The sequence below is a fragment of the Microbacterium sp. CCNWLW41 genome (assembly GCF_037083505.1).
In genome coordinates this window covers 56,292-171,634 of record NZ_JBAOJP010000011.1, presented here as the reverse complement: position 1 = coordinate 171,634, position 115,343 = coordinate 56,292, and the positions used below count along the sequence as shown (strand labels likewise).

Genomic DNA, 115,343 nt, shown 5'->3' with positions numbered 1-115,343 from the left:
GCAGGATCGAGGCGGCACCCGCACCCGCCCAGGAGCGGTGGGCGACCGAGCCGGCGTAGAACAGCCACGGCAGGAGCAGGTGCAGGATCACACCGGTCGGCCGGCCCTGCATGAGGGCGATCACGAAGGTGGGAGCGAGCGCCCAGACGGCGCCGCCGAGGAGTCGGAGCCCCGAGCGCTCGGTGACGCGCGTCGCCGCGAACCATCCGCCCAGAGCGGCGAGCGGGAGCGCGGCGATCCACAGCAGCACGAGCCCGCGGGACGGCGCCCACGGCGAGAGCGAGCCGAGGACGGCGACGACCGCCGCGAACGGGTCGGCCGGCCCGATGGTCGCAAGGCCGAGGGCACGCTGCCCGAAAGCCGCGTCGTTCCACAGCTGCCCCACCGTCGTCGTGAGGGGCTGCAGCGCTCCCCCGCCCAGCACCGGCCAGGCCAGGAGCGCGGGGAAGGCGGCGATGGATCCGACCAGCGCCGCGAGCACCAGCCACGCGCCGCCGCCGGAGAAGAACCGCAGGTCGCTGCGCCGGTGTCCGCCGATCGCGACCTCGGGCTCGTCGTCCAGCCGCTCGCGCAGCTCGGCCTGACTGGTCCGCAGCGGCGCCAGCAGCGCCCACGACGCCGTGCGGGCGTTGCGCAGGCGCCGCCGCCCGCGCCACACGGACGCGAACCCGACGAGCGCGACGGCGGCCGCCGCCCACTCGGGCGCGATGCGGCCCGGCTGCTTGCGGGCGAGGTCCGCGATGGTCCGCCACACCGCGAGCGGCAGGATCGTCAGCCAGTGCAGCGGCACCGCCGGCGCCGGCGCGTACACGAGGCGGCGGTGCAGCTGCGCCAGGCGAACGGCGTACGCCGTTCGGCGCCGCCGCTGCGGCGTGAGCGGAACGGGAAGGCCTGCCACGCCGTCCCCTGCGACGGCGACCAGCGCGCTGGGCACCAGCGAGACGCGCCCGCCGGCGAGCCGTGCGCGCACCCCCAGATCCAATCCCTCGTCCGCGCCCGCGAGGCCCCGGTCGAGTCCGCCGAGTCGCTTCCAGGCGTCGGCGCGGATCAGGATGCCGCGCACGTCGGTGCCGAGCACGTCTTCGCGGGCGTCGTGCTGACCCTGGTCCAGCTCGTCGTCGGCGAGCCCGACCGAGCGCCCGAAGCGCGTCATGCCCACGCCGAGGGACACGATCTCGGAGCGGTCGTCCCACCGCACGAGCTTGGGGGCGACGAAGGCGACCGACGGCGACCGCTCCAGCGCGCCGAGCAGTCGCGCCAGCGCGTCCGGCTCGGGTGCGGTGTCCTGGGCCAGGAGCCATACCACGCCGTCGCCGAGATCGTCCGTGGCCTGCGCCACGGCGGCGGCGAATCCGGTCGACGCCGGCGCGCGCAGGATGACGTCTGGCCTGCCGGCATCGGCGACCTCGAACAGATGGTCGTCGCCGCCGCAGACGACGACGGTCAGCGTGTCGACCGAACGCGACTGCTGTCCGAGCGCCGCGAGGCTCCGGCGGAGATGGAACGCGGCCGGAGTGCGCCCGTCGGGACGCACGACCAGGACGGCGTGGACTCTGTTCGGCGTGTCGGCGGGCATGTCTTCGTCAGCCTAGGCGTGCAGATCCGTCACGCCGGGCGAACGCGCCGGGCCGACCGGATCGGACCGGTCGGCCCGGGCGTGCGTTCAGCCCGCTCGGCGCTTCAGCTTGCGACGCTCCCGCTCGCTCAGCCCGCCCCAGATGCCGAACCGCTCGTCATTCTGCAGCGCGTACTCGAGACATTCCCCCCGAACGTCGCACGACGTGCAGATGCGCTTGGCATCTCTGGTGGAGCCGCCCTTCTCAGGGAAGAACGCCTCCGGATCGGTCTGCGCACAGAGTGCGTCGGTCTGCCACGCGAGCGGATTGTCTTCTTCCGCGTCGACGTTGCGGCGTACCCCCGGAACCCCCAGTTGAACCGGATCGACGAACCAGTCGTCGGGAACGCCGGAACGGAATTGCGAAACCGTCATGTCGTTCTCACCCCCCGAGATCCTGCTCCACGCTGGTGCGTGTACGGCTAATTACACCCGTGTAGTTCGGTGAGGTCAAGTCGCAGATAGTAAAGGCTCAACCGACTCTTGAACCTTCACGACGCGCCGACGGCGTGTCGCACTGTGTAACGGTCCGGTGAGAAAGCCGCCCTGGGGCGTCCTCACCGCCCCGGCAGCGCGATGAACAGCTCACCCTCGCCCGACACGCGCACTCCCCGCTCGTCCGGGGTGACGAGCACCGCGGCGCCCGGCACCAGCTCCGCCCGTCCGCCCGAGGCGCGACCCGACACGGTGACGGCGCCGCCGGTCGCGAGGGCGATCGCTGGCCCCTCGAGCGGCACGTCGATGCCCGCGTCGTCGCGCGGCGAGGCGGTCAGCAGCGCGAAGTCCTCGACCGGGACGTCGTAGCGACCGACGCCGTCGCCGACCGGCCGCGCCCGGATCACGGGCGGAAGGCCCGGCGCGGGGTCGAGCACGCCGACCAGCTCCGCGGCATCCACGTGCTTGGGGGTCAGGCCGCCGCGCAGCACGTTGTCGCTGGCTGCCATGAGTTCCACGCCGAGCCCCTCGAGGTAGGCATGCAGGACCCCCGCCGGCACGAACAGCCCCTCGCCGCGGCGCAGGGTCACGAGGTTCATCAACAGCGCGACGACGATGCCGGGGTCGCCGGGGAACGCCTCGTCCAGCGCGCGGGCGAGCTCCAGCTCGGCGGCGAACTCGTCGGAGCGGGCGGCGACCGCGGCGGCGATGATCTCCTTCGCCGCGTCGGCGCCGTCCGACAGCACCCAGCCGATGACGGCCGCGAGCGAGGCATCCGGATCGGCGAGCCTGTCGGCCAGCGGAGCCGCTCCCGCACCCAGCTCGTGCACGAGGCGGCGCGTCGCGTCGATCTCGCGCAGCCCCGCCAGCGCGCGGAAGGTCTCGCTCAGCGCCACGATGAGCTCCGGCTTGTGGTTGCGGTCGCGGTAGGTGCGCTCGCCCGCGTCCCGGGGGATCCCGGCGGCCTCCTCGCGCGCGAAGCCGGCTTCTGCCTGGGCGATGGAGGGATGCGCCTGGATGGACAGGGCGGATGCCGCAGCCAGGAGCTTCAGCAGGTACGGCAGCGGCCCGTCCACGCCGACGGCGGCGCCGTCCTCGGCGATCCAGCGGTCCAGCGTGCGCCCGTCCGGGGTGTCGGCCGGGTCCCCCGGGTGGTCGCCGAACCACACCTCGGCCTCGGGGCGGCCGGACGGCTCGCGCCCTTCGAGCTCTGCCAGCAGGGACGGGGAGCCCCACGCGTAGTCGCGGGGGTCGTTCGCAAGCGGAATCAGCACGCGCCTCAGCCTAGCCACGGCCCTCGCACCCCTCCTCGCCGTGCGTCATCCGCGGACCCGCCTCCGGTCGCGCGGCGCGGGGTCCTGCGAGCGGCGGGGCGGACGGGGTCGCGCGGGTACTCTGAGAGCGATGGCCGTCCACTCGAAGCATCCGGCGTCGGCGCCGCCCGGACCGCCGGTCCGCGAGAAGACCGGCCACCTGCTGCTGCGCGGCTGGTGCATCTTCGTCCTGTTCATGTCGCTGTCCGGCACGGCATGGGTCAACGCGTTCGGAGAGCTTCCGGCGGCCGTCGTGACCATCGGCGGCGGCGTCCTCTCGGCGGTGCTGTGGATCGTCGTCCGCCCTCCGGTGCAGTGGCGCCGCCTGCCCTGGTTCGTCGTGGCCTACGTCGTGTGGGCGACGGCGTCGCTGGCGTGGTCGGCATGGCCGCAGACCACGGCGATCACCCTGCTGCTGCTGTACATCACGACCCTGCAGGCGCTCTTCATCGGCAGCGTCCTGACGTGGCGCGAGCTGGTGGGTGCGGTCGCGTCCGCGCTGAAGTGGGTCGTCGCGCTGTCGATCCTCTTCGAGCTGTGGGTGTCGGTCGCCATCGGCGAGCCGATCATGCCCGGCTGGGTCGTCGAGAAGGCCGACGATCCGATCGAGTACTGGTCGCGGAACAACCTCTTCGATTTCCCTGAGCGCATCCAGGGCATCATGGGCAACGCCAACCTGCTCGGCCCGGTGGCGCTGCTGGCGATCATCGTCTTCGCGATCCGGCTGGCCGCGGGCGCGCCCCGCCGCGTGGCACTGTGGATCTGGATCGGATCGGCGGCCTTCCTCTTCGTCCGCGCGTCCTCGGCCACGGCCTACCTCGCCGCCGCCGCGGTGGCCGTGGTGCTGGTCACCGCGCTCCTCATGCGCCGCGCGACGAAGCCGGGCGAGCGGACGAAGTTCTACCTGGGATACCTCGTCGTGGGCGTGGGTGGCCTGGTGGCGCTCTGGCTGCTGCGGGATGCCGTCTTCAGCGCCCTGGGACGCAGCGCCGACCTCACCGGCCGGGAGCGCATCTGGGACGCGGTGCTGGCCCGCACCGCGGAGCGGCCGTGGGTCGGCTGGGGCTACGCGACGCCGTGGATCCCGTCGGATCCGGCGTTCGACGGCTGGGTGGTCGATCACGGCCAGACCGTCATGCAGGCGCACAGCATGTGGATCGACGTGTCGATGCAGCTCGGGATCGTCGGCGTGGTGCTGCTCGCGCTGCTCTTCTTCGCCTTCATCTGGCGCTCGTGGTTCTTCGCCGTCGACCGGCCGCGCTGGGATCTCCGATCCGACCGCCCGTACTCGCCGCTGACCCTGCTGCCCACGCTGGTGGGGGCGATCCTCCTGGTGCAGGGGCTGGCCGAGTCCAGCCCGCTGCTGCTGTGGGGCTGGCTCTTCGTCGTCATGCTCGGCGGCAAGATCAAGCAGTCCCCGCACGTGGGGGTCGGTCCCGCCGAGCAATCGGCCGCGATCGAGCGCGGTGAGGCCGTCCGCCCGGACGAGTCCGTCCCCCGTGACCGCCCGGGGCCGGGCGCGTGAGCGACTCGCCCGCGCCGACGGCACCCGGATGGCCGGGGGCGCTGCTGAACTCGGCGTCCTTCGCCCGCGCGTTCACCGTCACCGTCTTCGGCACCGTCTTCGCGTCCTTCGCGATCGAGCGCATCGCCGGGCACGTCACCTATGTCACCGTGGTCGCCGGGCTGTGCGTGCTGGGAGCGGCGGTGATGATGGTGCGCCGGGGCGAGGTCTCGCTCCTGCGGCTGGTGCCCACGAGCGTGGTCGTGTTCGTCGGCTGGGCACTGGCGAGCGTCTTCTGGAGCGGCGAGCCGACCACCTCGTTCTGGAGCTGGGTCTCGATGGCCGCGATCGCCTTCCTGGGCGTGGTGATCGGCCACGTGCGGGACACGCTGCAGACCGTCCGGGCCCTCGGCGACGTGCTCCGCGTGCTCCTGGGCCTCTCCCTCGCCGTCGAGGTGCTCTCCGGCATCCTGCTCGACGTCCCGTTCCGCTTCCTCGGCGTGCAGGGCAACCTCGCACAGCTGGGCCCGGTCCAGGGCATCTTCGGAACGCGCAACCTCCTCGGCTTCGTCGCCGTGCTCGCTCTCATCACCTTCTTGATCGAGTACCGCACGCAGTCCGTCGCGCCCGGCGTGTCGGTGGCCTCCGTCGTGCTGGCGGGCGGCCTGGCCGCCCTGAGCGACTCCCCCACGGTCGTCGTCCTCGCCCTCGCCGTGGGCCTGGCCGTCGGCGCCCTCGCGCTCGTGCGCCACGCGCGCCCCGAGCGTCGCGCCGGACTGCAGCTCGCTCTCGGCGCCCTGGTCGTCGTCGGCGTCTTCGTCGGCTATGCGGCGCGGCATCCGATCATCGCCCTGCTCGGGGCCGGCACGGACTTCTCCATGCGCGTCGACCTCTGGAACTTCATGGTCGACATCCTGCGGCAGAGGCCCGTGCAGGGATTCGGCTGGTTCGGTGTGTGGGACCCGCGGGAGTACCCCTTCAACGCCATCAACTTCTGGGTCGACGCCGACCACGCCACCGGGTTGAACGCCTACTTCGACGTGGCGCTGCAGCTCGGCTGGGTGGGGCTGGTGCTGTTCCTCGCCCTGGGCGCCCTCGCCCTCGCGCGCGCGTGGCTGGTCGCCGGCGAGCGTCGCTCGGTGGTGTACGCGTGGACGCCGCTCATCCTCGTGGCGCTCCTGGTCGACTCGATGTTCGAGAGCTTCACGCTCACCGGCCTCGGCTGGCTGATGCTCGTGCTGTGCGCGGTGCGCGCGGGCCAGTCCCGCTCGTGGCGCGAGCGGCTGGACAGCGGGACGGATGCCGGCGGCGGGGCGGGCGCGAGCGGCTCGGGGCTTCCCCACGACCAGGGACCGCACGGGACGGCGGGGTAGGCTTCTCTCCGGCCCGACGTCTCGGCGCCCGCCGCCTCGTTCCCGGAGATTCCCCCGTGACCCACGTCCTTCAGAACGTCGTCTTCCCCCTCGACCGCGATCCCGACCTGCTCCCCCTCTACGTCGACCCCGAGACGTGGTCGGTCATCGACGAGGAGCCGGTGCGCGTGTCCAGCCGCGCGCAGCTCGGGAACATCGTGAGCCGCACGTCGGCGAGGATCGTCGCCGGACGGCGGGTGTCCTTCGGCACGTACTTCAACGCGTTCCCCGCGTCGTACTGGCAGCACTGGACGTCGGTCCGCGAGGTGACGCTCACGGTGCGGACGGTGGGCCCCGCGACGATCCTCGTCTACCGCTCGAACGGAGGCGGCGTCAAGCAGCGGCTGGAGACCCGCGAGGTCGAGGGCGCGCAGACGTCGACCTTCGACCTCGTGCTCGACCAGTACAGCGACGGCGGCTTCATCTGGTTCGACATCGTCGCCGATGAGAAGACGGCGCTCTTCGAGGGCGCCGAGTGGACCACGGAGCTCGACCCCGTCCGCGAGGGCAAGGCGTCGATCGGCATCACGACCTACAACAAGCCGGACTACTGCATCTGGACGCTGATGAACCTGGCGGACTCGCCCGAGGTGCTCGACGTCGTGGACCGGATCTTCCTCATCGACCAGGGCGATCGCCGCGTCGACGCCCAGCCGGAGTACGACGACGTCGCGGCGCGCCTCGGCGACACCCTCCAGATCATCACGCAGCCGAACCTCGGCGGCTCGGGCGGGTTCGCCCGGGCGATGTCCGAGACGCTGTCGCGCCCGGACAGCGACTTCGTCCAACTGCTGGACGACGATGTGCGGATCGAGCCCGAGTCCATCCGGCGATCGGTCGTCTTCGGGCGGTACGCCACGGTGCCGACGATCGTCGGCGCGCACATGTTCGACCTGCTCGACCGGCCCAAGCTCCACGCGTGGGCCGAGGTCGTCGACGACGGGCCGTTCATGTGGCGTGCGCTGTACCAGGAGAAACTTCCGCACGACTTCAGCGTGGCGAACCTCCGGCAGTCGCCGCTGCTGCACATGCGCCTGGACGCCGACTACAACGGCTGGTGGATGTGCCTGATCCCCGTCTCGATCATCCGTGAGATCGGTCTGCCGCTTCCCGCCTTCATCAAGTGGGACGATGCGGAGTTCTGCCTGCGCGCCCGCGACGCCGGCTACCCGACGGTGTCGATGCCGGGAGTCGCGCTGTGGCACGTCTCCTGGGTGGGCAAGGACGACTCGATCGACTGGCAGGCGTACTTCCACGCCCGCAACCGCATCGTCGCCGGACTGCTCCACTCCGGTGCGCCGAAGGGCGGAACCCTCATCCGGCACAGTCGGCGAGTGGACCTCAAGCACCTGATGATGATGCAGTACTACCCCGTGGCCCTGCGTCACCGGGCGCTGCGCGACGTGCTGTCGGGTCCCGCGCACATGCGGGCGAATCTCGCCACCGCGATGCCCGCGGCCCGCGCGCTGGCCAAGGAGTACCCCGAGACCGTCATCCACCGCGAGAACGGCGTCGCGCTGCGCTCCCGCCGCGGCCGCCTCGTCTTCAAGCGTCTCAAGCAGCACAGCTTCGACAGCCCGACGGGCCTGCGGCTGCGCTGGTTCACCCTCTCCACGCTCGTGTCGCACTGGATCCACGCGCCCAAGCCCGAGAACCTCACGCAGCCCGAGGTCGAGTTCGGCAAGGGCGACGCGCACTGGTGGCGGCTCCCGCTGTACGACAGCGCCCTGGTGAACTCCGCCGACGGCTCCGGGAAGAACATCTACACCCGCGATCGCAGGAAGTTCCGCGGGATGATCCTGGACTCCCTGAGGCTGCACCGCCGTCTGCGGCGCGAGTGGCCGCAGCTGGCCGAGCGCTACCGTGCGGCCAGTGCCGAGCTGACCTCTCCCGAGGCCTGGAAGCGGACGTTCGAGGGAGAGTCGTGAGCGGCGCCGGTCCCCGGCCGCAGGGATTCGACCCGACGACGGCGACGATCGCGATCGTCACCTACAACCGCTCCGGCCTGCTCGCGCGCCTGCTCACGAGCATCACGGAGATGCAGCCCAAGCCGGGCCACATCGTGGTGGTCGACAACGCCTCGACCGACGACACCGCCGACGTCGTGGAGTCGTTCCGCGAGGCGCTCGAGCCCAGCACCCTGGTCTACCGCCGGATGGAGACCAACACCGGCGGGTCCGGCGGGTTCAGCGAAGGCATGCGCCTGGCGTACGAGCTGGGGTCGGAGTGGATCTGGCTCATGGACGACGACGTCGAGGTCCTCCCCGACGGCCTGGCCAAGATGGGCAAGTGGTCGGCGCGGTTCCGCAGCATCCAGGGCCGCCGCTACGACTACGACGGCAGCGCCTTCTACTGGCAGTACCGGATCGCCGAGCCGATGGGCATCCCGATCCCCTTCGCTCCGGCCGGCTTCGACGGATCCGGCTACAAGCCGATGAACTCCGGATGCTTCGAGGGCATGTTCATCCACCGGGACGTCGTGCGCCAGATCGGCCTGCCGGACCCGCGCTTCTTCATCTACTGGGACGACCAGATGTACGGCTGGCTGGCCTCGCGCGTGACGCAGTCCGTCATCGTGGACGAGTTCGTGCTCCGACGCACACGCGAGATCAAGCAGTGGGACATGGGCATCCGCCACATGAACGCGTCCAGCAACGCCTACCGCTACTACATCATGCGCAACCGGGCATACATCAAGAAGTACTACCGCGAGCTCGGCGTCTACAACCCGGTGCTGTTCGCGCTCGGGACCGCGCTCACCTTCGGCAAGGAGCTGATCCGCCTCGTGTTCGTCGAGCGGACGGTGCGGGGCACGTCGAACCTCTTCCGGGGACTGCGCGACGGCCGGAGGATCTCGAAGGATGCCTCGTGGCGGCCGATGCCGCCGCTGGAGACCGCGTCCGCCGAGAGCTGAGACGGCAGCCGCAGGAGCGATCCCTCGGGGGAGCCGCCCGCCCCTGTGGTGGCGGACGGTCGCGTCACCGCGGGGAGGGTGCGTAGCCCCGCGGATTCTGGGACTGCCATCTCCACGAGTCGCGGCACGCCTCGTCGATCGTGCGCGTGGCCGACCAGCCGAGCGCCTCGCGCGCCTTGGACGGATCGCAGTACGACGCGGCGACGTCCCCTGCGCGTCTCGGCAGGACGGCCGTGGGGATCTGCCGGCCCGCCGCGCGCCCGAAGGCCGCGATGAGCTCGCGGACGCTGACGGGCACGCCGGTTCCGAGGTTGTAGACCTCGAAGCCCTCGCGTGCGCGCTCGAGCGCGGCGACGTGACCGGCCGCGAGATCGAGGACGTGGATGTAGTCGCGCAGGCCCGTGCCGTCGGGGGTCGGGTAATCGTCGCCGAAGATGCCGACACGCTCGAGGCTGCCCACCGCGACCCGCGCCACGTACGGCATGAGATTGTTGGGCGTGCCCGACGGATCCTCGCCGATCCGGCCGCTGGGGTGGGCGCCGACCGGGTTGAAGTACCGCAGCGCGATCGCGCGCAGGCGCGGGTCGGCCGCCGCGGCATCCTTCAGCATCTCCTCCACGATGCGCTTGGTCTTGCCGTAGGGATTGGCCAGGTCGATCCCGGTCGGCGAGTCCTCGCGCAGCGGAAGTGTCTCGGGCCTGCCGTAGACGGTCGCCGAGCTGGAGAAGACGATCGTCGGGATCGACTCGGCCGCCATGAGCCTCAGCACCGCGACGGCCGAGCCGATGTTCACGTCGTAGTAGCGCACCGGCTGCGCGACCGACTCGCCGACCGCCTTGAGGCCCGCGAAGTGGACGACGGCGTCGACGGGGCCGTGCTGCTGCACGAACGCGCGCACCCGCGGCTCGTCCCGCACGTCCGCGCCCAGAAGAGGGATCTCCGCGCCGGCGAGCGATCCGGCACGGGCGATCGCCTCGGGCGAGGAGTTGGACATGTCATCCACGACGATGACCTCGTGCCCGGCCTCGATGAGAGCGACCGCTGTGTGCGCGCCGATGTAGCCCGCGCCGCCGGAGAGAAGGACTCGCATCCGACAAGCCTACGAGAGCCGCCGGCTGCGACCGCGCTCAGCCGGTCGGGTAGTCGGCGTTGTAGCGGTCGAGGACCTCGTCGATCGGGGCATCCAGTGCGAGCCGGTGCTTGTCGAGGTACAGCCCGCGGGTGCAGAACCGCCGCAGGTCGCGCTCGCTGTGCGACACGAAGAACAGCGTCCGGCCGTCGGCGAGCAGCTCGTCGATGCGGGCGTAGCACTTCTCGCGGAACGCCTTGTCGCCGACCGCCAGCACCTCGTCGACGAGGAGGATCGGCTCCTCCAGCTGTGAGACGACGGAGAACGCCAGGCGCACCTTCATCCCGTTGCTGAGGTGCTTGTAGGGCGTGTCGATGAAGTCCTCGAGCTCGGCGAAAGCGATGATGCCGTCGAAGCGACGCGTGACCTCGGCCTTCGACATCCCGTGGAGCCCCGACGTCAGGCGCACGTTCTCGCGCACCGTCAGGTCGCCGACGAAGCCTCCCGTGATCTCGATGAGCGGTGCGACGCCGCCGTTGACCGAGACGGTCCCCTCGTCGGGGAGCAGCACGCCCGCCACGAGCTTGAGCAGCGTCGACTTGCCCTGCCCGTTCCGCCCCACCACGCCGATGGACTCCCCCGGGCGCACGTCGAAGCCGACGTCGCGCAGCGCCCAGAACTCCCCCGGCTTCGAGCGCCGCGTGGAGTCGGAGAACAGGTCCTTGATGTTGCGGCGGCCACGACGGTTCCGGCGGAAACGCACCCCGAGGCCCTCGACCTCGATCGCCAGGCCCGACGACGTCATCACAGCTCCTTCAGGACGGGACGCTCCAGGCGGCGGAACACCAGCACGCCCAGGACGAAGAACAGCACCGACATGACGGCGCCGATCGACACCACCCAGGGATCCCACTCCCCGGGGAAGAACCCCACCCGGTAGAGCGCGAAGATGCCGGCGAGGGGGTTGAACGCGGCGAGCGTCTCGAACACGCCCGGCAGGTCGGACACCCCGTAGATGACCGGCGACGCATAGAACAGCGCACGCAGGATCAGCTTGGTCGTGCGCTCCAGGTCGCTCCACAGCACGCACAGCGGCGCGACGAGCAGGCCGAGACCGATCAGCAGGATCGTCTGCAGCAGGACGGCGACGGGGAAGAGCAGCAGACCCCAGTTGAACTGCACGCCCGGCCCTGCCACGACGATGAAGAGCGCGAGGACCGGCAGCGAGCAGAGGAACTCGATCGCCTTCGACAGCACGATGCGGTTCACCCAGATGGAGCGCGGGATCGCGGTGGATCGCACCAGCCGGGCGTCCTTGTTGAACGCCCGCGTGAAGTCCGACACCGCGGAGTTGAACCACACCCACGGCAGGAGCGCGGTGATCAGGAAGACGATGTAGGGCTCATGGCCGACCGTGCGATCGAAGATCTGCGTGAAGACGAACCAGTAGATCGCGCTCATCACGAGCGGGTCCAGGATCGACCAGAGATACCCGAGCGCGCTCGTGGCGTAGCGGACCTTGAGGTCGCGCGCCGACAGCAGCCACAGTGAGTGGACGTAGCGCCGGGCGGATCCGGGGGCGCCGACGGCGGCAGTGGTCACGGGTCGAGTCTATGCGGGCCCGCTCACGCGAGCTGATTGCTCCACATCGACAGCGCCGCGCCGATGGCCATGTGCATGTCCAGGTACTGATACGTGCCCAGGCGGCCGCCGAAGAGCACGTCCTTCTCACCCTTCGCGAGCTCCCGGTACGCCAGCAGTCCTGCGCGGTCCTCCGGCGTGTTCACCGGGTAGTACGGCTCGTCCTCGCGCGACGCGAACCGCGAGAACTCCCGCATGATGACGGTTCGGTCGGCGGGGTAGCGGTCGGCGCGCTCCGGGTGGAAGTGCCGGAACTCGTGGATGCGCGTGTACGGGACGTCGGCATCCGCGTAGTTCATGACCGACGTGCCCTGGAAGTCGCCGACCTCGAGAACCTCCTGCTCGAGGTCGATCGTGCGCCAGGACAGTGCGCCCTCCGCGTAGTCGAAGTACCGATCGACCGGGCCCGTGTAGACGATGGGAACCTGCCCGACCGTCGCCTTCTTGTTGAGGGGCTGCGACTCGTCGAAGAAGTCGGTGTCGAGCTTCACCTCGATGCCCGGGTGGTCGGCCATGCGCTCCAGCCACGCGGTGTACCCGTCGGTGGGAAGGCCCTCCCACGTGTCGTTGAAGTAGCGGTTGTCGTAGTTGTAGCGCACGGGAAGGCGGCTGATCACCTCGGCGGGCAGCTCCTTGGGATCCGTCTGCCACTGCTTGGCGGTGTAGTCGCGGATGAAGGCCTCGTACAGGGGGCGGCCGATGAGCGCGATCCCCTTCTCCTCGAGGTTGGCTGCGTCCTTCGCGTCGAACTCGCCGGCGAGCTCGTGCACGAGCGCACGCGCCTCTTGCGGCGAGTACGCCGCCTGGAAGAACTGGTTGATGGTGCCGAGGTTGATCGGCAGCGGGTACACGACGCCCTTGTGGTTCGTGTAGACGCGGTGCACGTAGTCCGTGAAGGTCGTGAAGCGGTTGACGTACTCCCACACTCCCGGGTTGGACGTGTGGAACAGGTGCGCGCCGTAGCGATGCACCTCGATCCCGGTCGTCGGCTCGTCCTCGCTGTACGCGTTCCCGCCGATGTGGTGGCGGCGATCGATGACGGTGACCTTGCGACCAGCCGCCGCGGCCCGTTCTGCGATCGTGAGGCCGAAGAATCCGGAGCCGACGACGAGGAGATCCATGCGCTGTGCTTTCGTGAGGGGGATGCCGGGACACGGCGACGCGGCGGGCCCAGCCGCCGCGGAGTCCGATCCTACTCGATGCGCCTGTCCGGGACGGGTGAGCCCCGGCGGTGTGCGGCGAGGCGACGGGGGATCTCGTAGGCTCGGGGTGCCATGACACTCGACATCGTCATTCCGTTCTGGGGCGACCCCGCGCTGCTCTACGACACCGTCCGCTCCGTCCAGGCGCAGGACGACCCCGACTGGCGCCTTCTCGTCATCGACGACTGCTACCCGGACGAGTCCGTCCCCGGCTTCTTCGCCGCGATCGAGGATCCGCGGATCGCGTACGTCCGCAACGAGGTCAATCTCGGGATCACCGAGAACTATCGCGAAGCCATCCGCCGCGCGCAGGGCGAGCACCTGACGATCCTGGGCTGCGACGACCTCCTCCTGCCGAACTACGTGAGCGTGATCGGCCGCACCATCCGGGCGGTGCCGCACGCCGATGTGATCCAGCCCGGCGTCCAGGTGATCGACGAGACGGGACGCGTCGTCCGGCCGCTGGTCGACCGGGTCAAGCAGAGCATCCTCGCCCCGCACGGCGGACGGGGCATCGCCGTGCTCACGGCCGAGCGCATGGCGACGAGCCTCATCCGCGGCGACTGGCTGTACTGGCCGTCGCTCACCTTCCGCACCGAGACGCTGCGGCGGATCGACTTCCGCGACGGCCTGCCGATCATCCAGGACCTCGCCCTGCTGATGGACATCGCCTTCGACGGCGGCACCCTCGCGTACAACCCGGAGCTCGCCTTCTCGTATCGCCGCCACGGCAGCAGCGCGTCCCAGAAGACCCTGCTGGACGGACGACGGTTCCGCGACGAGCGGACGTACTACCGCCAGGCCCGCGAGCTGGCGAAGGCCAAGGGCTGGGGGCGCACCTCGACCACCGCGGGCCTGCGGGTCATGTCCCGGCTTCATGCGCTCACCGAGCTTCCCGGCGTCATCAGGCACGGGACACGTGCCGGGATAGAATCGACTCTCGCCCACGTCTTCACCCCCTGAACCGCCGCCCGCGCCGGGGGATCCACCGCTTCATCAGGAGTCCTCCCGCTATGTCGAACCACGTGCTCATCACCGGCGGAGCGGGATTCATCGGCAGTCGGCTCGCCCGGCGGCTCGTCGCCGCCGGCAGCACCGTCACGGTGCTGGACGCCCTCATCCCGCAGGTGCACGGCGCCGACCCCGCGACGACGTCGCCGCTGCTGCGCAGCCTCGACGGCATCGCGACGGTGATCCACGGGTCCGTCACGTCCGTCGAGGCGCTCCGCGAGGCGATCGCGGGGGCGGACGTCATCGTCCACCTGGCCGCCGAGACCGGCACCGGCCAGTCGATGTACGAGATCGACCGGTACGTCGAGGCGAACGTCGGCGGCACCGCCAAGCTCCTGGACGTCCTCGCCAACGAGGAGCATTCCGTCCGGCGGCTGGTGATCGCGTCGTCGCGGTCGATCTACGGCGAGGGCGCATACCGCACCGCCGACGGGCGGACGGTGTATCCCTCCCACCGCGACGACGCCGCGATGGCCGCCGGCGACTTCGACGTGCACATGGACGGAGAAGGCGACCTCGAGCTGATCCCCACGGACGAGGGGTCCAAGCTGCACCCGTCCAGCGTCTACGGCATCACGAAGCAGATGCAGGAGTCGCTCATCCTCACCGTCGCGCCGACGGTCGGCATCGAGCCGGTGTCGCTGCGTTACCAGAACGTCTACGGGCCGGGGCAGTCCCTGAAGAACCCCTACACCGGAATCCTCTCGATCTTCTCGACGCTGATCCGTCAGGGCAAGGAGATCAACATCTTCGAGGACGGCCTCGAGAGCCGGGACTTCGTCTTCATCGACGACGTCGTGGAGGCCACGTTCCTCGCCGCCACCGAGCCCGCGGCCGCCGGCGGCGTCTTCAACGTCGGATCGGGTGTGGCCACCACCGTGAACGAGGTCGTCGCGGCGCTGTTCGCCGCCTTCGGCACCGAGGTGCCGACCCGCGTGTCGGGCAACTACCGTCTGGGCGACATCCGTCACAACGTCGCCGACACCACCCGCCTCCGGGAGGTCCTCGGCTTCGAGCCCGCCGTCACGTTCCGCGACGGCGTGAAGCGGTTCGTGGAGTGGGTCCTCACCGAGCCGGTCGAGGAGGACGCCTACCAGCGGTCCCTCGACGAGATGGCGGCGAGGAATCTCCTGAAGTGATCCGGCGCGCGATCTTGACGGGCACCCCCTACCCGTATCGCTCCAACAGCCTCAACCTCTTCCGGCTGGTGCTGGCCGCGACCGTCCTCTTCGCGCACTCCTTCTACATCGCCGGGCAGGGAGTGGGCCCGCAGATCCACGGCGAGAACCTCGGCGGATGGGCCGTGGCCGGCTTCTTCGTCCTCTCGGGCTTCCTCATCACCCGCAGCCGGCTGCGCACCGGCCCGGGAGACTACCTTCTTCACCGCATCGCCCGCATCTTCCCGGCCTTCCTGGTGTGCCTCGTCGTCATCGCCTTCGTGTTCGCGCCGCTGGCCGCCCTCCTCGAGCACGGCACGCTCGCCGGCTTCCTCAGCACGCCGGTGACGCCCCTGGAGTACATCTGGGGCAACCTCACTCTCTACATCGACCACTACACGATCGGCACGACGCTCGAGTCGGTGCCCTACCCCGGCGCGTGGAACGGATCGCTCTGGACGCTCTTCTACGAGTTCCTCTGCTACATCCTGGTGTGGGTGCTGGGCGGGCTGGCGCTGTTCCGCCGCACGCCTCTCGTGGCGGGTGCGGCCTTCGGCGTCAGCCTGGCCGTCTGGATCGGCATCGGTCTGGCCCAGCGGTGGGGTCTCGACGAGAGCTTCGTGCTGTTCGCCAAGCTCGCGCCCTTCTTCCTCGGCGGCGCGCTGGTGTACTTCCTCGTCGAGCGGGCCGGCATCAACCGCTACGTCGGCATCGGCTCCCTCGTCATCGCCGTGGTGCTGATCGCGGCGGTGCCCCGGTGGGGAGGCCAGGCCGCCGCCCCCTTCCTCGCATACGGGCTGCTGTGGCTGTCGGCTGTCGTGCCGCAGCCCCGGTGGATCGCGCGCAACGACGTCAGCTACGGCTTCTACATCTACGCCTGGCCGGTCCAGCAGCTCACCGTCCTGCTGGGCGCCGCCGCCCTGGGCATGCCGGCGTACATCGCGATCACCGTCGTCGTGACGTTCGCCCTGGCGTGGGCCAGCTGGGTGGGCATCGAGCGCCGGGCGATGCTGTGGGCGCGGCCGGCGGGCAACCACCTCCGCCCGCCCGAGACCATCCCCGGCGACATCCAGCGCATGTGACCCCGGTGACGTAGGCTGGACGACCGTGCCCCGCGTGCTCGTCGACCTCCTGTCCTACTCCGGTACGAAGGGGGGCATGGAGACGTATACGCGTGAGCTCTACCGCGCGCTGGGCGCCCTGGGCGACGAGTACGAGTACGTCGGGTTCCTGAGCCGTGAGGGCGCCGCCCTCGACAGGTCCTGGTTCCCCGGTCGCATCATCGAGTCCGGCATCAGCGGTGAGAACCGGTTCCAGTGGGCGTGGGGCGAGCTCACGCAGGTGGCCCGCGCCGCCGACCGCGTCCGTGCCGATCTCGTCCACTCGCCCGCGACGCTCGGGCCCCGCAAGACGACGATGCCCACCGTCGTCACGATGCACGACATGCTCTACTGGAGCCATCCGGAGTACATGTCCACCCCGCTCTACACGGCGCCCGTCAAGTGGATGGAGAAGGTCGCCGCGCGCAACGCGACGCGCATCGTGACCATCAGTCCCACCTCCGCCGACGAGATCGTCAAGTACCTGGGCGTCGAGCGCGGGCGCCTGGATGTGGTGCCCCTCGCCGGCACGACGCCCGAAGGAGTTGATCGGTCGCTCGCGGGCACGGAGGGACCCCTGATCCTCGCGATGGGCAATCGCCGCCCCCACAAGAACTGGGGCTCCCTGATCCGCGCCCTCACCCACATCCCCGAGGCGGAGCGCCCGCGCGTGGTGATCACCGGCGGCCGGGGCGAGGACCCGCTGCAGGCCGACGTCGACGAGACCGGTATGGCCAGGTGGGTCGATCTCCGGGGCTGGGTGGACGATGCCGAGGTCCGCCGCCTCTACTCGACCGCGACGGCGCTGGCCATCCCGTCGCTGGCGGAGGGCTTCTCCCTCCCCTCCCTCGAGGCGATGGCCGCGGGAGTCCCCGTCCTGCTCAGCGACATCGACGTGCACCGGTTCGTGGCCGGCGATGCGGCGCGCTACTTCGAGCCGGCCGACGACCGGAGCCTCGCCGAGGCCATGATCGCGGTGACCACGGACGCCGGCCTGCGTCAGCGAATGTCGGCCGCGGGCGTGGCGAGAGCGGCGGAGTTCACCTGGCAGCGCACCGCGCGCGAGACGAGAGCGTCCTTCGACGCAGCGCTGGGCATCACCCGCTGACGCCGTTGCGACGGCGGACGAGTCCGGTGGCGTGGATCAGCACGCCCACGACCGGACTCGCGCACAGCGCGAGCAACACGCGCTCGAGTTCCGGCAGCGGCAGCAGCAGCAACCCGATGAGGGAGGCGGATGCCGCGGCCCAGCCGAGCAGGTAGCGCCCGTGATCCCCCGCGGCGAGCACGGCGGGGCCGGTCAGGCAGAGGAGCGCGGTGAGCCCGGCGCTGGCCACGATCGCGGCGTACGCCGGCGCCGGGAGCGCGTAGCGGTCGCCGTAGAGGAGTGCGATCACCCAGGGGCCCACGACCACGGCGAGCGCGGACAGCACAGCCGTCACGAGGAGAAGGCCCGCACCCCAGAGCCGGACCCGCGCGGCCACCCTGCCCGGCGCGTCCCGGAACGTCACGATGAGGAGGCTCTGGAGGGCAAGGAGCGGGATGACCAGCGGCGCGCGAGTGAGGGTGATCACGAGGATCAGGGAGGCCAGGAGCTCGGGCTGGGTCCGGTCCGAGGTGACCCCGAGCAGGAAGGGCAGGCCGGAGATCATGATGCCCGTCGCGACGGCCGCGCCGACCGTGCGCACGCTGTTGCGCAGCAGGCCGGGCATGCCGGTGTCGAGCGCGAGCGAGGCGCGGATGCCGCGCCCGGTGAACAGCCAGACTCCGGCGGCGGCGAGGAGGAACGGTGCGGCGACGGCCCAGCCCAGTCCGGCGACCCCGGCGCCGAGGGCCAGGGCCGCCGCGATCGCGATGAGGCGCAGCACCGAGTCGGAGACGGTCATGGCGGCGACGCCCGGCCAGTTGCGCACCCCGTAGAGGGCTCCGCTCAGCACGGCGACGAACGTGTAGCCGACCGCCGCGACGGCGAGTGCGGCGACCAGCTGGACCACCGCGCCGCCCGCATCGGCCAGGGCCTCCGGCGGCAGGACCTGGGACGCCCACAGGGGCGAGAGCGCGACGATGAGCACGGCGGCGCCCGACGCGTACAGCAGCGCGAACCCCACCAGGGTGCGGGTGCCGCCGGCGGGCGCCGCGACGTGCGCAGCCCTGGTCACCTCCTGCTGCACCCCGGACAGGGCCGAGACGACGAGGTAGACGATCGACCAGAAGACGCTGAAGGTGATGTACTCGTCGGCGGCGGTGAAGCCGGGCACGACGGCCTGGATCACGTAGCCGATGACTCCGGCCAGGACGGTGGCGCCGAGGACGTAGCCGAGGGCACCGCGTCCCTCGGCCCGGTCAGCCTCGCTCATCTGCCTCCGGCGACGAGGGACGGCCGTCGAGCGCATCGCAGCGCGCGGCGAGATCCTCCAGCTGCGCGCGCAGGATCGCCACCTCCTCGGCCGTGCGCCGGTTCTCGTCCTCCGCCTGCGAGAGCTCCCAGGACAGGTGGAGCGTCACGCCGAGCAGCAGCACGATCGCTGCCGCGAACAGCAGGTTCGCGGGGATCTGGACCCCGAGCACCGCGGTGAGCCACAGCAGCAGCTGCGGGAAGAGGCCGAGGATGAGCACCGCCAGCGCCACGACGATCCACAGCACGGCGTACTTCTCGCGGATGCGCCGCGTGAGCAGCAGCCACATCACCAGGAAGAGGATGAGGACGGCCAGGACGATTCCCGCCAGGACGATCATGCCGCGACCCCCGGTGCAGGACGCGACCGGCGCATGAGCGCCAGCCCGAGCGCGAACATGGACCGCAGCAGGTACACCGTCGACCCCCACGCGCCCTGGCTGGGGCGGCCGAACTGCCGCGGGCGCATCGCGACCGGCACCTGCGTCACCACCAGGCCGGCGTGGCACGCGGCCACGAGCGAGTCCAGCGTGTCGCCGAGGTACTCGGCCGGGTAGTAGCGGACGTACTGCCCGATCGCGCGGGGCCCGGCGGCGCGGAAGCCGCTCGTGACATCGGTGAGCGTCGTGTGCGCGACGCGGGAGACGACCGATGCGAGGAACTTCATCGCCCACTTGCGGGGTCCGCGCACCTTGTAGTCGCCGACGTCGCTGAACCGCGCGCCGATCGAGATGTCGGCCCGCTCGAGCCCGGCGAGGACGCGCTCGATGTCGGCCGGGTTGTGCTGGCCATCGGCGTCGACCTGGATCACGCGGCGATAGCCCATGCGCTGGGCGTACGTGAACCCCGTGCGCATCGCCCCGCCGACGCCGAGATTGAACGGCAGCACCAGCACGGTGGCTCCCGCCTCGCGCGCCACATGCGCGGTGTCGTCGGCCGAGCCGTCGTCGACGACGGCGACGTGGTAGTCGGCGCTGGCGGCGCGGATCTCCCTGACGGTGTTGCCGACGTTGCTCGATTCGTTCCACGCCGGGACGATGACGAGCACGGGATCGGAAGCGGTCGTCATAGTCCCAGAAGTCTATCCGAGGGCGTGTGCCCGCCCGGGATCAGCCGCATGCCACGATCTCGTACAGGCGCTTGTCGCCCTCGCTGTCGACGAGCCGCACGGCGTCCGAGTCTGCGAGGTCGTCCAGTCCCGGGAAGGGATGCGTGCCGGGGTGGACCTCCTGCGTGCCGAAGTCCAGCACGAAGCCGACGTCGAGGTCGGCCACGGCCCGGCAGACGGTGCCGCCGGGCCGGGCCGAGTCCAGTCCGTCGTTGATCGTCTCGAGCTCGTCGGAGATCTGCATCAGGGTGTGCGGCATGAGCACATCCCGACCGGAGATCGCGGAGGCCAGGGAGGCTCCCGTCCACGGGCTTCCCGCGATGGCGACGCCCTCCGGGACGTGCTCCGGCACGCGCTGCAGCAGCGCGTACTCGTCGGAGGTCAGCAGCGGCGAGCCCGGGTAGAGCAGGTACAGCGGTTTGGCCCAGTCGACGGCACGCTGGACGGCCAGTCCCTGCATCGACAGCCCCAGGAGCACGGCGAGGACGGCGGCGACGGTGACGCGCGCGGCGCGCGGAAGGGACCTGGCTGCGCGGCGCAGGGGCGGGAGCGCCGCGACGGCGACCCACGTGCGGACGATGCCGTACGCCCCGAGCGGCACCGAGGCGATCGCGAGGATGGCCGCGAGGCGCGGCAGGTTGTTGTACCAGCTTCCGGTGAGCAGGTCGCGCAGGTCGCCGAAGGGAAGGGATGCGACGGTGATGAACAGCACCGCCCCGACGACCCACATGCCCAGGGCCACGATGGCCGGCCGCGTGCGGTCGATGACCGCCCACACCGCTCCGGCGAGGATCGCGACGGCGGCGACGAAGGCCGGCGCGAGATACCAGGTCGACGCCGACAGCACCTGCCATGCCGCCTCGGGCACCGACATCTGGGTCGGCCACAGCCGCGCCTCGAGCGGGGGCCGGAGGATGCGCACGAGCACGACGCCGATCCCGAGATACGCGATCACCCCCGCCGCGACGAGGAGCCTGCCCTTCACCGTGGTCGAGACCCGCCACCGGTCCACGGTGAAGACGATGGCCATCGGCACGGTGAGCGCGAGCCACGCGACGAAGGCGCCAGGGTGCCCGAGTGCCATGCCGGGGATGGCACCGAGGAGGATGAGGAGCCACCACCACAGGCCCGCCGGATCCCGCTGCGGCACGATCGACAGCACGCGCAGCGTCGCCGCGAGCGCCACCGGCAGCACCGCCAGCCCGAGCTGGAACGGATACAGCACGCCGTAGTCCATCGGCAGCAGCGGGAACGTGGGCAGGGACACGGCGAGGAGGGCCGCTCCGACGGTCAGCACCGGATGCCGCCCGAAGAGGGCGCGGGCCAGCAGCACCACGGCGACCGGCCACACGACGGCGGCGACCACCATGACGACCGCGTTGACGGCCACCGGGATCGACGCGCCCGAGAGCTGGACCGTGAGCGACACCAGCGCGTGCCATGCCGCCGGGTAGAACGGGAGCGAGCCATCGGGGCTCGTCATGTATCCGAGCCGGAGGGAGGAGGCGTTCCCCTCGTCGAGGATGAACCGCACACCGTTGAGGTGGAAGATGTTGTCGAACGTCTGCGAGATGTGGTCCGGTGCCTGGATGATCTGCGCGACGCGGACGATCGTGATCACGGCCGCGGCGGCCAGCGCGGCGACGAGCCACCAGTCGGGCCGGGGGCGCGGCCGGCGCGCGAGCGCGATGCCACCGTCCACCCGGCGTCGGATCAGGAGGATGGCGCCGCCCACGAGCGCCGTCATGCCCGCGACGGGGAGCAGCGACCACGGCACGCCCACCCATCCTGCGACGACCGCCGTCCCGCCGATGATCGTCAGCGCGAACGCGGGAGCCGCTCCCACCGCCCAGAGTCCGCGCAGCCCCACCGCGGCCGCCAGCGCTCCGCCGAGACCCCACAGGATCGCGACGGCGACGCACACCGGCCAAACCAGGTCGAGAAACGTCACGATCGGCCTTTCTCGGAGAATCACGTGTCGTGGTCGGCGTGAGCGACTGCCCGGCGCACCGCTAGAACCCTACCGGCGTATCGCTGAGAGGCCGCTTCGGGGCCCGGACGCGACCTGTGACACGATTGTCGGGTGAAGGGCATCATCCTCGCGGGCGGTTCGGGCACGCGGCTGCATCCGATCACACTCGGTGTGTCCAAGCAGCTGATCCCGGTCTACGACAAGCCCATGGTCTACTACCCGCTGTCCACGCTGATGCTCGCCGGCATCCGCGACATCCTGGTGATCACGACGCCGCACGATGCGGCGTTCTTCGAGCGTCTGCTGGGCGACGGGTCGCAGTTCGGGGTGAGCCTGACGTTCGCGCAGCAGCCGTCGCCGGACGGGCTGGCGCAGGCGTTCACGATCGGTGCGGACTTCATCGGCGACGACAAGGTCGCCCTGGTCCTCGGCGACAACCTGCTCTACGGACCGGGTCTGGGCACGCAGCTGAAGCGGTACACCGACGTCGAGGGCGGCGCGGTGTTCGCGTACTGGGTGGCCGAGCCCAGCGCGTACGGCGTGGTCGAGTTCGCCGGCGACGGCAGGGCGGTCTCGCTGGAGGAGAAGCCGAGGGCACCCAAGAGCAACTACGCCGTGCCGGGGCTGTACTTCTACGACAACGACGTGGTCGGCATCGCCCGCGAGCTGCAGCCCAGCGCGCGCGGCGAGTACGAGATCACCGACATCAACCGGGCGTACCTGGAGCGCGGGTCGCTGCACGTGGAGGTGCTGCCGCGCGGCACCGCGTGGCTGGACACCGGGACGTTCGATCAGATGACGGACGCCGCCGACTACGTCCGCACGATCGAGCGGCGCACCGGCATGCGCATCGGCGTGCCGGAGGAGGTCGCGTGGCGGCAGGGCTTCCTGACGGACGACGAGCTGCGCGCCCGGGCGCAGACGCTGGTGAAGTCCGGGTACGGCACGTACCTGCTGGAGCTGCTGGAGAGAGGACGCTGATGGCCCACCTGCTCGTCACCGGAGGCGCAGGCTTCATCGGGTCCAACTTCGTCCACCACGTCCTCGAGCACACCGATCACCAGGTCACGGTGCTCGACAAGCTCACCTACGCCGGCAACCTCGCCTCCCTGGCAGGCCTGCCCGAGGACCGCTTCGCCTTCGTCCGCGGCGACATCGCCGACGCGGAGCTGGTCGACGGCCTGATGAGCCGGGCGGACGCGGTCGTGCACTACGCCGCCGAGTCGCACAACGACAACTCGCTGCACGACCCGCGCCCGTTCCTGGACACCAACATCATCGGCACGTACACGCTGCTCGAAGCCGCCCGCCGCCACGGCACCCGGTTCCACCACATCTCCACCGACGAGGTCTACGGCGACCTGGAGCTGGACGACCCGGCCCGCTTCTCGGAGTCCACCCCCTACAACCCCTCGTCGCCGTACTCGTCGACCAAGGCCGGATCGGACCTGCTGGTGCGCGCCTGGGTGCGCTCGTTCGGCGTGCAGGCCACCATCTCGAACTGCTCCAACAACTACGGCCCCTACCAGCACGTGGAGAAGTTCATCCCCCGCCAGATCACCAACGTCCTGCGCGGCATCCGCCCGAAGCTGTACGGCAAGGGCGAGAACGTGCGCGACTGGATCCACGCCGACGACCACTCCTCCGCAGTGCTCACCATCCTCGACAAGGGTGTCATCGGCGAGACCTACCTCATCGGCGCCGACGGCGAGAAGGACAACAAGACCGTCGTCGAGCTCATCCTCACCGAGATGGGACAGCCCGCCGACGCCTACGACCACGTCACCGACCGCGCCGGACACGATCTGCGCTACGCCATCGACTCCACCAAGCTGCGCACCGAGCTCGGCTGGCAGCCGCGATACCGCGACTTCGAGGCCGGCCTGCGCGCCACCATCGACTGGTACCGCGAGAACGAGGACTGGTGGGCGCCGGCCAAGGACGGCGTCGAAGCCTTCTACGCATCGAAGGGGCAGTGAGACGCGTGGCGATCGAGTTCGGCAAGGAACTGGGCATCACCACCACTCCCATTCCCGGGCTGGTCGTGTGGGACCTCCCCGTCCACGGTGACAGCCGCGGCTGGTTCAAGGAGAACTGGCAGCGCGAGAAGATGACCCGCGCCGGACTTCCGGACTTCGGACCGGTGCAGAACAACATCTCGTTCAACGACGCGGTCGGGACCACGCGAGGGATCCACGCCGAACCGTGGGACAAGTGGGTCTCGGTCGCGACCGGACGGATCTTCGGCGCGTGGGTCGATCTGCGTGACGGCCCGACCTTCGGGGCGGTCTACACCACCGAGCTCGACCCGTCCCGCGCGATCTTCGTGCCCCGCGGCGTCGGCAATTCCTACCAGACGCTCGAGCCCGACACCGCGTACACCTATCTCGTCAACGATCACTGGTCGTCCGAGGCGCCGTACACCTTCCTCAACCTCGCCGACGAGTCCGCCGCCATCGCGTGGCCGATCCCGCTCGACCAGGTCGAGGTCTCCGCGAAGGACAGGGCTCACCCCCGCCTGGCGGACGTGACGCCGATGACCCCGCGCAAGATCCTCGTCGTCGGCGCGAACGGACAGCTCGGACGCGCGCTCCGGGCGGAGTTCGCCGGCGCGGCGCACGTCGAGTTCGCCGCGCGCGACGACGTGGACCTGGGCTCGCCGGACCTCGCGGAGGCCCGGCGCTGGCGCGACTACGCAGCCGTCGTCAACGCCGCCGCCTACACCGCCGTCGACCTCGCCGAGACGGCGGACGGACGCACCGATGCGTGGCTGACCAACGTCACGGGCGTCTCGCGGCTCGCGGCGGTGGCCGCGGCGCACGGCGTGACGCTGGTCCACGTCTCGAGCGACTACGTCTTCGACGGCACGCTGTCCCGCCCTTACCGCGAGGATGATCCGGTGTCGCCGCTGGGGGTGTACGGGCAGACGAAGGCCGCCGGCGACGCCGTGGTGTCCACCGTGCCGCGCCACTACATCCTGCGCACCTCCTGGGTGATCGGGGACGGCAGGAACTTCGTCCGCACGATGCAGTCGCTCGCGGAGCGGGGCGTGGACCCGTCCGTGGTGGGCGACCAGATCGGGCGCCTCACGTTCGCGGACGACATCGCTCGCGGCATCCGTCATCTCCTGTCGACCGCGGCGCCGTCGGGCACGTACAACCTCACCGGCGCGGGCGACCCGGCGTCGTGGGCCGACGTCGCACGGACGGTGTTCGAGCTCACCGGCCACGACCCGGCTCGCATCACGGCCGTCTCGACGGACGAGTACTTCTCCGCCGCCACGACACCGGTCGCTCCGCGGCCCCGCAACAGCGCGCTCGACCTCGCCAAGATCGAGGCGACCGGATTCCGGGCGCCGGACTGGAAGGACGCGCTGCGCCGCTACCTCACGGGCGAGGGCGGCTGAGCCGACCCCCGCGACCGGGGTGGCCGACGCGGCTCAGCCCGCTCCGACGACGACGCGCGGCGTGCCGGCCCAGGCGGCCGCATCCGTCGCGTTGCGGCCGTCGACGAGGAGGCGGATGCCCGGCAGATCGGCCGGGGTCAGCGTGCGGTAGTCGCCGTGGTCGGTCTGGAGGACGGCGAGGTCGACGTGATCGCCGAGCCGGTACGGCTCGAAGCCGAGGGCGCGCAGCTCGTCGTCGCTGTACAGCGGGTCGTGCACGCGGACGTCGGCGCCGCGCTGCGTGAGCGCCTCGACCGTCGGGAACACGCCCGAGAACGCCGTTTCTTTGACGCCGCCGCGGTAGGCCGCGCCGAGGACGACGGCGCGGGTGCCGTCGAGCGAGCCGAGGAGACCCGCCGCCTGCTCGACGAGACGGCCGGGCATGGACGCGTTGAGCATGCGCGCCGTGCGCACGATGTCGGCGCCGGGGTCGGTCGAGAGGTACAGCCGCGGGTACACCGGGATGCAGTGACCGCCGACCGCGATCCCGGGACGGTGGATGTGGCTGTAGGGCTGCGAGTTGCACGCCTCGATGACCTGGTAGACGTCGATGCCGTGCTCGGCGGCGAAGAGGGCGAACTGATTGGCCAGTCCGATGTTGACGTCGCGGTACGTCGTCTCGGCCAGCTTCGCCATCTCGGCCGCCTCGGCGCTTCCGAGGTCCCAGACGCCGTTGGGCCGCGCGAGGCCATCGCGCTCGTCGAACTGCAGCACCGACTCGTAGAACTCGCGGGCGCGCTGCGCTCCCGCCTCGGACAGGCCGCCGATGAGCTTGGGGTACTTGCGCAGGTCGGCGAACACCCGGCCGGTGAGGACGCGCTCCGGCGAGAAGACGAGATGGAAGTCCGAACCCTCGACGAGACCCGACCCCTCTTCGAGCATCGGCTTCCAGCGGCTTCGCGTCGTGCCGACCGGCAGCGTCGTCTCGTACGAGACCAGCGTGCCGGGCGTGAGGTGCTGCGCGAGAGACCGGGTCGCGGCATCCATCCATGCGAAATCCGGCTCCCACGTGGCGTCGTCCACGAAGAGCGGGACCACGAGCACGACCGCGTCCGCGCCGGGGACGGCGTCGGCGTAGTCGGTGGTGGCCCGAAGGCGCCCGGCGGGGACGAGCTCGGCGAGCTTGTCCTGCAGGTGCGCTTCGCCCGGGAACGGCTCGACGGCGGCGTTGATGCTGTCGACCGTCGCCGCGTTGACGTCGACGCCGATCACTTCGTGGCCCGAATCGGCGAACTGGACGGCGAGGGGAAGCCCGATCTTTCCGAGGGCCACGACGGCGATGCGCATGGATTCCAGTCTAGGGCGGGCGGCGCCGGGCGCCGCCCGCGCCAGACCTCACGGGCAGAGCAGCAGATCCTCGACGTCGGCCGACAGGGCGCCGGTGCCGCCGAGCAGCCACACCCCGTTGGCGCGGTGGGAGATGATGCCGTCGGCGGCGTCCACGCCCACGCACGTGGGAGGCGTCAGGAACAGCGGCGCGCCCCACGCTCCCGCCAGCGGAGCTCCCGTCAGCGCGTCGGGGAAGTTCATGCCGTTCGCGAGGAAGGAGTCCTCCGCGACGCCGAAGACCGCCGCGTTCAGCTGGGCCGCCGTGTCGTAGCGGCTGGTGCCGGCGATGCGGACGACCTCGCCGATCCCGTGCGCGGCGAGGCCGCTCTCGATGCCGGCCGAGACCGCACCGGTGCCGCCCGCGATGATGACCTGCTGCACGCCGAGTTCGTCCAGCAGCGTCAGCGTCTCGGCGGCGGGGGTCGAGGCGGTGCCGTCGACGAGGATCACCGGCGCACCCATGACGCCGGCCGCCGGGCCGGCCGCGAGGGCGTCGGGATAGTTCCGGCCGGTCGCGATGATCGCCACGTCCGCCCCCGCGTCGTAGGCGTCGCGCACGATGTTCTCGCCCGTGTCGTAGCGGCTGGCGCCGCCCACGCGGTCGACGGCCGTCCCGGGCAGGACCGCCTTGATGGCGTTCAGCACCCCGTCGGACACGGCGCCGGGGCCGCCCACGACGACGACGCGTGCGGGATCGAGCTCGGCGAGCCTGTCGCTCGTCGCCTGCGGCAGCGACGTCGCGTAGGTGAGCAGGAGCACGCCGCCCTGCAGGATCGCGGCGGGTCCGGCCGCGAGCGCGTCGGGGTACGTCATGCCGTTTGTCACGTAGACCACGTCGGGGCTCGACCCGGCGGGCACCGCCCACCGCGAGATCTCGGCCGCGGTCTCGAACCTGCTCCCGCCGAACACCCTGCCGACGTCGAAGTAGCGCTCGTCGAGGATCACCGTGCCGAGGTCCACCGTCTGGCCGGCCGTCACGATCAGGTCCTCCGACTCGAAGAAGTAGCGCGCGTCGTCGTACCACTCCAGGCCTATGGAGACGTCGCTGGCCAGGAAGCGGATGGAGTACGTGCCGGGTTCGAGGTCCTGCGAGGTCCAGTCGTCGAAGTCACCGCTCCAGCCGACCGACGGCAGCTGCACGTAGTAGCCCGTGCCCTCGTCCAGCTTCCACAGGCTGATCTCGACCTGGGACAGCGGCGACAGCCACGTGCTCTTGTACATGACGCCGACGTTGACGTTGCCCTTGGCCGGGTCCGTCGGCGGCGTCGCGAACGACACCAGTCGTGTCGGAGCCGCCGGCCCCGAGGCGCCCGCGGGCGCCTCGACGAGCGGCTGCGCGACGCTGGGCGCGGCGGAGAGGAGGGAGAATGCGGCTGCGGCCACGAAGGCAGCCGCGACGAGGGGAACACGCGTCATCGAGTGGACCAGTTTCAGGAGAGGATGGGATGAGAATCGCCAAACGGTAGCACGGTGGAACCGCAGGGTCCGCATCGACGTGGCACCACTTTCTGAGGACGGATCTTGGGCTCCTATCCCCTGTCGCGCGCAGGCGCGACGATCGCGCTCACAGCCGCGCTCGTGGTCGCCGGGATCCCCGCGTCCGCGGGCGCCGGCACGCTGCCGGCGGAGGCGGGACGGCGCGCTCCGGCGGCCGTCTCAACGACGGTGCAGGCCGAGACCACGCGCCTGGCCGGCCCCACCCGCTACGACACCTCCGTCGCGATCTCGCAGGAGTTCGAGCCCGGCGTCGGGACCGCAGTCGTGGCGGCGGGTGCGAACTTCCCCGACGCCCTTGCGGGCGCCGCGGCCGCCGCACACCTGGGCGGGCCGCTGCTGCTGACCCCGCACAATGTGCTGCCGCCCGCGGTGAAGGACGAGCTCGTGCGGCTGGATCCCGAGCGCATTCTCGTCCTCGGTGGTCCGGGAGCCGTGTCGGATGCCGTCCTCACGCAGTTGCGCACCGTCGCCGACGCCGATCGCATCGGCGGATCGGACCGCTATGCGACGGCATCCGCCATCGTCGAGAAGGTCTTCACGGCGGACGATTCGATCGTGATCGCGACGGGCCGCGGGTTCGCCGACGCCCTCGCCGCCGGCGCGGCAGCAGGCTCGGCCGGCGACCCCCTCCTGCTCGTGGACGGCGCGCAGCCGGCACTGCCGGACGCGACGCTCACCGCCCTCGACCGCTGGAACGTCAGCCGCGTCACGATCGCGGGCGGGGTCGGCGCCGTCGATGTGGGCATCGAGCAGCAGCTGCGCACGGCGGGCTTCGAGGTCGGGCGCCTGGCAGGGGCCGACCGGTTCGCGACGGCGGACGAGATCGCGACGACGTATTTCGGGGCGAACCCGCCGTCGGCGTTCCTCGCGACCGGGCTCGACTTCCCCGACGCGCTCTCGGCGGGCGCCCGCGCCGGTGCGCTGCACGCTCCGGTGCTCCTGACGAGGACCGACTGCGTGCCGGCGCCGACCAGCGGCCTCGTGGCCGGCGTCGGCTCGCACCTGTTCGTCGTCGGCGGCGAGGGCGTGGTGTCCGCGGCGGCGGCGGGGAACACCCCGTGCCCGTTCGTCCCCGCCCCCGCGCCGACCTGGGCGACCAGCGGCCTGGCCTTCGATGCGCAGGCGGCGATCCCGTACTCGGATCGCGCCCCGGTCAACGTGGACGACCCCGCGATCGAGCTCGACGAGACCGGCCTGCGCATCTACCGCACGCGCGACACCGGCGTGCGAGCCGACCACCCCGTCGCGTACGCGCAGTACGGGATCTCCGCGCTGATGGAGTTCCAGGAGGGCGGAGACCCGGTGTGGCTCGACCGTGCCGTCCGGCACGCCGAGCGCCTCTCGCAGATCCGCACGGAGCGGGCGGGGGCATGGTGGTTCCCGTACACGTTCCGCTGGACCTACTACCAGCGCACGATGCTCACGCCGTGGTGGTCGGGGATGGCTCAGGGTCAGGCGCTGTCGCTGTTCGTCCGGCTGTACGAGGAGACCGGCGAGGAGCGCTGGCGGACGGCGGCCGACCGCACGTGGGCGAGCTTCCCGCAGCAGCGGGACGGCGCGCTGCCGTGGCAGACGATGGTCGACGACGGCCTGCTGTTCTTCGAGGAGTACGCCGGCAATCAGCCGCCGCTGCTCGTGTTCAACGGGCACGTCTTCGCGCTGTTCGGGCTCTACGACTACTGGCGGCTCACCGGGGACGAGACGGTGCATCGCTACCTGGACGGCGCCGCGACGACGGCGCTGCAGATCATGCCCCGCATCCGCGTGCCCGGAGGCATCTCGTACTACTGCGTGCAGGACATCTACTGCCAGAGCCCGCTGTGGCAGAACTCCGCCTACCACCCCATCCACTCGTGGCAGCTCGACACGGTGGCCCGGCTGACGGGCGACCAGCGGTTCGGCGACTGGGCGAACCTGTTGCGACAGGACTGGACGCCGCCCGCCGCGCGCTTCGCGGCGCCGCCGAGCCTGCCGCTGGGCTGGGAGGACGGGCCGCCGCAGTAGCGGCCGTCCGCGCAGCGGGGGTCAGCGCGCCGCGAGCTCCGCGACGACGCGCTGTGCGGCGCGGCCGTCGCCGTACGGGGCCGCCGCCGTGTCGGCCGGGCGAGGCCTCGTCACGCCCGCGGCGATCTCTGCCCGCGTCCCCGCGAGCACGTTCCACCCGAGGTCGACGGTCTCGACCCACTCGGTCTCGGTGCGCACCGTCGTGCACGGCACGCGCAGCAGGAACGCCTCCTTCTGCAGTCCGCCGGAGTCGGTGACGACGCCCGCGCTGTGCATCACCGCGGCGATGAGGTCGGGGTACGCGAGCGGACCGTGCGAGATCAGCGAGCCCTGCGTGAGCGGGATGCCGTGGGCCGCCGCCTTGGCGACGACGCGGGGGTGCGCGAGCAGGACGACGGGCTTGTCCAGCGACGCCAGCGCGCCGGCGATCTCCGCGAGCCGTGCGGGGTCGTCGGTGTTCTCGGCGCGATGGATGGTCGCCACGTAGTGCCCGCCCGGCGCCACGCCGAGCTCCGAGACGAGCGACGACGCGCGCCCCGCCAGCTCGTCGCGCACCTTGTACAGCACATCGGTCATCACGTCGCCGACGAGGACGGTGCGCTCGGCGAGCCCCTCGGCCGCGAGGTGGTCGACCGCCACTTTCGTGGGCGCCAGGAGCAGGTCGGCGGCATGGTCGGTGAGCACCCGGTTGTGCTCCTCGGGCATGCGTCGGTTGAAGCTGCGCAGGCCGGCCTCGAGGTGCGCCACCGGCAGGTGCATCTTGACGGCGCTGAGCGCCGCGGCGACCGTGGAGTTCGTGTCGCCGTACACGAGCACCCAGTCGGGCTGCTGCGCGTCGAACACCCCGTCGAGGGCCGACAGCATGGACCCCGTCTGCACGCCGTGCGAGCCGCTGCCCACGCCCAGGTGGACGTCGGGCGCTGCGATCCCGAGGTCGTCGAAGAACACGTCCGAGAGCATCGGGTCGTAGTGCTGCCCGGTGTGGACGATGACGTGCTCGACTCCGGCGGCACGCATCGCCTTGTCGATGGGGGCGAGCTTGACGAACTGCGGGCGCGCGCCCACGACGCTGACGATCTTCACGGGGCACCAGTCTAGACAGTCGCCGACGCGCGGCCTGCGAGCCGTTGGGTAACGTGGACGCGTGCGAATCCTGCTCGTGACGACGTGGTATCCGTCGCAGGCAGCCCCGTCGTCCGGCGCCTTCGTCGCCAAGGACGCGCACGCACTGGCCGAGGACCACGATGTGCACGTCGTCCACCTCGCCTCGCCTGCTCTGCTGTCGCCGGCGGATGCCGCCGCCGACGCCGGCTCGCCGGTGAGGGTGACGCGCATTCCGATGCGCACGTCCGCCCCGTTCCACTGGCTGCAGGCCAGGCGCGCGCTCGAGGCGCACCTGCGGAAGGCCGACGTCCTCCACACGCAGGCGTTCAGCGCCCTGCTGCCGTTCGCGGCCCGCGGGCCGCGCCTGCCGTGGGTCCACACCGAGCACTGGTCGGGGATCAGCAGGCCGGAGTCCGTCAGTCCGGTGTGGCAGGTCATCGGCCGGGTGCTCCGTCCGCTGCTGCGCCGCCCCGACGTCGTCACGGCCGTCTGCGAGTTCCTCGCCGCGCCGATCCGGCGCTCGCGCCCGGGCGAGGTGCGGGTGGTCCCGTGCATCGTCGAGCCGGCCGGACGCCTGGCCTCGTGGCCGTCCGAGGCGGACGGCCTGAGGCTCACGGCGACCGGAGGCCTGGTGGACGGCAAGGACCCGCTGCTCGCGGTCGACGTCGTCCGCGAGCTCGTCGACCGCGGCCATGACGCGGCGCTCAGCTGGCAGGGCGACGGGCCCCTCCGCGAGGCGGTCGTCCAGCACGCGCGCGACGCGGGCGTGCTGGAGCGCCTGACGCTTCCTGGTGCCGTCTCCCCCGAGTCGGTCGCGGCGGCGATCGACGCCGCCCGCGTGTTCCTCCTCCCGACCAGGGGCGAGAACTTCTGCGTGTCGGCGGCCGAGGCGATCGTCCGCGGCCGCCCCGCCGTGATCGGGGCCGTGGGCGGCCAGCGCGAGTACGTCACCCCGGCGAACGGGCGCCTGGTCGCCGAGCGGGCCGCCGGCGCCTACGCCGACGCGATCGAGGAGGTCCTCGCGGCGGCGAGCGACCCCGAGCTCGTCGCGTCGACCATCGGCGACGCGTTCTCCCGCGCGCGCGTGCGCGCCGCCTACGAGGATGCGTACGCGACGGCCGGCGCCGCGCGCGGGGCGGGCCGATGACTCCGCGCGTCGATGTCGTCATCGCGGTCCATGACCCCACCCGCCCCATCGAGCGCGCCGTCGGCAGCGTGCTCGGCGGCACCACCGCGCCGGTCCGGGTCACCGTGGTGGTCCACAACACCGAGCCGGCACCGGTCCTGGAGCGGCTCTCGCCGTTCGCCGAGGATCCCCGCCTGCGCACGCAGGAGCTGCGCGACGGCATCCCGAGCCCTGCCGGCCCGTTCAACGCCGGTCTGGACGCAGCCACCGCCGAGTTCCGCGCGGTGATGGGCTCGGACGACGAGCTCGAGCCGGGCGCGATGGATTCGTGGCTGGCACGGGCCGATCGGGCCGGGGCACGGGTGGTCATCGCGCGGGTCCGGCACGCGGGCGGGCGGGCGGTCCCCACGCCGCCGACCCGTCCCGGCCGCACCGCCGGCCTGGACCCCGTCCGGGACAGGCTCAGCTACCGCTCAGCCCCGCTCGGGCTCTTCTCGCGCGACCCCTTCGGCGACCTCCGCTTCCCCGTCGGTCTGCCGGTCGGCGAGGACATCCCGTTCGTCACGCGGCTGTGGCTGTCGGGCCAGCCGATCGCGTACGACCGGCGCGGCCCCGCCTACCTCGTGCACGCCGACGCGCAGTCCCGCACCACGACGCTGATCCGGCCCCTCGAGATCGAGTTCCAGTGGCTCGACGCGCTGTTCGCGGAGGAGGCGTTCACCGGCGCGACAGCGGATCGGCAGGCCGCGGTCGTCGTCAAGCTCCTGCGGGTGCACGTGTTCGGTGCGGTGCTCAACCGCCCGGATCCGGCGATGTGGACCGCGGTGGAGCGCCGCGCGCTCGCGGGCGTCGCCGACCGCCTGGTGGCCGCCGGGCACGGCATCGAACGGGTGCTCGCGCGCCGCGACCGCGCTCTGCTCGATGCGATCAGGGACCCCGGCGTGCCCGCCGCCGATCTGCTGCGTGCCGCGGTGCGACGCCGCCGTTTCGGCGCTCCGGGCACCCTGCTCCCCCGCGACCTGCGCTGCACCTTCCACCGCGAGGCGGGGCTGCGCATGGCCGCGGCATCCGCTCTCCAGCTCCTCTGAGCCGCGCGGGCCTCAGCCCACGGCCGGTCGCTGGGGCAGGGCGTCGACGGCCCGCTTCCAGATCGCGACCTGGCTCTCGCTCGAGAGCTCCCGGGCATGCGCGTGGGAGGCGGCCTTGGCCGCGTCGACGGCCGACGGCGTCAGGGCGTCGATCGTCCGCGTGAGCGCCGGCGCCGTGAAGTCCTCGGCGACCCAGCCGATGCCGTACCGCCTGACGTACTCGGCCATCTCGGGCGAAGGACCGCAGATCACGCCGAGCCTGGCCTGCACGTAGTCGAAGATCTTGTTGGGCAGGGCCCAGCGGTTGTTGAAGTTGACCGGCGGCAGGATGTGGACGCCCACGTCGTAGCCCCGGAGCGTCTCGGGCAGCTGCCGGTAGGGCACCGGATCGTGGAGGGTGATGCGCTTAGACCGCGCGGCGACGGCACGCAGCTCCTCGAGGTAGCCGGGGTCGTTCGGTGTGAGGTAGAGGTCCAGCGTCGCCTCGCGAGCGGCGAGCACGCCGTCGACGAGGACGCCCAGGTGCCGGTTGCGCAGCGCTGCGCCGGAGTGCACGAGGCGAAGGGGCCGGTGGCAGGGCGTCGGCTCGGCGTCGACGTACGGCGCGGCGTTGGTGACGACGTCCGGACGGAAGCCGAACCGCTTCTCGTACGCGCGCGCGAGGCCCGCGCTGACCGTCGTCCACGAGTCGGCGCGGGCGACGTGGCGGCGGCACATCCACTCGATGAACGGCTTGACGAAGAGGCGGAAGCGCAGCAGCTCCTCGTGCTGCCGGGGCGAGTACTCATGGAGATCGGCGTGGACCCCGTCGCGCACCCCGGTGGCGAGGACGACGCCGACGGCGTCGACGTCGTTCGCGATCGCGACGTCGAACGTCCGCCCGGCCAGCGCCCGCGTGGCCGCGGCGATCGCGGCGTTGCCCCGATACGCCCGCCGGTACTGCCGGAGGATCACCAGCAGCCGCGGGTAGCGCCAGACGGCGAGCTCCTCGGGAATGGAGATGTGCTCGGCCACGCCCTCCGGAGCCGGACCGTACCCGCACGTCACGATGTCGTACTCGTCGCGGAACACCGCGATCTGCTTGAGCAGCCGGGCATCGGACACGATCGGCGAGAAGGAGACGATCAGCAGGGACCTGCGCGCACCGGTCACCTCGCGCCTCCCCGCACCAGGTCGGCGGCGCGCCGGCCGGTCTTCTCGACGTCGAACTCCTGCTCCCACACCCCGCGCGGACGGTACGTGCCGTCGTCCGCCTCGAGGACGCGCTCGAGCACGGCGGCGACGGCGTCGGCTCCGGCATCCGCTGCGACCAGCTCGCCGGTGCCGAGCTCAGGTCCCACGAGCTCGGGCGTTCCCCCCACCGCCGTCGCGACGACCGGGATGTCCCACGCGACGGCCTCCATGATGCTGACCGGCAGCCCCTCGCTGGTGCTGAGGTTCACGAACGCGTCCACCCGGTTCTCCTCGTAGAAGCGCAGCACGTCGCGGTTGGGGGTGTCGCCGCGGAGGTCGACGGCGATGCCGGCCCCGGCGGCGGAGGTCAGCCGCTCCAGCTCGCCGAGGCCCTCGCCTCCGCCGAAGTGGACCCACCGCAGCGGCGTCTCGGGTGCGCGGCGGTGCAGCGCGCTGAGCGACTCCCAGATCAGCGGCACGCGCTTGAGCGGGATCACCGCGGAGCACGAGACGACCACGCGCTCCCGGCCGCGCGGGGGCCTGCGCAGCTGCGCCGGACCGCCGACGCCGAGCCGGCTCACCGTGACCTTCGCGTCCACGCGCGGGTCGGCGTACGCCTGCGACAGGTACCGGCGTCCGTGCTCCGACACCGTCAGCACCCGGTCCACCCGGGCAAGGAGGAAGCGGCGGAACGGCAGGTACCCGCTCGGCTGCCGGTCCTCGTAGAGGTCGTAGCCGTGCAGGCGGACCACCCTGCGGCGCACCCCGGTGAGCCATGAGATGGCGAGGCCCCCGCCCATGCCCCAGAACGCATACGCGACGGTGTCCGGGCTCTCGGCGATCGCCTCGCGCACCGCGCGCCGGCGAGACTGCGTGATTCCCACGCGAGCCCCCATCAGGAACAGGCGGACGTGCCCCCGCAGCCGCCCGGCGACGAGCTCCCGCCACGCGGCGGCGGCCGCCAGCGCCAGCATCCGGGGCCGCAGCGGCGTCCAGAGGCTGTCTTCCGCGGACCGCTCGAACAGGTTCCCGCCCAGCCGGACGTTGGCCGGCATCGGCACGAGACCGGGCGAGGTGTCGCGCGCGTTACAGAAGACGACGACGTCGTCGAAGGATGCGGCGAGGCTCCTGATCTCCTTCTCGACGAAGACCGTGTCGCCGGTCGCGTACGGATAGTCGTTGGTGAAGAGCAGCAGTCGACTCATCGCCGGAGGAGTCCCCGCTTCCGCGACATGAGACGCTGCACGACGGCATCCCAGACATCCACCTGCCGCTCCCCCGCCAGCTCGGCGGCGCTCGCGTCCGCGTTCGCCTTGAACCGGGCGACGGACTCCGGGGTGAGCCGCTCGATCGCCTCCTGCGTGGCTTCGCGCGTGAAGTCGGCCGCGACCTCGCCGATGCCGTAGTGGTCGGTGTAGTACACCATCTCCTCGGACGGCCCGATCACGACGCCCAGCCGCGCCTGCACGTAGTCGAAGATCTTGTTCGGCAGCGCGAGCTTGTTGTTGAAGTTGATCGGCGGCAGCACGTGGATGCCGACGTCGTAGCCGTTGAGCGTCTCGGCGAGCTGGGCGTACGGCACGGGGTCGTGCACCACCACGCGCGCGGACGAGGCGGCGAAGTCCTTCAGCTCCTGCAGGTAGGGCGGATCGTTCGCCGTCAGGTAGAAGTCGAGGGTGACGTCGTTGCTCGCGGCGTCGACGGCCTCGGCCATGACGTGCAGCTGGCGGTTGCGCAGGCACGCCCCGCTGTGGACGAGGCGGATCGGCGATCCCACGGGCGTGGGGGCGGTGTCCTGGTACGGCGCGGCGTTGGTCACCAGCTCCGCGCGGAACCCGAAGTTCCTCTCGTACTCGTCGACGATCCCCCTGCTCACCGTCGTCCACGCGTCGGCCTTCGCGACATAGCGCCGCACGACCCACTCGAACCACGGGGTGATGCGCGCGAACCACGCGGGGTTGTCGTCGTGCAGGCGCGGGCTGTACTCGTGCAGGTCGGCGAGCACGCCGTGGCGCGGACGGAGCTTGACCGCCACCGGGACCGCCTCGACGTCGTTGGCGATAGCCACGTCGAAGCGGCGACCCTTCAGCGCCTGCCGCGACCAGGCGACGGCGGACAGCCGCCAGTACGCCGGCCGGTACCGCTTGAGCGTGATGAGCGACCCGTTGAGGTCGTTGTAGCGCTGGTCGTCCGGAATGGTGATGTGCTCGACGACGCCCTCCGGCGCCGGTCCGTATCCGCACGTGGTGACGTCGAAGCGCTGGGTGAAGCGCGCGACCTGCTTCAGCAGGCGGGCGTCCCGCGCGATCGGCGAGTACGACAGGATCAGCATGGTCGGACGGGGACTCATCGCCTCGGCTTCCGTTCGCGGGTGAGGAAGTACAGCAGGTAGCGCCGCAGCGTCGCCTCGCGGGCGAGGCTGTGCACGACATCGGGGGTCAGCCACCGATCCCGGCGGCCGGCGGATGCCGCGCGCGCGGCGTCGGCGGTGACGCGGTCGATCGTCGGCTCACGGACGAGACCGTCGAGCACGCGGCGGTCCTGGCGGTTGAACGGCGTCAGCACCCCCGGGGCCACGGCGATCAGACGCCGGAGGACCCCCGCGACGAAGGCGACCTCGGCGTCGTCGCGCCAGGCGCCGCGGTCTCGCCCTCGGGCGATCCCCACGACGCTGACGCGGATGAGCTTGACCGCCAGTGCGCGGCGATGCGGCTCGGCGAGGCCGGCGACGACGCCGTCGTCGAGGAGCCGGACGAGCGGCCGGAGCACGTCCTCCGCCGGCAGCGGCGCATGGGTCGTCCGCTCGCGCGCGTCGGTCCCGATGACGTAGCACGGCGCCGCCGGGAGATCGACGCGGGAGGATGTCGCGAACAGGCGGATGCTGAACTCGAAATCCTCCCCCACCGGGAGACCCTCGACCATGCGCAGACCCATCGCCCGCATCGTGGCGGTGCGGATCAGCCCGAGGGGCGCGGTCCGGTAGAACAGCCGATCCTTCGCGGCGTCGAGCCTGTTGCGGCGGCCGAGTCTCACCAGCGGGTTGGGCATGCGCGTCTGGCCGTCGATCCGCAGCGGCGCGATCACCGCGTCCGGTCGATGCGCCCGGGCGTGGCGGATCCACCCCGCCATCGCGCCGGGCTCGAGGAAGTCATCGGATCCCATCACCGCGCAGTACTCGCCGTCGGCGAGCGACAGCCCGTGGTTGAACGGACCGGCGGCGCTGCGGATGCCGTCCACGAGCGAGACCACCCGCACATCGCCGTCCATCCCGGACAGGCGCTGACGGAACGGCTCCGCCGGCAGCCCATGGGCCACGACGGTCACCCGCACGTCACGGCGCACGTCGGCGTCGGCGAAGACCGAGGCGACCGCGCGCTCGATGGGGCGGGACTCGTCGTGGCACGCGATGACGACGTCGACGTACGGTGCGGTCATGCCAGCCCGGCCAGCTGGGCCTGCTCGGCGAAGTTCGGCACGGCGGCCACGAGTTCGTCGAACGAGCCCCGCGCGGCGATCGTCCCGTCCTGGAGGAAGCAGATGAGGTCGCTGTCGCGGATCGTCGAGAGGCGGTGCGCGACCGACACGATCGTCACCTCGCCCTTGAGGCCCCGGATCGCGGACGTCACCAGCGACTCGGTCTTCGTGTCCAGGGCGCTGGTCGCCTCGTCGAGCACGAGGATCAGCGGATCGCTGTAGAGGGCGCGGGCGATGCCCAGCCGCTGGCGCTGGCCGCCCGACAGCGCCAGGCCGCGTTCGCCGATCCGCCCGCGCATGCCGCCCTCGCGCACCGCGACGGTGTCCCAGAGCTGGGCCCGCACGAGGGCCTCGCGCACGCGGTCGAAGTCGATGTCGGCGTCGTCCCACGACAGCGCGACGTTCTGGGCGATCGTCCCGTCGAACAGCGCCACGTCCTGGGGCACGTAGCCGACCCGCGAGCGCCACGCGGCGAGGACGTCGTTGAGATCCTGGGTCCCCAGCATGATCGTCCCCTGCTGGGGCACGAGCAGGCCCAGCAGCACGTCCACGAGCGTCGACTTGCCTGCTCCCGACGAGCCGACGAGGGCGAGCGAGCTACCGATGGGGATGTCCAGGTCGATGTCGTGCAGCGCCGGGGTGTCCTCGTGTCCGGGGTACCCGAACGACACGCCGCGCATCCGCAGCGCGTCGGGTGTTCCGACGATCGGCTCGCGCCCGAGCCGCTCGGCCGCCTCGATGTGGATCTGGGAGGCCTTGATGTCGAAGATCACGCCCTGCACGTGCGGCACGTTGGCGGTGGTGGTGGTCACGATCGACTGGAACCCCGTCAGCGAGGGGATGAGCCGGAACCCCGCGACGGCGAAGAGCGCGACGGATGCCACGGCCGTCGACAGCCCTCCGTACGCGTAGCCCACACCGCCGATGAGGATGAAGCCTCCCACCAGCGCGGCGTTCAGCACGAAGACCGGCAGCGACGACAGGAAGCTCATGTTCGCGCGCGCCCGGGTGCTGTGCCGGCGGTTCTCCTGCACGACGTCGGCGATCTCGCCGACCTTGTTGCGCAGCGTGATCTCTTTGAGCGCCTGGACCATCTCGGTCATCAGCGCCGCGACCTTCAGCGAGTAGTCGCGCGACACCCGGCCGGCCTGCACGGACTTCGCCGAGACGATCCAGTAGAGGATCGCCATGATCAGCCCGAGGTACACGACGGTGATGAGCGCGGTGAGCGGCTGCGCGATGACGAGCACGACGACGATCAGCACGAAGCTGACGGCCAGGGCCGGCAGCTGCACGATCGGAAGGAGGAAGCCGGCGGTGGCGTTGGCGATCCCGACGTCGGCGATGCGGACGATCTGCGCGGTGTTGCGCGCGAGGCGATGGGTCCACGGGGCCTTGATGTAGCTGTCGAACAGGTGGCGTCCGACCTCCAGCTCGAAGGCGGCGAACCGGCGGGTGGCGAACCACTGCTGCGCCAGTGCGAGGGCGGACTTCACGAGGATGAGGACCGCGACGAGCCCGAACACCCAGACGACGGCGTCCACGCCGAGCTCGCCGATGATGGGGAAGCGGATCGGTGCGCCGGAGATCATCGGCGCGAGGCTGACGGCCAGCAGCATGATCGCCGCGATGTCGATGGCCGCGAGCAGGCACGAGACGATGATGTAGCGCGTGAGGTAGCTGCGCGCATCCGAGGGGAGCCACGGGACGAGCTCGCGGAACGTGCGGTAGACGATCTTCATGGGCGCACGCCACGAGGCAGGTCGGAGGGCATCAGGCTATTCTTCCACGGGCCGCGACGACGCTGCTGGCTCGACGTTCAGGAAGGACGCGAGCACGAGCGCCGAACGCCGGCCGTCGTGCACCTCGGCGACGAATCGCGGGCCGCGCGCGGCGATCTCACGGTGCGCGGCGGGCGCCGCGACGACCGCGCGCAGCGTCTCCTCGAGGTCGGCGGCGGTGGACTCGAGGATGGGGAGCCGATGCCCGGCGACGGTCTCGACCGTGCTGCGCACGGACGCACTCACATGGCTGATGACCAGGCGGCCCGACGCCATCGCCTCGCACGCGGCCACCCCGTAGATGCCGAGCGAGAACTGATCGAGCACGACGTCGGCGGTGCCGTAGTGCCGGGGCATCTCGCCGGCCGGCACGCCCGACAGCTCGCGGTACTCGACGACGCCTTCGGCGTCGAGGCGGCGGAGGGTCTCGGCGATGAGGTCGCTGCCTTTCAGCCCCGCGTTGCTCGGGGCGTGGACGACGACCGGTCTCTCGCGCATGAGCGGCGCCGCGGGCGCGGCGCTGCGCCACCGCTCCGGGTCCACGACGACGGGAAGCCAGGTGGCACCGGGCGCGTCCTCGAGCAGATCGGGGGTCGAGACGAAGACCGGCAGCCCCGAGACGTCGATGAGGCGATGGTTGCGCCGGGCGATCTCCTCGAGCCGGGGGGTCTCGGGATATCCCGTGGCGTGGAAGGGCGAGTCGGGCTCCCGGGCGAGGTGCGCGCTCGGAATCCGCAGGTCGCTGCCGTGGAAGACGAGCGCCACCGAGATGCCCTTCGCACGCATGCGCGCGATCTGCTCGTCCACGGTCTCGTCCGGCCCGAGCACCTGACGGCCCGACTCGATCATGACGTGCGTGAACCGGCGCAGGATCGCGCGGCGCTGGGCGCGCTGCCATGGGCGGTTCGTCCGGAAGAACACCGTCCCGACGGAGTGGTCGGCACGGAACCCGAAGACATCCGCGGCATCGCGGTACATGAAGTCCGCGGCGGCGACACCGGGAAGCCGTTCCGCCGCGCGCGCCCAGGCGAAGCCCTGTCCGGCGGAGTTGACCGGCCCGATGAAGAGGCGGGCTGCGGCGCGCCGCACGCGCGTCGTGCCGGCGGCGCGCGCCGACCTGCGCGCGTCCGCCGCGTGCCACGCCCGCCGGACGACGGGCACGGCGGCCAGGCGCGAGCGCAGCCCCACGGCTCAGCCCGTGGCCCGCTCGAAGAGCACGAAGGAGGCGTTGCGCGCCTTCTCCACGTAATCCTCCGCGAGGATCTCCTGCATGCGCGGGTCGCCGACCGAGGAGGTGAGGATCCACTGCGGCTGCTCCGCCCGCACGTAGCCGAGCGCCTCGTCCAGCACGCGCTCGTCCGCGCTGCCCCACCACTCCTGCATCGTGAAGTACCGCTGCACGGGCAGCGTGTCGGCCATGAGGAAGTACTTCGGGTTCACGTTCCACGCGTAGACGGCGTCGCGGTCGGCCTCGGGGACGCCGTCGAGGATGTCGGCCACGGCGGCCGCGTACGCCGGCTCCTGCGACCGCTCCCGCGCGATCTGCTCGCGCCCGACGTTCACGGCCACCAGCGGCAGCGCGACGGCGAGCGTCGCCGCCAGCACGTGCACCTGCAGTCGGCGGGTGACGGCCTGCAGCGCGAGCGCGGCGCCGACGGCCACCCCGGGCACCGCGACCTGGAGGTAGTGGAAGTACCCGGTCGACGACATGAGCAGCGCGAGCGCCGTGGCGGCCGCGAGACACCATCCGAGCAGGAGGAAGCTCCCGCGACGCCGGTGCTGCGCATCCACGACGCCGCCGATGAGGGGCGCGACGATCCCCGCGAGGGCGACGTAGGCGTAGCCGTTCGCGAACAGCCGCTCGGCGGACACCGAGTCGTTGCGGGCGTAGCGGAGGTTGAAGAGGAACGTGGCGTCGAGCATCGGCGCGAGGGCGCCCGCCAGTGCGAACCCGGCCACGATGGCCGCCGTGACGGCGAAGAACCCTCCGATCGAGAACAGCAGCGGCCGCAGGAAGGGGCGCCGCGCCACCAGCATCCACACGAAGCACGCCACGAACGCCGCGAAGATCGGCAGCGCGTTGTTGATGCGGATGAACACGACCGCGGCGAAAGCGGCGCCGGCGACGCCGAACAGCCACGGCGAGGGACGTCGTCCCGTCACCCACTCGCGCGTGAGGATGACCAGCGCGAGCACGATGAACGGCATCGAGAACTCTTCGCTGAGGTTCCCGTGCTCGTACGCGGGTGCGAGGTAGCCGAGGGTGCACGCCAGCACGGCGATCGAGAGCAGCGGACCGACGAATCGGCGGGCGAACGCCGTGATCATCGACAGCGAGGCGTACAGGAGCAGCACCTGGATGACGAACAGCCCCATGCGGCCGGGGATGAGCAGCTGCGCGAGCCACTGGAACATGAAGAGCACCGGGCCCTTGTGATCCCAGATGTCGAGGTACAGCACCTCTCCCTGGGCCATCGCGGTGCCGATCACCCGGAACAGCGCGCTGTCGCCGCCGTACCACGGCCCGAGCGGGCTCGTGGTCCCCGACAGCAGCAGCACGAACAGCCCGGCGACGACGAGGAGGGCGGCCTCGCGCGCGATGCGCGCGTACCTCACGTGCGTCCCCCGCTGGAACGGTCGCGGAACACGACGGCGCTGTACAGCAGGTAGTTCCACGTCAGCGAGGCCACCGTGGCGACGCCCTTGGCGATGAGCAGCGCGGCGGTCGACGGCAGCTGATCGCCGATGAGGGCGAGCATGGCCTGGATGATGACGGGCTGCAGCACCCAGAGTCCGATGAGCGTGACCGCGAGGAAGCGCACGGCCTGCCCCACCACGCCGGCACCGGCGCGGAACGTGTAGGCGCGGTTCAGCAGGAAGCTGAAGCACAGCGCCACGGCGGTGGAGATCATGTTCGCGATGATCACCGGAACGCCCCACGCGGTGAGCAGGAGGAAGAGCGCGATGTCCAGGAGCGTGTTCGCTACGCCCACCACGAGGAAGCGCAGCGGGCGTCCCGCCCGGCTATCCCGCTCGGCCACGTCGATGCTCCTGGACGATGTAGACCGGACGGCGCTTCGTCTCGGTGAAGATCCGGCCGATGTACTCCCCGATGATGCCGAGGGAGATGAGCTGCACGCCGCCCAGGAAGAGGATGACGGCCAGCGTCGAGGGGTAGCCGGCCAGATCGATCCCGAAGAGGAGCGTGCGGACGATGATCACGACCAGATAGATGAAGGCCGCCAGCGACACCAGCAGGCCGAGGAAGGTGGAGATCCGCAGCGGGGCGGTCGTGAACGAGGTGATGCCGTCGATCGCGAGGTTGGCCAGGCCGGGGTAGTCCCACTTCGACCGTCCGCCGGCGCGCGGCGCCCGGTCGAACAGGATCTCCTTCTTGCGGAAGCCGACCCAGCTGTAGAGGCCCTTCGTGTAGCGCTCGCCCTCGCGGAGCGAGATCAGCGCATCGATGCAGCGCCGGTCCAGGAGCCGGAAGTCGCCGGTGTCGGACTGGATCTTGATGCGGGTGGTGCGCTGCAGCAGGCGGTAGTACCAGCGCGAGGTGGTGCGCTTGAGCATCGTCTCGCCGGCGCGGCTCCGCCGCCGGGCGTAGACGTCGTCGTAGCCCTCCTCCCACGCCGCGAGCATCTCGGCGATGAGCCCGGGCGGGTCCTGCAGGTCGACGTCGATCAGGATGACGGCGTCGGTGGTCACCGCATCGAGCCCGGCGAGCATGGCGCTCTCCTTGCCGAAGTTGCGGCTCAGGCGGATGAGCGAGATGCGCGGGTCGGCGCCCGCCAGGGCCACGATCCTGTCGGCTGTCGCGTCGTCGCTGCCGTCGTCGACGAAGAGGATCTCGAACGCGTAGGCGGGGAGCCCGGCGAGCACTCCGTCCAGGACGCCGTAGAACTGGTCGAGGACGTCCTGCTCGTTGAACACGGGGACGAGGATCGTCACGGTGCGGCGGCTGTCCGCTGCCGCGTCCGAGGATCCCGTCGCTTCGGGCGCGCTCATGGCGTGACGGAGGTCCCCTGCTTCGCGGAGTCCAGCGCCGCTTCCACGACGGCCAGGGTGCGAAGTCCCTGCTCCATCGTGACGACGTCGCTGGGCTTGCCGAGCACGGCGTCGCGGAAGGCCTCGTGCTCCACGCGCAGCGGCTCGCGCTTGGCGAACGCGTAGCGGGTGACGTCGCCCTCGGAGACGCCCCGGAACGCCGTCACGGACTCCCACTCCAGCGGGATCGTGCCGTTGGCGTAGAAGGTGAGGTCGCCGGTCGCGGTGTCGGCGACGAAGGCGCCCTTCTCCCCCGTGACCACGGTGACGCGCTCCTTCATCGGGCTGAGCCAGTTCACCAGATGGTTCACGATCACCCCGGACTCCAGTCGTCCCGCGATCGCGATCATGTCCTCGTGCTGCCGCCCGCTCTTGAACGTCGTCTGCGCGAACACCGTGGCGTACTCGCTCTGCGCGACCCACGCGGTGAGGTCGACGTCGTGGGAGGCGAGGTCCTTGGCCACCCCGACATCGGCGATGCGGGACGGGAACGGACCCTGCCGGCGGGTCTGGATCTGGTAGACCGCGCCCAGCTCGCCGGCGGCCAGGCGGCGGCGCAGCTCCTGCAGCGCGGGGTTGAAGCGCTCGATGTGCCCGACCGCTCCGACGAGGCCCGCCGCCGCGAACGCGTCGGTCATCCGGCGCCCGGCGTCCACCGACTCGGCGATCGGCTTCTCGACGAGGCAATGCACGCCGGCCGCGGCCAGCTTGAGCGCCGCGTCCTCGTGGTAGCGGGTGGGCACGGCGACCACCGCGAGGTCCAGTCCCCGGGCGATGAGGGACTCGATGTCGGGAAGCACCTCCAGGTCGCCGGCGACACCGTGCGGGTCTCCCGCCGGGTCGGCGATGGCGACGAGCTCGACGCCGTCGAGGTCGCGCAGCACGCGGGCGTGGTGGCGCCCCATCATGCCGATCCCGAGAAGTCCGGCTCGCAGCGCGGCCATCAGGAGCCGGCCCCGGCGACCGCGTCGACGGCGGTCACGATGCGATCAAGGTCCGCCGCCGACAGCGACGGGTGCACCGGCAGCGACACGACCTCGCCCGCGGCCCGCTCGGTCTCGGGCAGGTCCAGGCCCGGGGCGAACGGGGCCAGCGACGGCAGCCGGTGGTTGGGGATCGGGTAGTACACGCCGCTGCCGACCTGGTGCTCCTCGCGCAGGGCGCGCACGAACCCGTCGCGGTCCTCCGGGACCCGGACGGTGTACTGGTGGTACACGTGGACGGCGCCGTCGGCGACCGCGGGAACCACCACGCCGCGCAGGTTCGCGTCGAGGAAGGCGGCGTTCTGCCGGCGCGTGCGCGTCCACGCGTCGACCTTTGTCAGCTGGACCCGGCCGATCGCGGCGTGGATGTCGGTCATCCGCGCGTTGAAGCCGATGACCTCGTTCTCGTACTGCCGCTCCATGCCCTGGTTGCGCAGCAGTCGCACGCCGCGCGCGATCTCCTCCGTCGCCGTGGACACCATGCCGCCCTCGCCGCTGGTCATGTTCTTCGTCGGGTACAGCGAGAACATCGCGAACACGCCGAACGCGCCCACCGGGGTGCCGTCCAGCGAGGCGCCGTGCGCCTGCGCGGCGTCCTCGTAGAGGGCCACGCCGTGCTTCTCGGCGATCGCCGACAGCTCGCGCATGCGCGCGGGATGCCCGTAGAGATGCACCGGCAGGATGCCGCGGGTGCGGGGCGTGATCGCAGCGGCGACCGCGGCGGGGTCGAGGGTGAACGTCTCGGGCTCGATGTCGGCGAACACCGGCGTCGCGCCGGTCAGCGCGACCGAGTTGCCGGTCGCGGCGAACGTGAACGACGGCACGATCACCTCGTCGCCGGGGCCGACGCCCGCTGCCAGCAGGCCCAGGTGCAGCCCCGAGGTCCCCGAGTTCACCGCCACCACCGGCCTGCCCTGCACGAAGTGCGCCGAGAACTCGCTCTCGAACGCCGCCACCTCCGGCCCTTGCGCGACCATGCCGCTGCGCAGCACACGGTCGACCGCCTCGCGCTCCTCGTCGCCGATGATGGGCTTGGCGGGGGGGATCAACTCGCTCACGCGGTCTCCTCGGTCAGTGTTCCGTCGATCTCGATGAATCGGGCGCCCGTGCGCGGGCACACCCAGTGCTCCCCCTCGGCGCGGGTCAGCGGGACCCCCGCGGGCCCGACCCAGCCGATGCGGCGAGCGGGCACGCCCGCGACCAGCGCGTAGGCGGGGACGTCCTTGACGACGACCGCGCCGGCCGCGACCGTCGCCCAGGCGCCGACGGTCACCGGCGCGACGCACGTCGCGCGAGCCCCGATCGACGCTCCCCGCTCGATGGTCACCCCCACCGGCTCCCAGTCCGCGGCGCTCTTCTGCGAGCCGTCGGCGTTGATGGCGCGCGGGTACGTGTCGTTCGTGAGCACCACCGCCGGGCCGATGAAGACGCCGTCGGCCAGCCGAGCAGGCTCGTACACCAGGGCGTAGTTCTGCACCTTGCAGTCGTCGCCCATCTGCACTCCCGTGCCGACGTAGGCGCCGCGGCCGATGATGCAGCGTCGCCCGATCACGGCGCGCTCGCGCACCTGGGCGAGGTGCCAGACCGACGTCCCGTCGCCGATGACCGCATCAGGAGAGACGTCGGCCGAGTCCATGACGCGCACGGCGGAAGGATCTGTCACGGTAGGGGCTCCTTGCACAGGGCGATAGGGCCGTCCGCTGTGCGGTGCCAGTCTATCCGCCACGCCGGCGTGGTCCCCGCAGGGCGCCGAGGACCGCGGCCGCCGCCCGCTCGCCGACGGCGCGCAGCGAGACGGTGTCGGCGGCCCATGCGGATCTGCGGGCCCGCAGCCGCTCGGTCTCCCCCGCGCGATCCGCCTCGAGCAGGCGGCGCATCGCCTGCGCGACGGCGACGGCGTCGAACGGCACGGTCTCGCCCAGCCCGGCGTCGCGGACGACCGCGGCGCCGGTCTCGGGGCCCGCGAACAGGACGGGCGTGCCCGCCGCCGCGGCGGCATACGTCTTGGTCGGGCGCGCGAAGTCGTAGCCGATCCCGGGCACGATGCTCACGAGCGCGCCGACGGCGCCGCTGATCCACCTCGCCGCGACGGCGGGCGGCACCCAGCCCGTCATCATGACCCGGCCGGGAAGCAGTCGCTCGGCGCTCTCGCGCACCGCCGCCTCGGACGCGCCCTGGCCGAAGAACCGCAGGTCGACGGAGCGGCCCTCGTCGCCGAGCAGGGCCAGCGCCTCGACGAAGAGCTCGGGGCGCTGCCATTCGGACATCGTCCCGGTGTAGACGAAGTACGGCCGCTCCGCCGGCATGGGCTCGACGCCGTGGCCGAAGACGTCGACATCGATGCCGTTCCCGACCTCCGCGACCCGTTCGATCCTCGCGCCGAGAGCCGCGAAGCGCCCGATGATCTCGGGGGACACCGCGATGAGCAGGTCCGCGCGACGCACGACGAGCGACTCGACGGCGCGCATGATGCGGACGAGCAGTCCGGAGGCGCCCATCGCGATCATGCCGTCGGTCCACACGTCGCCGGGGTAGTAGACGAACCGGCTCCGCGTCAAGCGGGCGGCCAGCAGGGTGACCAGGCCGGTCGTCGGCGGGGCCTCGGCCACCATGACGTCGGCACGCCCCCGCAGGAGCAGCCGGACGAAGAGGGGGATGTCGAAGCTCAGATACTGCAGGTACCCGCGGATGGCGCCGCTGCGATCCCGCAGCACCGGGGCCCGCGACACCCGGATCGGGCCGGTGCCGGGCTCGTCGGGAGATCCCGCCGGAGGACGCGTGGTGAGGACGGTGACGTCGTGATCGCGACCGAGCGCACGGGCGACGGCGGCGATGCGGAACGCCGCGGCCCCGGCCTCGGGCTCGTACAGCCTGCTGGCGATCACGATTCGCGCTCGTGCGTCGGGTCCGTGCACGGCGGGACTCCTCGGGATGACGCGACGGCGGCCGGTTCAGCCTAGCGTGCTCTGTCACAATGGATGGATGAGCAGCACGCCGGCGGATCGCGCGCGCCCCGGCGACCCCGGCGCCTGGGTGGTCATCCCGCTGTACAACGAGGCATCCGTCATCGGTGAGGTCATCGCGCAGCTGCGGCAGCGGTTCGCACACGTCGTGTGCGTGGACGACGGCTCGTCCGACGAGTCTGCGGCCGTCGCCGCCGCGGCCGGCGCGACGATGGTGCGGCATCCGATCAACCTCGGTCAGGGCGCGGCCCTGCAGACCGGGATCGAGTTCGCCCTGGCCCACCCGTCGTGCGAGTTCATCGTGACCTTCGACGCGGATGGTCAGCATCGCGTCGAGGACGCGGTGTCGATGGTGGCGCTGGCTCGTCGCGAGGATCTCGCGATCGTCTTCGGCTCGCGCTTCCTCGACGACCGCACCCGGCCGGGGGCTCTCAAGAAGGTGGTGCTGAAGACCGCCGTGTGGGTCACCAACATGACCACCGGCCTGACCCTGACCGACGCCCACAACGGACTGCGCGTCATCCGGCGCGACGCCGCCGCCGGAGTCCGGCTGTCGCAGGACCGCATGGCGCACGCCACCGAGATCGTGCTGCAGCTGGGCCGGACCGGCCTGCCCTGGCGCGAGTACCCCGTCGAGCTGCTCTACACCGACTACTCCCGTGCGAAGGGCCAGAGCCTGCTCAACTCCGTCAACATCCTCGTCGACCTGGTCGTGAGGTGACCCCCATGTGGATCCAGCTCCTCCTGATCGCCGCGATCGTGCTGCTCGCCGCGTTCGTGATGCGCCGGACCGGCTCCGACAGCCACCTCGCGATCCGCCGCATCCTCTTCGGGGTGTTCGTCATCGCCGCGATCCTGGCCGTGCTGTTCCCGCAGTGGCTCACCTGGCTCGCGAACCTCGTCGGCGTCGGCCGCGGAACCGACCTGCTGCTGTATGCGCTCGTCCTGGTCTTCCTGGTGTTCGTGTGGACGCAGTACCGGCGCAACATCGCCCTTCAGCGACAGCTGACGCTGCTGGCGCGCAAGGTCGCCTTGCTCGAGGCCGGCGCCGAGAAGGACGCACCGGCTCCGGATGCCGCCTCCGACGGCACCCCGCACGAGGCCCAGCGCGATTAGCAGCCGGTGACGCGGTACAGCGTCGCGTCGCCCTCCTCGGCGATCGCGGTCAGCACCGGCGAGCGATCGAGGTCGTGCAGCCCCGTGTACAGCTCCCCGTACTTCGGGAAGATCACGCGATCGCCGAAGTCGAGGGCGTACTCCACCCCCAGCCGCTCCACCGCCGCGCACACCTCCGGCCCGCCCTCGCGCAGCCGGGTGCCCAGCAGTGCCGCATCGGGGCCGTAGACGCCCTTGATGTGCGGGAAGACCGTGCGGCGACCGGTGTAGGCGTACACCAGGCCCGCGCCCGTGAGCGGGTCGCCGATGACGACCGCGCCGGCCGGGAGGGTCTCCGACGCCTCCTCGAGCAGATCCGCCTCGTCGGGGCTCAGCCCCTGTGACTGCTCGGAGGCGAGGAAGCTCAGCTCGCGCATCGCCAGCACCTCGTGGCGGGGAGCCAGGAGCGTGGGCGCGGCGACGAGCAGCGCCACCAGCGCGACCGCGCCGATGCGCACCACCGAGGCACGGCGGGGCAGGGTGCGCCACCACGTCAGGCACCGTGAGACCACGGCATCCGCTCCCCTGGCGGCCAGCGGCAGGGCCGCCACGGCGAGCACGGCGCCTACGCGCACCACGTCGTCGTACCAGAGGCCGACGATCGAGGATCGCAGCCACAGCACCGGCAGCCAAGCGGCGACGACGAAGAGGCCCGCGGCGATCAGCTGTGCGCCGACGAGCCAGCGGCCGCTCCTCGTGCGGAAAGCGGTCACGGCGCCGATGATCGACAGCAGGGCGACCAGCAGGCTCGCCGGCCTGCCGACCGGACCCAGCGCCACGGCCTCGCCGAGCGCCTGCGCGAGCGACTCGTACGGCATCCACTCGTTCGTCGTGACGTTGAGCGACGGCCAGACGCCGATCAGCAGCAGCGCCCCGAACGCCACGCCGGCCGTCCCGCCGACCCTCGCCGCACGCGTCGTGCCCGCCGTCCGCCAGGCGACCGCCACCCGGCCCGCGGCGAACGGCAGCACGAGTGCCAGTGCCGTCAGCAGCGACGACGGATGCGCGACGGCCGTTGCACCGGCCGCACCGATCAGGGCCACGATGACGAGGATCCGCTGCCACAGCGGCCGGGCGCCGCGACGGGCGCTCAGAACGGCGAGCCCCAGCACGACGGGCACGAGCGCGTTCCCGAGCAGGTTCGGGTACAGCGCGCCCCAGTTGAGGAAGCCGAGCGGGTAGAGCGCGAACGCGAGGGTCAGCGGCGGCGCGGCGATGAGCGTGCGCTCCCGGTCGGGCCACACGCTCGCCGCGAGGAAGAGCACGGCGGCAGGCCACAGGACGCCGACGACCGCCAGGGTCATGACATTCGTCGCCGCGACCACGCCGCCCGCGACCGGGACGATCAGCGCCGTCACCGCGTGCCACAGCGTCGGGTAGAACGAGTGCGCCGCTCCCGGAGCGGCCATGGTCATGTCGACGGGGGACGCGGAGCCGTGGTCGAGCACGAACGCGACCGCGTTGAGATGGAACACGACGTCGAAGTGCTGGGCGGGATGCGCCGGCGAGGCCATGCCCCACGCGGCCGCGCCGATCCACAGCACCGCGCTGAGCGCCAGGCTCGAGAAGACCCAGACGGACGCGCGTCCCAGCGCGACGGGTCGCTCGGAGCGACGCAGCCACCGGATGAGCGCGACGGCGGCCGTGACGACGGCGGCGAGGGCGACGACCGCCAGCGGCGACCAGTGCACTCCGGCCGGCGGCGCCAGAAGGGCCGCCACCGCGACCGTCGCCAGCGAGATCGCGGCGGCGCCGCCGGGCAGCAGGGCGCCGCGGAGCCCGATCAGCCAGGCGGCGGGCGCTCCGGGCAGCAGCAGGAGCGCCGCGGCGGCCAGCAGGGCAGGCGCCTGTGCGATCCAGTCGCCCACGTCAGCCCTCGACCCGCGCGATGGCCCCTTCGACAGGGCCGTCGTACACGACGTTGCCCTTGTCGATCACGATGCCGCGGGTGCACAGCTCCCGCACCATCTCCATGTCGTGGCTGACGACGACGAGGGTCTTGTCGGCGGCGATGAGCTCCTGGAACTTGAGCCGGCACTTCTCTCGGAACGGCGCGTCGCCGACCGAGAGGATCTCGTCGACCAGGAGCACGTCCAGCTTGACGTGGATGGCGACCGAGAAGGCCAGCCGCATGAACATGCCCGAGGAGTAGTGCTTCACCTCCTGGTCGATGAAGGGCTCGATCTCGCTGAAGGCGACGATCTCGTCGTACCGCTCTTCGATCTCGCGCCGTGCCATGCCGAGGATCGCCGCGTTGAGGAAGACGTTCTCGCGGCCCGACAGCTCGGGGTGGAATCCGGCGCCCACCTCGATGAGTCCGGCCACCCGGCCGCGCGTGAGCACCTCGCCGCCGTCGGGCTGCATGACGCCGGAGATCAGCTTGAGGAGCGTCGACTTGCCCGACCCGTTGAGGCCGAGGATGGCCACGGACTCGCCCTCGTTGATGACGACGTCGACGCCCTTGAGCGCTTCGAAGGTGCTCGTGAGCCGGCGGCCGCGGATCCACGAGACGACGGTGTCCTTGAGGGAGTACGCGTGGTTGAGGGTGAACTTCTTGTGCACGCCGTCGACGATGATCGACGGCCGCGGCGTGGTGAGGGTGCGGTCGGTCATAGGTCCTGAGCGAACCTTCCCTCGAGCCGGCGGAACACCGACTGCCCGATGATCAGGACGGTGACGGAGATGAGGAAGGTCCACAGCGTGTTGATGGCGAGGTCGGGCGGCAGCGGCAGTGTCGTCGTCGTGACAGGATTCCAGAACGCGAAGTGGAAGAGCTCCACCGCCTGCGTGATCGGATTGAGGAGATAGAGCTCGAGGATCCAGTCCGGCCACCCGAGCGTCCGGAGCGCGTCGCGCACCATCGTCCAGGAGTAGAGCACCGGCGACGCCCACGTGGCCAGCAGCAGCAGCAGCTCGACGATGTTCTCGGCATCCCGGTAGCGCACGTTGACGGATCCGAACAGCAGCCCCAGCCCCAGCGCGAAGACCAACACGATCGCGACGCCCGCCAGGATCGCGAGCACGGACACCACCGAGATGTTGACGATCCAGCCGAGGAACAGGCACACCACCAGCAGCAGACCGACCTGCGGCAGGAAATGCACGAACGCCACGATCACCGCGGAGACGGCGAAGAGCTGCCGGGGCAGGTAGACCTTGCGCACGAGGGGCGCGTTGCCGACGATGGACGTCGTCGCGTTCTTGTACGCCTCGGAGAAGAGGTTGATGACGACGATCCCCGAGAAGAGGTAGATCGCGTAGTTGGGGATGCCGCGCTCGAGGCTCAGGAAGAGACCGAGGACGACCCAGAAGACGAGGAACTGCGCGGCCGGCCGCACGTACGACCACGTCCACCCGAGCACCGAGTTGCGGTACCGCGTCGTGACGCCCGTGCGGACGAGCAGGCGCAGCAGATAGTGCCAGCGGAAGACGTCCAGGAGCCCGCCGCTGCGACCGGGGACGTCGAACTGCGCACGGGGCACGTGCGCGAAGAGATCTCGGGTATCGGACACGGTCCCACTCACTAGGCTGGTCGCCGCGTTCGCGTCGCGGGCTCGTCCCATTCTATGCGCGGGTCGGAGGCGACCCTGAGCGTCGACCGTGCTCAACAGCGCAGGGCGCGTGCCACCGAATCCGTGAGCGCGCCGGGGCCGCCGATCAGTCGCACCGCCTTCACTCCGTGGGCGATGAGCCAGTTCTTGGCGGCACCGGTCATGCACGAGGTCGGCTGCGAGAACAGCGGCACCTTGGTGCGCCCCGCCAGCACGGCGCCGGCCAGCGAGTCGGGGAAGTCGACGCCGGTGGCCAGCAGCGCGCTTCCCACCGCGGCGGGATAGGCCGCCGCGTTGATCAGCTGGCTCGTCTGGTAGCGGTCGGTCCCCCCGTAGCGGGTCACGCCGATGCCCGCGCCGCCGAACGAGGCCGCCACGCCGGCGCTCACCGCACCGGTGCCGCCCGCGATCACCGCGGAGGTCGTGCCGAGCTGCTTGAGCGCCGCCAGCGTTGCCGGATCGGCGGCGGCTGCCGAACCCTCCACCAGGACCACGGCCGCGCCCTTGGCGCCGGCGACCGCGGAGGCGGCGAGCGCGTCCGCGAATCCCGCGCCGGTGGCGATGTAGGTGCTCGCCGACGTGCCGAAGACCTTCGTGGCCAGCAGCCGGCTGGTCTCATAGCGATCGGCGCCGCCGATGCGCTGGCGGGCCGCCGCAGGGAGCAGCGCAGCCACCTCGGCCTCGACGGCGGCGCTCACGGCGCCGACGCCGCCCACGATGACGACCTGCTTCGGGGCGAGCCGGCTCAGCTCCGCCTTCACCGAGGCGGGAAGGGAGCCGGGGCTCGTGAGGAGCAGCGCGCCGCCGGACTTCACGGCGGCCGGGGCGGCCGCGAGCGCGTCGGGGAAGTCGAAGCCGGACGCGAGGTAGACCGTCGCAGCGCCGGTCGGATACGTGGTCTTCGAGACCTCGACGGCGGTCTCGTACCGGGTGGCCCCCGACGTCCGGCTCGTCGACCATGGCAGGGGCGCCGCCGGGCTCAGGTAGCTCCCGTGCACCCAGTACCGGGCTCCGTCGATGCGGATCCGCGCCCATTCGCCGAAGGTCGCGGTCCTGGTCACGGCGGTGCCCTGCGAGAGCGACCGTACGACGGGCTCGCACGAGGTCGACGGAGCGGAGCGGGCGTTGAGGGCGGCGACGTTCACGACGAACTCCGCCTCACCCGGCGTCAGCGAGGACTCCGCCGGCTGGGCGCACGCGTTCACCGGCACCTGGGTCGAGCCGAACCAGTCGGTGAAGTAGTTGACGAAGTTGCGGTTGCCGTAGCTGGAGCATCCGTCCCCCGTGCCGTAGCCCGCGCGCAGCGCTGCGGCGTTGGGCTGATACGGGGTGTAGTAGTACAGGTTGGCGGTGGCCTGGTTCTGCACGTAGACCGGCGACGAGCCGCACGCGGCGTTCGGGTGCCAGCGCACGTTCCACGTCTTGCCCGGCGCGTACCACGTGAAGTACTGGCTGGTCCCGGGCGGGTTGGCGTAGCGCTTGAGCTGCCATGCCGCCCCGAAGACCTGGTTGAAGAAGCCGTAGTACCGCGTGTCGCACGCCGCGGTGTCGGGGCATCCCTGTCCCATGGCGATCGTGTACCGCCAGTCGCTGGGCCAGGTGTGCGTGACGAGGCCCTGCTCCTTCTGGAGGGTGACGAGGATCACCTGCGGGTTGATGCCGCACGCCTGGGCCACCTTGTAGATGATCCGCGATGCGCGTTCGCGGACGCCGCCCTGGTACGCGCCGCACATGGCGTCCGCGGAGGTGGTGCGCGAGGTGTCGTACCAGTCCCGGAGGCACGTGTAGCCCGCCTTGCAGCTCGGCACCTTCTGCTCGAGGAAGGCCTGGATCTGCGCCTCCGTCATCGCGTCCTTGTAGAAGAAGACGGCGTCGCTGACGATGTTGCCCGGCTGGAACGAGCTCAGATCGGCGGCGGCCACGATGCCGGATTCGCGGGCCTGGGGCCCGGCTGCCGCGGCGGCGGAGGTCGCTCCGGTGAGGCCTGAGATCAGCATCACCGTCACGGCCAGCATCCCGATGATCGTCGATCTCGACGCGCGCACGCGCCTTCTGATAGCCCCCGCCATGTGACCAGTGTGACCGATGGGACGGATGAGTACAACACGAGACCGAAAAGCGGCGCATCGACACGTCGCTTTCGGAAGACTCGAAGACTGTCTACAGCTCGGCGTGGAGGAGCCACACCTTGTCGGCCGCCTCGCGCCACGAGAAGGCGCGGCCGCGATCACCGGCCAGCACGCCGAGCCGCTCGGCCTGTGCCGTGGACGCGAGCGCCGACGCGAGCGCCGCACCGAGGCCGTCGGACAGCTCGGAGGCGCCGGTCGCCGAGACGAGCACTCCCCCGTCGAGCACGACCTCGTCGTGCACGGCGGAGGCCGCGGCGATCACCGGGACGCCGAGCCGCAGCGCGTCGACCACGCGCCAGGGGAACGCGGCCCGTCGCGACGGCGCGACGAGCGCGACCGCCCCGCCGAACACGGCGGCGCGGTCGGCGGGATCGAGCGCGCCCCGCACATGCACGGCGCGCTCGGGCACGCCCGCGGCGGAGGCGATGTCGGCGACCGCCGGCTCGTCCCCCTCTTCGACGTCGATGACCACGACGGGGAGGTCGATGCCGGATGCCGCCACCGCTGCCAGCGCCGTGGCGAGGTTCTCCGAAGGGGGCGGGCCTCCGGAGATCAGCACGAATCCTTCCGGCAGGTCGAGCCCCCGACGACGACCGACCTCGTCCGTCGGCACCGCGAATCGGGACGGGGCGGCGCCGGCGATGACCCGGACCCTGTTCGCCAGCGAAGGGGCGATCTCCAGCAGCCGCGTGGCGAGCGAGTGCGTCGGCACGACGACCGCGTCGGCGTGCTTGGCCGCGCGCTTGAGCATCGCCCGGTGCCACCCGACGACCGAGCGAGGCAGCTCGGACGACGCCTCCCACGGCCGCAGATCCCAGATCGTCACGACGGTCTGGTCGTGGTCGTGGACGCGGTCGTGCCGCACGAGGGGCGCGAACAGCGACGGCGCGTGGATCATGCCGCCGCCGAGGCCGCTGCCCACCCCGAGCTGCAGCGCACCGGCGAGCTCGCGACGCGGCAGCGCGCTGCGCCGGACGGCGGACAGCCCCGGAACCGCCGCGAACGCGTCGTCCGCGCCGCCCGCGGGGCCGATGCCCTCTACCTCGCACCCGTCGGGCGCGGCCACGACGAGAGCCCGCGCCAGCTCGAGCGATGCCTCGGCGAGCTGCGGCTCATTGGGCGCCACGAGCTGGTCCAGCATGACGCGAAGGGTCGCCACCACCGCTCAGCCCTCCGGCGTCTCGGTCGGCGGGTGCAGCGTCGTCTGGATCAGCTCGGCGATATAGGCGTAGTCGGGGTCGAACTCGTCGATCCCGCCGGCCGGCGTCAGCTCGAGCGTCTGCACGGGCTGCTCCTTGGCCTTCATCGCCAGGTCCACGAGCGTCGGGATGAGCGACTGCGGCAGATCGGTCTGCACGATGTCGGCACCCGCCGCGGCGACGTCCTGGAACCGGGTCAGCACCACCTGCGGGGTGAACTGCGCGAGGATCGCCGCCTGCAGCTCCCGCTGGCGCTCCATGCGGTCGAAGTCGCTCGTGGTGTAGCGGGAGCGGGCGTACCACTGCGCGGTGTCGCCGTCCATGCGCTGCGTGCCGGGCTCGATCCAGCCGATCGCCCACTCCTCGACGGGCTGGCCGGTGTATGACGGCCCGCCGCCCTTGGGCAGGCGCTCGGCGACGGTGATCTCGACGCCGCCGAGAGCGTCGACGAGGGACGCGAATCCGTGCATGTCGATGAACACGTAATAGGGGATCTCGATGCCGAGGATGCCTTCGGCGGCGTCCTTGGTGGCCTCGATGCCGGGGGCCGATCCGTTGGACTCGGCATCCGGATACAGCTCCGCGCCGTCCTGGCACACCTCGACCTCGGTGCGCAGCTGGTTGATGCCGCTCCCCCACCCGCACGACGGGTCGGAGAAGCCCTCGTGGCCGTCGGGATAGCGGTCCCGCATCGGTCCCTCCGAGAACGGGAAATGCGGCATGTCGCGTGGGATGCCGGTGATCGTGGTGGCCCCCGTCTGAGCGTTCACCGACACGACCGAGATGCTGTCGAACCGCATCGAGTCGCGGCCCTCGCCGCTGTCGGCGCCGAGCAGGAGGATGTTGTAGTACCCGTCCGACGGTGGCACGGTCGGACCGCTCGCCCCGAAGATCGTCGAGATCGTGCTGCGCGCGGTGCCGACCGCCGTGGATGCGTAGGCGGCGGCGCCGCTGGCGACGACGAGCAGCCCCACGGCCACGGTCGCGATCGCGAAGCGGGCGCCACGCCCGGTCCTGACCAGCCGCACGAGGCGCAGCGTGTCGATCGTGAGCACGATCCACAGCGCGGCGTAGGCGATGAGCACGCCCTGCGCGACGAGGAGCGGCAGCGGGCGGAGGAGTCCGAGCCAGTCCGGAAGCCACGCGCTGGTGACCAGGCTCAGCCCCGCGGTCGGCGCGAGCAGGGCGAACAGCACCCCCACCACCGCGAGCACCCACAGCACGAGCGTGGATGCGATCCCGAAGCGACCGAGCCGCCGGTTGCCCGCGAGCACCTGCGCCGAGCCCGGGATGAGGAAGTTGAGACCGACCAGCCACCACCCGCGCCGGGTCATGAGGGCGCGGGACGAGGTGTCGGGATACCGCAGCGGACGCTCGTTCACGACCGCGGCCGTCACCGCCCTGGCGCCCGTGCGCGGAGGACTGGCGATGCTCACAGCGACTCCCTGAGCCGCCGGTTCTTCTCCTCCACCTGGGATTCCAGGTCACGGGCGTAGGCCTCGACGCGATCCGCCACGGCATCGTCGGCGACTCCGAGGATGCGCGCGGCCAGGAGCCCGGCGTTCTTGGCACCGTTGATCGAGACCGTGGCCACCGGGATTCCTGCGGGCATCTGGACGATGCTCAGCAGCGAGTCCATGCCGTCGAGCGTCGCGAGCTGGACCGGGACCCCGATCACGGGCAGCGGCGTCACCGACGCCAGCATGCCCGGCAGGTGGGCAGCGCCCCCCGCTCCCGCGATGATGACCCTCAGGCCGCGCGAGCGGGCGTCCCGCCCGTAGCGCATGAGCTTGTCGGGCGTGCGGTGCGCCGAGACGACCTCCACCTCGTGGGGGATCCCGAAGTCGGTGAGGGCCTGGGAGGCATCGCTCATGACCCGCCAGTCCGAGTCGGAACCCATGACGACGCCGACCAGCGGCGCCTCGGAGGAGTGAAGGGGCGCAGTCACTCGTCAAGGGTAGGGGGCGAGGCTGGAAGATCCCCGCAACGGCGCGGCCCCGTCGGCAAGCTCAGGAGCCGCTCGAGCGCTCAGTCGAGGAAGACGGATGCCGCGGCCCGCGCCTGGTACGCGACGTCGTCCAGGTCGTCGCCCACGACGGTGACGTGACCGACCTTGCGCCCGGGACGGGGCGCCTTGCCGTAGGTGTGCACCTTCGCCTGCGGGTGCTCTCCCATCGCCGCGGCGAACCGCGCGTCCAGAGCGTCCTGCGCCGGGCCGCCGAGGATGTTGACCATCATCGCCCACTCGGCCAGCGGATCGGTGTCGCCCAGCGGAAGGTCCAGCACCGCGCGCAGGTGCTGCTCGAACTGGCTTGTCACCGCGCCGTCCTGGCTCCAGTGCCCGCTGTTGTGCGGCCGCATCGCGAGCTCGTTGACGAGCAGTCGCTCGTCCGTGGTCTCGAAGAGCTCCACCGCCAGCATCCCGGTGACGCCCAGGCCCTCGGCGATGCCGACGCCGACCTGGGCCGCCACCTGCTGCAGCCGGTCCCCCGCGTGCGGGGCGGGCGCGATCACCTCGGCGCAGACGCCGTCGCGCTGGACCGTCTCGACCGCCGGATACGCCCGGACGGCGCCCGACGGACGGCGGGCGACCTGCTGGGCGAGCTCGCGCGTGAACTCGACCAGCTCCTCCGCCAGCAGCGCGCCGCCCCGAGCGTCCTCCGCGAGCGTCGCGAACCAGTCCATAGCCTCCGTGCCCGCCGAGACGACGCGCACGCCCTTGCCGTCGTACCCGCCGCGCGGCGTCTTCACGACCGCCCGGCCGCCGTGGTCGTCGATGAAGGCCTGGAGCTCCTCAGCGGTCGTGACGGCCGCCCAGTCCGGCTGCGGCATCCCCAGCTCCTGCAGGCGTGCGCGCATCAACAGCTTGTCCTGCGCGTACCGCAGCGCGTCGGGACCAGGGTGGACGGCGACGCCCTCGGCCACCAGCGCCGCCAGCACCTCCTGCGGCACGTGCTCGTGGTCGAAGGTGAGCACGTCGACGTCCCGGGCGAAGGCCAGCACCGTGGCGGCGTCGCGGTAGTCGCCGACGGCGGTCGCGGCGAGCGAGGCCGACATGCCCTCCTCCTCGGCGAGCACCCGCAGCTCGACCCCGAGCTCGACCGCCGGCGCGATCATCATGCGGGCCAGCTGCCCGCCCCCGACGACTCCGACTCGCAGCGCCATGCCACTCCCTCTCGACTGCAGACAGACCTCCTCCATCATCCCGCACCCGCGAGCGGGAGGCGGCGCGTCAGGAGGTCGGCGCGGGAGGCCGTGGCGGGACCGCGGGCGGCGGGCCCGGCGGAAGCGGCTGGGCGTCGCGATGCGCCAGGATCTGGTTGACCTCGACCTGGTCGACGAGCGCCTCGTGCACGAGCTCGACGCTCGGGATGTCGGCCAGGCGCAGGGGCTCGTCGACGCCGTTCGCGAGAGTGATCGTGCCGGCACCCCACAGGCGCTGCAGGACGCCCCGGCGCACCGTGAGCGTGTAGCCGCGCACGTGGGCGAGCTCCCGCTTCTTCACGCCGAAGGCGCCACGGCGCTCCATGACCCGCCGGGTCGTGATCGTGTAGACGTGGGCCCACCAGCCGAGGAACGGCAGGAGCACGAGGAGGAGGACGATGGCGGCGCCGGCACCCAGCAGCATCCAGTCCTCGAACGGCGCAGGGAGGTTGCCGTAAAGGTACCCGCAGGCCGCTGCGACGGCGATGAGCACCAGCGCGGACCAGAACAGCCTGCGGGCGTGGGGGCGGAAGCGCGCGACGAGCAGCTCCGGCGTGGGGGCGCCCGGGGCCGGGGTGAGCGGCCTGCCGCCGTAGCTCGTCGGCTGCGTCATGCTCCCATTGTGACCGGTGGCCGCGACACCGCGGCGCGCACCCGCCGGTTCGGCTCAGTCCGGTGCGGTCGACGGCCGGGTCCGGACGTGGACCACGTCGCCCGCCGAGACCACGCTCTCGTACTCGTCGTCCTGGACGATCACCAACCGCCCGTCCGGGTCGATGCGGTGGCCTCGCCCCCACAGCGTCTGGCCGTCGGGCAGCGACACGGCCACGTCGTGACCGAGGGTGCCGCACAGCGCCTCGACCTCGCCCTGCACCCCCGACGCCCCCGCATCCCCGCCCGCCGCGACGAGGGCCCTGAGCTGCTCGTCCAGCGCGCCGAGGTAGTCGGCGAGCAGGCGGTCCTCGTCGCACGTGAGGCCGTGCACGGCGAAGGATGTGGCCGTGGTCACCGGCAGGTCGGGGCGCGGCATCCGCGTGTTGACGCCCGCCCCGACCACGACGGCGTCCGGACGGCCGGGGACGACCTCGGCGAGGATGCCGCACACCTTCTGGCCGTCCAGGAGCACGTCGTTGGGCCACTTGAGGGTCGCGGTGTGGATGCTGCCGGTCAGCTGTGCGCCGATCGCCCGCGTCATCGCGGCGCCGGCGATGAGCGGGATCCAGCCGCGCGCGGCGGCCGGCAGGCCGGTGACGTCCACGAGCACCGACACGGCCAGGGCGGTGCCCGGCGGCGTCACCCACGTGCGGTCCAGGCGACCGCGGCCCGCGCGCTGGTCGTTCGTCAGGAGGAGGGACAGGTGCGGCCAGTCCGCGGGCGCCTCCGCGACGTGGCGCAGCACATCCGCGTTGGTCGAGTCCGTCGACTCCACGACCTGGACGCGCGGGCTGATGGCGGCGGTGAGCGGGAACCCGTCGGACGAGAACGTCATGGTCCTCACGCTACGCCCATGAGGTCGCCCGCCCACCCCCTCCGGTGCTGCGCTACCGGTTCCTGAGGTCGGAGAACACCGTCCACAGCTGCCGATCGCCGTAGCGCAGCTGGTACCAGATGCGGTTCGCGTCGAGGACCTCCACCGGCGCGCCGGCCGGCAGCACGACGGTCATCGCCCCGCCCGGGGAGGTGCGCAGGGCGGTGGCGCGCACCGTCACCATCTGCTGGGCGGGGTACCACGCGGCGGTGCCGAACGGGCCGTTGAAGTACTCGTACACCGTGCGCGAGATGGCCCGCAGCGCGGCCTGCGGCGGGGCCTGGTCGCCGATGATCGAGAGGACGTACGTCGACTCCGTGCCCCACACCACACCGCTGTCGCCCTGCATGAGACCCGAGCTCACCCACAGCGAGCCGGGCTTGGTGGCCTGGCGCACGCCGGGCGGGATGCCCGAGGCGATGCGCGACCGCCAGATCTGGTCCGTCATGAGCCGCAGGAGATGGTCGGCGTACGGCCGCGTGAGGGCGTTGCCCGAGGCGAGCCGCTCGAGGATGTTGCTGAGGTCGTTGCTGGTGGTCCGGTTGCCCGCGTAGAGGATGCTGGTCCCCGGCGGCACGCTGCCGTACGAGGTCTGCGTCCAGCCGGAGGCCTGGATCATCCAGTTGAGGCGGCCGATCCCGATCCAGTGCACGATGTCGCTGTGGCAGCCGTTGTCGGAGGCGTGGATCATGACGTGGATGCAGGTCGAGAGGTCGACGCCCGACGAAAGCCGCGTGCCCCACGACGCCTCGCCGCGCTCGATGAGCTGCAGGGCCGCCCAGGCGGCGTAGATCTTTATCATGCTCGCGGGCTCGCGGCGCACTCCGCCGCCGACGTCCGTCGTGACGCGGAGCCCGTCGAGCTGGTGCACCGAGACCGAGTAGGCGCCCGGGTACTGCGCGATGGTCGCGCGGATGGCCGAGCCGAGCTGCGACTGCCGCAGGTCCTTCTCGGCGCTGCACGAGCGGTTGACGAGCACCGCCGGCCCCAGCCACACCGGACCGCCCACGGCGGTCACCGCGGCGCCGGTCGCGGCGATGGCGGCCGCCACCGGGTCGGGGGTGCAGGGCTCGATCGCGTAGTACAGCGGCTGACGGCTCACCGCGGCGAGCGCGGCCGCCACCGCGAGGTCCGGGTTCGTGAACGAGTTCACGACGATCGCGCGGAGCACCGGCTCGGTGCGCTCGGCCGCCATCAGCACGGACTGCGCGTAGCGATCGGCACCGACCTTGCGGCTCACCGCGAAGCCGGCCGCACGCAGGGAGTCCTCGTGCGCTGCCCCGACGGTGCCGTAGCCGCCCACGATGACGATGCTCCCCGCGCCCGACGCCCGCAGCGCCTCGACGGTGGCCGCGTCGGCCGCGGCACCACCGTTCACCAGCAGCGCACCGCGGGACGTGGCGGCTGCCGCGACCGAGGCGAGCGCGGAGTCCACCGGCGAGAGGCCGCTCGAGACGTACACGGTGTCGACAGCCGATCCGATCCCGGCCAGCGCCAGGCGCGAGCTCTCGTACCGGTTCCCGCCGCCGTATCGGCTGACATCGGGGACGAGCTCTCGCAGCCGCGAGACGACGCCGTCGCCCACCACGAGCGCACCGCCGACGACGACGACGCGCTGCGGCCCCAGTCGCGCGATCTCGGCGGCCACGACCTCGGACACCGCGTTCGGCTGGACGTACAGCAGCGGCGCCTCGAGGGCCGCGGCGAGGCCCGCGGCGATCATGCCGTCGGCCGGCGCAGCGCCCGAGGCGACGAGCACCGTCTGCGCGCCGCTCGGGAACGCGTTCGACGACGCCGCGACGCTCGTGGCGTACCGGTCGATCCCCGACACCCGCGCGGTGTTGGGGACGGCGACGGCGTCGGTCGCCGTCGCCTCCCGCGGCGAGTCCTGCTGAACCGCCTCCTGGCGCTGCGCGCGCCGCTGCGGCGCCTCGTCCGTGGGCGGGGTGTCCCTGTCGGGCGCGAGCGGATTCGCCGACGGACCAGGGTCGGGCTGCGACCCGTCGTCGACGGGCTCGCCGGGCTCGACCTGCCCACGGTCCTCCTCCGGTGCTGCGGTGGGGTCCGGTGCCTCGGTGGGCTGGGGTGCCGCGGTGGGCTCGGGTGCCGCCGTGGGCTCCGGCTCGGCGGTGGCCACCGGCGTCGGTGCGGCGGCGGAGGTCGCCGTCGGGCTCGGCGACGGGGACGGCACGGACTGCGCACCCGACGGGCTCGCGGCGAGGACCATCACGACCGGCAGCGCGAACAGCATGGTTCGCGCCGTCCAGAACCCGAGCAGCTTTCGACGCGACGACATCGTGCCCCCGACGCTATCGGGCGGCGACTGCGCGCGGCGGATCCGCCGCATGAGAAGAAGGTGAGAGCGGCCCCCGCGCGCGACGTCGCCCGCCGCCGGACGCGCGACGTCGTGAGGCGGGCCACAGCGGATGCCGCGACCCCTTGTGCGGACCCTCCAACGGATGCGCCGACCCCGCCGATAGGGTGGAATCCGTGACCGAGCAGCCCGACCTCTCGACGACCGCCGGCAAGATCGCCGACCTCCGCGCCCGCTTCCAGGAGGCCGTGCTCGATCCCGAGGAGGTCGCCAAGCAGAAGCAGCACGCGAAGGGCAAGGGCACCGCGCGGGAGCGCATCGACATGCTCCTCGACACCGGCAGCTTCGTCGAGCTCGACGAGTACGTCCGCCACCGCACCACCGCGTTCGGCATGGACCGGTCCCGCCCCTACGGCGACTCCGTCGTGTCGGGCGTCGGCACCATCCACGGTCGCACGGTGGCGGTGTACTCGCAGGACTTCTCGACCTTCGGCGGCTCGCTCGGCGAGGTCGCCGGCGAGAAGATCATCAAGGTGATGGAGTTCGCGCTGCGCTCCGGCATCCCGATCGTCGGAATCCTCGATTCGGGCGGCGCGCGCATCCAGGAGGGCGTCGTCGCCCTCGGCAAGTACGGCGAGATCTTCCGCCTCAACACCCAGGCGTCGGGCGTCATCCCGCAGATCTCGATCATCATGGGCCCGGCCGCCGGCGGTGCGGTCTACTCCCCCGCCCTCACCGATTTCGTCGTCATGGTCGACAAGACCAGCCAGATGTTCGTCACGGGCCCCGACGTCATCAAGACCGTGACGGGCGAGGACGTCGGCATGGAGGAGCTCGGCGGCGCGCACACGCACAACACCCGCTCGGGCGTCGCGCACTATCTCGCCGAGGACGAGGACGACGCGATCGACTACGTCCGCACCATGCTCGGCTTCCTCCCCGACAACAACATGGCCGAGCTGCCGGTCTACGAGACGGGATTCGAGTTCGAGACGACGGATGCCGACCGCGCGCTGAACGCGATCATCCCCGACTCGCCCAACCAGCCGTACGACATCCATCAGGTCATCCGCGGCATCGTCGACGCGGAGGACTTCCTCGAGGTGCAGCCTCTGTTCGCCCCGAACATCGTCATCGGCTTCGGCCGCATCGAGGGGCGCTCGGTGGGCATCATCGCCAACCAGCCGTCGCAGATGGCGGGGACCCTCAACATCGAGGCCGGCGAGAAGGCCAGCCGCTTCGTGCGCTTCTGCGACGCGTTCTCGATCCCGATCGTCACCCTCGTCGACGTGCCCGGCTACCTCCCCGGCACCGACCAGGAGTGGACGGGCGTCATCCGTCGCGGCGCGAAGCTGCTGTACGCGTACGCCGAGGCGACCGTGCCGCTGGTCACCGTGATCCTGCGCAAGGCGTATGGCGGCGCCTACATCGTGATGGGCTCCAAGCAGCTGGGCGCAGACATCAACCTGGCGTGGCCGACCGCCGAGATCGCCGTGATGGGCGGGCAGGGCGCGGTCAACATCCTGTACCGCGGCGAGATCAAGCGGGCCGAGGAGGCGGGCGAAGACGTCGCCGCCGTTCGCACGCGCCTGGCGAACGAGTACACCTACAACGTCGCCTCGCCGTTCCTCGCCGCCGAGCGCGGCGAGCTCGACGGCATCATCGAGCCCGCGGCCACCCGCGTGTCGGTCGCTAAGGCGCTGCGGGCCCTCCGCGGCAAGCGCGCGAGCCTGCCGCCCAAGAAGCACGGGAACATCCCGCTGTGAGCATCGCGGACGACGGGTCGCAGGCGGACCGCGTCACGATCGACGTCCTCCGCGGCACGGCCACGGAGGAGGAGCTCGCGGCGCTCATCGCCGTCGTCAGCGAGGCCTACGTCGGCGAGGCCGCGGAGGCCGTCGCCGACGACAGCGCCCGCCGCACCGCGTGGCAGCTGTCGCAGCGCGACCTTCGCCGCCCGCTGCGGCGCGATCTCGGCTGGGGACGCTTCGGCTGACGCCCCGCGGGCATGGCCGTGTCCCCCGAAATACCTACAGACACCGGTCGCATCGCGTGGGGATACTGGATTCGCTGGAACGCTTTTGCGTTCGGCCGACCCGGATCCGTCATGCGGATACCCCGGGTCCGGCCACGCGGACGGTTTTCGGGTAACCGTCCGCCAGGCGAGGGGCGGGCGGCTTCGCCGCCCCTCGCCTCCTTCGATTTCGTTCCCCGTCCGGCGTCCCTCCCCCTGCTGGGCGGGGATCGTGTGCGCCGACAGACGCCGTCTGCGAGTGCGGGCGGTCGCGGCGCGCCGTCACACCCTCCCGGGGTGCGGGATCTCGCGCCAGAGGTCGACCGCGTCCTCGTCGCTGGGGGCGCCGACCGACGGCGATCGCCCCACCACCGTCACCGCGACCCGCTCGTCCGGCGACGTGCGGATGTACAGGCGGTCGGAGCTGGCCGAACGCAGGGTCTCGGCCAGCTGCGCCCGGATGACCGCCAGCGTGTCCTCGTCGACGTCGTCCAGCCCGCCTTCGTCGAGCACCGTCACGTTCGCACCGCGCCGTCGTGCCCGCTCCAGCTCGGCGCGCACGTCGTCGTCGAGGAGACGCGGCCCGCGCATCTCGTCGCGCAACCGCCCCTCGGCGATGCGCGCCTCGAGGCGGTCGTCGTCGGTGAGGGCGCCGCCGTTCGCGACGGTCCGCGTGAGCACGGGCCCGGCGACCGCGAGCGCCTTCTGCACCTGCACCCGCCGCTCCCGCTGACGCACGACCTGGGACGTCTGCCAGGCCGTCGCGGCGCGCTGCAGGCGCGTGAGACGCGAGGTGTCGCGCGCGGCGCGATCCATCGAGCGCACGAGCAGCTGCGCGACGGCGACCCAGACGATCGAGCCCACGAGGCCGAGACCGAGCGCGGTCAGCGGCCCCATCCACGCCATCGACGCCACCGACAGCGCGACGATGCCCGCCCAGGCCGTCCACGGCCGGCGGCGGACCATGACGATGGTCATCAGCGCCCCGATGCCGCCCAGGTACCAGGTGGCGAAGGGATCGGTGCGCGCGGCCTCGCCGACCGAGAGGGCGATGGCGCTCGGCACGATGAGGGCGCACGCCAGAGCGAGCACCTGGGCGGGAACGGGCAGCGGCATCGAACCGCGGATGCCGTCGCCCGCGGCCTCGGGCCTTGCGGGGTCGCGGGGCGCGCCGGGTCCGGCCGCCTCGGCCGCGGCGCGGGCAGCCCTCACCGCCGCAGGCTCCCAGAAGATGCAGAGCCACGTGGTGGCGAGATAGAGGGCGAGGGTGGTGACGACCACGAGCGGGTAGGGCACCGGGCCCGTCCACGACAGCCCGCGGGCGGCGAGGTACGCCGTGAAGGCGACGGCCAGCACGGCCAGGACGTTCTTGACGCTGATCATGCGGCCGCCTCCTGCCACGACAGGCGGACGACGGTGCCGTGCGGTCCCGTCTGCAGGTCGGCCTTCCCGCCGACGGCCGCGACCCGCGCCACGATCGACGCACGGATCCCGAGGCGGTCGTCGGGGACGGCATCCGGATCGAAGCCCTCCCCGGCGTCGTGCACCTCCACGCGGACCCGTCCGCCGCCGCAGATCACGGCCACGCCGAGACCCGCGCCGCCGGCGTGCTGGATCGCGTTGGCGACGGCCTGGGTCGCGGCGAGCGTGAGCGCCCGCGCCACGCGCCCCGGGATCGGCGGCGAGGCGGGGTCGATGTCGCGCTGGACGTCGACCTCGACGCCCAGGTCGCGGGCGGCCTCGCCCACCTCGGCGGCGAGGGTGGCGGCATCCCACGGCTCGTCGGTGCCCTCGTGGTCGTCCTGCTCGGTGTTGGCCAGCCGCGTCAGCGCCTCCCGCGCCATCGTCGCCGCCAGCGTGCGCTCGCGCGGCGTGGTCGCGCGCTCCGCCGCGATCAGCGCGGCCAGCACGCTGTCGTGCATGAGCGCCGCGACGGCGACGCGCTCCTGCTCGGCGGCGTCCGCGGCGGCCGCCTTCGCGTACGAGGCCACGGCGCGGGCGCGCGTCTCGTCGACGTTGACGGCCATCGAGCGGAACAGCCACCCGAGCGTGAGGATCACGCCGCCCAGGATGAGCGTGAACGACACGTCGAGCCCGACGACCAGCCAGTACTCCTGGGCGAAGCCGACCTGGATCAGGCGCACGATCCCGAAGAGCAGCGGCGTCAGCGCGGTCCAGATGACCTGCAGCGGGAAGGGGAAGGCGAGCACGGCCGCCAGGGTCGCGAGGTTGAGGGGAAGCCAGATCCACGGCTCCTCGAGCGAGGGCGGCGCGACGCCGGCCGTCGCGATGGGCCAGGCGACGAGGGCGAGGACGTAGATCATCGCGAACGCGCCGGCCGCGATGCGCACCCCGCGGCCGATGATGCAGGCCAGGATCATGACGGCGAGCGACCCGAACACCGAGATCATGAGCGCCTCGTGCCAGCCCGGGCGCTCGTCGGCGGATCCCAGCGCGGTCAGGAACGACTGCAGGCCGACGATGACCGACCCGAGGCCGGCGGCGAGCGAGATGATGCGCTCGACCCGCGACCGGGTGAACGAGCCGATCCCCGCCGTCGCATGCGTGGCATGCGGGATCTGCCCCCAGGCCGTGTCGAGCACGCCCGTCTGCACGTCAGCGGCCACGCGCCACGTCTCCCGGGTCGGCGGACGGCTCGACGAGGATGCCGTCCTCGACCGCGCGGTGGAGCAGATCGATCTTGGTGGGCGCGGGGCGCCCGACCTCGACGTACTTGACGCGGATGCGCGTGATGTTCTCCTTGGCGGTGGAATAGGCCACGCCGAGGCGGTCCGCGACGACCTTGAGCGGCAGCCCGGCGGCGTAGAGCCGCAGGACGTCGCGCTCACGCGCCGACAGCTGTGCGTCGGCGAACGCGCGATCCCCCTCGACGGCACTGGCCCACTCGACGTTGTTGAGGGGTTCGCCGCGGGCGACGGTGCGCACCGCGGCGATCACGTCGTCGATCGGCGAGGACTTGCTCACCACCCCGGCGGCGCCGGCGGCGAGCGCCTCGCGCACGGCGGCAGGGCGGTCGGCGACGCTGTGGATGATGACGCTCGAGCCGTCGCGCACGAGACGGCCGACGTTCTCGGTCACGGTCGTCCCGTCGCCGAGCGTGAGGTCGAGCACGACGACGTCGGCCGGCGCCTGGCGCGCGTAGGCACGCCAGTCCAGATACTCCGTCACGGTGCTGCCCGAGAAGGCCACGTTCATGCTCTCGGCCCGCGCGCACGCCGCCTGGAGCCCGAGCCGCACCGACTCGTGGTCGTCGATGAGGGCGACGCGCGTCATGCGCTCAGCCTATCCACGTGCGTCGGCGCGGGTGAGGAGGGCCACAGCCTCGACGTGATGTGAATTGGGGAAGACGTCCAGTGCGTCGATGCCCGCCACCGCGTACCCCCCGGCGCGGAACGTCGCGACGTCGCGGGCGAGGGCCACCGGGTCGCACGCGACGTAGACGATCGTGGCCGGCGACAGGGTCGTGATGTGCTCCACGACCTCGCGTCCCGCGCCCGAGCGGGGCGGGTCGAGCAGCACGACACCGCGCGCCAGCCGTTCCTTCTCGGCGGCGGATGCCTCTGCCGCCAGCCGCGCCAGCCACCGGTCGACCCGCCCGGTCTCGGCGCGCGCGCCCACCCACTCGGCGAGGTTCTCACCGGCATGCTCGGTCGCACGGGAGTCGGACTCGACGCTCGTGACACGGGTGGAGGGACCGCCGAGCTCCCCCAGCGTCGCGGCGAAGAGGCCGACGCCGCCGTAGAGGTCCAGGTGCCAGGCGTCCGGATCGACGGCGGGCGCGTCGCCCGCCCGGGCCCGCAGCGCCGCCGCGACGGTGGTCGTGAGCGTGTGCGCCGCCAGCCGGTGCACCTGCCAGAACCCGCCGGCGTCCACGCGGAACCCGCGCCCGCCGACGCGCTCAACGATCACCTCGGGGGTCGGCGCCTTGGCCTGGGGCCGCCCCGGACGTCGCCCGGGCCGCCCCCGGCCACCGCGAGGACCGGTGGGCCGCACCGCATCGGGGCGCGGCAGCACGCGCACGCGGCCGTCCGCCGGTTGCACCAGGTCGATGCGCCCCGGCTCGCCGCCGTGGAGAGCCATGGCCGCGCGCTCGACCTCGGCGGTGGCCAGCGGCAGGTCTTCGAGCGGGATCACCCGGTGGCTGCGCGCGGCGTACTGGCCGACGTTGCCGTCGGCGTCGACGTGCAGGCTCACGCGGGTGCGCCATCCGGTGCCGTCGACGGTCTCGGCGTCGGCCTCGTCGCCGTCGACCTCCTCGCCGTCGACCGGAGCGGACGCGCCGCTCATCGTCGCGGCGGGATCGGCGATGCCGCCGAAGCGGTGCAGCGCGTCCAGGAGCACCTCGAGCTTCAGCCGGCGCTGGTGCTCCAGCGAGATGTGCCCGAAGTCGGCGCCGCCGGGGCGCTGCTCGGGCGGCACGTCGACATCGGCCTGCCGCCAGACATGCAGCTGCCGGTGCGGCGACGCGTCGAGGACCTCGAGCGTCTCGGCCCGCCAGAACGACTTCTTCGCGGTGTCGGTGAGCCGCACGCGCACACGCTCCCCCGGGATCGTGTCGGGCACGAAGACCACCCGCCCCTCATGGCGGGCGACGAAGACGCCGCCGTGGGCGACGCCCGTGATGTCGAGGTCGAGGATGTCGCCGGTTCCGCTCACCCGTCGAGCCTACGTCCCCCGGCCGTTGCGTACGGTGGACGCATGCGCGTCTGCCTCGCCTCGACCAGCCCCGCCCGGCTCATGCTGCTGCAGCAGTTCGGCATCCGCCCGCTGACCCTCGCGCCCGCCGTCGACGAGGAGGCGGTGATCGCCGCGGTGGAGAGCGCGGAGCGGCGCACGCTGGCGCCCGACGAGCACGTGCTGCTGCTCGCGCGCCGCAAGGCCGCCGACGTCGCCGCCCGGCTGCGCGACGACATCCCCGACTTCGACGGCATCGTGATCGGCGGCGACTCGATGTTCGAGATCGGCGGCGAGGTGCTCGGCAAGCCCTACACCCCCGAGAACGCCGTCGCCCGCTGGCGGTCGATGCGCGGACGCACCGGCGTGCTGCACTCGGGACACGCCGTCGTCCGCGTCGCGCCGGACGAGCAGCCGCGGGAGGTGCACGCGACGGCCGAGGCATCCGTCTCGTTCGCAGAGGATGTGACGGATGCCGAGATCGACGCGTACGTCGCCACCGGCGAGCCGCTCCACGTGGCGGGCGCGTTCACGGTGGACAGCCTCGGGGGCGCGTTCATCTCGCGCGTCGAGGGCGACCCGTCGACCGTCGTCGGGATGTCGCTGTCGACCCTCCGCGACCTCGTCCGCGCGCTCGGCGTGGACTGGACGGCGCTGTGGAACACGACCGACCCGTCGCTCGACGAGACGTCCGCGCACTAGCTCGGCGCGCGTCGCGGAGCCGTCGGCGTTGTAGTAGGAATCCCACGTTTCTGGTCGGTTCTTGTACGAACCGGTCAAAAGCCCTCGGGGTGCCGTCGGTAGGCTGGCACTCATGCCTCAGATCGCCAAGGTTCTCGTTGCCAACCGCGGCGAGATCGCCGTCCGCGTCATACGCGCCGCCCGCGACGCCGGGAAGTCCTCGGTCGCCGTGTACGCCGACCAGGACCGCGACGCGATGCACGCGCGCCTCGCCGACGAGGCCTACGCGCTCGACGGCTCCACGAGCGCCGAGACCTACCTCTCGATCGACAAGATCCTCTCGGTCGCCCGCCGGTCGGGCGCCGACGCCGTGCACCCCGGGTACGGCTTCCTGGCCGAGAACGCCGACTTCGCGCGGGCCGTCATCGCGTCGGGGCTCGTCTGGATCGGCCCGTCCCCGGAGGCCATCGAGGCGCTCGGCGACAAGGTGACCGCCCGCGCGGTCGCCGAGAAGGTGGGCGCGCCCCTCGCGCCCGGCACCCCCGGCCCCGTGTCGGGCGCCGACGAGGTGGTCGCCTTCGCACAGTCGGTCGGTCTGCCCATCGCCATCAAGGCGGCCTACGGCGGCGGCGGCCGCGGCCTCAAGGTCGCCCGCACCCTCGACGAGGTCCCCGAGCTCTTCGAATCCGCCACGCGCGAGGCGATCACCGCCTTCGGACGCGGCGAGTGCTTCGTCGAGAAGTACCTCGACAAGCCGCGACACGTCGAGACGCAGTGCCTCGCGGATGCCGCGGGCAACGTCGTCGTCGTCTCGACGCGCGACTGCTCGCTGCAGCGCCGTCACCAGAAGCTCGTCGAAGAGGCACCGGCGCCCTTCCTGACCGAGGCGCAGAACAAGACGCTGTACGAGGCGTCGAAGGCCATCCTCAAGGAGGTAGGGTACGTCGGCGCGGGCACGTGCGAGTTCCTCATCGGCGCCGACGGCACGATCTCCTTCCTCGAGGTGAACACCCGCCTGCAGGTGGAGCACCCCGTCTCCGAGGAGATCACCGGCATCGACCTGGTGCGCGAGCAGTTCCGCCTGGCCGAGGGCGAAGAGCTCGGCTACGACGACCCGGTCGCCGACGGCCACTCGATCGAGTTCCGCATCAACGGCGAGGACCCCGGCCGCGGCTTCCTCCCCCAGCCCGGGCCGATCCACGTGTTCAAGACGTTCGGCGGTCCCGGCATCCGCCTCGACTCCGGCGTCACCGCCGGCGACAGCGTCTCGGGGGCGTTCGACTCGCTGCTGGCGAAGATCATCGTCACCGGCCGCGACCGCGCCGAGGCGCTGGAGCGCTCACGCCGTGCCCTCGACGAGTTCGAGGTCTCGGGCCTGCCCACCGTGCTCCCGTTCCACCGGGCCGTCGTGCGCGACCCCGCCTTCACCGCGGAGGACGGCCGCTTCGGCGTCTTCACGAGATGGATCGAGACGGAGTTCGTGAACGACATCCCGCCGTGGGACGGCGAGCTCAGCGAGCCGACCGCCGCAGAGGCGCGCCACACGGTCGTCGTCGAGGTCGCGGGCAAGCGTCTCGAGGTGAGCCTGCCCGACCGCGTCGTGACCCCCGTCGGCGTCGCGGGGCGCCCCGCCGCCGTGCCGCCGTCGCGCCGCTCGCACTCCCCCTCGGTCGTGGCCGGCGCGTCGGGCGACGCCGTGAAGTCGCCGATGCAGGCCACCGTCGTGAAGGTCGCCGTCGAGGACGGGCAGCAGGTCGTCAAGGGCGACCTGGTCGTGGTCCTCGAGGCGATGAAGATGGAGCAGCCGATCCAGGCGCACAAGGACGGCGTCATCGGCGCGATCGACGCCGATCCGGGCACGACCGTGTCTGCCGGCCACCAGCTCCTCACCATCAGCTGACGCGCGCCGGATGCCGCGGGTCGCGGCATCCGTCATCCTCGTCCGATCCGGAATCCGGACTTCCGCGCTGTTTCCGGACCGACACGCCGCGGGCTCGCCGGAAAGCGGCAGGTTCTCCGAATTCCGGATCCGCGGAAGGGTGAGGTCGGCCCCTGGGGAACGCGGTGCTCGCGGTCAGCCGCCGTAGAGGTTGTGGTCGACGACGTGCATCGCGCGCGCGGCATCCGTGATGCTGCCCGACAGCGACGGGTAGACCGCGAACACGCGCGAGACCTGGTCGACGGTGAGACGGCGCTCGACGGCGATCGCGATGGGGTAGATGAGCTCCGACGCGCGGGGGGCGACGATGACGCCGCCGATGACGGTCCCGCTGCCCTCGCGCGCGATGAGCTTCACGAAGCCGTCCTTGACGCCCATCATCTTCGCGCGCGGGTTGGCGGCCAGCGGGAGCTTGTGCACCACGCCGTTGATGTGCCCGTCGACGATGTCGTTCTCCTGCCAGCCGATCGTGGCGATCTCGGGCGCGGTGAAGATGTTCGAGGTGATGCGCCGGCGCTCGAGCGGGATCACGACGTCGCCCAGCGCATGGAAGACGGCGGTGCGGCCCTGCATCGAGGCGACCGACGCGAGCGGGACGAAGGTGGTGCAGTCGCCCGCGGCGTAGATGTTGGGGACCGACGTGCGCGCGACGCGGTTCACCTGGATGTGTCCGGACTCGGTCATCTGGACGCCTGCCTCCTCGAGGCCGATGCCCTTCGTGTTCGGCACCGACCCGACCGCCATGAGACAGTGGCTGCCCTCGACCGTCGCGCCGTCCGACAGGGTGACCACGACGCCGTCGCCGATGTTCTCCACCTTGTCGGCCCGGGACTTCTGCAGGAGCTTCATGCCGCCGCGCTTGAACACGCGCTCGAGCACCGCCGCGGCGTCCTTGTCCTCGCCCGGGAGCACCTGGTCACGGCTCGAGACCAGGGTGACCTTCGCCCCGAGGTTCATGTAGGCGCCGGCGAACTCGGCGCCGGTGACGCCGGAGCCGACGACGATGAGGTGCTCGGGGATCGCCGCCATGTTGTAGAGCTGCGTCCAGGTCAGGATGCGCTCCCCGTCGGGCATCGCAGACGGCAGAACCCGGGGCGAGGAGCCCGTGGAGACCACGAGGGTGTCGGCCTCGATGCGGTCGAAGTCGGTACCGCCGGCGCCGGTCGACACGACCACCGCGTCGTCCCCCTCGAGGCGGCCGTGACCGGAGATGATCCGCACACCCGCTTCGGCGAGCGTCGCCCGCATGTCGTCGGACTGCTGCCGGGCGAGGGTGAGCAGGCGCTTGTTGACGGCGGCGAGGTTGATCGCGATCTCGGGCTTGAGCGGCTTGCCGTCCTTCCCCTTGGCGAACACCTGCACCCCGAGGTCGCCCGCGCCGGCGATCGCCACGGCGGCGTCGGCGGTGGCGATGAGCGACTTGGACGGCACGACGTCGGTGATGACCGCGGAGCCGCCGATGCCGGCCCGTTCGACCACCGTCACCTCGGCTCCGAGCTGGGCGGCGGCCAGCGCCGCTTCGTATCCGCCGGGTCCGCCGCCGATGATGGCGACGCTCTGCGTGCGCTCGAAGCTGATCGACATGGGTTCCATTCTCTCCTGCCCGCGGGGGCGGGCACGACATCGGCCGCGACACTCCCGGCGGGGCGCCGAAACAGGATCGTTGGCTCTGATGCCCGCCGGTTCCTAGAGTGGTCCCATGTCAGACACCACCGGCAACCCCCTCGACGATCCCGCCGTCGACCCGTTCGAGGTCGCGGCGGCCGCCGCCGAGGACATCGCCCGCGTCACCGGGGTCGAGCGCCACGACATCGCGCTGACCCTCGGCAGCGGCTGGGGCAAGGCCGCCGAGCTCCTCGGCGAGACGACCGCGACGTTCCCCGCCACCGAGATCACCGGCTTCAGCGCGCCGGCCCTCGCCGGGCACGTCGGCACGCTTCGCAGCATCGTCACCCCCCGAGGCCGCCGGGTGCTCGTCATCGGCGCGCGAACCCACTACTACGAGGGCCACGGCGTGCGCCGGGTCGTCCACAGCGTGCGCACGGCCGCCGCGACCGGCGCCCGCACGATGGTGCTCACCAACGGCGCCGGCGGCATCAAGCACACCTGGACGCCCGGCCGCCCGGTGCTCATCAGCGACCACATCAACTTCACCGGCGCCACGCCGCTCGAGGGCGCCACCTTCATCGACCTCACCGACCTGTACTCGATGCGACTGCGCGACCTCGCGCGCAGGGTCGATCCGACGCTGGACGAGGGCGTGTACTGCCAGTTCCGCGGTCCGCAGTACGAGACGCCGGCCGAGGTGCAGATGGTCAAGGCCGTCGGCGGGCACATCGTCGGCATGTCGACCGCCCTCGAAGCGATTGCCGCCCGCGAAGCGGGCATGGAGATCCTCGGCTTCTCGCTCATCACGAACATGGCCGCCGGCATCCAGAAGACCCCGCTCAGCCATCAGGAGGTGCTCGACGCCGGCCGCGAGGCCGAGCCGGTCATCTCGTCGCTGCTGGCCCGTGTGATCGGTTCGCTGTGAGCGGCGAGAAGGTGCCGGCGGCGAGCCCCGACGTCCAGGAGCCGGCGCCCGACGCGGTGTCCGCCGGCGCGGACGACGCCACGGCGATCCTGGCGCGGGCGCACGCCTGGCTGGCGCAGGATCCCGACGGCGAGACGCGCGCGGAGCTGCGCGCGCTGATCGACGCGGCCGAAGCGGGCGACGCCGGGGCTGCAGACGAACTCGAGGACCGGTTCGCGACACGGCTCGCCTTCGGGACCGCGGGCCTGCGCGGCGCCCTCGGAGCCGGGAGCAACCGCATGAACCGCGTCCTGGTGGCGCAGGCCGCGGCAGGCCTCGCCGCCTACGTGCGCGAGCGGGCCGGGATGCCGCCGCTCGGCGCGGATCACGGCGGCGAGAGCGATCGGCCGGCGGCGGTTGCCCCGGAGGAGGCGCCGGCCGAGCCCGAGGCGTCGCCGGATGCCGCACCGGACAGCGCGTCGGATGCCGCACCGGACAGCGCGCCGGATGCCGCACCGGACGGCGCGCTCATCGAGGCGCCGTCTCACGACGCGCTCGAGGCGGAGGGCCCGGAGGTCCCCGGCATCCTCGACGATGCGCCGATCGTGGTCATCGGCTACGACGGCCGCCGCAATTCCGACGTCTTCGCGCGCGACTCCGCCGAGATCTTCGCGGGCGCCGGGCTCCGCGCCATCGTGCTGCCGCGTCTGCTGCCGACCCCCGTGCTGGCCTTCGCCGTCCGCCGCTTCGGCGCGGCGGCCGGCGTGATGGTCACCGCGAGCCACAATCCGCCCGACGACAACGGGTACAAGGTGTACCTCGGCGGCGACGACGACGGCTCGCAGATCGTCTCCCCCGCCGACGCGGAGATCGCCGCGCACATCGAGCGCGTCGCGGAGGCCGGCGACATCTCGACGCTCCCCCGTTCGCTCGGGTTCGAGCTGGCGACCGAGGCGGTGGTCGACGACTACGTCGCCGCGACCGCCGCCGTCGCCCCGGCGACGCACGGGGCCGAGGGACTCACCTGGGTCTACACGGCCATGCACGGCGTCGGCTGGGAGACCTTCGCGCGCATCCTCGAGACCGCGGGCTACCCGCCGCCGGTGCCGGTGACGGCGCAGCTCGAGCCCGACGGCGCCTTCCCGACGGTGGCCTTCCCCAATCCGGAGGAGCCCGGCGCGATGGACCTCGCCTTCGAGCTCGCGCGCGAGTCGGGCGCCGAGCTGGTCATCGCCAACGACCCCGACGCCGACCGGCTCGCAGTCGCCCTGCCCGACGAGGCAGCGGAGGGCGGCTGGCGGCGGCTCACCGGCAACGAGATCGGCCTGCTGCTGGGCTGGCGCGCCGCGCGCCTCGCGACCGCCGACGGGACGCCGGCCGGCGCGTCGCTCGCGTGCTCGCTGGTGTCCTCGCCCGGTCTGCAGGCGGTCGCCGAGCACTACGGCCTGGACTTCCACGCGACGCTGACCGGGTTCAAGTGGATCTCGCGCGCGCCGGGCATGGTGTTCGGGTTCGAGGAGGCCCTGGGCTATCTCGTCAACCCCGAGACCGTCCGCGACAAGGACGGCATCTCGGCGGCCGTGGCGATCCTCGGGATGGTGTCGGAGGCCCGCGAGCGCGGCGCGTCCCTCGCCGACCTGCTGCGGGAGTTCGACGAGCAGTTCGGGTCGTTCGCGAGCGACCAGATCTCGGTGCGCGTCGACGATCTGTCGCAGATCGGCCGGATCATGGGTGCGCTGCGGGAGCGGCATCCGGAATCCGTGGGAGATGTCGCGGTCGACCGCGTCGACGACCTGCTCGGCGGGTTCGGCGACCTGCCGCCCGGCGACGTGCTGCGCCTCTGGCTCTCCGACGGGTCGCGCGTGATCGTGCGGCCGAGCGGCACCGAGCCCAAGCTCAAGCTGTACCTCGACGTGCGCGGTGACGACCGCGAGGACGCGTCCGCGCGGATCCGCGCGCTCGCCGACGGCGCGCGCACGCTCCTGAACACCTACGGAGGCTGACCCTCATGGGTCCGGCGCGTGTCCGGGCCCGGTGCTAGAGTCGCGTCCGCGGTAGACCGCGAGCCCTCCCCTGCCTGGACGGTTCGCGCCTGCGCGCGGGCGAGCGACGGGAGCGACGATGGGCAGCGGGAGCGACGACGAGCGGACGGATGCCGCTACTCAGACCCCCGATCCCCCGCGGTGGCTGCGCAACGTCATCCTCTTCCTGAGCGGGCAGACCGTCAGCCTCTTCGGGTCGATGCTCGTGCAGTACGCCGTCTTCTGGTACCTCACGATCACCTATCAGTCCGGCCTGGTGATGGCCCTCGCGGCCCTGTTCGGCTTCCTGCCGCAGGCCGTGGTGTCGATCTTCGGCGGTGTCTGGGCGGACCGCCACAACCGCAAGTACCTCATCATGGGCGCCGATGCGGCGATCGCCCTGTCGACGCTGACCCTCGCACTCATCATGATGACCGGCTACGACGCGGTGTGGCTGATCTTCGCCACCATGGCCATCCGGTCCGCCGGGGCGGGCATCCAGATGCCGGCGGTGTCGGCGCTCATCCCTCAGATCGCACCGACGCGCAACCTGATCCGGGTCAACGGCATCAACGGCTCGATCCAGTCCGCGATGGCGCTGCTGGCGCCGGCTGCCGCCGGGGCGCTGTACGCGTGGGCGTCGGCGGCGTCCGACGGTGCCGCCGCGTCGCTCATCCCGATCTTCTTCATCGACGTAGCGACCGCGGTCATCGGCGTCGGCATCCTCGCGTTCATCCCGGTGGGAACCGTGCGACGCGCCGCCGACGCCCACACCGGCTACTTCGCCGACCTGGTCGACGGCGTCCGCTACATCGTGCACCACGCGTTCGTGCGCTGGCTCCTGGTGCTGTTCGCCATCATCTTCCTGCTCACCGTCGCGCCGTCGAACCTCACGCCGCTCATGCTGGTGCGGTCGTTCCCCGCCGGCGAGTCGCAGGACGTCGTGAACCTGGCCGTCCTCGAGATCGCCTTCAGCATCGGCATGATGCTCGGCGGCATCCTGGTCGCGTCGTTCTTCGCCAAGCGCAGCCGGATCGGCATGATCGTGGCGTCGTCGCTGGTGTTCGGCGTGCTGTCGATCGGGCTGGGCCTGTCGCCGAACGTCTGGGTGTTCTTCGGCTTCATGTTCCTCGTCGGCCTCGCGGTGCCCTTCTTCTCGACGCCGTCGATGACGCTGCTGCAGGAGACGGTGGAGCCCGAGCGCCAGGGCCGCGTGTTCGGCTTCGTCGGCATCGTGATGGCGGTCGCGATGCCGATCGGCATGGTCGTGTTCGGCCCACTCGCCGACCTCGTGCCCATCGAGGCGCTCCTCATCGCCGCCGGCGTGCTCACGTTCGTCGTCGTCGGCCTCTCGGTGTGGCTGCCGGCCGGCCGGCGGGCGATCGCCGCCGCCCGCCGGGCGTCGCAGGTGGCCGAGCACGACCCGGGCACCGCTGCGGCGGTGGTCGAGGCCGAGATGCACGCGAAGGAGTCCTGAGCATCGGATGCCGCGACGCGGCGTATACGCCGGGCCCGCACGGGGGTTCGGGCCGATCCAGCCCTAGGCTCGGGGAATGCTCCTCACCCAGCCCCTCACACTCGAGAACGCCCACGTCCGGCTCGAGCCGCTGTCGCCGGAGCATGCAGCCGACCTGAGTGCGGCCGCCGTCGGGCTGGAGCACGCCTGGTACACCTCGGTGCCGCGTCCCGGCGAGGTGGACGCCGACATCGCACAGCGGCTCGCGTGGCGCGACGAGGGGCACATGAATCCGTGGGCGGTCCGCCGCCTGGACACCGGTCGCGTCGTGGGGACCACGACCTTCTGCAACATCGACCAGCCGAACCGGCACGTCGAGATCGGCCACACCTGGATCGGGCTCGAGGCGCAGCGCACGGCCGTGAACACCGCGTCGAAGCTCCTCCTCCTCGCGCACGCCTTCGAGGCGTGCGACGCCATCGCGGTCGAGTTCCGGACGCACTGGCACAATCGGCAGTCGCGCGCCGCGATCGCCCGGCTCGGCGCGAAGCAGGACGGCGTGCTGCGCAACCACCGCCTCGGCCCCGACGGCACGCTGCGCGACACCGTGGTGTTCTCGATCCTCCCCGGCGAGTGGCCGGCCGTGCGCCTCGACCTCACGGAGCGTCTCGCCCGCGGCTGACCCGGGGAGCTCGGCGCGGCCCGGCCGCGGCATCCGTCGTTCTGGATCCGTGTCGTCCCGCCCTGGCTGCGTCCGGCCCCCTATCTGGGTTTGGGGCGCACCGGATGCTTTCGGGGCGGACCGCGCGCGCCCCGAACGTGCGCCGCGCGCCCCGAACGCACGGGGCGGGGGCCGGATGCCGGGATCCCCGAGGCCGGAAGGAACGGGGAGAGCGGATGCCGCGAACACGCGCGGCACCTCCTCCACAGGCTGAAGTTGTCCACACTTTCCGGGCCCGGGCGCCGCACCCACGGCGGTGCGACGGAGACTCACCGACATGGCCGCCCTCACACTGCTCAGGCGCGAGGAACTCCTCGGCGCGATGACGCCCCGCCGGCTCACGAAGGCGGTCACCGCCGGCGAGCTCACGCGGCTGAGAGTCGGGGTCTACGTGGACACGGTGGCGTGGGATGCCGCGAGGCCCGAAGCCCGCGTCCTTGCGCGCGCTCGTGCCCTGGCGCTGGCCTCGCCGACGGCACCCGTGATCTCTCACGAGACGGCCGCCGCGGTGCATGGCCTGCCGCTGTATCGCGCGGATCGGAACCGGGTGCACGTCATCGCGCCGCACGCGCGACCGGGTGCTGCCGGTGGCGTGATCCGTCACCGCGGCGAACTCCGGGACGATGACATGGTCGAAATCGACGGACTCCAGGTCACATCGCTCGCTCGCACCGTCTCAGACGTCGCCCGAACCGCCTCGTTCGAGCAGTCGGTCGCCATCGCCGACGCCGCGCTGCGCCGGCAGTTCGTCACCGCTCCGGGTGAATACGACTTCGCCGGAGCGGAGCGGTTCCGGCGGGAGGTGCTCGTGATCGCGAGCCGATCGGCTCATGGTCGCACGCGCGCTCGTCGCGCCCTCGAGTTCGCCGACGGGCGCGCACAGCTGCCCGGCGAGAGCATCAGCCGAATCCGGCTCCGCGAGATCGGCTTCCGTTCCCTCGAGCTGCAGGTCGCGGTGCCGGGGCGGGGCATGCATCCGTACTACGTCGATTTCGGCCTGGACGAGGCCGACGCCTTCGGGGAGTTCGACGGAGCGATCAAGTACGTCGACGGGAACATCCTCGACGGCCGCACGTCGTCGCAGGTCTTCGACGAGGAGAAGCAGCGCGAGGACTGGATCCGCGGGACCACCCAGCGCCGCTACGCCCGCTGGGGGTGGCCGCACCTCGCGACGGCGACGGACTTGCGGATGCGACTCGAGGCCTTCAGCATCCGGCCGCCCCGCTGACGTCCTCCGCCGGGTTCGCCGCCCCCGCCGGGTTTGGGGCGCGCCGCGCGCAATCGGGGCGCACCGCGCGCGCCCCGAACGGTCGCCGTGCGCCCCAAACCGATGGGCAATCCCGAGAGGGGACGGTCGCCACGCGCCCCGAACCGAGGCGAGCGGCACCCTGTGCGCTCGAGATGACGTCGGCGTGCAGCAGTTGCGGCCACGCCGCGGGTTTGGGGCGCGCCGCGTGCAATCGGGGCGCACCGCGCGCGCCCCGAACGGTCACCGCGCGCCCCGAACGGTCGCCGTGCGCCCCAAACCGATGGGCAATCCCGAGAGAGGGGACGGACGCCGGCAGCCCCGGAGGAGACGGATGCCGCGGCTCAGCCGTCGATCACGGCGACGAGCTCGTCGAGGAAGGCGTTGAAGTCAGTGCCTCGGCGGACGATCCGCTGCACGCTGTCGCGCTCGCTGAAGACCTCGACGAACTGCTCGAAGACGGTCTGGAAGGCCTCGCGGTCGGTCTCGGAGAACGCCACCAGCGCCACCACCTGCACGCGCCCGTCGCCCCACGGGATCGACGGGTCGGCGATCCCGATGGCGATCGCGGTGCGGGATGCCGTCATCTCGAGCGCGTGCGGCACCGCCAGCGCGTCGGTGAACGCCGTGGACGACAGGCGCTCGCGCTCGATGGTGCGCTCGACGTACTCGTCGTCGATGACGCCCTGTCCGACCAGCAGCGCCCCCAGCGCCCGGATCACGCCCTCGTCCCCTGAGGCCGCGACGCCGTCGAGCCCGCGCAGGTAGGCCGACGGCTCGAAGTACCGCTCGAGCTCGGCGCGCAGGCGCGCGAGGCGCCGGGACCTGCGGATGCGTCCCGCCGCCGTGTGCACGCGCTCCACGTCGGCGTCGGTGAGGAACGGCTGGATACGGACGATGCGGTCGCTCGTCGTGGGCGGGTCGATGGTCGTCAGCACGAGGTCGGTGTCGATCGAGCCCCAGTCGGGGTCGACGCGCGTCTCGACGCCGACGACCTCGACGGCCCGCCCGAGCGAGCGATCGACGCTCGAGCGCAGCAGCTCGTGCAGGTCGTAGTAGCCCGGGCAGACGATCGTCGCCGTCAGCAGCTGGTCGGCGCGGCGGCTCCGCTCGAGACGCCCGCCGACGTGCATCGCGATGTAGGCGATCTCGTCATCGGGCAGCGGGATGCCCAGCCGCTGCTGCAGGCGGCTGGCGATGAAGACCGCGACCTCGAAGATCATCGGGTAGGTCGACTTGAGCGAGCGCGTGAGCGGGTTGCGCGACCACGCCTGCTCGCGGGCGCGGTGCAGCAGGTTCTGCACGTGCAGCGCCAGTCGGGCGACGAAGTCGTCGTGGACGATGTCGACGAGGAACTCGTCGGCCGCCGCCGTCACGACCTCCCGCACGACCTCCTCCACCTCCGCGTCGAGCGAGGCCGGCCGGGATCCGGATGCCTCGCCCGCCGCACCGTCGGGGGCGACGACGCGCGTCAGCACGAGCGTCGCGAGGTGCTGCAGGTCGGCCGTGCCCAGCCGCACCCCCAGATGCTGCGCGGACAGCTCGGCGATGATCTCGGCGACCTGCCGCTGCGTCGGCCGGTCGCCCGCGGCATCCGCGCCCGCCGCGTCCAGCGGCCGGTCCCGGGCCGTCCGGTCCGCGGCGATCGCGATGTGCATCACCACGTCGCCGATCCCGAACTCGTTGACGAACCAGCCGAGCTCGCCGAGCCGCGCGACGAGGTCGGACTTGAACGGCCCGAACGCCTGCGCCCCCACCGACCCCTCGCCGAGCGTCCGCCGCAGGGCGGCGATGTCGAACGACCCGGCATCCATCTCGTCGTGCGCGAGCCGGCTGAGCAGCCGTCGCTGGGCGCTCTCGGTGCCGCGCAGGCGCGCCTGCGACGCGGAGCGCTCGAGAGTCAGCTCGGTGCCGCCCAGCAGTCCCCGGACCCGCGCGAGGTCGGCGTCCAGCGTCGCCGTCGACACGTGCAGCGCGTCGGCGGTCTCGAACACGTCGATGCCGTCGGGTGCGTCCAGCAGCGCGCGCACGAGCGTGTGGAGCCGATCGCGCGGCGTCCCGGCATCACCGCCGGCGCGCAGCGCGGCCGCCGCGTCCGATCCCGCCCGGTATCCCTGCGGGCCCGATTCGACGGCGACGCCCGGGGCCACCCGCGCATTGGCCGCGGTGACGTACGAGCGGATGCTGCGCGGCGTGACGCCGAGGGCGTCGGCGAGCGCGGACGCGGTCATCCAGTCCCCGTCGCGCAGGAGGAGCCCCAGCACGCGATCTTGCCGGGCCCGGGTCACACGCCCAGTCAATCACGCGCCGGGACGCCCCGGCCGGTCCGCGTTTCCGCCCCCGCGGAAGAAGGACTGGTTGTCCCCTCTCAGCGTTCTCACAAGAATGGCTCCAGAGGAGGCGGATCGATGAGGATCCTGGTGGTCTGCGGAGCGGGTGCCTCGAGCACCTTCGTCGCCCAGCGCGTGCGCCACGCAGCCCAAGCCCGGGGGCTCGACTATTCCGCCTTCGCCGGCACCGAGCGGTCGCTCCCGATCGACCTCGACGCCGCCGACATGGTCCTCGTGGGACCGCATCTGGCTCATGCGCTCGAGCGCATCGAACGGGATGCCGCCGCGCGGGGCACGACGGTGGTGCTGCTGCCGCCCGACATCTTCGGAGACCGGGACGGCACACGGACACTCGAGCTGGTCCGCGCCGCAGCCGGAGCCGACGAGGGTCCACGGCCGGCGACGGACGCGGCCCCCGCAGCCGGCACCGCCTCACCCGAAGACTGAACGACGCCGGACTCCGACAGAGAGGTCACGACATGCCCCCCATCTCCCGCACCGTCCGCATCGGATCGGCGCACGGGCTGCACGCCCGCCCCGCGAAGCTCTTCGCACAGGCGGCGAAGGATGCCGGCATCCCGATCACCATCGCGAAGGACTCCGGCGCGCCCGTCAACGCGGCGAGCATCCTGGGCGTGATCGCCCTGGGCGTGGAGCAGGGCGACTACGTCACCCTCACCGCCGACGGCGACGGCGCCGAGCCCACGCTCGACCGGCTCGCGGAACTGCTGACCACCGACCACGACGCGGAGGCGTGAACATGACCGAGCTTCGGGGTGTGGGAATCGGCCTGGGCGTGGCCCAGGGTCCCGTCGCGCGCATGGCGGAGCCGCTGCCGGCGCCGTCCGACGCGCCGAGCACGCTGACCCACGACGAGGAGAAGGCGCGGGTGGCGGATGCCGTCGCCGCTGTCGCCCGCGAGCTCGAGGCTCGCGGCGTGCAGGCGGGCGGCGCCGCGCAGGAGGTGCTCGAGGCGCAGGCGATGATGGCCGAGGACCCCAGCCTCGCCGACGAGGTGAACGCCCGCATCGCGCAGGGCAAGACCGGCGAGTTCGCCGTGTTCGACGCCTTCGCGTCGTTCCGCGACCAGCTGACGGCCCTCGGCGGCTACCTCGGCGAGCGCGCCGCCGACCTCGATGACGTCGCCCAGCGGGTCATCGCGAGGCTGCGCGGCGTGGCGGCGCCGGGCGTGCCCGACCCGGGGCATCCCTTCGTGCTCGTCGCCAAGGACCTGGCGCCCGCCGACACCGCCCTGCTCGACCTCGACAAGGTGCTGGCGCTCGTGACCACCGAGGGCGGGCCCACCTCGCACACCGCGATCCTCGCGCGCGAGAAGTCGATCGTCGCCGTGGTCGGCGCGGTGGACGCGAAGGGACTGCGCGAGGGCGAGACGGTGATCGTGGATGCCGCCGCCGGCGTGGTGACGACCGAGCCGACCGCCGACGAGCTCGACCGGGCGCATCGTCGTGCCGCCGATCGCGCGGCCGCGGCATCCGCGCCGATCACCGACGGCGCGCTCGCGGACGGCACCCCGGTGCCGCTGCTGGCCAACCTCGGCAATGCCGACGGGGCACCGGACGCCGTCGCGCTCGGCGCGGAGGGCGTGGGGCTGTTCCGCACCGAGTTCCTGTTCCTCAGCGCCAGCCAGGCACCCACCGTCGAGCAGCAGCGCGAGGCGTACACGAGGCTGCTGGCGGCGTTCCCCGGCAAGAAGGTCGTCGTGCGCGTGCTCGACGCCGGCGCCGACAAGCCGCTGCCCTTCCTCAACGACGCGCACGAGGAGAACCCCGCGCTCGGCCTGCGGGGCCTCCGCGCGCTGCGTGCCAGTGAGGACATCCTGCGCGAGCAGCTCACCGCGCTGGCAGAGGCGGATGCCGCCACCGACGCCGACCTGTGGGTCATGGCGCCGATGGTGTCCACCGTCGAGGAGACCGCCTACTTCGTCGACGTCGCCCGTGACTACGGCATCAAGACCGCCGGCGTCATGGTGGAGGTGCCGTCCTCGGCCCTGCTCGCCGACCGCATCCTCGCCGAGGCCGACTTCGCCTCGATCGGCACCAACGACCTCACCCAGTACACGCTCGCCGCCGACCGGCTCCTCGGATCGGTCGCCTCGTTCCAGGATCCGTGGCACCCGGCGGTGCTGCGGCTCGTGGGCGAGGTCGGCGAAGCCGGCCGCGCCACGGGCAAGCCGGTCGGCATCTGCGGCGAGGCGGCAGCGGACCCGCTGCTGGCCGTCGTGCTCGTGGGCCTCGGCGCCACGAGCCTGTCCATGGCCCCCACCGCTCTCGCCGACGTGCGGGCCACCCTGCTGCAGTACACCCTCGACCAGGCGCGCGAGATCGCCTCGGCCGCCGTCGCCGCGTCGGACGCGGCATCCGCCCGAGCCGCCGCCCAGGCGGCCGTCACCCGAGAGCCCGCCGCCTGAGCGGCCGCGGAGAGAAGGAGAAAGTCATGACAACGGCGTCTGCGCCCACATCGGGCGCCAGCAAGGCGCGAGTCGGAGTCCAGCGCTTCGGCACGTACCTGTCCGGCATGATCATGCCGAACATCCCCGCGCTCATCGCGTGGGGCATCTTCACCGCGTTCTTCATCGGAGTCGGCTGGACGCCCAACGCCGACCTCGCGACGATCGTCGGTCCGTTCATCCACTACCTGCTGCCGATCCTGATCGCCTATACGGGCGGAAGCATCGTGTACGGCATCCGAGGCGGCGTCGTGGCATCCATCGCCACGATGGGCGCGATCGCCGGCTCCGACCTGCTCATCGCCCAGTTCAACGCGACGCTCCCCGAGGGCGAGGCGCAGCTGGGTCAGGTGCACATGTTCATCGGCGCGATGATCCTCGCCCCCCTGTCGGCCTACACGATGAAGTGGCTCGACAGCCTGTGGGAGGGCAAGATCAAGGCCGGCTTCGAGATGCTCGTGAACATGTTCTCGGCAGGCATCTGGGGCTTCGTGATGGCCATCGTCGGGTTCTACCCGGTCGCGTGGCTCGTCAACGGCATCATGGGCGTGCTGTCGCGCGCGGTGGAGTGGCTCGTCGACTTCAACCTGCTGCCGCTGACCAGCATCATCATCGAGCCGGCGAAGGTGTTCTTCCTGAACAACGCCATCAACCACGGCGTGCTGACGCCGCTCGGCATCTCGCAGGCCGCCGAGGAGGGCTCGTCGATCCTGTTCCTCCTCGAGGCCAACCCCGGCCCCGGTGTCGGCCTGCTGCTGGCGTTCACCTTCTTCGGCCTGGGCGCCGCGCGCGCCTCGGCCCCCGGTGCCGCGGTGATCCAGTTCTTCGGCGGCATCCACGAGGTGTACTTCCCGTACGCGCTGATGAAGCCGATCCTGATCGTCGCGCTCATCGCCGGCGGCATGACGGGCGTCACCACGAACATGCTCCTGGGCGGCGCGCTGCGCGCGCCGGCCGCTCCGGGCAGCATCATCGCGGTGCTCGCGCAGACGGCCACGGGCGCGTACCTCGCGGTGATCCTGTCGGTGATCCTCTCGGCCGCGGTGACCTTCGTCATCGCCGCGCTGATCCTGCGCGCCTCGCGCAAGCGCGACCTCGCGGCGATGGCGGCGACCGACGACGCGTTCGGCGCCGCGATCACGCAGACCGAGGCGGCCAAGGGCAAGTCCTCGTCGCACCTGACCGGCCTCCGCGGCGGAGCGGCGACCGAGGCGGGCGGCGGCGTGGAGCCTCCCACCATGACCGAGCGCCAGATCCGCAACATCGTGTTCGCGTGCGACGCGGGCATGGGCTCCTCGGCGATGGGCGCGAGCGTCCTGCGCAACAAGATCAAGAAGGCGGGCATCGAGGACGTCACGGTGGTCAACAAGGCGATCGCCAACCTCGACCCGTCGGCCGACCTGGTCATCACGCAGAACCAGCTCACCGACCGGGCGCGCCACCGCACGCCCGACGCGGTGCACGTCTCGGTCGACAACTTCATGAATTCGCCGCGCTACGACGAGGTCGTCGATCTCGTCCGTGCCCAGCACGAGGGCAAGGCGTAACAAGGCGGCGATGGGGCCGGGCAGGCGGATGCCCCCGGTCCCATCGCCCTTCTCCCGAGCGGCCCGTAAGGTCGAGGACACGGCCGGCCGCGGCATCCGTCCCCCACAGCCACAGACGATCAACCAGAAAGGCGATGACATGGCACGCGAGGTCCTGAGCATCGGTCAGGTGCGCATCCACTCCGGCAGCGCGACGCGAGACGACGCGATGCGGGAGGCCGCCGACATCCTGCAGAGCGCGGGAGCCGTCACCGGCGCCTACTACGACGCCATGCTGCAGCGCGAGCAGACGGTCTCGACCTACATGGGCAACGAGCTGGCCATTCCGCACGGCACCAACGAGACCAAGAACGAGATCCTGGAGTCGGCCCTCTCGGTGGTGCGGTACGACGGCGGCGTCGACTGGGACGGCAACCCGGTCAGCTTCGTGATCGGCATCGCAGGCAAGGGCGACGAGCACCTGGAGATCCTGTCGCAGATCGCGATCCTGTTCTCGGACGAGGACGAGGTCGAGAAGCTCAAGGCCGCCCAGACGCCGGAGGAGCTCTTCGCCCTCGTGTCGGCGGCGGGCGTCTGATGAAGGCGGTCCACTTCGGGGCCGGGAACATCGGCCGGGGATTCGTCGGCCTGCTCCTGCACCAGGGCGGCTACCGGCTGGTGTTCTCCGACGTCGCGGCGTCGCTCGTGGACGCCATCAACGCCACCGACCGCTACACCGTCCACGAGGTGGGCGAGGGCGGCCGCGACACCGTCGTCACCGGCTTCCGCGCGATCAACAGCGCCGAGCACCCCGACGAGGTCGTCGAGGAGATCGCCACGGCCAACGTCGTCACCACGGCCGTCGGGCCGACGATCCTCAAGTTCGTCGCCCCGCACATCGTCGCCGGGCTCGCGCTGCGCAACCCGTCGAGCCCGCCGCTGCAGATCATGGCGTGCGAGAACGCGATCAATGCGACCGACCTGCTGCGCGACGAGATGGTGGCCCTCGCGGCCGATGCGTGGGACGGCCTGGCCTCCCGCGCCGTGTTCGCCAACACCGCCGTGGACCGCATCGTCCCCGCCCAGCCCGACGGCGGCGGCGTCGACGTGACCGTCGAGCCGTTCTTCGAATGGGCGATCGAGCGGCTTCCCTTCGGGGACGACCCGCCGAGCATCCCGGGCGCGCACTTCGTCGACGACCTGGCTCCCTACATCGAGCGAAAGCTCTTCACCGTCAACACCGGGCACGCCGCGACCGCCTACTTCGGGGCGCAGGCGGGGATCGAGGGGATCGCCGACGCCCTCGCCGACGAGGCCATCGCCGCACGCGTCTCGGCCGCGCTGGAGGAGACCTCGGCGCTCCTGGAGGCCAAGCACGGGCTCGGCGCGCCGTCGCTCGCCGACTACCGGGCGACGATCCTGCAGCGGTTCCGCAACCACGCCCTCCCCGACACGGTATGGCGGGTCGGCCGCCAGCCGCTGCGCAAGCTGTCGCGCCATGAGCGCTTCACAGGTCCCGCGGCCGAAGCCGCCGAGCGCGGGCTCGGCGTCGACGCCCTCCTCGCGGCGATGGGCGCGGCACTCGCGTTCGACGACGCCGAGGACGCGCAGTCGGTCGACCTGCAGCGGATGCTGCGCGAGCAGGACGCCGGAGAGTTCACCGCCGCGGTCACCGGCCTGGAGCCCGGGCATCCGCTCTTCCCCCGCGTGGCGGCCGTCGTCGCGGCGCGGCAGGCGGAGCTGGCGGAGCAGCCGGAGTCATCGGAGTAGGCGGCGGCGCGGAATAGGCTCGTGCCGTGACCGCACGCGACGCCGACCCCGCGCACGCCACCTCGCACGCGTCCGCGACGCGGCCGCGACGCCGCGGACTGCGGGTGCTGTGGTGGATCCTGGGCTCGCTCGCCGCCGTCATCCTCCTCGGCGTCGTCGCGATCCTGGTCTGGAGCCAGGTCGGCGTGATGGCGGCCGAGGAAGGGCCGGTCGCGGCCGTGCGGGCGAACTCCGCGATCGCGGTCACCGATACGGACGCGGGCATCGTCCTCGCGCCGGCGGACGGCAGCGCGGACGTGGGACTCGTCTATGTGCCGGGCGCGAAGGTCGAGCCGTGGGCGTACGCCGACAAGCTGTCGGGCCTCGTCGCCGAGGACGGCATCACCGTCGTCATCACCAAGCCGTGGCTGAACCTCGCCTTCTTCGACCTGCGCCCGCTCGGAGCGTTCACCGAGCTCGCCCCGGACGTCGACACGTGGCTCGTCGGCGGGCACTCCCTGGGCGGCGTCCGCGCGTGCCAGCTGGCGACGGATGCCGACGGCCTCGCGCTCTTCGCCTCGTACTGCGCGACCGACCTGGCGGCATCGGGGCTCCCCGTGATCAGCGTCGCGGGCAGTGAGGACGGTCTCTCGACGCCCGGCGAGATCGCCGACGGGCGACACCTCCTGCCCGAGGACGCGGAGATGCACGAGATCGAGGGGGCGAGCCACTCGTCGTTCGGCGACTACGGCCCGCAGGCCGGCGACGGCACGCCCACGATCTCGGACGACGACATGCGGAGGCAGCTCACCGAACTGGTCGGCGCCTTCGCCGTCACCGCCGTCGCCGACCGGTGACCGTCGCGCTCCGACCCACGATGAGTGCGCCTCAGCCCGGGGGTGCCGAGCACGGGTGGCGTCAGGCGCCGAAGCCCTCGGCGATGAGCTCGATGAGCTCCTCGCGCTCCTCCACCGGGAGGAACGCGGCCGCGGCGGCGTTGAGCTGGAACGCCTCGAGGTCGTCGAGGCCGTACTCGAACGTCTCGGCCAGCAGGGCGAGCTCGCGCGTCAGGGACGTGCGGCTCATCGTGCGGTTGTCGACGTTCACCGTCACCGAGAAGCCGAGCTGGTACAGCAGATCGAAGGGGTGATCCTCCATCGTGGTGCCCCAGCGCTCGATCGCGCCGGTCTGCAGGTTCGACGACGGCGACAGCTCGAGCGGGATCTCGCGGTCGCGCACCCAGCGCGCCAGATCGCCGAACTGCACGAGCACCTCTTCGCCCGCCCGCGAGACGACCTCGAGGTCCTCGGCGATGCGCACGCCGTGGCCGAGTCGCAGCGCGCGGCCGTCGATCAGCGCCGAGCGGATGGAGTCGAGCCCCGCGGCCTCTCCGGCGTGCACGGTCGCCGGGAAGAACTCCGACGCGAGGTAGTCGAAGGCGTCGCGGTGATTCGAGGCGGGGAATCCGTCCTCCGGCCCGGCGATGTCGAAGCCGACCGCGCCGCGGCCGCGCCAGTCCACCGCGAGCCGCGCGATCTCCAGCGAGCGGTCGGTGTGGCGCATCGCCGTGATGAGCTGTCCGACGCGGATGTCGCGTCCGCGACGCTCGGCGGCATCCTCGCCCTCCTCGATGCCCTCCTGCACGGCGGCGACGACCTCGTCGAGCGACAGGCCGCGGCCGAGGTGCTGCTCGGGAGCCCAGCGCACCTCGCCGTAGATGACGCCGTCGGCGGCGAGGTCCTCGACGAACTCCCGCGCGACGCGCGTGAGCCCCTCGCGGGTCTGCATGACCGCCGTCGTCAGGTCGAACGTCTTGAGGTACTCGACGAGCGAGCCCGAGTCGCTCTTCTCGGCGAACCAGTCCGCGAGGTCGTCCGGGTCGGTCTCGGGAACCTCCAGCCCGATCGCGTCGGCGAGCTCGATGATCGTCGCCGGGCGCACGCCGCCGTCGAGGTGGTCGTGCAGCGACACCTTCGGCAGGCCGCGGACCGACAGTCCGTCGAGGATGGCGTCGCCGTGCTGATCGATGGGCATGGAGTTCTCCTCGGTTGCGATCGCGAGTGGGGGTGTGATGACGGATGCCGCTGCCCGGCGCCGCGTCGTGTCGTGGCACGCGCGACTGAACAGTCTAGGCAGTGATGCGTTCGAGGACGAGGGGCGACGAGGCGGGGGCATCCGTCCCGATCTCCCACGCGCCCTCCAGTGCGTCCAGGGCGCGCTCGAACCGCGAGTCATCCTGCCCGAGGAGGGTGAACAGCGGCTGTCCGGCGGCGATCTCGTCGCCCGGCTTGACGTGGAGGTCGATGCCCGCGGCGTGCAGCACCGGGTCCTGGGCCCGCGCCCGCCCTGCGCCGAGGCGCCAGGCGGCGATCCCGAACGGGAGCGCCTCCAGGCGGGTGACGAACCCGCTCCGGGGCGCCGACACCGTGTGGGTGTCGTTCGGCGCGGGGAGGGCGGCATCCGGATCCCCGCCCTGCGCGGCGATCATCGCGCGCCACGTGTCCATCGCACGGCCCTCGCGCAGCGCGGCCTCGACATCGGCGTCCGGCTGTCCCGCGAGCGCGAGCATCTCGCGCGCGAGCGCCACCGTCAGCTCGACCACGTCAGCGGGTCCGCCGCCGGCGAGCACCTCGACCGATTCGCGGACCTCGTTGGCGTTTCCGATCGCGAGGCCGAGGGGCGTGTTCATGTCGGTGAGGAGCGCCGTCGTCGCGACGCCCGAGTCGGTGCCGAGCTCGACCATCGTCCGCGCCAGCTCGCGCGCACGGTCGACGTCGCGCATGAACGCCCCGGAGCCGAACTTCACGTCCAGCACGAGCGAGTCGGTGCCCTCGGCGATCTTCTTCGACATGATGCTCGAGGCGATGAGCGGGATCGCCTCGACCGTGCCGGTGACGTCGCGCAGCGCGTAGAGCTTCTTGTCGGCCGGCGCGAGGCCCGACCCGGCGGCGCAGATGACCGGGCCGACGTCGCGCAGCTGCGCGAACATCTCGTCGTTCGAGAGCGCCGCGCGCCAGCCCGGGATCGATTCCAGCTTGTCGAGGGTGCCGCCGGTGTGGCCGAGGCCGCGGCCGGACAGCTGCGGCACGGCGACGCCGAACGACGCGACGAGGGGCGCCAGCGGCAGCGTGATCTTGTCGCCCACGCCCCCGGTCGAGTGCTTGTCGACCGTGGGCTTGCCGAGGCCGGCGAAGCTCATACGCTCCCCCGACGCGATCATCGCATCGGTCATGACGCGGATCTCGTCGCGCGTCATGCCGTTCAGGAGCACCGCCATGGCGAACGCCGCCATCTGCGAGTCCGCGACATAGCCGCGCGTGTACGCGTCGACCATCCAGCGCAGCGCGGCCTCGGGGACCGCTCCCCCGTCGCGCTTGGCGCGGATGACGTCGACGGCGTCGAAGGGCTCCACCGCGGCATCCGTGCTCTGCTCGCTCATCGCCCCGCCTCCTCGAGGTCCCGCGGCCCGAAGGCGTCGGGCAGCACCTCGTCGATGGTGCGGATGCCCGAGACGGTCTCGAGCAGCATGCCGGGGATCGCGAACTCGAAGAGCAGCTGCCGGCAGCGACCGCACGGCATGATCGTGTCGCCGTGACCGTTGACGCACACGAAGGCGACGAGACCGCCGCCGCCCGAGTTCTGCAGCTCGCTCACCAGGCCGCACTCGGCGCACAGGCCGACGCCGTACGACGCGTTCTCGACGTTGCAGCCGGTCACGATGCGCCCGTCGGTCACGAGCGCCGCCGCGCCGACCTTGTAGCGCGAGTACGGCGCGTACGCGCGCTCCATCGCATCGGTCGCCGCGGCCCGCAGCTCGTCCCAGTCGATATCGGTCACGGAGTCATCCCTTGATGTACGGCTTGCCCGCTGCCGCGGGGCCGCGGATCTGCCCCGCGAAGCCGGCGACGGCGATGATGGTCACGACGTACGGAAGCATCAGCATGAACTCGCTGGGGATCGGCGTCCGCAGCACCGTGAGGAGGTTCTGCAGGTTCGTCGCGAAGCCGAACAGCAGCGCCGCCAGCGTCGCGCGGATCGGATCCCAGCGGCCGAAGATGACGGCCGCGAGGGCGATGAAGCCGAGGCCCGCCGTCATCTCCTTGGTGAACTGCCCCACCGAGACCAGCGTGAAGTACGCCCCGCCGATTCCGGCGATGGCCCCCGCGAGCGAGACGTTCCAGAAGCGGCTCGTGTTCACCTTGATGCCCACGGTGTCGGCGGCCTGCGGGTGCTCGCCGACCGCGCGCAGGCGCAGGCCCCACCGGGTGCGGTACAGGCCCCACGCCACCACCGCGACCGTGATGTACATGAGGTAGACGATGAACGTCTGGTTGAACAGCACCGGCCCGATGATCGGGATCTCGCCGAGCACCGGGATCTCCCAGCGCGTGAAGCGCACCGGGCGGTTGAGCTCGGACTCGTTGGGCACCAGCAGCGCGCCGTAGAGGAATCCGGTCAGGCCGGTGACCAGGACGTTCAGGACCACACCGACGATCACCTGATCGACGAGGTACTTGATCGAGAACGCGGCCAGCACGAACGCCACGAGCACGCCGCCGATCATCGCGCCGACGAGGCCGACGAACGGGTTGTGCGTGATGCTCGCCAGCAGCGCCGCGCTGAACGCCCCGAAGAGGAACTGACCCTCGATCGCGACGTTGACCACGCCGACGCGCTCGCCGATGACGCCGCCCAGGGCGCCGAAGATCAGCGGGATCGACAGCGACAGCGCGCCGAAGAGCAGCCCCGTGACGGGCACGAGACCGCCGGCGGAGGCCCACACCAGGAACGCGAACACGGCGAGGACGCCGAACACGATCGGAAGCCACATGCCGGTGCGGCGATACGAGACCGCGTTCCAGAAGGCCAACAGGGTCAGCAGGACGAGCAGGACGATCAGGATCCAGCACGTCGGCGCCGTCGGGACGCTGACGTTCGGCAGCGCGATGGACGAGCCGGGGTCGCCCAGCCGGAACGTGCTGACGCCGTCGCGCGGCACGAGGAGGAACAGCAGGGCCAGCAGCACCGTCGCGATGGCGAGGGTGATGGGCATCTTCAGATGGCGGACCTTCACCGTGGAGTGCTGCACGGTGCTCCCTGCGGCGGGAGCGGGGGCGAGGGCGGTCATGCGGACACCGCCTTCTTCGCGGCCTTGGCTCTGGCCTTCGCGGCCTTCTCGGCATCGGTCTTGGGCAGGAAGAAGATCGTGCGGATCAGCGGCGGTGCGGCGATGAACAGCACGATGAGCGACTGCACGACCAGCACGATGTCGACCGGGATGCCCTGCGAGGCCTGCATCGTGAACGATCCGGCCTTGAGCGCGCCGAACAGCAGACCCGCCGCGAACACGCCCCACGCCCGGCTGCGGCCGAGGAGCGCCACGGTGATCGCGTCGAAGCCGATGCCCGCGTCGATGAGGCCGTCGAAGCCCGTGGTCACCGAGCCCTGGATCTGGTTCATGCCGGCCAGGCCGGCGAGGCCGCCGGCGAAGAGCATCGCGTAGATGTACATGCGCTGCACCGAGATGCCCGCCGCCCGCGCGGCGTGCGGGTTCTCACCCACGGCACGCAGCCGGAAGCCGAGGCCGGAGCGCTCGACGAGCCACCAGACGAAGACCGTGGCCCCGATCACGATGATGAAGCCCCAGTCCAGCAGCGGGAAGCGCGGCCCGAGCAGTTCGGGGAACTGCGCGTTCGCCGGGGTCGCCGACGAGATCGGCTGGTCCCCGGCGGGCCGCTGCAGGATGCCGGAGGTGCGCACCATCCACGTCACGAGGTAGAACGCGACGTAGTTGAGCATGATCGTGAGGATGACCTCGTGGGCACCGGTGCGGGCCTTCAGCACACCGACGATGCCACCCCAGATCGCGCCGCCGGCGATGCCTGCGGCGAGCGTCAGCGGCAGCTGCAGGAACATCGGGAGGTTGAGGTTGAACGTCAGCAGCGCCGCCGTCGCACAGGCGATGAGGATCTGGCCGCGACCGCCGATGTTGAACAGGCCGACGCGGAACGCCAGCGCCACGCCGAGGCCCGCGGCGATCAGCGGCGCCGCGAACCCGAGGGTGTTGGTCAGCGGGCGGATCTGCGTCGCGAAGTCATTGGCGCGGGGGTTGAAGATGGCGCCGCGGAACATCGCCTCGTACCCGCCGTACACCGCGTTCCAGATGGCCGCGAGTGTGTCGGTGGGGCGGGCGAAGAAGTACCCCGCCGCCTCCTGGACGTCCTCGTCGGTGAGCGCCATGAGGATGCCGCCGACGACCATGGCCACGACGATCGCGAGAACGGTCGTCACCCAGTTGCTGCGCAGCAGCTCTTTGATGAAGACGTTCTGCCGGGGCGGCGGCGGCACCTCGCCGTCGACGGCGCCGGGCGCGGTCGGCGTGGGTGCGGGGAGGTCGGGCGACCCCGTCAGGGGTCCGGAGACCGGGGGCAGCTGCTCGGGGGGCAGGCCGCCCTTCAGCGGTTCGCCGCTCGCGGCAGGGGTCTGACCGCTCACGCGACCGCCTCCTCAGGCTTCTCGCCGGCCATCATCAGGCCGAGAACGTCACGGGGGGTTCCGCCGGGCACGATGCCGACGATCGCACCGCGGTACATGACGGCGATGCGGTCGGCCAGCGCGGCGACCTCGTCGAGCTCCGTGGAGACGACGACGACGGGGATGCCGGCATCGCGGGTCTGGACGATGCGCTTGTGGATGAACTCGATGGAGCCGACGTCGACGCCGCGCGTGGGCTGCGCGGCGACGAGGAGCTTGAGGTCGCGGCTCATCTCCCGGGCGATGACGACCTTCTGCTGGTTCCCGCCCGAGAGCGTGCCGGCGGGCAGGTCCGGGCCCTGCGTGCGGATGTCGTACTCGGCGATCCGCGCCCTGGCGAACTCGTCCAGCACGCCCCGGCGGATCGTGCCGCCCGAGATGAAGGCGCTGTCGCCGGAGCGGTCGAGGATCAGATTCTCGGCGACGGTGAAGGTGCCGACGAGGCCGTCCTCGGTGCGGTCCTCGGGGACGAACCCGACACCCTCGTCGAGGATGCCGCGCACGCTCCTGCCGACGAGCTCGACGCCGTCGAGCTCGATCGAACCGGTCACGCGGTCGGCGAGGCCCACCATGGCCTCGATGAGCTCGGTCTGGCCGTTGCCCTGCACACCGGCCACCGCGAGGATCTCGCCGGGCCGCACGTCGAAGCTCACGTCGTCGACGACGACGGTGCCGTCGGCGGCGACGACGCGCAGATCGCGCACCTCCAGGCCGCCCGTGCCGGGCGTGGCCGGCTCCTTGTGGACGGTGAGCTCGACGGCGCGGCCCACCATGAGCGACGCGAGCTCGGCGTTGGACGCGGTGGGCGCGGCCTCGCCCACGACCTTGCCGAGCCGGATGACGGTGATGCGGTCGGCGACGGCGCGGACCTCGCGGAGCTTGTGGGTGATGAAGACGATCGAGGTGCCCTCGTCGCGCAGCTGCCGCATGATCGCCATCAGCTCGTCGGTCTCCTGCGGCGTGAGCACCGCGGTGGGCTCGTCGAACACGAGCACCTTCGCGTCGCGGGAGAGCGCCTTGATGATCTCGACGCGCTGCTGGACTCCGACGGGGAGGTCGCCGACGATCGCGTCGGGATCCACCTCGAACCCGAACCGGTCGGCGACGGCGCGCACGTGCTGGCGCGCCTTGGCGAGGTCGAGGGCGCCGAGCGCCTTGGTGTCCTCGTGGCCCAGCATGACGTTCTCGGCCACGGTGAAGACGGGGATGAGCATGAAGTGCTGGTGCACCATGCCGATACCGGCGTTCATCGCGTCGCCGGGTCCTCGGAAGTGCTGGACGACGTCGTTCAGCAGGATCTCGCCCTCGTCCGCCTGATACAGGCCGTAGAGGACGTTCATGAGCGTGGACTTGCCGGCGCCGTTCTCCCCCAGAAGAGCGTGGATCTCACCCGGTTGGACCACCAGATCGATGTGGTCGTTCGCGACGAGGGAGCCGAACCGCTTCGTGATGCCACGGAGCTCGAGCTTCATATCTGCACCTTATATATCCATTCGGCGGTGGCGCCATGGTGGCTGCCGTGCCCGGAAGAACGCGGCCGGGTGGAATCGTCCACCCGGCCGCGTGTCACACCTGCCCTGCCTTACGGCGAGCTGGGCGAGGTGACCTCGAGCTCACCCGAGATGATCTGCTCGCGCAGCGCGTCGAGCTCGTCGGTCAGACCCTCGGGCAGCTGCGACTCGAACGAGCCGAAGCCGGAGAGGCCGACGCCCTCGTTCTCGAGCGTGCCGACGTAGGGGGTGACGTCGAAGTCACCGGTCGACGCCTCGAGCGTGGCCTGGTAGACGGCCTCGTCGATGCGCTTCATGATCGAGACGAGCACCATGTCGGCGACCGACGGGTCGGCCACGGCGAGGTCGGAGTCCACACCGAGCATGACGGTGCCGGTGCCGCCGTCGGTGATGGCGTCGCGGGCGCTCTGGTAGATCGGGCCGCCGACCGGGAGGATGACGTCGACGCCCTGGTCGAGCACGCCCTGCATGGCCTGCTTGGCGGTGTCGTTGGCCTGGAAGCCACCGGTCATCGAGCCCTGCTGAGCCTCGACGTCCCAGCCGAAGGTCTCGACGTTGGCGCCCTTGTCCTCGTTGTACTTCTCGACGCCGTCGACGAAGCCGTCCATGAAGATGGTCACCGGCGGGATCGGGATGCCGCCGACCGTGCCGACCTTGTTGACGCCGGACTGCGCCGACCACGCGGCCGCGGCGTAGCCGCCGAGGTACGCGGCCTGGACCGTGTCGAACATGAGCGGCTTGATGTTGGGGGCGTCGGTGGTGCCGTCGCCGATGTCGTTGCCCTCGTCGTCCTTGGCGCCGGTGTTGTCGGCCCAGTCGTCGATGATGGCGTAGCTCACCTCGGGGTTGGCGTTGGCCGACGTGATGGTGTCGGCCGAGAGCTTGAAGCCGACCGACACGATGAACGTGCAGCCCTCGGCGATCAGGTTCTCGAGGTTCGGGGCGTAGTCGTTGGCCGAGCTCGACTCGACCTCGATCGCCTCGACGCCGAGTTCCTCGGCGGCGCGCTCCATGCCCTCGAGCGCCGACTGGTTGAACGACTTGTCGTTGAAGCCGCCGTCGTCCGAGACCAGGCAGGGCGTGAAGCCCTCGACGACGTCGCCGCCTGCGTCACCGGTGGGGTCCGTCTCCTCCGGGGCGGAGCCGCAGCCCGCGAGGGCGATCAGCATGCCCGCGGCGACGGTGACGCCGACGAGCTTCTTGGTGCGTGAGATGGTCAACTCAGCCTCCACTACGTTCCCCCGCGGCCTTCACGGGGACTGCATCAAGTTACCCATTGTGACGCCGGAGTTGCATGCGTCCGGGCCCCCGCGAGCGGAATGGTTACAAAGACGCAATATCGCGAGACGAGTTCGATACCGGATGCCGCGGCTCGCGGCATCCGGTCCCATCACTTCCTCGTCAGAGCACCTCGCCGCGCCCGCTCAGCTTGAGCGCGTCGACGACGCCCTTCACCCGCTGCGCATGCTCGCTCGTGGTGACCAGGAGGGCGTCCTCGGTGTCGACGACCACGATGTCGCGCACCCCGATGACGCTGATCACGCGGCGGGTCTGGCTGACGACGATGCCGCTGGCGGCGTCGGACAGCACCCGTGCGTTCTCACCCAGGATCGCCAGATCGTTCTTGCGCCCGCCGGAGTTGAGCTTGGCGAGACTGGCGAAGTCGCCCACGTCGTCCCAGTCGAAGTGCCCGGGGATCACGGCGAGGCGGCCCTTCGCCGCGGCGGGCTCGGCGACGGCGTAGTCGATGGCGATCTTGGTGAGGGTCGGCCAGACGCGGTCCACGACCGGGCCGCGGCGGTCGCGGTCGTCCCAGGCCTCGGCCAGGTCCATGAGGCCCGCGTACAGGTGGGGGTCGCTCTCGGCGATCTCTCCCAGCAGGACGTCGGCGCGCGTGATGAACATGCCCGCGTTCCACAGGTAGTTGCGGTCGGCGAAGTACTCCTTGGCGGTCTCCAGGTCGGGCTTCTCCACGAAGCTCTCCACCAGGGCCGCCTCGGGCGCACCCTCCACGGTCAGCGCATCGCCCTTGCGGATGTAGCCGAAGCCGACCGACGGCTCGGAGGGCTGGATGCCGATCGTGCAGATGTACCCCTCGCGGGCGGTGGCGACCGCCTGGCGCACGGCCCAGTCGAACAGCTGCGGCACGCGGATGACGTGGTCGGCCGCGAAGGATCCGATGATGACGTCGGGCTCCCGGCGCGCCAGGATCGCCGCGGCGAGGCCGATCGCCGCGGTGGAGTCGCGCGGCTCGGACTCGAGGAAGACGTTGTGGTCGGGGATGCCCGGGAGCTCCCTCTCCACGGCCGCGCGATGGGCGCGCCCGGTCACCACGGCGATGCGGTCCGCACCGGCCAGGGGCTCCAGCCGGTCCCAGGTGTCGCGCAGCAGGGTGCGCCCGGAGCCGGTGAGATCGTGCAGGAACTTGGGGGCGTCGGCTCGCGAGAGCGGCCAGAGCCGGCTGCCGATGCCACCCGCGGGGATGACGGCGTAGAAGTCGTCGATGCGTCCGGACATGACCCCAGGCTATCGGGCCGGTTTTCGCCGGGATGGCGCGCGCGTGGCGGGCGCATGACGACGGCGGCGGGCATCGCCTGCCCGCCGCCGTCGTGGAGGTCAGCCCCTTCTCGGCGAGATGCCGGGCGTGGCGTCGCGCAGCGACGCGAGCATGGCGTCGAAGGCCGGCTTCGGCGAGAAGTCGTCCTCGAAGATCGTCGCCCAGCCCTCGCCGGGGAAGACGGCGGGAACCCACGAGTTGGCATCCGGGAAGCCCCACACGGTGAACGACGAGCATGCGGGGACGTTCAGGCACGCCTCGAGCATCGCGTCGTAGCGCGCGGCCTGCTCGGCGACCTGGGCGGGCGTCGGGCCCGTCTCACCGTCGAGCAGCGGGATGCGCACGTCCGCCTCCGTCACGGCGACCTTCAGTCCCAGCGCGGCGAACCGCTCGAAGTTCGCCTGGATGGAGGTGTCGAAGCCGTAGAGCAGGCTGAGGTGCCCCTGCGCGCCGAACCCGCTCAGCGGCACGCCGTCGGCGAGCAGGCGCTGCGCGAGGTCGTAGTACGCGTCGGTCTTCTCGTTGATGCCCTCGGCGTTGTAGTCGTTGAGGAACAGCACGGCGTCGGGATCGGCCTCGTGCGCCCAGCGGAAGGCATCCCCGATGAGCGCGACCGGGTCGTCGGCGCACGCCCGGAGGAACGGGTTGGCCTCCGTGCGGAGCCGGACCCCGCCCGCGTCCCAGTTGTCCTGGAAGATCTCGTTCGCGACGTCCCACTCGTAGATCTCGCCCTTGAAGTGGCCGACCACGGTGCGGATGTGGTCCTCCAGCACGGCCCGAGCGTCGTCGCAGGTCCACGTGCTGCTCGCCGCGGTCACCCAGGCCGGGTTCTGGCTGTGCCAGAGCAGCGTGTGGCCGCGGACCTCCTGACCGTTCGCCTCGGCGAAGGCGACCAGCGCGTCGGCGGACGCGAAGTCGTACACGTCGGGCGCCGGGTGGATGGCATCCCACTTCATGTCGTTCTCGGGGGTCACCGAGGAGAACTGGGCGCCGAGGACCCGCTGCAGCTCCGTCGGCGCGGCGGGGTCATAGGAGAGGAGGTCCCGCTGCGCCCAGACGGCGCTGCCGATCGCGAGATCGCGCGGGGCCTGATTGCGCAGCGTGTCCTTGTCGGCGTGGCTGAATCCGGGCGGCTCGGCGTTGGCGGCCGTGCCCGCCCAGAGGGGCACCACGAGGGAAGCGGCGGCCGTGGCCACCAGAAGCGATCGAAGGGATCGACGCATGGAGAACTCCTGACATCTTCGTCGGCGTCGCCGCAGCGACGCATATGTTCTTGTGTCCAACAAAAGCTAGGCGGGGTCTCCCGGGCGGGCAAAGAGTTTCGGCGCATTTTCGACACCGGCCGCGACCGGCCCCGGCCGAGCGCTGCCGAGGTGGCCGCCGGGCGAAACAAACGGTGTTCTTCACGCATGCGAAGATCCCTCCGGAAGAAGGCATCGTAAGGATGCCCTTCGTCGCCCGTGCCCCGAATGCGGGAATAGGATGGACGCAGCGCCCGCGTGACGCCGACGGCCCGAAGCCCACCGTTTGGGGCCCTCTCCGGGGGCCGTCCTCGTCCGCCGAGGCCGCCCCACCGTGTTTCGATCCAAGGAGGACGCACGTGTCTGCACCAGCACGCGTCACACCGTCGGTATCCGAGACCACCTCCCGAGTCCCCCGCGGCACCCTCTACCGCGGGAACGAGGGCATGTGGTCATGGGTGCTCCACCGCATCACCGGCGTCGCCATCTTCTTCTTCCTCCTCGTGCACATCCTCGACACGGCCCTGATCCGGGTCGCGCCGGACGCGTACGACGCAGTGATGAGCTCGTACAAGAACCCGATCATGGGGCTCGGCGAGGTCGTGCTGGTCGGCGCCGTCGCCTATCACGCCTACAACGGGCTGCGGATCATCCTGGTCGACTTCTGGCCCTGGGCGACCCGCCACCAGCGCCAGCTGTGGTGGGGCGTCATCGCCCTGTTCCTGGCGACGATGATCCCCTTCGCCGTACGCCACCTGTCGATCGTCTTCGCCTACGGCTGGGGAGGAGAGCACTGATGACCCTCGGACAGACGCAGGGCGGCGCCGCGATCGCCGACCCCCGCTCCCCGCGCACCGCGGTGCGCCGCAAGGGACCGAACCTCGAGAAGTGGGGCTGGATCTACATGCGCGCCTCGGGCGTGCTGCTGGTGGTGCTGATCTTCGGCCACCTCTTCGTCAACCTCATGCTCGGCGAGGGCATCCACGGCATCGACTTCGCCTTCGTCGCCGGCAAGTTCGCCTCGCCGTTCTGGCAGTGGTGGGACGTGCTGATGCTCTGGCTCGCCCTCATCCACGGCGCCAACGGCATGCGGACGATCGTGAACGACTACGTCATGCACGACAAGACCCGCCGGGTGCTGGTGTGGGCGCTGTGGCTCACCGCCGCCTTCCTCATCCTCCTCGGCACGCTCGTGGTCTTCACCTTCGACCCGTGCATCCCCAACCTCAGCGACGGAAGCGTCCTGGCCGAGATCTGCAGCGCCTGACGCAGACCCCCTCGCCACGACTCAGAACGCAGCACAGAACAGAGGCACCCCACACGTGAGCACTCAGACCGCGGACTCCTACGTCAAGGACGGCGTCCACTACCACCAGTTCGACATCGTCATCGTGGGGGCCGGCGGCGCGGGCATGCGCGCCGCCATCGAGGCCGGCCCCGGCGCGAAGACCGCCGTCATCACCAAGCTGTACCCCACCCGCTCCCACACCGGCGCGGCGCAGGGCGGCATGGCGGCGGCGCTGGCCAACGTCGAAGAGGACTCCTGGGAGTGGCACACCTTCGACACCGTCAAGGGCGGCGACTACCTGGTCGACCAGGACGCGGCCGAGATCCTCGCGAAGGAGGCCATCGACGCGGTCATCGACCTCGAGAACATGGGCCTGCCCTTCAACCGCACGCCCGAGGGCAAGATCGACCAGCGCCGCTTCGGCGGCCACACCGCCGATCACGGCAAGACGCCGGTGCGCCGCGCCTGCTACGCCGCCGACCGCACTGGCCACATGATCCTGCAGACGCTCTTCCAGAACTGCGTCAAGCTCGGCATCAACTTCTTCAACGAGTTCTACGTCCTCGACCTCATCACGGTGAAGAACGCCGACGGCGGCACCGAGATCGCGGGCGTCGTGGCGTACGAGCTCGCCACGGGCGACCTGCACGTGTTCCACTCGAAGGCCGTGATCTTCGCCACCGGCGGCTTCGGCAAGATCTTCAAGACGACTTCCAACGCCCACACCCTCACCGGTGACGGCGTCGGCATCATCTGGCGCAAGGGCCTGCCCCTGGAGGACATGGAGTTCTTCCAGTTCCACCCCACGGGCCTCGCCGGACTCGGCATCCTGCTCACCGAGGGCGCGCGCGGCGAGGGGGCGATCCTGCGGAATGTGACCGGCGAGCGCTTCATGGAGCGCTACGCGCCGACCATCAAGGACCTCGCGCCCCGCGACATCGTCAGCCGCTGCATGGTGCAGGAGGTCGCCGAAGGACGCGGCGCCGGCCCGCACCGCGACTACGTGCTGCTGGACTGCACCCACCTCGGCGCCGAGGTCCTCGAGACCAAGCTCCCCGACATCACCGAGTTCGCCCGCACCTACCTCGGCGTCGACCCGGTGGTGGAGCCCGTGCCCGTCATGCCGACCGCGCACTACGCGATGGGCGGCATCCCGACCAACAACGACGCGCAGGTGCTCAGCGACAACACCACGGTCGTCCCGGGCCTGTACGCCGCCGGCGAGTGCGCGTGCGTGTCGGTACACGGCTCCAACCGCCTCGGCACCAACTCGCTCCTGGACATCAACGTGTTCGGCAAGCGGGCGGGCCGCAACGCGGTCCAGTACGTGCAGAGCGCCGACTTCGTGCCGCTGCCCGAAGACCCCGCCGCCGAGGTGCGCAACCTGATCGAGGGCCTGCGCAACAACCAGGGCACCGAGCGCATCGCCGTCCTGCGCAAGAAGCTGCAGGACGAGATGGACCGCAAGGCCCAGGTCTTCCGCACCGAGGAGTCGCTCGGCGAGGTCCTCGATGTCATCGAGGAGCTCCGCGAGCGCTTCCGGAACGTGCACGTCGACGACAAGGGCAAGCGGTTCAACACCGACCTGCTCGAGGCCGTCGAGCTCGGCTTCCTGCTCGACATCGCGGAGGTCGTCGTCGTCACCGCGCGCAACCGCAAGGAGAGCCGCGGCGGTCACATGCGCGACGACTTCCCCCAGCGCGACGACGAGAACTACATGCAGCACACGATGGCGTACCTCTCGGGGGATGCCGGCTCGTCGAAGGCCGACGACCACATCCGCCTCGACTGGAAGCCCGTCGTGGTGACCCGCTACCAGCCGATGGAGAGGAAGTACTGATGGCCACCTCGGCAACCGACGTCATCGAGCGCACCGACGCCGACGCCCCCGTGCGCGCGCAGGAGACCGCGAGCGACACCGGCATCCAGTCGTTCCTCGTCACGTTCATCATCCGTCGCTTCGACCCGGAGGTCGACGAGGAGCCGCGCTGGGTCGACTACGACGTCGAGCTCTATTCGACCGACCGCGTGCTGGACGCGCTCCACAAGATCAAGTGGGAGGTCGACGGGTCGCTGACCTTCCGGCGCTCGTGCGCCCACGGGATCTGCGGCTCCGACGCGATGCGCATCAACGGCCGCAACCGCCTGGCGTGCAAGACCCTCATCAAGGATCTCGACATCTCCCAGCCGATCTACGTCGAGGCGATCAAGGGCCTGCCGCTGGAGAAGGACCTCGTCGTCGACATGGAGCCCTTCTTCGCGTCGTACCGCGAGGTGCAGCCGTTCCTCATCGCGAGCTCCACGCCGGAGCCGGGCAAGGAGCGCATCCAGTCCATCGTCGACCGCGAGGTCTTCGACGACACCACGAAGTGCATCCTGTGCGCCGCGTGCACCTCGTCGTGCCCGGTGTTCTGGACCGACGGCCAGTACTTCGGACCGGCCGCGATCGTCAACGCCCACCGCTTCATCTTCGACTCGCGCGACGACGCCGGCGATGTGCGCCTCGACATCCTCAACGACAAGGAGGGCGTGTGGCGCTGCCGCACCACCTTCAACTGCACCGAGGCGTGCCCCCGCGGCATCGAGGTCACCAAGGCCATCGCCGAGGTGAAGCAGGCGGTTCTGCGCGGACGCCCGTAGACGCCGCGCACGCTGGACGACCGGATGCCGCATCGCACTGCGATGCGGCATCCGTCTGTCGATAATGTGAGGTCCGTGAGCCATCGGGACGACGCGCAGGAGAAGCCGCGCCGCCATGCGCAGGGCCACGAGCAAGCCCGGGACCAGGCCGACGCCGCCCAGCGCGAGGAGGAGTCGCTCCGCGCGCGGTGGGAGGCGACGCAGACGAGCCTGCGTCAGCGCTTCGACGAGCCGCTGAGCCGCGCGACGGCGATCACGCAGCGCACGCTCGCCTGGTTCCCGGTGCGCGTGTGGCGCCACTTCCTGCAGCACAACGGCTTCCTGCTCGCGGCGGGCGTGAGCTACCAGGCGCTGTTCGCGACGTTCGCGGCGATCTATGTGGCGTTCGCGATCACCGGCCTCTGGCTCGGCGGCAGCGAGCAGGCCATCGAGGGCCTCATCGACCTCATCAACAGCTACATCCCCGGTCTCATCGCGCCGGAGGGCGGGCTGTTCACCCCCGACCAGGTGACCGAGGTCGCCACGAGCAACGCCGGCGTGCTCGGCATCACAGGCATCATCGCGCTCGGCACCCTGATCTGGACCGCGATCGGGTTCGTCACCTTCACGCGCCGCGCGGTGCGCGACATCTTCGGCCTGCCGCCCGACAGCCGCAGCTACGTCTACCTGAAGGTGCGCGACCTCATCGGCGCCGGGCTGTTCGCGCTCGCCCTCGTGCTGGGCTTCGCAGCCACCTCGATCGGGACGTGGGCGCTCACGTGGGTGTTCTCGATCCTCGGCTGGGACGACGCGTCGGGGTGGATCGGGGTCACGGCCACCGTAGGCACGATCCTCATCTCGTTCGCCATCTACAGCGCCGCGCTCGGCGCGCTCATCCGCTTCCTCACCGGGACCGAGCTCCCCCCGCGGCGGATCATCCCCGGCGCCCTGCTCGGCGGGGGCGCGATCACCGTGCTGCAGCTGTTCACCGGCTGGCTCTTCGTCTACACGCCGACGAACGCGCTGCTGGCCACCTTCGCGATCTTCGTCGGCCTGCTGCTGTGGTTCCGCATCATCGGCATCATCATGCTCGTCGCCGCCGCGTGGATCGCGGTGTCGGCACAGGACGAGGAGATCCCCCTCCTGCCGCAGACGGAGGCCGACCGGCTGGCGGCCGAGCATGCGGCGCTCCTGGTCGCCGCGCGCGTGCGCCTGCGCACCGCCGAGGAGGCGCGCGACAGCGCGCCGTGGTACCGGATCTGGACGGCGAACCGCGCCGTCCGCGCCGCCGAGGACGAGCTGGCCCAGGTCGAGGCGGCGACGCCGCCCGTGCAGAAGAAGGCCGGCAGCCTGTTCGAGTGAGTGTCGGCGGTGCCGGATAGTCTTGCCGTCGTGTCTCGCCGTGTTCGCATCGCCTCTGTCAACGTCAACGGAATCCGCGCGGCGACGCGCAAGGGCATGCTCGAGTGGCTCGACGCCGCCGACATCGACGTGATGGCGCTGCAGGAGGTGCGCGCGACCGAGGACGAGCTGCGCGCGGCCCTGCCCGGGTGGGAGATCGTCAACGACGAGGCGCTGGCGAAGGGCCGCGCCGGCGTCGCCGTGGCCAGCCGGATGCCCTCGGTCGAGGTGCGGCGGGTGCTCGGGCCCGCGGCGGAGGACGCCGCCGATGTGCTCGACAGCGCGGGCCGCTGGATCGAGGCCGACTTCGACATCGACGGCGAGCGCCTGATCGTGGTCAGCGCCTACGTCCACACCGGAGAGGCCGAGACGCCGAAACAGGACGCCAAGTGGGCCTTCCTCGATGCGATGGAGAAGCGGATGCCGCAGCTGCGCGCCGCCTCGCCGCTCGCCCTCGTGATGGGCGACCTCAACGTCGGGCACCGCGAGTTCGACATCCGCAACTGGAAGGGCAACGTCAAGAAGGCCGGCTTCCTCCCCCGCGAGCGGGCGTACTTCGACCGGTTCTTCGGCGACGAGGGTGCCGACGTCACGGGCGCCGACGGGTCGGTCGGCCCGGGCCTCGGCTGGGTCGACGTCGGCCGCCGGTTCCACGGCGACGTCGACGGCCCCTACACGTGGTGGTCGATGCGCGGACGCGCGTTCGACAACGACACCGGGTGGCGGATCGACTACCACCTCGCGACGCCCGAGCTGGGGGCGCGGGTCGCCGACTATCGCGTGGTGCGGGCGCCCTCGTGGGACACCCGGTGGAGCGACCACTCCCCCGTCGTCGCGGACTACACGATCGGCCGCTGACCGCTCGCCGAGCCGCGCCGGCACCCGCGGGCGGCGCGGAGCGGCGGCATCCGCTTTGTAGGATTGTCGGATGACCAAGTCGCGTCTCTATTCCGGCATGCAGCCCTCCGCCGACTCGCTCCAGATCGGCAACTACATCGGGGCCCTCATGCAGTGGCGCGATCTGCAGGAGTCCTACGACGCGTTCTTCTCGGTGGTCGACCTCCACGCGATCACCGTCGCGCAGGATCCCGAGCACCTCCGCGAGAAGACGCGCCGCACGGCCGCGCAGTACATCGCGGCGGGGATCGAGCCGTCGAAGTCGACGCTGTACGTGCAGTCGCACGTGCCCGCGCACCCCGAGCTCGCGTGGATCCTGTCGACGATCACCGGCTTCGGCGAGGCCGGCCGCATGACGCAGTTCAAAGACAAGTCGCAGCGCTACGGCACGGACGCGACCTCCGTCGGGCTCTTCACCTACCCGGTGCTGATGGCCGCCGACATCCTGCTCTACCAGACCGACATCGTGCCTGTCGGCGACGACCAGAAGCAGCACGTCGAGCTCACGCGCGACCTCGCCGAGCGCTTCAACAGCCGCTTCGGCAAGACGTTCCGCGTGCCGACGCCGGTCATCCAGCAGGAGACCGCGCGCATCTACGACCTGCAGAACCCGACCGCGAAGATGTCGAAGTCTGCCGAGACGGATGCCGGCGTGCTCTGGCTGCTGGACGACCCGGCGGTCTCGGCGAAGAAGATCATGCGCGCCGTGACCGACTCCGAGGGGTCGGTGCGGTACGACCGCGAGACCAAGCCCGGCGTGTCGAACCTGCTGGTGATCTACGCGGCGCTGACGGGCCGCCAGATCCCGGCGATCGAGGACGAGTACGCGGGCCGCGGCTACGGCGACTTCAAGAAGGGCCTGGCCGAGGTCGTGGTGAACGAGTTCGGTCCGGTGCGCGAGCGCGCCCTGCAGATGCTCGACGACCCGGCAGAGCTCGACCGCGTGCTGGCCGCGAACGCCGCCAAGGCCGAAGAAGTCGCCAACCGCACGCTCGCCGACGTCTACGACAAGGTGGGGCTGCTCCGCCGTACCCGCTGACTCCCCGGCCTGCCGCGGGCAACCCCACGCGCCCGGCCCTAGGCTGGGCCGATGGAGCCGGTCGTCCTGCGCACGCCTCGCCTCGAGCTGTCGCTCCCCCGGGAGGACGATGTCGACCTGATCCACGCGGCCTGCCAGGATGCCGACATCCAGCGGTACACCCCGGTGCCGGTCCCGTACGAGCGGGAGCACGCGGCGGCGTTCGTGGAGCGCATCCCGCGCGACTGGGAGGCGAACCAGCACCTGACCTGGATCATCCGCGAGAGCGACCGCCTCGTCGGCACCATCGGGTTCTACCGCGTCGACGGACGAGGAGCCGGTGAGATCGGCTACTGGATGGCGCCCTGGTCTCGCGGCGGCGGTCGGCTCCGCGAGGCGGCCGAGGCGGTGATCGACTGGGGGTTCTCGTCCGACGGTCTGGGCCTGGTCCGCATCGAGTGGCGGGCGGTCGTGGGGAACGTCGCCTCTGCCAAGCTCGCCCGCACGCTCGGCTTCCGGTACGAGGGACTGCTGCGCAAGGCGCTGACGGGCGCGCACGGGCGCGACGACGGCTGGATCGCCGGCCTCCTCGCGTCCGACGACCGCGGGCCGCAGAACTGGGCGGTCCTCGCGGACTGACCGGCCCCCGCCGCTCGCCGCGAACCCGGCGGGTTCGCCGGCCCTGCCGTCGCGGGCCCATGGCAGGATGAGCGCATGCCCGAGATGCCCGAGGTTCAGGGGCTCGTCGACTTCCTCCGCGAGCGGCTCACCGGCGTGCGCATCGAGCGCGCCACGGTCGCGAACATCGCGGCGCTGAAGACGTACGACCCGCCGATCGACGCGCTGAAGGACGCCGAGATCACGGGGGCCGAACGCCACGGCAAGTTCATCGACCTCGCCACGACCGGCCCGCACCTGGTGTTCCACCTCGCCAAGGCGGGGTGGCTGCGCTGGTACGACGAGCTGCCTAAGACCGTGATCCGCCCCGGCAAGACACCGATCGCGCTGCGCGTGGCGCTCGCCGACGGCGCGGGCTTCGACCTGACCGAGGCGGGCACGAAGAAGTCGCTCGCCGTCTACGTCGTCCGCGAGCCCGCCGACGTGCCCGGCATCGCCCGGCTCGGCCCCGACCCGCTCGACCCGTCCTTCTCGCGCGACGTGTTCGCGTCCCTCATCGAGGGCCGGCGCACGCAGATCAAAGGCGTGCTGCGCGACCAGGCGATCATCGCCGGCGTCGGCAACGCCTACTCCGACGAGATCCTCCACGCGGCGAAGATGTCGCCGTACGCGCTCGCGTCCTCGCTGTCGGACGCCGACATCACGCGCCTCTTCGACGCGATGACGCAGACGCTGACGGATGCCGTCGCCGAGGCGTCCGGCAAGCCTCCGGCCGAGCTCAAAGACGCCAAGCGCCGCGGCATGCAGGTGCACGGCCGGCGAGGCGAGACCTGCCCCGTGTGCGGCGACGAGGTGCGCAGCGTGTTCTTCGCCGACAACTCGCTCGAGTACTGTCCGACCTGCCAGACCGGCGGCAAGATCCTCGCGGACCGCCGCCTCTCGCGCCTGCTGAAGTAGGCGCCGACGCGCCGGGACCCCGCGGCGCCCGTCGAGGCCTCAGCCGAACGGCGGTGTCTCGGTGGTGCCCATGAGCACGCGGGCGTCGTCGTCGACCCAGTCCAGCGACTTCGACACGGCCTTGCGCCACTGCCGGAATCGCCGCTCGCGCTCGTCCTGCGCCATCCGCGGCTCGAAGCGGACGTCCTCCTGCCAGTGGGCGCGCAGCTCGTCGAGGTCGCGCCAGACCCCCGTCGCCAGGCCCGCGGCGTACGCGGCGCCGAGCGCCGTGGTCTCGACGACCTTCGGGCGCACCACCGGGATGCCGAGGATGTCGGCCTGGAACTGCATCAGCAGGTCGTTGCGCGTCATGCCGCCGTCCACGCGGAGCTCGTCGAGCGTCCGTCCCGTGTCGGCGACGACCGCCTCGATGACATCGCGGGTCTGGAAGGCCGTCGACTCGAGGGCGGCCCGCGCGATGTGCCCCTTGTTGACGTAGCGTGTGAGGCCGACGAGCGCGCCGCGTGCGTCGGGGCGCCAGTACGGCGCGAAAAGCCCGGAGAACGCCGGCACGAAGTACGCTCCGCCGTTGTCGTCGACGGTCGAGGCGAGCGTCTCGACCTCCTCCGAGCGCTGGATGATGCCGAGGTTGTCGCGCAGCCACTGGACCAGCGAGCCGGTCACGGCGATCGAGCCCTCCAGCGCATAGCGCGCGGGCTCGTCGCCGATCCGGTAGCCGACGGTGGTGATGAGCCCGCTGCCGGAGCGGATGATCTCGGTCCCGGTGTTGACGAGCAGGAAGTTGCCCGTGCCGTACGTGTTCTTCGACTCTCCCGCGTCGAACGCCGCCTGCCCGAAGGTCGCCGCCTGCTGGTCGCCGAGGATCCCGGCGATCGGGGCGCCGTGGAGGACCTCCGGCAGCAGCGATTCGCCGACGACCTCCGATGAGGAGCGGATGGCCGGCATCATCGCCCGCGGGATGCGCCAGGTCGCCAGCAGCTCGTCGGACCAGTCGAGGGTGCGCAGGTCCATCAGGAGCGTCCGCGAGGCGTTGGTGACGTCGGTGACGTGGATGCCGCCGCGCGCGCCGCCGGTGAGGTTCCACACCACCCACGTGTCGGGCGTGCCGAACAGCAGGTCGCCCGCCTCCGCGGCCGCGCGCGCGCCGGGCACGTGGTCGAGGATCCACGCCACTTTCGACGCCGAGAAGTAGGTCGCCAGCGGCAGACCGGTGGTGTCGGCGAATCGGTCGCCCCCGCCGTCGCGCGACATCTCGTCGATGCGCGGCTGCGTGCGGGTGTCCTGCCAGACGAGGGCGTTGTGCACGGGCCGGCCGGTGCGCTTCTCCCACACGACGGCGGTCTCGCGCTGATTGGTCACGCCGATCGCCGCGACCTCGGACGCGCCGATCCCGGCGCGCGAGAGGCACGAGGCCACCACCCATTCGGTGTTCGTCCAGATCTCGACCGGATCGTGCTCGACCCAGCCCGCGCGGGGGAAGATCTGCTCGTGCTCGCGCTGCGAGACGGCGACGACCGCGCCGCCGGAGTCGAACACGATCGCGCGCGTCGAGGTCGTGCCCTGATCGATGGACAGCACGTGGTCGGGCAACCTCGTCTCCTTCCTCGGCGGGCGGCAGTACCCGCGACGGCGCCCTCGGGCGCGGTGCGGTCAGGCTATCGTGCCGACGCCGGGGACCACGTCGGGTCGGCGGCGTGGACCCGCTCGAGGGCACGGGCGATCTCGAGGGAGACGCGGTCCGCATCCCACCCGAGCACCGGCGCGACGGCGTCGGCGACCTCGGCCACCGCGTCGGGCGTCGCACCGCCGGTGAAGGCGATGCTCGTGCGGCGCAGGAGCAGGTCGTCGAGGTGCGCGACGTCCTCGGTCGCCGCGAGGTGCCGCAGCTCGCCCGAGCTGTAGGAGGGCGCGTGGTCCAGGAGCGCGTCGTCCGGGTCCTGTGCGATGGCCTCGACGACGGATGCCGCGACCGTGCCGTAGCGGTCCAGCAGCGTCGCCACGCGCGCGGCGGGGACGTCCACGGCGTGCGAGGCGATCCACTGCTGCCGCGCGCGCTCGGTGACGGGGTAGCCCCGGCCGCCGCCGATCGGCAGGCCGCGGGTGGAGCGACGGCGGGGCTGGGCGAGCAGCTCGAGGGCGCGGTCGGCGAGGTCCTCGGCCGAGGCGCGGAAGGTCGTCCACTTGCCGCCGACGAGGCTCAGGACCGTGGCGTCCCCTCCCACGAGCGGGGCGGACTCGATGCGATAGTCCCGCGAGACGAAGCCGGGCGAGAGCTCGCCGTGGCCCGGCAGCGGCCGCAAGCCCGAGAACCGGTAGACGATCTGCGAACGCTGCACCGGCACGGTGGGCAGCACCTGCCCGACGAGGTCGATGAAGTAGTCGACCTCGGCCTCGGTGCACACGACCGGGTCGCCCATCTCGTGCTCGAGGTCGGTGGTGCCGACCAGCACGCGACCCTTCAGGGGGTAGATGAGGACGATGCGGCCGTCCTCGTTCTCGAAGAACAGCTCCCGGCCGCCCGTCGCAGCGAGCAGCTCGGGGTGGTCGAGCACGATGTGCGAGCCCTTGGTGCCGCCCATGTAGCGTGTCGGGTCGCCCAGGGCAAGGTTCGTCAGATCCGTCCACGGTCCGCTGGCGTTGACGACGACGGATGCCGCGAACCGCGTCTCCTCGCCGCTCAGCGCGTCGCGCAGCACGACCCGTCCGCGGTCGACCCCCACCGCCGCGGTGTGGTTCGCAGCGCGCGCGCGCTCGCCGCCGGCGATGCGGCCGTCGCGCAGGACGTCGATCGCCAGGCGCTCGGGGTCGTGGAGCGAGGCATCCCAGTAGGTGGCGGTGTACTTCACGTCGGGGTTCAGCTGAGGGAGCTGCGCGAGCGAGCGCTTGCGGCCGTGGAACGTGTGGCGCGGCACGGTGCCGCGCCCGAACAGACCTCCGCCACGGGAGAAGGAGTCGTAGATGACCAGCCCGATCTTGATGAGCGCGGCGCCGCGCTCCCGGTGCTTTCCGCCGCCGTGGCGGAGGAAGCGCAGCGGAGCGGAGAGGACGCCGGAGAAGGTGGAGAAGATCGGGATGGTCGTCTGCAGCGGGCGCACGTAGTGCGGTGCGGTCTTGAGCAGCGCGTTGCGCTCGGTGACCGCCTCGTGCACGAGACGGAACTCGCCGTTCTCGAGGTAGCGGATGCCGCCGTGGATCATGTGGGACGAGGCCGCGGAGGCGCCGCTGACGAAGTCGTCCTTCTCGACGAGCGCGACGTCCACGCCCTGGATGGCGAGGTCGCGGAAGGTGGCGAGGCCGTTGATGCCGCCCCCGATGATCAGCACGTCGGCATACGGACGCGCCGAAAGTGCCTCGAATCCTCGCTCCGAACCCGCCGTCATCGCCGGCCCCCTTTCGTGTCGCTGGTGACCATGATGACACCTCTGGACGTCCTTGCAGGCCATATGCACATACGTGCAGAATGGCACGATGGAGCAGATCGGCGACGCCCGGACGGTGCAGCGGGCCCTCACCGCCGCGCACCTGTATTACGTGCAGGACCGCACGATGGAGGCGATCGCCCGCGAGCTCGGCACGTCGCGTTCGACGGTGTCGCGCCTGCTCACCCATGCGCGCGCCGCGGGCATCGTCGACATCCGCATCCGGTCTCCCTTCGCCGCCCCCGAGGGGCTCGAGGAGCGCCTGGCCGAACGGTTCGGCATCGCGGCCGACGTCGTTCCGGTGCCCGAGGACGCCACCGAGGTCGACCGCCTCCAGCGCGTCGCGATCGCCGCCGCCCACATCGTCGCCGACCTCGTCCAGGACGACATGACGGTGGGTGTCGCGTGGGGGTCGACGACCGCCGCGGTGAGCCGGCATCTGGTGCCCAAGCCGGTCCACGGCGCGACGTTCGTGCAGCTCAACGGCTCGGGCAACACGCACACGACCGGCCTCCTGTACGCCAGCGAGATCCTCAGCCGCTTCGCCGCGGCGTACGACGGCAGCGCGCAGCAGTTCCCGGTGCCGGCATTCTTCGACGACCCGGCGACGAAGCGGGCGATGTGGCGGGAGCGCAGCACCCGCCGGATCCTCGACATGCAGACGTCGATGGACCTCGTCGTCTTCAGCACCGGCTCGGCGGGCTCGCAGGTGCCCAGCCACGTGTACAGCGGCGGCTACCTCGAGGCGGGCGAGCTCGACGAGCTCGCCGACGAGGGCGTGGTCGGCGACGTCGCGACGGTCTTCTACCGCGCCGACGGCTCGAGCGACGGCATCACGCTCAACGCCCGCGCGACGGGCCCGAGCCTCGACCTGCTGCGGCGGATCCCCCGGCGCCTGTGCATCGTCTCGGGCGTCTCGAAGCTCGCGAGCCTGCGCGGGGCGCTGGCCGCGCGCATCGCCACCGACCTGGTCGTGGACGAGGCCACCGCGCGCGCGCTGCTGGAGTGACGGCCGCATGCCGCGCCCGCCTCGCGACGAAGTACATGCGAAGACATGGAATGAATGAACGGATGCCGCGTTGACTACACTCGTGAGCATCAACGTGCTCCGGGGTCGGTGAGAATCCGAACCGGCGGTGACAGTCCGCGAGCCGAGGCATCAGCATCCGATCGGATGCCGCCACGGCCGATCCGGTGGAACTCCGGAACCGACGGTGATGCGACGGGTATCCGTCGCTAGTCCGGATGGGAGGCAGCACGAGCGGCGCCCTGCGCGCCGCGGCTTCCCGTGCCCCGGAGCGTCGTAGACGACGACGAGACGAGGGGCCGGATGGCAAGCGCAGCGGAACACGACGCGATGCGTCGCGCGCTGGAGCTCGCCGTGCGCGGCCCGCGGGGCGTGAACCCGCAGGTCGGTGCCGTGCTGCTCTCGCCCGACGGCGAGATCCTCGCCGAGGGCTGGCACCGCGGCGCCGGGACGCCGCACGCCGAGGTCGATGCCCTGTCGCAGCTGGCGCCGGGCGCAGCCCGCGGTGCGACCGCCGTCGTCACCCTCGAACCCTGCAACCACACCGGACGCACCGGCCCGTGCGCCCAGGCGCTCATCGCCGCCGGGGTCGCCCGCGTGGTGTACGCCGTCGCCGACCCCGGCGACCACTCCTCCGGCGGCGCCGACCGGCTCCGCGCTGCCGGCGTGGACGTCGAGTCCGGCCTGTTCGCGCCGGAGGCGGCCGCGCTGCTCGACGCGTGGCTCACGGTGCAGCGCCTCGGTCGCCCGCACGTGACGGTGAAGTGGGCCCAGAGCCTCGACGGGCGGGCTGCGGCATCCGACGGCACCAGCCAGTGGATCACCGGACCGGTGGCGCGCGCCGACGTCCACGTGCGCCGGGCGCAGGCGGACGCCATCGTGGCCGGCACCGGCACGGTCCTCGCCGACGACCCGGCCCTCACCGCGCGTGCCGAGGACGGCTCGCTCCTGTCGCAACAGCCTGTCCCCGTCGTCGTGGGCGCCCGCGCGGTGCCCGAGACCGCGGCGCTGCGCCGGCACCCGCACGCATTCCTGCAGTTCCCCGGCGACCCCGCGTCCGGCGGCCTCCCGGCGCTGCTCGAAGACCTCCGCCGTCGCGGCGTGCAGCGCGTGTTCGTCGAGGGCGGGCCCTCCGTCGCCGCCTCCTTCCTTCGCGACGGGCTCGCCGACGAGCTCCTCGTGTACGTCGCCCCCGTGCTGCTCGGCGGCGACCGCCTCGCGCTCCAGGACATCGGCGTGACCACGATCACCGAGGCGCGACGCCTGGCCGTGGCATCCGTCACCCCCCTCGGCGATGATCTGCTCATCGTCGCCCGCCCGTCGTCGGAAGGAGACGAGTGATGTTCACCGGAATCGTCGAGGAGATCGGCGAGATCGCCGCCGTCGAGCCGTCGGGCGACGGCGTGCGCGTGACGGTCACCGCCCCGAAGGCGGTGTCGGATGCCGCGCACGGCGACTCGATCTCGGTCAGCGGCGTGTGCCTCACCGTCGTCGACCAGGGCGCGGACTGGTTCACCGCGGACGTGATGAAGCAGACCCTGGACATGTCGACCCTCGCCGGGGTCGCAGCGGGACGCCGCGTGAACCTCGAGCGCGCCACGGCTGCGCACGGACGACTGGGCGGGCACATCGTGCAGGGTCACATCGACGGCACCGGCGAGGTGCTCGAGGTGCGCCCCGGCGCGCAGTGGCAGGTGCTGCGCATCTCGCTGCCGGCACCGCTCGCGCCCCTTGTCGTCGACAAGGGCTCGATCGCCGTCGACGGCGTCTCGCTCACGGTCAGCGCCGCCAGCCCCGCCTCCCCCGGCGACGGCTGGTTCGAGGTCTCGCTCATTCCCGAGACCCTCGCCGCGACGACCCTCGGCGCCCGGGTCCCGGGCGACCGCGTCAACCTCGAGACCGACATCCTGGCGCGGCACGTGCAGCGCCTCCTCTCCTTCGCCTCCACGGCCCC

99 protein-coding genes and 1 riboswitch (2 of these 100 cut by a window edge) are annotated in these 115,343 nt (G+C 71.6%); of the genes, 44 read left to right on the top strand and 55 right to left on the bottom strand.

What is annotated here, in order from left to right; genetic code table 11:
• The 3 genes from V6R91_RS30675 to manA all read right to left on the bottom strand — a co-directional run.
• Nucleotides 1–1,576, bottom strand: partial view of a glycosyltransferase family 2 protein gene (locus tag V6R91_RS30675; RefSeq protein ID WP_336398481.1) — the 5' portion only. It extends 1,286 nt beyond the left edge of the window; the window shows 1,576 of its 2,862 coding nt (coding positions 1–1,576); the start codon lies at nt 1,574–1,576; its stop codon lies off the left edge, out of view.
• Nucleotides 1,577–1,663: 87 nt separating this feature from the next.
• Nucleotides 1,664–1,990 carry a WhiB family transcriptional regulator gene (locus V6R91_RS30670; protein WP_194397809.1) on the bottom strand — a complete coding sequence of 109 codons (327 nt, stop codon included), beginning with the start codon at nt 1,988–1,990 and terminating at the stop codon, nt 1,664–1,666.
• A gap of 182 nt (nt 1,991–2,172) precedes the next feature.
• Nucleotides 2,173–3,324, bottom strand: a complete 1,152-nt coding sequence (gene manA, locus V6R91_RS30665) for a mannose-6-phosphate isomerase, class I (protein ID WP_336398480.1) — start codon at nt 3,322–3,324, stop codon at nt 2,173–2,175.
• A 130-nt stretch (nt 3,325–3,454) separates the two neighbouring features.
• On the opposite strand from manA, the gene V6R91_RS30660 reads away from it, so the two are divergent.
• From V6R91_RS30660 to V6R91_RS30645, 4 genes are read left to right on the top strand one after another with little or no spacing between them, the layout of a single operon-like run.
• Nucleotides 3,455–4,888, top strand: a complete 1,434-nt coding sequence (locus V6R91_RS30660) for an O-antigen ligase family protein (RefSeq protein ID WP_336398479.1) — start codon at nt 3,455–3,457, stop codon at nt 4,886–4,888.
• A complete protein-coding gene (locus tag V6R91_RS30655; protein WP_336398478.1) occupies nt 4,885–6,240 on the top strand; it encodes an O-antigen ligase family protein in 1,356 nt (451 codons plus the stop codon). The genes V6R91_RS30660 and V6R91_RS30655 overlap by 4 nt, the downstream gene beginning before the upstream one ends.
• A gap of 56 nt (nt 6,241–6,296) precedes the next feature.
• The gene (locus tag V6R91_RS30650) at nt 6,297–8,207 is read left to right on the top strand and encodes a glycosyltransferase (RefSeq protein ID WP_336398477.1); all 1,911 of its coding nucleotides are present in this window, start codon (nt 6,297–6,299) and stop codon (nt 8,205–8,207) included.
• Complete coding sequence (locus V6R91_RS30645; protein WP_336398476.1) at nt 8,204–9,193, top strand: glycosyltransferase family 2 protein; 990 nt, start codon at nt 8,204–8,206, stop codon at nt 9,191–9,193. Before V6R91_RS30650 ends, V6R91_RS30645 begins: the two co-directional genes overlap by 4 nt.
• A gap of 64 nt (nt 9,194–9,257) precedes the next feature.
• Here V6R91_RS30645 and galE read toward each other — a convergent pair whose 3' ends face one another.
• From galE to glf, 4 genes are read right to left on the bottom strand one after another with little or no spacing between them, the layout of a single operon-like run.
• The gene (galE, locus tag V6R91_RS30640; protein WP_336398475.1) at nt 9,258–10,283 is read right to left on the bottom strand and encodes a UDP-glucose 4-epimerase GalE; all 1,026 of its coding nucleotides are present in this window, start codon (nt 10,281–10,283) and stop codon (nt 9,258–9,260) included.
• Nucleotides 10,284–10,320: 37 nt separating this feature from the next.
• Nucleotides 10,321–11,067 carry an ABC transporter ATP-binding protein gene (locus V6R91_RS30635; protein ID WP_336398474.1) on the bottom strand — a complete coding sequence of 249 codons (747 nt, stop codon included), beginning with the start codon at nt 11,065–11,067 and terminating at the stop codon, nt 10,321–10,323.
• Nucleotides 11,067–11,864, bottom strand: coding sequence for an ABC transporter permease (locus tag V6R91_RS30630; protein WP_336398473.1), 798 nt, complete (start codon nt 11,862–11,864; stop codon nt 11,067–11,069). The genes V6R91_RS30635 and V6R91_RS30630 overlap by 1 nt, the downstream gene beginning before the upstream one ends.
• Before the next feature lie 23 nt (nt 11,865–11,887).
• On the bottom strand, nt 11,888–13,024 hold the full coding sequence (gene glf / locus V6R91_RS30625) for a UDP-galactopyranose mutase (RefSeq protein ID WP_336398472.1): 1,137 nt from the start codon (nt 13,022–13,024) through the stop codon (nt 11,888–11,890).
• A gap of 153 nt (nt 13,025–13,177) precedes the next feature.
• Between glf and V6R91_RS30620 the strand changes: the two genes are divergently transcribed.
• Genes V6R91_RS30620 through V6R91_RS30605 form a run of 4 tightly spaced genes read left to right on the top strand, consistent with a single transcriptional unit; the run spans nt 13,178 to nt 17,481 of the window.
• Complete coding sequence (locus V6R91_RS30620; RefSeq protein ID WP_336398471.1) at nt 13,178–14,068, top strand: glycosyltransferase family 2 protein; 891 nt, start codon at nt 13,178–13,180, stop codon at nt 14,066–14,068.
• Between the two features lie 50 nt (nt 14,069–14,118).
• Entirely contained in the window at nt 14,119–15,255 is a 1,137-nt protein-coding gene (locus V6R91_RS30615) for an NAD-dependent epimerase/dehydratase family protein (protein ID WP_336398470.1), read from the top strand.
• Between the two features lie 14 nt (nt 15,256–15,269).
• Nucleotides 15,270–16,355: an acyltransferase family protein gene (locus V6R91_RS30610; RefSeq protein WP_336398469.1), complete on the top strand. Its 1,086-nt coding sequence runs from the start codon at nt 15,270–15,272 to the stop codon at nt 16,353–16,355.
• A 25-nt stretch (nt 16,356–16,380) separates the two neighbouring features.
• Entirely contained in the window at nt 16,381–17,481 is a 1,101-nt protein-coding gene (locus V6R91_RS30605) for a glycosyltransferase family 4 protein (protein WP_336398468.1), read from the top strand.
• On the opposite strand, the gene V6R91_RS30600 is transcribed toward V6R91_RS30605, so the two are convergent.
• Genes V6R91_RS30600 through V6R91_RS30585 form a run of 4 tightly spaced genes read right to left on the bottom strand, consistent with a single transcriptional unit; the run spans nt 17,471 to nt 21,827 of the window.
• The gene (locus V6R91_RS30600) at nt 17,471–18,730 is read right to left on the bottom strand and encodes a hypothetical protein (RefSeq protein WP_336398467.1); all 1,260 of its coding nucleotides are present in this window, start codon (nt 18,728–18,730) and stop codon (nt 17,471–17,473) included. The genes V6R91_RS30605 and V6R91_RS30600 overlap by 11 nt on opposite strands.
• Nucleotides 18,717–19,109 carry a DUF2304 domain-containing protein gene (locus V6R91_RS30595; protein ID WP_336398466.1) on the bottom strand — a complete coding sequence of 131 codons (393 nt, stop codon included), beginning with the start codon at nt 19,107–19,109 and terminating at the stop codon, nt 18,717–18,719. The genes V6R91_RS30600 and V6R91_RS30595 overlap by 14 nt, the downstream gene beginning before the upstream one ends.
• The gene (locus tag V6R91_RS30590; protein ID WP_336398465.1) at nt 19,106–19,837 is read right to left on the bottom strand and encodes a glycosyltransferase family 2 protein; all 732 of its coding nucleotides are present in this window, start codon (nt 19,835–19,837) and stop codon (nt 19,106–19,108) included. The genes V6R91_RS30595 and V6R91_RS30590 overlap by 4 nt, the downstream gene beginning before the upstream one ends.
• Nucleotides 19,838–19,877: 40 nt before the next feature.
• Nucleotides 19,878–21,827 carry a DUF6541 family protein gene (locus tag V6R91_RS30585; RefSeq protein ID WP_336398464.1) on the bottom strand — a complete coding sequence of 650 codons (1,950 nt, stop codon included), beginning with the start codon at nt 21,825–21,827 and terminating at the stop codon, nt 19,878–19,880.
• Between the two features lie 132 nt (nt 21,828–21,959).
• Here V6R91_RS30585 and rfbA point away from each other — a divergent pair, with 132 nt between their 5' ends.
• From rfbA to rfbD, 3 genes are read left to right on the top strand one after another with little or no spacing between them, the layout of a single operon-like run.
• Complete coding sequence (gene rfbA, locus V6R91_RS30580; protein WP_336398463.1) at nt 21,960–22,829, top strand: glucose-1-phosphate thymidylyltransferase RfbA; 870 nt, start codon at nt 21,960–21,962, stop codon at nt 22,827–22,829.
• Nucleotides 22,829–23,827: a dTDP-glucose 4,6-dehydratase gene (rfbB, locus tag V6R91_RS30575; protein WP_336398462.1), complete on the top strand. Its 999-nt coding sequence runs from the start codon at nt 22,829–22,831 to the stop codon at nt 23,825–23,827. The genes rfbA and rfbB overlap by 1 nt, the downstream gene beginning before the upstream one ends.
• A 5-nt stretch (nt 23,828–23,832) precedes the next feature.
• Nucleotides 23,833–25,254, top strand: coding sequence for a dTDP-4-dehydrorhamnose reductase (rfbD, locus tag V6R91_RS30570; protein WP_336398461.1), 1,422 nt, complete (start codon nt 23,833–23,835; stop codon nt 25,252–25,254).
• Nucleotides 25,255–25,287: 33 nt separating this feature from the next.
• Here the strand turns inward: rfbD and V6R91_RS30565 are convergent, their stop codons facing one another.
• Both V6R91_RS30565 and V6R91_RS30560 read right to left on the bottom strand, forming a co-directional pair.
• Nucleotides 25,288–26,580: a nucleotide sugar dehydrogenase gene (locus V6R91_RS30565; RefSeq protein WP_336398460.1), complete on the bottom strand. Its 1,293-nt coding sequence runs from the start codon at nt 26,578–26,580 to the stop codon at nt 25,288–25,290.
• 48 nt (nt 26,581–26,628) lie between these two features.
• A complete protein-coding gene (locus V6R91_RS30560; RefSeq protein ID WP_336398459.1) occupies nt 26,629–28,038 on the bottom strand; it encodes a cell wall-binding repeat-containing protein in 1,410 nt (469 codons plus the stop codon).
• 105 nt (nt 28,039–28,143) lie between these two features.
• Between V6R91_RS30560 and V6R91_RS30555 the strand changes: the two genes are divergently transcribed.
• On the top strand, nt 28,144–30,123 hold the full coding sequence (locus V6R91_RS30555) for a cell wall-binding repeat-containing protein (RefSeq protein WP_336398458.1): 1,980 nt from the start codon (nt 28,144–28,146) through the stop codon (nt 30,121–30,123).
• A 21-nt stretch (nt 30,124–30,144) separates the two neighbouring features.
• On the opposite strand, the gene wecB is transcribed toward V6R91_RS30555, so the two are convergent.
• The gene (wecB, locus tag V6R91_RS30550; protein ID WP_336398457.1) at nt 30,145–31,206 is read right to left on the bottom strand and encodes a non-hydrolyzing UDP-N-acetylglucosamine 2-epimerase; all 1,062 of its coding nucleotides are present in this window, start codon (nt 31,204–31,206) and stop codon (nt 30,145–30,147) included.
• 61 nt (nt 31,207–31,267) lie between these two features.
• Here wecB and V6R91_RS30545 point away from each other — a divergent pair, with 61 nt between their 5' ends.
• Together V6R91_RS30545 and V6R91_RS30540 are read left to right on the top strand one after the other, a co-directional pair.
• The gene (locus tag V6R91_RS30545) at nt 31,268–32,374 is read left to right on the top strand and encodes a glycosyltransferase (protein ID WP_336398456.1); all 1,107 of its coding nucleotides are present in this window, start codon (nt 31,268–31,270) and stop codon (nt 32,372–32,374) included.
• The gene (locus tag V6R91_RS30540; RefSeq protein ID WP_336398455.1) at nt 32,371–33,441 is read left to right on the top strand and encodes a glycosyltransferase family 2 protein; all 1,071 of its coding nucleotides are present in this window, start codon (nt 32,371–32,373) and stop codon (nt 33,439–33,441) included. Before V6R91_RS30545 ends, V6R91_RS30540 begins: the two co-directional genes overlap by 4 nt.
• 12 nt (nt 33,442–33,453) lie before the next feature.
• On the opposite strand, the gene V6R91_RS30535 is transcribed toward V6R91_RS30540, so the two are convergent.
• The 13 genes from V6R91_RS30535 to V6R91_RS30475 all read right to left on the bottom strand — a co-directional run bounded on the left by V6R91_RS30535 (nt 33,454) and on the right by V6R91_RS30475 (nt 47,817).
• A complete protein-coding gene (locus tag V6R91_RS30535; protein ID WP_336398454.1) occupies nt 33,454–34,593 on the bottom strand; it encodes a glycosyltransferase family 1 protein in 1,140 nt (379 codons plus the stop codon).
• Nucleotides 34,590–35,819: a glycosyltransferase gene (locus V6R91_RS30530; protein ID WP_336398453.1), complete on the bottom strand. Its 1,230-nt coding sequence runs from the start codon at nt 35,817–35,819 to the stop codon at nt 34,590–34,592. The genes V6R91_RS30535 and V6R91_RS30530 overlap by 4 nt, the downstream gene beginning before the upstream one ends.
• The gene (locus V6R91_RS30525) at nt 35,816–36,964 is read right to left on the bottom strand and encodes a glycosyltransferase (protein ID WP_336398452.1); all 1,149 of its coding nucleotides are present in this window, start codon (nt 36,962–36,964) and stop codon (nt 35,816–35,818) included. Before V6R91_RS30525 ends, V6R91_RS30530 begins: the two co-directional genes overlap by 4 nt.
• Complete coding sequence (locus V6R91_RS30520; RefSeq protein ID WP_336398451.1) at nt 36,961–38,049, bottom strand: glycosyltransferase; 1,089 nt, start codon at nt 38,047–38,049, stop codon at nt 36,961–36,963. Before V6R91_RS30520 ends, V6R91_RS30525 begins: the two co-directional genes overlap by 4 nt.
• Nucleotides 38,046–39,830: an ABC transporter ATP-binding protein gene (locus tag V6R91_RS30515; protein WP_336398450.1), complete on the bottom strand. Its 1,785-nt coding sequence runs from the start codon at nt 39,828–39,830 to the stop codon at nt 38,046–38,048. The genes V6R91_RS30520 and V6R91_RS30515 overlap by 4 nt, the downstream gene beginning before the upstream one ends.
• A 36-nt stretch (nt 39,831–39,866) precedes the next feature.
• A complete protein-coding gene (locus V6R91_RS30510; protein ID WP_336398449.1) occupies nt 39,867–41,057 on the bottom strand; it encodes a glycosyltransferase in 1,191 nt (396 codons plus the stop codon).
• Between the two features lie 3 nt (nt 41,058–41,060).
• Nucleotides 41,061–42,485, bottom strand: a complete 1,425-nt coding sequence (locus V6R91_RS30505) for a hypothetical protein (protein ID WP_336398448.1) — start codon at nt 42,483–42,485, stop codon at nt 41,061–41,063.
• Nucleotides 42,482–42,910: a GtrA family protein gene (locus tag V6R91_RS30500; RefSeq protein ID WP_336398447.1), complete on the bottom strand. Its 429-nt coding sequence runs from the start codon at nt 42,908–42,910 to the stop codon at nt 42,482–42,484. Before V6R91_RS30500 ends, V6R91_RS30505 begins: the two co-directional genes overlap by 4 nt.
• Nucleotides 42,894–43,880 carry a glycosyltransferase family 2 protein gene (locus tag V6R91_RS30495; protein WP_336398446.1) on the bottom strand — a complete coding sequence of 329 codons (987 nt, stop codon included), beginning with the start codon at nt 43,878–43,880 and terminating at the stop codon, nt 42,894–42,896. The genes V6R91_RS30500 and V6R91_RS30495 overlap by 17 nt, the downstream gene beginning before the upstream one ends.
• Nucleotides 43,877–44,863: a Gfo/Idh/MocA family oxidoreductase gene (locus V6R91_RS30490; RefSeq protein ID WP_336398445.1), complete on the bottom strand. Its 987-nt coding sequence runs from the start codon at nt 44,861–44,863 to the stop codon at nt 43,877–43,879. The genes V6R91_RS30495 and V6R91_RS30490 overlap by 4 nt, the downstream gene beginning before the upstream one ends.
• Nucleotides 44,863–45,960: a DegT/DnrJ/EryC1/StrS family aminotransferase gene (locus tag V6R91_RS30485; protein ID WP_336398444.1), complete on the bottom strand. Its 1,098-nt coding sequence runs from the start codon at nt 45,958–45,960 to the stop codon at nt 44,863–44,865. The genes V6R91_RS30490 and V6R91_RS30485 overlap by 1 nt, the downstream gene beginning before the upstream one ends.
• Nucleotides 45,957–46,538 (bottom strand): acyltransferase, encoded by a 582-nt coding sequence (locus V6R91_RS30480; protein WP_336398616.1) that lies wholly within the window; start codon nt 46,536–46,538, stop codon nt 45,957–45,959. The genes V6R91_RS30485 and V6R91_RS30480 overlap by 4 nt, the downstream gene beginning before the upstream one ends.
• 79 nt (nt 46,539–46,617) lie before the next feature.
• Nucleotides 46,618–47,817 (bottom strand): glycosyltransferase family 4 protein, encoded by a 1,200-nt coding sequence (locus tag V6R91_RS30475; protein WP_336398443.1) that lies wholly within the window; start codon nt 47,815–47,817, stop codon nt 46,618–46,620.
• 67 nt (nt 47,818–47,884) lie between these two features.
• Between V6R91_RS30475 and V6R91_RS30470 the strand changes: the two genes are divergently transcribed.
• Complete coding sequence (locus tag V6R91_RS30470) at nt 47,885–48,586, top strand: glycosyltransferase family 2 protein (protein WP_336398442.1); 702 nt, start codon at nt 47,885–47,887, stop codon at nt 48,584–48,586.
• A gap of 5 nt (nt 48,587–48,591) precedes the next feature.
• The gene (locus V6R91_RS30465; RefSeq protein WP_336398441.1) at nt 48,592–48,981 is read left to right on the top strand and encodes a DUF2304 domain-containing protein; all 390 of its coding nucleotides are present in this window, start codon (nt 48,592–48,594) and stop codon (nt 48,979–48,981) included.
• On the opposite strand, the gene V6R91_RS30460 is transcribed toward V6R91_RS30465, so the two are convergent.
• From V6R91_RS30460 to V6R91_RS30410, 11 genes are all read right to left on the bottom strand, one after another.
• Nucleotides 48,978–50,888, bottom strand: a complete 1,911-nt coding sequence (locus tag V6R91_RS30460; RefSeq protein WP_336398440.1) for a DUF6541 family protein — start codon at nt 50,886–50,888, stop codon at nt 48,978–48,980. The genes V6R91_RS30465 and V6R91_RS30460 overlap by 4 nt on opposite strands.
• A gap of 1 nt (nt 50,889) precedes the next feature.
• Nucleotides 50,890–51,633, bottom strand: coding sequence for an ABC transporter ATP-binding protein (locus tag V6R91_RS30455; RefSeq protein ID WP_336398439.1), 744 nt, complete (start codon nt 51,631–51,633; stop codon nt 50,890–50,892).
• The gene (locus V6R91_RS30450) at nt 51,630–52,532 is read right to left on the bottom strand and encodes an ABC transporter permease (protein ID WP_336398438.1); all 903 of its coding nucleotides are present in this window, start codon (nt 52,530–52,532) and stop codon (nt 51,630–51,632) included. The genes V6R91_RS30455 and V6R91_RS30450 overlap by 4 nt, the downstream gene beginning before the upstream one ends.
• A gap of 92 nt (nt 52,533–52,624) precedes the next feature.
• A complete protein-coding gene (locus V6R91_RS30445) occupies nt 52,625–54,616 on the bottom strand; it encodes a cell wall-binding repeat-containing protein (RefSeq protein WP_336398437.1) in 1,992 nt (663 codons plus the stop codon).
• Between the two features lie 115 nt (nt 54,617–54,731).
• Nucleotides 54,732–55,862 carry a glycosyltransferase gene (locus V6R91_RS30440; protein WP_442928201.1) on the bottom strand — a complete coding sequence of 377 codons (1,131 nt, stop codon included), beginning with the start codon at nt 55,860–55,862 and terminating at the stop codon, nt 54,732–54,734.
• A gap of 3 nt (nt 55,863–55,865) precedes the next feature.
• Nucleotides 55,866–57,335, bottom strand: a complete 1,470-nt coding sequence (locus tag V6R91_RS30435; protein ID WP_336398435.1) for an LCP family protein — start codon at nt 57,333–57,335, stop codon at nt 55,866–55,868.
• Complete coding sequence (gene purE / locus V6R91_RS30430) at nt 57,332–57,799, bottom strand: 5-(carboxyamino)imidazole ribonucleotide mutase (protein WP_336398615.1); 468 nt, start codon at nt 57,797–57,799, stop codon at nt 57,332–57,334. Before purE ends, V6R91_RS30435 begins: the two co-directional genes overlap by 4 nt.
• 128 nt (nt 57,800–57,927) lie before the next feature.
• On the bottom strand, nt 57,928–59,064 hold the full coding sequence (locus V6R91_RS30425) for a 5-(carboxyamino)imidazole ribonucleotide synthase (protein WP_336398434.1): 1,137 nt from the start codon (nt 59,062–59,064) through the stop codon (nt 57,928–57,930).
• Between the two features lie 67 nt (nt 59,065–59,131).
• Complete coding sequence (locus tag V6R91_RS30420; protein ID WP_336398433.1) at nt 59,132–59,716, bottom strand: PH domain-containing protein; 585 nt, start codon at nt 59,714–59,716, stop codon at nt 59,132–59,134.
• 54 nt (nt 59,717–59,770) lie between these two features.
• Complete coding sequence (locus V6R91_RS30415) at nt 59,771–60,592, bottom strand: biotin--[acetyl-CoA-carboxylase] ligase (RefSeq protein WP_336398432.1); 822 nt, start codon at nt 60,590–60,592, stop codon at nt 59,771–59,773.
• A gap of 52 nt (nt 60,593–60,644) precedes the next feature.
• A complete protein-coding gene (locus V6R91_RS30410) occupies nt 60,645–62,927 on the bottom strand; it encodes a serine hydrolase (protein ID WP_336398431.1) in 2,283 nt (760 codons plus the stop codon).
• 194 nt (nt 62,928–63,121) lie between these two features.
• Between V6R91_RS30410 and V6R91_RS30405 the strand changes: the two genes are divergently transcribed.
• Together V6R91_RS30405 and V6R91_RS30400 are read left to right on the top strand one after the other, a co-directional pair.
• Nucleotides 63,122–64,711: an acyl-CoA carboxylase subunit beta gene (locus V6R91_RS30405; protein ID WP_378882441.1), complete on the top strand. Its 1,590-nt coding sequence runs from the start codon at nt 63,122–63,124 to the stop codon at nt 64,709–64,711.
• Complete coding sequence (locus V6R91_RS30400) at nt 64,708–64,941, top strand: acyl-CoA carboxylase subunit epsilon (RefSeq protein WP_336398429.1); 234 nt, start codon at nt 64,708–64,710, stop codon at nt 64,939–64,941. Before V6R91_RS30405 ends, V6R91_RS30400 begins: the two co-directional genes overlap by 4 nt.
• A gap of 300 nt (nt 64,942–65,241) precedes the next feature.
• On the opposite strand, the gene V6R91_RS30395 is transcribed toward V6R91_RS30400, so the two are convergent.
• The 4 genes from V6R91_RS30395 to V6R91_RS30380 are packed head-to-tail and all read right to left on the bottom strand — an operon-like array spanning nt 65,242 to nt 69,636.
• Nucleotides 65,242–66,342, bottom strand: a complete 1,101-nt coding sequence (locus tag V6R91_RS30395; RefSeq protein WP_336398428.1) for a hypothetical protein — start codon at nt 66,340–66,342, stop codon at nt 65,242–65,244.
• The gene (locus tag V6R91_RS30390; RefSeq protein ID WP_336398427.1) at nt 66,339–67,586 is read right to left on the bottom strand and encodes a sensor histidine kinase; all 1,248 of its coding nucleotides are present in this window, start codon (nt 67,584–67,586) and stop codon (nt 66,339–66,341) included. Before V6R91_RS30390 ends, V6R91_RS30395 begins: the two co-directional genes overlap by 4 nt.
• Nucleotides 67,576–68,253 (bottom strand): response regulator transcription factor, encoded by a 678-nt coding sequence (locus V6R91_RS30385; RefSeq protein ID WP_336398426.1) that lies wholly within the window; start codon nt 68,251–68,253, stop codon nt 67,576–67,578. Before V6R91_RS30385 ends, V6R91_RS30390 begins: the two co-directional genes overlap by 11 nt.
• A 9-nt stretch (nt 68,254–68,262) precedes the next feature.
• On the bottom strand, nt 68,263–69,636 hold the full coding sequence (locus tag V6R91_RS30380) for a class I SAM-dependent RNA methyltransferase (RefSeq protein ID WP_336398425.1): 1,374 nt from the start codon (nt 69,634–69,636) through the stop codon (nt 68,263–68,265).
• Between the two features lie 42 nt (nt 69,637–69,678).
• Here V6R91_RS30380 and V6R91_RS30375 point away from each other — a divergent pair, with 42 nt between their 5' ends.
• Nucleotides 69,679–70,356 (top strand): Maf family protein, encoded by a 678-nt coding sequence (locus tag V6R91_RS30375; protein WP_336398424.1) that lies wholly within the window; start codon nt 69,679–69,681, stop codon nt 70,354–70,356.
• A 112-nt stretch (nt 70,357–70,468) separates the two neighbouring features.
• Nucleotides 70,469–72,235, top strand: coding sequence for an acetyl/propionyl/methylcrotonyl-CoA carboxylase subunit alpha (locus V6R91_RS30370; RefSeq protein ID WP_336398423.1), 1,767 nt, complete (start codon nt 70,469–70,471; stop codon nt 72,233–72,235).
• A gap of 174 nt (nt 72,236–72,409) precedes the next feature.
• Here the strand turns inward: V6R91_RS30370 and V6R91_RS30365 are convergent, their stop codons facing one another.
• Nucleotides 72,410–73,858: an NAD(P)H-quinone dehydrogenase gene (locus tag V6R91_RS30365; RefSeq protein ID WP_442928200.1), complete on the bottom strand. Its 1,449-nt coding sequence runs from the start codon at nt 73,856–73,858 to the stop codon at nt 72,410–72,412.
• A 115-nt stretch (nt 73,859–73,973) separates the two neighbouring features.
• Here V6R91_RS30365 and V6R91_RS30360 point away from each other — a divergent pair, with 115 nt between their 5' ends.
• The 5 genes from V6R91_RS30360 to V6R91_RS30340 all read left to right on the top strand — a co-directional run bounded on the left by V6R91_RS30360 (nt 73,974) and on the right by V6R91_RS30340 (nt 80,212).
• Nucleotides 73,974–74,807, top strand: coding sequence for a purine-nucleoside phosphorylase (locus V6R91_RS30360; RefSeq protein ID WP_336398421.1), 834 nt, complete (start codon nt 73,974–73,976; stop codon nt 74,805–74,807).
• 56 nt (nt 74,808–74,863) lie between these two features.
• Complete coding sequence (locus V6R91_RS30355) at nt 74,864–76,789, top strand: phospho-sugar mutase (RefSeq protein ID WP_336398614.1); 1,926 nt, start codon at nt 74,864–74,866, stop codon at nt 76,787–76,789.
• A gap of 118 nt (nt 76,790–76,907) precedes the next feature.
• Nucleotides 76,908–78,284, top strand: a complete 1,377-nt coding sequence (locus V6R91_RS30350) for an MFS transporter (protein ID WP_336398420.1) — start codon at nt 76,908–76,910, stop codon at nt 78,282–78,284.
• Nucleotides 78,285–78,360: 76 nt separating this feature from the next.
• Nucleotides 78,361–78,945 carry a GNAT family N-acetyltransferase gene (locus tag V6R91_RS30345; RefSeq protein ID WP_336398419.1) on the top strand — a complete coding sequence of 195 codons (585 nt, stop codon included), beginning with the start codon at nt 78,361–78,363 and terminating at the stop codon, nt 78,943–78,945.
• Between the two features lie 316 nt (nt 78,946–79,261).
• Complete coding sequence (locus V6R91_RS30340) at nt 79,262–80,212, top strand: hypothetical protein (protein ID WP_336398418.1); 951 nt, start codon at nt 79,262–79,264, stop codon at nt 80,210–80,212.
• Between the two features lie 362 nt (nt 80,213–80,574).
• On the opposite strand, the gene V6R91_RS30335 is transcribed toward V6R91_RS30340, so the two are convergent.
• Nucleotides 80,575–82,518 carry a BglG family transcription antiterminator gene (locus V6R91_RS30335; protein ID WP_378882419.1) on the bottom strand — a complete coding sequence of 648 codons (1,944 nt, stop codon included), beginning with the start codon at nt 82,516–82,518 and terminating at the stop codon, nt 80,575–80,577.
• 120 nt (nt 82,519–82,638) lie between these two features.
• Between V6R91_RS30335 and V6R91_RS30330 the strand changes: the two genes are divergently transcribed.
• From V6R91_RS30330 to V6R91_RS30300, 7 genes are all read left to right on the top strand, one after another.
• The gene (locus V6R91_RS30330; protein WP_336398417.1) at nt 82,639–83,007 is read left to right on the top strand and encodes a PTS sugar transporter subunit IIB; all 369 of its coding nucleotides are present in this window, start codon (nt 82,639–82,641) and stop codon (nt 83,005–83,007) included.
• 32 nt (nt 83,008–83,039) lie between these two features.
• Complete coding sequence (locus tag V6R91_RS30325; protein WP_336398416.1) at nt 83,040–83,318, top strand: HPr family phosphocarrier protein; 279 nt, start codon at nt 83,040–83,042, stop codon at nt 83,316–83,318.
• A gap of 2 nt (nt 83,319–83,320) precedes the next feature.
• Complete coding sequence (gene ptsP / locus V6R91_RS30320) at nt 83,321–84,988, top strand: phosphoenolpyruvate--protein phosphotransferase (RefSeq protein ID WP_336398415.1); 1,668 nt, start codon at nt 83,321–83,323, stop codon at nt 84,986–84,988.
• A 26-nt stretch (nt 84,989–85,014) separates the two neighbouring features.
• On the top strand, nt 85,015–86,574 hold the full coding sequence (locus tag V6R91_RS30315) for a PTS mannitol transporter subunit IICB (protein ID WP_336398414.1): 1,560 nt from the start codon (nt 85,015–85,017) through the stop codon (nt 86,572–86,574).
• 139 nt (nt 86,575–86,713) lie between these two features.
• On the top strand, nt 86,714–87,151 hold the full coding sequence (locus V6R91_RS30310) for a PTS sugar transporter subunit IIA (RefSeq protein WP_336398413.1): 438 nt from the start codon (nt 86,714–86,716) through the stop codon (nt 87,149–87,151).
• Complete coding sequence (locus tag V6R91_RS30305) at nt 87,151–88,323, top strand: mannitol-1-phosphate 5-dehydrogenase (RefSeq protein WP_336398412.1); 1,173 nt, start codon at nt 87,151–87,153, stop codon at nt 88,321–88,323. The genes V6R91_RS30310 and V6R91_RS30305 overlap by 1 nt, the downstream gene beginning before the upstream one ends.
• A gap of 26 nt (nt 88,324–88,349) precedes the next feature.
• Complete coding sequence (locus tag V6R91_RS30300; RefSeq protein ID WP_336398411.1) at nt 88,350–89,159, top strand: alpha/beta hydrolase; 810 nt, start codon at nt 88,350–88,352, stop codon at nt 89,157–89,159.
• A gap of 61 nt (nt 89,160–89,220) precedes the next feature.
• Here the strand turns inward: V6R91_RS30300 and V6R91_RS30295 are convergent, their stop codons facing one another.
• The 9 genes from V6R91_RS30295 to V6R91_RS30255 all read right to left on the bottom strand — a co-directional run bounded on the left by V6R91_RS30295 (nt 89,221) and on the right by V6R91_RS30255 (nt 100,127).
• Entirely contained in the window at nt 89,221–90,336 is a 1,116-nt protein-coding gene (locus tag V6R91_RS30295; RefSeq protein ID WP_336398410.1) for an adenosine deaminase, read from the bottom strand.
• 94 nt (nt 90,337–90,430) lie between these two features.
• Nucleotides 90,431–91,741 carry a thymidine phosphorylase gene (locus V6R91_RS30290; RefSeq protein WP_336398409.1) on the bottom strand — a complete coding sequence of 437 codons (1,311 nt, stop codon included), beginning with the start codon at nt 91,739–91,741 and terminating at the stop codon, nt 90,431–90,433.
• On the bottom strand, nt 91,738–92,139 hold the full coding sequence (locus V6R91_RS30285) for a cytidine deaminase (protein ID WP_336398408.1): 402 nt from the start codon (nt 92,137–92,139) through the stop codon (nt 91,738–91,740). The genes V6R91_RS30290 and V6R91_RS30285 overlap by 4 nt, the downstream gene beginning before the upstream one ends.
• Nucleotides 92,140–92,143: 4 nt before the next feature.
• Nucleotides 92,144–93,430: an ABC transporter permease gene (locus V6R91_RS30280; RefSeq protein ID WP_336398407.1), complete on the bottom strand. Its 1,287-nt coding sequence runs from the start codon at nt 93,428–93,430 to the stop codon at nt 92,144–92,146.
• Nucleotides 93,427–94,797 carry an ABC transporter permease gene (locus tag V6R91_RS30275; RefSeq protein ID WP_336398406.1) on the bottom strand — a complete coding sequence of 457 codons (1,371 nt, stop codon included), beginning with the start codon at nt 94,795–94,797 and terminating at the stop codon, nt 93,427–93,429. Before V6R91_RS30275 ends, V6R91_RS30280 begins: the two co-directional genes overlap by 4 nt.
• Complete coding sequence (locus V6R91_RS30270; protein ID WP_336398405.1) at nt 94,794–96,308, bottom strand: ABC transporter ATP-binding protein; 1,515 nt, start codon at nt 96,306–96,308, stop codon at nt 94,794–94,796. The genes V6R91_RS30275 and V6R91_RS30270 overlap by 4 nt, the downstream gene beginning before the upstream one ends.
• Before the next feature lie 110 nt (nt 96,309–96,418).
• Nucleotides 96,419–97,567, bottom strand: coding sequence for a BMP family lipoprotein (locus V6R91_RS30265; RefSeq protein WP_336398404.1), 1,149 nt, complete (start codon nt 97,565–97,567; stop codon nt 96,419–96,421).
• Nucleotides 97,568–97,748: 181 nt separating this feature from the next.
• Entirely contained in the window at nt 97,749–98,864 is a 1,116-nt protein-coding gene (locus V6R91_RS30260) for a mannose-1-phosphate guanylyltransferase (RefSeq protein ID WP_336398403.1), read from the bottom strand.
• Nucleotides 98,865–98,963: 99 nt separating this feature from the next.
• Nucleotides 98,964–100,127 carry an endo-1,4-beta-xylanase gene (locus V6R91_RS30255; RefSeq protein ID WP_336398402.1) on the bottom strand — a complete coding sequence of 388 codons (1,164 nt, stop codon included), beginning with the start codon at nt 100,125–100,127 and terminating at the stop codon, nt 98,964–98,966.
• A 377-nt stretch (nt 100,128–100,504) separates the two neighbouring features.
• Between V6R91_RS30255 and sdhC the strand changes: the two genes are divergently transcribed.
• The 9 genes from sdhC to V6R91_RS30210 all read left to right on the top strand — a co-directional run bounded on the left by sdhC (nt 100,505) and on the right by V6R91_RS30210 (nt 108,943).
• A complete protein-coding gene (sdhC, locus tag V6R91_RS30250; protein ID WP_336398401.1) occupies nt 100,505–100,942 on the top strand; it encodes a succinate dehydrogenase, cytochrome b556 subunit in 438 nt (145 codons plus the stop codon).
• Nucleotides 100,942–101,412, top strand: a complete 471-nt coding sequence (locus V6R91_RS30245) for a succinate dehydrogenase hydrophobic membrane anchor subunit (RefSeq protein WP_336398400.1) — start codon at nt 100,942–100,944, stop codon at nt 101,410–101,412. The genes sdhC and V6R91_RS30245 overlap by 1 nt, the downstream gene beginning before the upstream one ends.
• 55 nt (nt 101,413–101,467) lie before the next feature.
• Nucleotides 101,468–103,273, top strand: a complete 1,806-nt coding sequence (gene sdhA / locus V6R91_RS30240; protein WP_336398399.1) for a succinate dehydrogenase flavoprotein subunit — start codon at nt 101,468–101,470, stop codon at nt 103,271–103,273.
• On the top strand, nt 103,273–104,073 hold the full coding sequence (locus V6R91_RS30235) for a succinate dehydrogenase iron-sulfur subunit (RefSeq protein ID WP_336398398.1): 801 nt from the start codon (nt 103,273–103,275) through the stop codon (nt 104,071–104,073). Before sdhA ends, V6R91_RS30235 begins: the two co-directional genes overlap by 1 nt.
• 75 nt (nt 104,074–104,148) lie before the next feature.
• Nucleotides 104,149–105,414, top strand: coding sequence for a YihY/virulence factor BrkB family protein (locus V6R91_RS30230; protein ID WP_336398397.1), 1,266 nt, complete (start codon nt 104,149–104,151; stop codon nt 105,412–105,414).
• 30 nt (nt 105,415–105,444) lie between these two features.
• Nucleotides 105,445–106,311: an exodeoxyribonuclease III gene (locus V6R91_RS30225; protein ID WP_336398396.1), complete on the top strand. Its 867-nt coding sequence runs from the start codon at nt 105,445–105,447 to the stop codon at nt 106,309–106,311.
• A gap of 70 nt (nt 106,312–106,381) precedes the next feature.
• Nucleotides 106,382–107,389, top strand: coding sequence for a tryptophan--tRNA ligase (gene trpS / locus V6R91_RS30220; RefSeq protein ID WP_336398395.1), 1,008 nt, complete (start codon nt 106,382–106,384; stop codon nt 107,387–107,389).
• A gap of 51 nt (nt 107,390–107,440) precedes the next feature.
• Entirely contained in the window at nt 107,441–108,007 is a 567-nt protein-coding gene (locus tag V6R91_RS30215) for a GNAT family N-acetyltransferase (RefSeq protein WP_336398394.1), read from the top strand.
• A 75-nt stretch (nt 108,008–108,082) separates the two neighbouring features.
• A complete protein-coding gene (locus tag V6R91_RS30210) occupies nt 108,083–108,943 on the top strand; it encodes an Fpg/Nei family DNA glycosylase (RefSeq protein WP_336398393.1) in 861 nt (286 codons plus the stop codon).
• Between the two features lie 39 nt (nt 108,944–108,982).
• Here the strand turns inward: V6R91_RS30210 and glpK are convergent, their stop codons facing one another.
• Together glpK and V6R91_RS30200 are read right to left on the bottom strand one after the other, a co-directional pair.
• On the bottom strand, nt 108,983–110,533 hold the full coding sequence (gene glpK / locus V6R91_RS30205; protein ID WP_336398392.1) for a glycerol kinase GlpK: 1,551 nt from the start codon (nt 110,531–110,533) through the stop codon (nt 108,983–108,985).
• A gap of 65 nt (nt 110,534–110,598) precedes the next feature.
• On the bottom strand, nt 110,599–112,323 hold the full coding sequence (locus tag V6R91_RS30200) for a glycerol-3-phosphate dehydrogenase/oxidase (protein ID WP_336398391.1): 1,725 nt from the start codon (nt 112,321–112,323) through the stop codon (nt 110,599–110,601).
• A gap of 88 nt (nt 112,324–112,411) precedes the next feature.
• On the opposite strand from V6R91_RS30200, the gene V6R91_RS30195 reads away from it, so the two are divergent.
• The 3 genes from V6R91_RS30195 to V6R91_RS30185 form a co-directional block, all read left to right on the top strand.
• Nucleotides 112,412–113,371: a sugar-binding transcriptional regulator gene (locus tag V6R91_RS30195; protein WP_336398390.1), complete on the top strand. Its 960-nt coding sequence runs from the start codon at nt 112,412–112,414 to the stop codon at nt 113,369–113,371.
• 91 nt (nt 113,372–113,462) lie between these two features.
• Nucleotides 113,463–113,624: riboswitch (FMN riboswitch) on the top strand.
• Nucleotides 113,625–113,692: 68 nt separating this feature from the next.
• Nucleotides 113,693–114,730, top strand: coding sequence for a bifunctional diaminohydroxyphosphoribosylaminopyrimidine deaminase/5-amino-6-(5-phosphoribosylamino)uracil reductase RibD (gene ribD, locus V6R91_RS30190; RefSeq protein WP_336398389.1), 1,038 nt, complete (start codon nt 113,693–113,695; stop codon nt 114,728–114,730).
• Nucleotides 114,730–115,343, top strand: the 5' portion of a protein-coding gene (locus tag V6R91_RS30185) for a riboflavin synthase (RefSeq protein WP_336398388.1). Its footprint extends 58 nt past the window's final position; only the first 614 of its 672 coding nucleotides appear in the window; its start codon is at nt 114,730–114,732; its stop codon lies off the right edge, out of view. The genes ribD and V6R91_RS30185 overlap by 1 nt, the downstream gene beginning before the upstream one ends.

What these genes read in the sequence shown, in the direction of transcription:
- V6R91_RS30670 (WP_194397809.1), bottom strand. Translation starts at nt 1,990, where the DNA reads ATGACGGTTTCGCAATTCCGTTCCGGCGTTCCCGACGACTGGTTCGTC.
- V6R91_RS30660 (WP_336398479.1), top strand. Translation starts at nt 3,455, where the DNA reads ATGGCCGTCCACTCGAAGCATCCGGCGTCGGCGCCGCCCGGACCGCCG.
- galE (WP_336398475.1), bottom strand. Translation starts at nt 10,283, where the DNA reads ATGCGAGTCCTTCTCTCCGGCGGCGCGGGCTACATCGGCGCGCACACA.
- V6R91_RS30635 (WP_336398474.1), bottom strand. Translation starts at nt 11,067, where the DNA reads ATGACGTCGTCGGGCCTGGCGATCGAGGTCGAGGGCCTCGGGGTGCGT.
- glf (WP_336398472.1), bottom strand. Translation starts at nt 13,024, where the DNA reads ATGGATCTCCTCGTCGTCGGCTCCGGATTCTTCGGCCTCACGATCGCA.
- V6R91_RS30620 (WP_336398471.1), top strand. Translation starts at nt 13,178, where the DNA reads ATGACACTCGACATCGTCATTCCGTTCTGGGGCGACCCCGCGCTGCTC.
- V6R91_RS30615 (WP_336398470.1), top strand. Translation starts at nt 14,119, where the DNA reads ATGTCGAACCACGTGCTCATCACCGGCGGAGCGGGATTCATCGGCAGT.
- V6R91_RS30600 (WP_336398467.1), bottom strand. Translation starts at nt 18,730, where the DNA reads ATGAGCGAGGCTGACCGGGCCGAGGGACGCGGTGCCCTCGGCTACGTC.
- V6R91_RS30595 (WP_336398466.1), bottom strand. Translation starts at nt 19,109, where the DNA reads ATGATCGTCCTGGCGGGAATCGTCCTGGCCGTCCTCATCCTCTTCCTG.
- V6R91_RS30590 (WP_336398465.1), bottom strand. Translation starts at nt 19,837, where the DNA reads ATGACGACCGCTTCCGATCCCGTGCTCGTCATCGTCCCGGCGTGGAAC.
- rfbB (WP_336398462.1), top strand. Translation starts at nt 22,829, where the DNA reads ATGGCCCACCTGCTCGTCACCGGAGGCGCAGGCTTCATCGGGTCCAAC.
- V6R91_RS30565 (WP_336398460.1), bottom strand. Translation starts at nt 26,580, where the DNA reads ATGCGCATCGCCGTCGTGGCCCTCGGAAAGATCGGGCTTCCCCTCGCC.
- V6R91_RS30560 (WP_336398459.1), bottom strand. Translation starts at nt 28,038, where the DNA reads ATGACGCGTGTTCCCCTCGTCGCGGCTGCCTTCGTGGCCGCAGCCGCA.
- V6R91_RS30540 (WP_336398455.1), top strand. Translation starts at nt 32,371, where the DNA reads ATGACTCCGCGCGTCGATGTCGTCATCGCGGTCCATGACCCCACCCGC.
- V6R91_RS30530 (WP_336398453.1), bottom strand. Translation starts at nt 35,819, where the DNA reads ATGAGTCGACTGCTGCTCTTCACCAACGACTATCCGTACGCGACCGGC.
- V6R91_RS30525 (WP_336398452.1), bottom strand. Translation starts at nt 36,964, where the DNA reads ATGAGTCCCCGTCCGACCATGCTGATCCTGTCGTACTCGCCGATCGCG.
- V6R91_RS30520 (WP_336398451.1), bottom strand. Translation starts at nt 38,049, where the DNA reads ATGACCGCACCGTACGTCGACGTCGTCATCGCGTGCCACGACGAGTCC.
- V6R91_RS30515 (WP_336398450.1), bottom strand. Translation starts at nt 39,830, where the DNA reads ATGAAGATCGTCTACCGCACGTTCCGCGAGCTCGTCCCGTGGCTCCCC.
- V6R91_RS30495 (WP_336398446.1), bottom strand. Translation starts at nt 43,880, where the DNA reads ATGAGCGCGCCCGAAGCGACGGGATCCTCGGACGCGGCAGCGGACAGC.
- V6R91_RS30490 (WP_336398445.1), bottom strand. Translation starts at nt 44,863, where the DNA reads ATGGCCGCGCTGCGAGCCGGACTTCTCGGGATCGGCATGATGGGGCGC.
- V6R91_RS30480 (WP_336398616.1), bottom strand. Translation starts at nt 46,538, where the DNA reads ATGGACTCGGCCGACGTCTCTCCTGATGCGGTCATCGGCGACGGGACG.
- V6R91_RS30470 (WP_336398442.1), top strand. Translation starts at nt 47,885, where the DNA reads ATGAGCAGCACGCCGGCGGATCGCGCGCGCCCCGGCGACCCCGGCGCC.
- V6R91_RS30465 (WP_336398441.1), top strand. Translation starts at nt 48,592, where the DNA reads ATGTGGATCCAGCTCCTCCTGATCGCCGCGATCGTGCTGCTCGCCGCG.
- V6R91_RS30455 (WP_336398439.1), bottom strand. Translation starts at nt 51,633, where the DNA reads ATGACCGACCGCACCCTCACCACGCCGCGGCCGTCGATCATCGTCGAC.
- purE (WP_336398615.1), bottom strand. Translation starts at nt 57,799, where the DNA reads ATGGGTTCCGACTCGGACTGGCGGGTCATGAGCGATGCCTCCCAGGCC.
- V6R91_RS30425 (WP_336398434.1), bottom strand. Translation starts at nt 59,064, where the DNA reads ATGGCGCTGCGAGTCGGAGTCGTCGGGGGCGGGCAGCTGGCCCGCATG.
- V6R91_RS30420 (WP_336398433.1), bottom strand. Translation starts at nt 59,716, where the DNA reads ATGACGCAGCCGACGAGCTACGGCGGCAGGCCGCTCACCCCGGCCCCG.
- V6R91_RS30415 (WP_336398432.1), bottom strand. Translation starts at nt 60,592, where the DNA reads ATGACGTTCTCGTCCGACGGGTTCCCGCTCACCGCCGCCATCAGCCCG.
- V6R91_RS30410 (WP_336398431.1), bottom strand. Translation starts at nt 62,927, where the DNA reads ATGTCGTCGCGTCGAAAGCTGCTCGGGTTCTGGACGGCGCGAACCATG.
- V6R91_RS30395 (WP_336398428.1), bottom strand. Translation starts at nt 66,342, where the DNA reads ATGATCAGCGTCAAGAACGTCCTGGCCGTGCTGGCCGTCGCCTTCACG.
- V6R91_RS30385 (WP_336398426.1), bottom strand. Translation starts at nt 68,253, where the DNA reads ATGACGCGCGTCGCCCTCATCGACGACCACGAGTCGGTGCGGCTCGGG.
- V6R91_RS30375 (WP_336398424.1), top strand. Translation starts at nt 69,679, where the DNA reads ATGCGCGTCTGCCTCGCCTCGACCAGCCCCGCCCGGCTCATGCTGCTG.
- V6R91_RS30370 (WP_336398423.1), top strand. Translation starts at nt 70,469, where the DNA reads ATGCCTCAGATCGCCAAGGTTCTCGTTGCCAACCGCGGCGAGATCGCC.
- V6R91_RS30365 (WP_442928200.1), bottom strand. Translation starts at nt 73,858, where the DNA reads ATGTCGATCAGCTTCGAGCGCACGCAGAGCGTCGCCATCATCGGCGGC.
- V6R91_RS30360 (WP_336398421.1), top strand. Translation starts at nt 73,974, where the DNA reads ATGTCAGACACCACCGGCAACCCCCTCGACGATCCCGCCGTCGACCCG.
- V6R91_RS30350 (WP_336398420.1), top strand. Translation starts at nt 76,908, where the DNA reads ATGGGCAGCGGGAGCGACGACGAGCGGACGGATGCCGCTACTCAGACC.
- V6R91_RS30345 (WP_336398419.1), top strand. Translation starts at nt 78,361, where the DNA reads ATGCTCCTCACCCAGCCCCTCACACTCGAGAACGCCCACGTCCGGCTC.
- V6R91_RS30340 (WP_336398418.1), top strand. Translation starts at nt 79,262, where the DNA reads ATGGCCGCCCTCACACTGCTCAGGCGCGAGGAACTCCTCGGCGCGATG.
- V6R91_RS30330 (WP_336398417.1), top strand. Translation starts at nt 82,639, where the DNA reads ATGAGGATCCTGGTGGTCTGCGGAGCGGGTGCCTCGAGCACCTTCGTC.
- V6R91_RS30325 (WP_336398416.1), top strand. Translation starts at nt 83,040, where the DNA reads ATGCCCCCCATCTCCCGCACCGTCCGCATCGGATCGGCGCACGGGCTG.
- ptsP (WP_336398415.1), top strand. Translation starts at nt 83,321, where the DNA reads ATGACCGAGCTTCGGGGTGTGGGAATCGGCCTGGGCGTGGCCCAGGGT.
- V6R91_RS30315 (WP_336398414.1), top strand. Translation starts at nt 85,015, where the DNA reads ATGACAACGGCGTCTGCGCCCACATCGGGCGCCAGCAAGGCGCGAGTC.
- V6R91_RS30310 (WP_336398413.1), top strand. Translation starts at nt 86,714, where the DNA reads ATGGCACGCGAGGTCCTGAGCATCGGTCAGGTGCGCATCCACTCCGGC.
- V6R91_RS30305 (WP_336398412.1), top strand. Translation starts at nt 87,151, where the DNA reads ATGAAGGCGGTCCACTTCGGGGCCGGGAACATCGGCCGGGGATTCGTC.
- V6R91_RS30295 (WP_336398410.1), bottom strand. Translation starts at nt 90,336, where the DNA reads ATGCCCATCGATCAGCACGGCGACGCCATCCTCGACGGACTGTCGGTC.
- V6R91_RS30290 (WP_336398409.1), bottom strand. Translation starts at nt 91,741, where the DNA reads ATGAGCGAGCAGAGCACGGATGCCGCGGTGGAGCCCTTCGACGCCGTC.
- V6R91_RS30280 (WP_336398407.1), bottom strand. Translation starts at nt 93,430, where the DNA reads ATGACCGCCCTCGCCCCCGCTCCCGCCGCAGGGAGCACCGTGCAGCAC.
- V6R91_RS30270 (WP_336398405.1), bottom strand. Translation starts at nt 96,308, where the DNA reads ATGAAGCTCGAGCTCCGTGGCATCACGAAGCGGTTCGGCTCCCTCGTC.
- V6R91_RS30260 (WP_336398403.1), bottom strand. Translation starts at nt 98,864, where the DNA reads ATGTCCGGACGCATCGACGACTTCTACGCCGTCATCCCCGCGGGTGGC.
- V6R91_RS30255 (WP_336398402.1), bottom strand. Translation starts at nt 100,127, where the DNA reads ATGCGTCGATCCCTTCGATCGCTTCTGGTGGCCACGGCCGCCGCTTCC.
- V6R91_RS30245 (WP_336398400.1), top strand. Translation starts at nt 100,942, where the DNA reads ATGACCCTCGGACAGACGCAGGGCGGCGCCGCGATCGCCGACCCCCGC.
- V6R91_RS30235 (WP_336398398.1), top strand. Translation starts at nt 103,273, where the DNA reads ATGGCCACCTCGGCAACCGACGTCATCGAGCGCACCGACGCCGACGCC.
- trpS (WP_336398395.1), top strand. Translation starts at nt 106,382, where the DNA reads ATGACCAAGTCGCGTCTCTATTCCGGCATGCAGCCCTCCGCCGACTCG.
- V6R91_RS30215 (WP_336398394.1), top strand. Translation starts at nt 107,441, where the DNA reads ATGGAGCCGGTCGTCCTGCGCACGCCTCGCCTCGAGCTGTCGCTCCCC.
- V6R91_RS30210 (WP_336398393.1), top strand. Translation starts at nt 108,083, where the DNA reads ATGCCCGAGATGCCCGAGGTTCAGGGGCTCGTCGACTTCCTCCGCGAG.
- V6R91_RS30200 (WP_336398391.1), bottom strand. Translation starts at nt 112,323, where the DNA reads ATGACGGCGGGTTCGGAGCGAGGATTCGAGGCACTTTCGGCGCGTCCG.
- V6R91_RS30195 (WP_336398390.1), top strand. Translation starts at nt 112,412, where the DNA reads ATGGAGCAGATCGGCGACGCCCGGACGGTGCAGCGGGCCCTCACCGCC.
- ribD (WP_336398389.1), top strand. Translation starts at nt 113,693, where the DNA reads ATGGCAAGCGCAGCGGAACACGACGCGATGCGTCGCGCGCTGGAGCTC.